General features: G+C 72.0%; 86 protein-coding genes and 3 pseudogenes. 41 read left to right on the forward strand and 48 right to left on the reverse strand.

Going from position 1 to position 105,127, the window contains the following annotated elements:
* Positions 1–173: 173 nt before the first annotated feature.
* The gene (locus tag ACZ49B_RS09475; protein WP_468302495.1) at positions 174–2,474 is read left to right on the forward strand and encodes an immune inhibitor A domain-containing protein; all 2,301 of its coding nucleotides are present in this window, start codon (positions 174–176) and stop codon (positions 2,472–2,474) included.
* An 81-nt stretch (positions 2,475–2,555) separates the two neighbouring features.
* Here the strand turns inward: ACZ49B_RS09475 and ACZ49B_RS09480 are convergent, their stop codons facing one another.
* From ACZ49B_RS09480 to ACZ49B_RS09505, 6 genes are all read right to left on the reverse strand, one after another.
* Positions 2,556–3,746, reverse strand: coding sequence for a GDSL-type esterase/lipase family protein (locus tag ACZ49B_RS09480; protein ID WP_468302498.1), 1,191 nt, complete (start codon positions 3,744–3,746; stop codon positions 2,556–2,558).
* A gap of 51 nt (positions 3,747–3,797) precedes the next feature.
* Complete coding sequence (locus ACZ49B_RS09485; protein WP_468302501.1) at positions 3,798–4,619, reverse strand: FTR1 family iron permease; 822 nt, start codon at positions 4,617–4,619, stop codon at positions 3,798–3,800.
* A gap of 282 nt (positions 4,620–4,901) precedes the next feature.
* Positions 4,902–5,498 (reverse strand): phosphatase PAP2 family protein, encoded by a 597-nt coding sequence (locus tag ACZ49B_RS09490; protein ID WP_468303359.1) that lies wholly within the window; start codon positions 5,496–5,498, stop codon positions 4,902–4,904.
* A gap of 306 nt (positions 5,499–5,804) precedes the next feature.
* A complete protein-coding gene (locus ACZ49B_RS09495; RefSeq protein ID WP_468302504.1) occupies positions 5,805–7,037 on the reverse strand; it encodes a vWA domain-containing protein in 1,233 nt (410 codons plus the stop codon).
* Positions 7,034–8,323 carry an AAA family ATPase gene (locus ACZ49B_RS09500; RefSeq protein WP_468302507.1) on the reverse strand — a complete coding sequence of 430 codons (1,290 nt, stop codon included), beginning with the start codon at positions 8,321–8,323 and terminating at the stop codon, positions 7,034–7,036. The genes ACZ49B_RS09495 and ACZ49B_RS09500 overlap by 4 nt, the downstream gene beginning before the upstream one ends.
* Before the next feature lie 85 nt (positions 8,324–8,408).
* The gene (locus tag ACZ49B_RS09505) at positions 8,409–9,866 is read right to left on the reverse strand and encodes a hypothetical protein (RefSeq protein WP_468302510.1); all 1,458 of its coding nucleotides are present in this window, start codon (positions 9,864–9,866) and stop codon (positions 8,409–8,411) included.
* 299 nt (positions 9,867–10,165) lie between these two features.
* On the opposite strand from ACZ49B_RS09505, the gene ACZ49B_RS09510 reads away from it, so the two are divergent.
* Both ACZ49B_RS09510 and ACZ49B_RS09515 read left to right on the forward strand, forming a co-directional pair.
* Positions 10,166–11,431: a sensor histidine kinase gene (locus ACZ49B_RS09510; RefSeq protein WP_468302513.1), complete on the forward strand. Its 1,266-nt coding sequence runs from the start codon at positions 10,166–10,168 to the stop codon at positions 11,429–11,431.
* A gap of 11 nt (positions 11,432–11,442) precedes the next feature.
* Positions 11,443–12,102 carry a response regulator gene (locus ACZ49B_RS09515; RefSeq protein ID WP_468303362.1) on the forward strand — a complete coding sequence of 220 codons (660 nt, stop codon included), beginning with the start codon at positions 11,443–11,445 and terminating at the stop codon, positions 12,100–12,102.
* Between the two features lie 266 nt (positions 12,103–12,368).
* On the opposite strand, the gene ACZ49B_RS09520 is transcribed toward ACZ49B_RS09515, so the two are convergent.
* Positions 12,369–12,809, reverse strand: coding sequence for a hypothetical protein (locus ACZ49B_RS09520; RefSeq protein WP_468303434.1), 441 nt, complete (start codon positions 12,807–12,809; stop codon positions 12,369–12,371).
* Between ACZ49B_RS09520 and ACZ49B_RS09525 the strand changes: the two are divergent.
* Both ACZ49B_RS09525 and ACZ49B_RS09530 read left to right on the forward strand, forming a co-directional pair.
* Positions 12,732–13,100 (forward strand): annotated as a pseudogene (locus ACZ49B_RS09525) (alpha/beta hydrolase); the annotation flags it as partial. The gene ACZ49B_RS09520 and the pseudogene ACZ49B_RS09525 sit on opposite strands and share 78 nt — an antisense overlap.
* A gap of 52 nt (positions 13,101–13,152) precedes the next feature.
* Positions 13,153–13,488: an alpha/beta hydrolase gene (locus ACZ49B_RS09530; protein WP_468302516.1), complete on the forward strand. Its 336-nt coding sequence runs from the start codon at positions 13,153–13,155 to the stop codon at positions 13,486–13,488.
* 78 nt (positions 13,489–13,566) lie between these two features.
* Here ACZ49B_RS09530 and ACZ49B_RS09535 read toward each other — a convergent pair.
* Together ACZ49B_RS09535 and ACZ49B_RS09540 are read right to left on the reverse strand one after the other, a co-directional pair.
* Positions 13,567–13,857, reverse strand: a pseudogene (locus ACZ49B_RS09535) (aminoglycoside phosphotransferase family protein); the annotation flags it as partial.
* A 220-nt stretch (positions 13,858–14,077) separates the two neighbouring features.
* Positions 14,078–14,755 (reverse strand): class I SAM-dependent methyltransferase, encoded by a 678-nt coding sequence (locus ACZ49B_RS09540; protein ID WP_468302519.1) that lies wholly within the window; start codon positions 14,753–14,755, stop codon positions 14,078–14,080.
* A 139-nt stretch (positions 14,756–14,894) separates the two neighbouring features.
* Between ACZ49B_RS09540 and ACZ49B_RS09545 the strand changes: the two genes are divergently transcribed.
* The 11 genes from ACZ49B_RS09545 to ACZ49B_RS09595 all read left to right on the forward strand — a co-directional run bounded on the left by ACZ49B_RS09545 (position 14,895) and on the right by ACZ49B_RS09595 (position 27,176).
* A complete protein-coding gene (locus ACZ49B_RS09545) occupies positions 14,895–15,677 on the forward strand; it encodes a hypothetical protein (RefSeq protein WP_468302523.1) in 783 nt (260 codons plus the stop codon).
* A gap of 261 nt (positions 15,678–15,938) precedes the next feature.
* A complete protein-coding gene (locus tag ACZ49B_RS09550) occupies positions 15,939–17,396 on the forward strand; it encodes an alpha/beta hydrolase family protein (RefSeq protein ID WP_468303365.1) in 1,458 nt (485 codons plus the stop codon).
* Positions 17,397–17,503: 107 nt separating this feature from the next.
* Entirely contained in the window at positions 17,504–18,103 is a 600-nt protein-coding gene (locus ACZ49B_RS09555) for an acyltransferase (RefSeq protein WP_468302526.1), read from the forward strand.
* Between the two features lie 428 nt (positions 18,104–18,531).
* The gene (locus ACZ49B_RS09560) at positions 18,532–19,719 is read left to right on the forward strand and encodes a hypothetical protein (protein WP_468302529.1); all 1,188 of its coding nucleotides are present in this window, start codon (positions 18,532–18,534) and stop codon (positions 19,717–19,719) included.
* On the forward strand, positions 19,716–20,510 hold the full coding sequence (locus tag ACZ49B_RS09565) for a WecB/TagA/CpsF family glycosyltransferase (protein ID WP_468302532.1): 795 nt from the start codon (positions 19,716–19,718) through the stop codon (positions 20,508–20,510). The genes ACZ49B_RS09560 and ACZ49B_RS09565 overlap by 4 nt, the downstream gene beginning before the upstream one ends.
* Positions 20,510–21,766: a nucleotide sugar dehydrogenase gene (locus ACZ49B_RS09570; protein WP_468302535.1), complete on the forward strand. Its 1,257-nt coding sequence runs from the start codon at positions 20,510–20,512 to the stop codon at positions 21,764–21,766. Before ACZ49B_RS09565 ends, ACZ49B_RS09570 begins: the two co-directional genes overlap by 1 nt.
* A gap of 4 nt (positions 21,767–21,770) precedes the next feature.
* A complete protein-coding gene (wecB, locus tag ACZ49B_RS09575) occupies positions 21,771–22,880 on the forward strand; it encodes a non-hydrolyzing UDP-N-acetylglucosamine 2-epimerase (protein WP_468302538.1) in 1,110 nt (369 codons plus the stop codon).
* 126 nt (positions 22,881–23,006) lie between these two features.
* The gene (locus ACZ49B_RS09580; protein ID WP_468302541.1) at positions 23,007–23,762 is read left to right on the forward strand and encodes a YveK family protein; all 756 of its coding nucleotides are present in this window, start codon (positions 23,007–23,009) and stop codon (positions 23,760–23,762) included.
* Complete coding sequence (locus ACZ49B_RS09585) at positions 23,759–25,225, forward strand: oligosaccharide flippase family protein (protein ID WP_468302544.1); 1,467 nt, start codon at positions 23,759–23,761, stop codon at positions 25,223–25,225. Before ACZ49B_RS09580 ends, ACZ49B_RS09585 begins: the two co-directional genes overlap by 4 nt.
* Before the next feature lie 5 nt (positions 25,226–25,230).
* Entirely contained in the window at positions 25,231–26,337 is a 1,107-nt protein-coding gene (locus ACZ49B_RS09590; RefSeq protein WP_468302547.1) for a hypothetical protein, read from the forward strand.
* A gap of 32 nt (positions 26,338–26,369) precedes the next feature.
* Complete coding sequence (locus ACZ49B_RS09595; RefSeq protein WP_468302550.1) at positions 26,370–27,176, forward strand: glycosyltransferase family 2 protein; 807 nt, start codon at positions 26,370–26,372, stop codon at positions 27,174–27,176.
* Positions 27,177–27,189: 13 nt separating this feature from the next.
* Here the strand turns inward: ACZ49B_RS09595 and ACZ49B_RS09600 are convergent, their stop codons facing one another.
* From ACZ49B_RS09600 to ACZ49B_RS09640, 9 genes are all read right to left on the reverse strand, one after another.
* Positions 27,190–28,161: a glycosyltransferase gene (locus ACZ49B_RS09600; protein WP_468302552.1), complete on the reverse strand. Its 972-nt coding sequence runs from the start codon at positions 28,159–28,161 to the stop codon at positions 27,190–27,192.
* Entirely contained in the window at positions 28,104–30,131 is a 2,028-nt protein-coding gene (locus tag ACZ49B_RS09605; protein ID WP_468302555.1) for an O-antigen ligase family protein, read from the reverse strand. The genes ACZ49B_RS09600 and ACZ49B_RS09605 overlap by 58 nt, the downstream gene beginning before the upstream one ends.
* Before the next feature lie 862 nt (positions 30,132–30,993).
* Positions 30,994–32,040, reverse strand: coding sequence for a glycosyltransferase family 2 protein (locus tag ACZ49B_RS09610; protein ID WP_468302558.1), 1,047 nt, complete (start codon positions 32,038–32,040; stop codon positions 30,994–30,996).
* Positions 32,037–35,336 (reverse strand): DUF4082 domain-containing protein, encoded by a 3,300-nt coding sequence (locus ACZ49B_RS09615; RefSeq protein ID WP_468302561.1) that lies wholly within the window; start codon positions 35,334–35,336, stop codon positions 32,037–32,039. The genes ACZ49B_RS09610 and ACZ49B_RS09615 overlap by 4 nt, the downstream gene beginning before the upstream one ends.
* Before the next feature lie 38 nt (positions 35,337–35,374).
* Positions 35,375–36,490, reverse strand: a complete 1,116-nt coding sequence (locus ACZ49B_RS09620) for a DegT/DnrJ/EryC1/StrS family aminotransferase (RefSeq protein WP_468302563.1) — start codon at positions 36,488–36,490, stop codon at positions 35,375–35,377.
* Complete coding sequence (locus ACZ49B_RS09625; protein ID WP_468302566.1) at positions 36,487–37,278, reverse strand: NeuD/PglB/VioB family sugar acetyltransferase; 792 nt, start codon at positions 37,276–37,278, stop codon at positions 36,487–36,489. Before ACZ49B_RS09625 ends, ACZ49B_RS09620 begins: the two co-directional genes overlap by 4 nt.
* Complete coding sequence (locus ACZ49B_RS09630) at positions 37,275–38,426, reverse strand: DegT/DnrJ/EryC1/StrS family aminotransferase (protein WP_468302569.1); 1,152 nt, start codon at positions 38,424–38,426, stop codon at positions 37,275–37,277. The genes ACZ49B_RS09625 and ACZ49B_RS09630 overlap by 4 nt, the downstream gene beginning before the upstream one ends.
* Entirely contained in the window at positions 38,423–39,430 is a 1,008-nt protein-coding gene (locus tag ACZ49B_RS09635; protein ID WP_468302572.1) for an NAD-dependent epimerase/dehydratase family protein, read from the reverse strand. Before ACZ49B_RS09635 ends, ACZ49B_RS09630 begins: the two co-directional genes overlap by 4 nt.
* A gap of 63 nt (positions 39,431–39,493) precedes the next feature.
* Positions 39,494–40,618, reverse strand: coding sequence for a Gfo/Idh/MocA family protein (locus tag ACZ49B_RS09640; RefSeq protein ID WP_468302575.1), 1,125 nt, complete (start codon positions 40,616–40,618; stop codon positions 39,494–39,496).
* Positions 40,619–41,028: 410 nt separating this feature from the next.
* Between ACZ49B_RS09640 and ACZ49B_RS09645 the strand changes: the two genes are divergently transcribed.
* From ACZ49B_RS09645 to ACZ49B_RS09660, 4 genes are all read left to right on the forward strand, one after another.
* A complete protein-coding gene (locus ACZ49B_RS09645) occupies positions 41,029–41,901 on the forward strand; it encodes a glycosyltransferase family 2 protein (protein WP_468302578.1) in 873 nt (290 codons plus the stop codon).
* Between the two features lie 114 nt (positions 41,902–42,015).
* On the forward strand, positions 42,016–43,377 hold the full coding sequence (locus tag ACZ49B_RS09650) for an MFS transporter (RefSeq protein ID WP_468302580.1): 1,362 nt from the start codon (positions 42,016–42,018) through the stop codon (positions 43,375–43,377).
* A complete protein-coding gene (locus ACZ49B_RS09655) occupies positions 43,374–44,387 on the forward strand; it encodes a TolB-like translocation protein (RefSeq protein ID WP_468302583.1) in 1,014 nt (337 codons plus the stop codon). Before ACZ49B_RS09650 ends, ACZ49B_RS09655 begins: the two co-directional genes overlap by 4 nt.
* A 271-nt stretch (positions 44,388–44,658) precedes the next feature.
* Complete coding sequence (locus tag ACZ49B_RS09660; protein ID WP_468302586.1) at positions 44,659–45,768, forward strand: ATP-binding protein; 1,110 nt, start codon at positions 44,659–44,661, stop codon at positions 45,766–45,768.
* A 13-nt stretch (positions 45,769–45,781) separates the two neighbouring features.
* Here the strand turns inward: ACZ49B_RS09660 and ACZ49B_RS09665 are convergent, their stop codons facing one another.
* Entirely contained in the window at positions 45,782–45,955 is a 174-nt protein-coding gene (locus tag ACZ49B_RS09665) for a hypothetical protein (protein ID WP_389410825.1), read from the reverse strand.
* 279 nt (positions 45,956–46,234) lie between these two features.
* Here ACZ49B_RS09665 and ACZ49B_RS09670 point away from each other — a divergent pair, with 279 nt between their 5' ends.
* Positions 46,235–46,426 carry a hypothetical protein gene (locus tag ACZ49B_RS09670; protein WP_468302589.1) on the forward strand — a complete coding sequence of 64 codons (192 nt, stop codon included), beginning with the start codon at positions 46,235–46,237 and terminating at the stop codon, positions 46,424–46,426.
* Positions 46,427–46,698: 272 nt separating this feature from the next.
* Positions 46,699–47,763 carry a lysostaphin resistance A-like protein gene (locus tag ACZ49B_RS09675; RefSeq protein WP_468302592.1) on the forward strand — a complete coding sequence of 355 codons (1,065 nt, stop codon included), beginning with the start codon at positions 46,699–46,701 and terminating at the stop codon, positions 47,761–47,763.
* A 137-nt stretch (positions 47,764–47,900) separates the two neighbouring features.
* Here ACZ49B_RS09675 and ACZ49B_RS09680 read toward each other — a convergent pair whose 3' ends face one another.
* On the reverse strand, positions 47,901–48,266 hold the full coding sequence (locus ACZ49B_RS09680; protein ID WP_468303368.1) for an SHOCT domain-containing protein: 366 nt from the start codon (positions 48,264–48,266) through the stop codon (positions 47,901–47,903).
* Between the two features lie 283 nt (positions 48,267–48,549).
* Here ACZ49B_RS09680 and ACZ49B_RS09685 point away from each other — a divergent pair, with 283 nt between their 5' ends.
* Positions 48,550–49,854, forward strand: coding sequence for a hypothetical protein (locus tag ACZ49B_RS09685; RefSeq protein WP_468302595.1), 1,305 nt, complete (start codon positions 48,550–48,552; stop codon positions 49,852–49,854).
* Here the strand turns inward: ACZ49B_RS09685 and ACZ49B_RS09690 are convergent, their stop codons facing one another.
* The 3 genes from ACZ49B_RS09690 to ACZ49B_RS09700 form a co-directional block, all read right to left on the reverse strand.
* Positions 49,855–51,489, reverse strand: a complete 1,635-nt coding sequence (locus ACZ49B_RS09690) for an MFS transporter (RefSeq protein WP_468302598.1) — start codon at positions 51,487–51,489, stop codon at positions 49,855–49,857.
* Between the two features lie 100 nt (positions 51,490–51,589).
* Positions 51,590–53,011: a DUF2252 domain-containing protein gene (locus ACZ49B_RS09695; RefSeq protein WP_468302600.1), complete on the reverse strand. Its 1,422-nt coding sequence runs from the start codon at positions 53,009–53,011 to the stop codon at positions 51,590–51,592.
* 105 nt (positions 53,012–53,116) lie between these two features.
* The gene (locus ACZ49B_RS09700; protein WP_468302603.1) at positions 53,117–54,088 is read right to left on the reverse strand and encodes a YhjD/YihY/BrkB family envelope integrity protein; all 972 of its coding nucleotides are present in this window, start codon (positions 54,086–54,088) and stop codon (positions 53,117–53,119) included.
* Positions 54,089–54,264: 176 nt separating this feature from the next.
* Between ACZ49B_RS09700 and ACZ49B_RS09705 the strand changes: the two genes are divergently transcribed.
* The 4 genes from ACZ49B_RS09705 to ACZ49B_RS09720 all read left to right on the forward strand — a co-directional run bounded on the left by ACZ49B_RS09705 (position 54,265) and on the right by ACZ49B_RS09720 (position 57,436).
* Complete coding sequence (locus ACZ49B_RS09705; RefSeq protein ID WP_468302606.1) at positions 54,265–54,996, forward strand: GAP family protein; 732 nt, start codon at positions 54,265–54,267, stop codon at positions 54,994–54,996.
* A 189-nt stretch (positions 54,997–55,185) separates the two neighbouring features.
* A complete protein-coding gene (locus ACZ49B_RS09710; RefSeq protein ID WP_468302609.1) occupies positions 55,186–55,659 on the forward strand; it encodes a DUF6325 family protein in 474 nt (157 codons plus the stop codon).
* Between the two features lie 45 nt (positions 55,660–55,704).
* The gene (locus ACZ49B_RS09715) at positions 55,705–56,004 is read left to right on the forward strand and encodes an SHOCT domain-containing protein (RefSeq protein WP_468302612.1); all 300 of its coding nucleotides are present in this window, start codon (positions 55,705–55,707) and stop codon (positions 56,002–56,004) included.
* Between the two features lie 58 nt (positions 56,005–56,062).
* Positions 56,063–57,436, forward strand: a complete 1,374-nt coding sequence (locus ACZ49B_RS09720; protein WP_468302615.1) for a chloride channel protein — start codon at positions 56,063–56,065, stop codon at positions 57,434–57,436.
* A gap of 73 nt (positions 57,437–57,509) precedes the next feature.
* Here ACZ49B_RS09720 and ACZ49B_RS09725 read toward each other — a convergent pair whose 3' ends face one another.
* On the reverse strand, positions 57,510–58,616 hold the full coding sequence (locus tag ACZ49B_RS09725) for a serine hydrolase domain-containing protein (protein ID WP_468302618.1): 1,107 nt from the start codon (positions 58,614–58,616) through the stop codon (positions 57,510–57,512).
* 325 nt (positions 58,617–58,941) lie between these two features.
* Between ACZ49B_RS09725 and budA the strand changes: the two genes are divergently transcribed.
* On the forward strand, positions 58,942–59,694 hold the full coding sequence (gene budA, locus ACZ49B_RS09730) for an acetolactate decarboxylase (protein WP_468302621.1): 753 nt from the start codon (positions 58,942–58,944) through the stop codon (positions 59,692–59,694).
* A gap of 397 nt (positions 59,695–60,091) precedes the next feature.
* Here budA and ACZ49B_RS09735 read toward each other — a convergent pair whose 3' ends face one another.
* Positions 60,092–60,916, reverse strand: coding sequence for a class I SAM-dependent methyltransferase (locus ACZ49B_RS09735; protein ID WP_468302624.1), 825 nt, complete (start codon positions 60,914–60,916; stop codon positions 60,092–60,094).
* 173 nt (positions 60,917–61,089) lie between these two features.
* On the opposite strand from ACZ49B_RS09735, the gene ACZ49B_RS09740 reads away from it, so the two are divergent.
* The 5 genes from ACZ49B_RS09740 (at position 61,090) to ACZ49B_RS09760 (ending at position 66,903) form a co-directional block, all read left to right on the forward strand.
* Positions 61,090–61,944: an alpha/beta fold hydrolase gene (locus ACZ49B_RS09740; RefSeq protein ID WP_468302627.1), complete on the forward strand. Its 855-nt coding sequence runs from the start codon at positions 61,090–61,092 to the stop codon at positions 61,942–61,944.
* Between the two features lie 401 nt (positions 61,945–62,345).
* Positions 62,346–62,435, forward strand: coding sequence for a K(+)-transporting ATPase subunit F (gene kdpF, locus ACZ49B_RS09745; protein WP_037836701.1), 90 nt, complete (start codon positions 62,346–62,348; stop codon positions 62,433–62,435).
* A gap of 8 nt (positions 62,436–62,443) precedes the next feature.
* Positions 62,444–64,108 (forward strand): potassium-transporting ATPase subunit KdpA, encoded by a 1,665-nt coding sequence (gene kdpA, locus ACZ49B_RS09750; RefSeq protein ID WP_468302630.1) that lies wholly within the window; start codon positions 62,444–62,446, stop codon positions 64,106–64,108.
* Positions 64,105–66,204, forward strand: a complete 2,100-nt coding sequence (gene kdpB, locus ACZ49B_RS09755; RefSeq protein WP_468302633.1) for a potassium-transporting ATPase subunit KdpB — start codon at positions 64,105–64,107, stop codon at positions 66,202–66,204. The genes kdpA and kdpB overlap by 4 nt, the downstream gene beginning before the upstream one ends.
* Positions 66,205–66,225: 21 nt before the next feature.
* The gene (locus ACZ49B_RS09760; RefSeq protein WP_468302636.1) at positions 66,226–66,903 is read left to right on the forward strand and encodes a potassium-transporting ATPase subunit C; all 678 of its coding nucleotides are present in this window, start codon (positions 66,226–66,228) and stop codon (positions 66,901–66,903) included.
* Between the two features lie 34 nt (positions 66,904–66,937).
* On the opposite strand, the gene ACZ49B_RS09765 is transcribed toward ACZ49B_RS09760, so the two are convergent.
* Positions 66,938–68,143: a PP2C family protein-serine/threonine phosphatase gene (locus ACZ49B_RS09765; RefSeq protein WP_468302639.1), complete on the reverse strand. Its 1,206-nt coding sequence runs from the start codon at positions 68,141–68,143 to the stop codon at positions 66,938–66,940.
* 172 nt (positions 68,144–68,315) lie between these two features.
* Between ACZ49B_RS09765 and ACZ49B_RS09770 the strand changes: the two genes are divergently transcribed.
* Positions 68,316–68,855, forward strand: coding sequence for a hypothetical protein (locus ACZ49B_RS09770; protein ID WP_468302641.1), 540 nt, complete (start codon positions 68,316–68,318; stop codon positions 68,853–68,855).
* 3 nt (positions 68,856–68,858) lie between these two features.
* On the opposite strand, the gene ACZ49B_RS09775 is transcribed toward ACZ49B_RS09770, so the two are convergent.
* From ACZ49B_RS09775 to ACZ49B_RS09800, 6 genes and pseudogenes are all read right to left on the reverse strand, one after another.
* The gene (locus tag ACZ49B_RS09775; RefSeq protein WP_468302643.1) at positions 68,859–71,672 is read right to left on the reverse strand and encodes a DUF5682 family protein; all 2,814 of its coding nucleotides are present in this window, start codon (positions 71,670–71,672) and stop codon (positions 68,859–68,861) included.
* Complete coding sequence (locus ACZ49B_RS09780) at positions 71,669–72,781, reverse strand: ATP-binding protein (RefSeq protein ID WP_468302646.1); 1,113 nt, start codon at positions 72,779–72,781, stop codon at positions 71,669–71,671. The genes ACZ49B_RS09775 and ACZ49B_RS09780 overlap by 4 nt, the downstream gene beginning before the upstream one ends.
* A gap of 48 nt (positions 72,782–72,829) precedes the next feature.
* Positions 72,830–74,188, reverse strand: a complete 1,359-nt coding sequence (locus ACZ49B_RS09785) for a vWA domain-containing protein (RefSeq protein WP_468302649.1) — start codon at positions 74,186–74,188, stop codon at positions 72,830–72,832.
* Entirely contained in the window at positions 74,185–75,618 is a 1,434-nt protein-coding gene (locus ACZ49B_RS09790) for a hypothetical protein (protein ID WP_468303370.1), read from the reverse strand. Before ACZ49B_RS09790 ends, ACZ49B_RS09785 begins: the two co-directional genes overlap by 4 nt.
* Before the next feature lie 3 nt (positions 75,619–75,621).
* Positions 75,622–76,131 (reverse strand): annotated as a pseudogene (locus ACZ49B_RS09795) (hypothetical protein); the annotation flags it as partial.
* Between the two features lie 86 nt (positions 76,132–76,217).
* Positions 76,218–76,496, reverse strand: a complete 279-nt coding sequence (locus tag ACZ49B_RS09800) for a hypothetical protein (RefSeq protein WP_468302652.1) — start codon at positions 76,494–76,496, stop codon at positions 76,218–76,220.
* 163 nt (positions 76,497–76,659) lie between these two features.
* Here ACZ49B_RS09800 and ACZ49B_RS09805 point away from each other — a divergent pair, with 163 nt between their 5' ends.
* The gene (locus ACZ49B_RS09805) at positions 76,660–76,995 is read left to right on the forward strand and encodes a hypothetical protein (protein WP_468302656.1); all 336 of its coding nucleotides are present in this window, start codon (positions 76,660–76,662) and stop codon (positions 76,993–76,995) included.
* 168 nt (positions 76,996–77,163) lie between these two features.
* Entirely contained in the window at positions 77,164–78,150 is a 987-nt protein-coding gene (locus ACZ49B_RS09810; protein ID WP_468302659.1) for an NAD-dependent epimerase/dehydratase family protein, read from the forward strand.
* A 24-nt stretch (positions 78,151–78,174) separates the two neighbouring features.
* Here ACZ49B_RS09810 and ACZ49B_RS09815 read toward each other — a convergent pair whose 3' ends face one another.
* The 7 genes from ACZ49B_RS09815 to ACZ49B_RS09845 all read right to left on the reverse strand — a co-directional run bounded on the left by ACZ49B_RS09815 (position 78,175) and on the right by ACZ49B_RS09845 (position 86,672).
* Complete coding sequence (locus ACZ49B_RS09815) at positions 78,175–78,555, reverse strand: ArsR/SmtB family transcription factor (protein ID WP_468303372.1); 381 nt, start codon at positions 78,553–78,555, stop codon at positions 78,175–78,177.
* Positions 78,556–78,707: 152 nt separating this feature from the next.
* Complete coding sequence (locus tag ACZ49B_RS09820; protein WP_468302661.1) at positions 78,708–79,082, reverse strand: hypothetical protein; 375 nt, start codon at positions 79,080–79,082, stop codon at positions 78,708–78,710.
* 202 nt (positions 79,083–79,284) lie between these two features.
* On the reverse strand, positions 79,285–81,801 hold the full coding sequence (locus tag ACZ49B_RS09825; protein WP_468302664.1) for an aldehyde dehydrogenase family protein: 2,517 nt from the start codon (positions 81,799–81,801) through the stop codon (positions 79,285–79,287).
* Positions 81,798–82,979, reverse strand: coding sequence for a LuxE/PaaK family acyltransferase (locus tag ACZ49B_RS09830; protein ID WP_468302667.1), 1,182 nt, complete (start codon positions 82,977–82,979; stop codon positions 81,798–81,800). Before ACZ49B_RS09830 ends, ACZ49B_RS09825 begins: the two co-directional genes overlap by 4 nt.
* Positions 82,976–84,112, reverse strand: a complete 1,137-nt coding sequence (locus tag ACZ49B_RS09835; RefSeq protein ID WP_468302670.1) for a GNAT family N-acetyltransferase — start codon at positions 84,110–84,112, stop codon at positions 82,976–82,978. The genes ACZ49B_RS09830 and ACZ49B_RS09835 overlap by 4 nt, the downstream gene beginning before the upstream one ends.
* Positions 84,109–85,401, reverse strand: a complete 1,293-nt coding sequence (locus ACZ49B_RS09840; protein WP_468302673.1) for an MFS transporter — start codon at positions 85,399–85,401, stop codon at positions 84,109–84,111. Before ACZ49B_RS09840 ends, ACZ49B_RS09835 begins: the two co-directional genes overlap by 4 nt.
* On the reverse strand, positions 85,398–86,672 hold the full coding sequence (locus ACZ49B_RS09845; RefSeq protein WP_468302675.1) for a phenylacetate--CoA ligase family protein: 1,275 nt from the start codon (positions 86,670–86,672) through the stop codon (positions 85,398–85,400). The genes ACZ49B_RS09840 and ACZ49B_RS09845 overlap by 4 nt, the downstream gene beginning before the upstream one ends.
* Positions 86,673–87,247: 575 nt before the next feature.
* Here ACZ49B_RS09845 and ACZ49B_RS09850 point away from each other — a divergent pair.
* Entirely contained in the window at positions 87,248–87,574 is a 327-nt protein-coding gene (locus ACZ49B_RS09850; RefSeq protein ID WP_468302678.1) for a hypothetical protein, read from the forward strand.
* A gap of 105 nt (positions 87,575–87,679) precedes the next feature.
* On the opposite strand, the gene ACZ49B_RS09855 is transcribed toward ACZ49B_RS09850, so the two are convergent.
* Positions 87,680–89,137, reverse strand: a complete 1,458-nt coding sequence (locus tag ACZ49B_RS09855; protein ID WP_468302681.1) for an MFS transporter — start codon at positions 89,135–89,137, stop codon at positions 87,680–87,682.
* A gap of 140 nt (positions 89,138–89,277) precedes the next feature.
* Here ACZ49B_RS09855 and ACZ49B_RS09860 point away from each other — a divergent pair, with 140 nt between their 5' ends.
* Entirely contained in the window at positions 89,278–90,099 is an 822-nt protein-coding gene (locus ACZ49B_RS09860; RefSeq protein WP_468303374.1) for a helix-turn-helix transcriptional regulator, read from the forward strand.
* An 87-nt stretch (positions 90,100–90,186) separates the two neighbouring features.
* Here ACZ49B_RS09860 and ACZ49B_RS09865 read toward each other — a convergent pair whose 3' ends face one another.
* Positions 90,187–90,573 carry a hypothetical protein gene (locus tag ACZ49B_RS09865; RefSeq protein ID WP_468302684.1) on the reverse strand — a complete coding sequence of 129 codons (387 nt, stop codon included), beginning with the start codon at positions 90,571–90,573 and terminating at the stop codon, positions 90,187–90,189.
* A 334-nt stretch (positions 90,574–90,907) separates the two neighbouring features.
* On the opposite strand from ACZ49B_RS09865, the gene ACZ49B_RS09870 reads away from it, so the two are divergent.
* From ACZ49B_RS09870 to ACZ49B_RS09880, 3 genes are all read left to right on the forward strand, one after another.
* A complete protein-coding gene (locus ACZ49B_RS09870) occupies positions 90,908–92,353 on the forward strand; it encodes a glyceraldehyde-3-phosphate dehydrogenase (RefSeq protein WP_468302687.1) in 1,446 nt (481 codons plus the stop codon).
* A 150-nt stretch (positions 92,354–92,503) separates the two neighbouring features.
* Positions 92,504–93,235: a DUF7873 family protein gene (locus ACZ49B_RS09875; protein WP_468302690.1), complete on the forward strand. Its 732-nt coding sequence runs from the start codon at positions 92,504–92,506 to the stop codon at positions 93,233–93,235.
* A 419-nt stretch (positions 93,236–93,654) separates the two neighbouring features.
* Entirely contained in the window at positions 93,655–94,182 is a 528-nt protein-coding gene (locus ACZ49B_RS09880; RefSeq protein WP_468302693.1) for a hypothetical protein, read from the forward strand.
* On the opposite strand, the gene ACZ49B_RS09885 is transcribed toward ACZ49B_RS09880, so the two are convergent.
* From ACZ49B_RS09885 to ACZ49B_RS09915, 7 genes are all read right to left on the reverse strand, one after another.
* Positions 94,173–96,233, reverse strand: a complete 2,061-nt coding sequence (locus ACZ49B_RS09885; RefSeq protein ID WP_468303376.1) for a SpoIIE family protein phosphatase — start codon at positions 96,231–96,233, stop codon at positions 94,173–94,175. The two genes, ACZ49B_RS09880 and ACZ49B_RS09885, sit on opposite strands and share 10 nt — an antisense overlap.
* A gap of 273 nt (positions 96,234–96,506) precedes the next feature.
* On the reverse strand, positions 96,507–97,208 hold the full coding sequence (locus tag ACZ49B_RS09890; protein WP_468303378.1) for an NPP1 family protein: 702 nt from the start codon (positions 97,206–97,208) through the stop codon (positions 96,507–96,509).
* A gap of 187 nt (positions 97,209–97,395) precedes the next feature.
* Positions 97,396–98,019: a sarcosine oxidase subunit gamma gene (locus ACZ49B_RS09895; RefSeq protein ID WP_468302695.1), complete on the reverse strand. Its 624-nt coding sequence runs from the start codon at positions 98,017–98,019 to the stop codon at positions 97,396–97,398.
* A complete protein-coding gene (locus ACZ49B_RS09900) occupies positions 98,012–100,891 on the reverse strand; it encodes a 2Fe-2S iron-sulfur cluster-binding protein (protein WP_468302698.1) in 2,880 nt (959 codons plus the stop codon). The genes ACZ49B_RS09895 and ACZ49B_RS09900 overlap by 8 nt, the downstream gene beginning before the upstream one ends.
* Positions 100,888–101,166, reverse strand: coding sequence for a sarcosine oxidase subunit delta (locus ACZ49B_RS09905; protein WP_468302701.1), 279 nt, complete (start codon positions 101,164–101,166; stop codon positions 100,888–100,890). Before ACZ49B_RS09905 ends, ACZ49B_RS09900 begins: the two co-directional genes overlap by 4 nt.
* Positions 101,167–101,178: 12 nt before the next feature.
* Positions 101,179–102,411, reverse strand: coding sequence for a sarcosine oxidase subunit beta family protein (locus ACZ49B_RS09910; RefSeq protein ID WP_468302704.1), 1,233 nt, complete (start codon positions 102,409–102,411; stop codon positions 101,179–101,181).
* Entirely contained in the window at positions 102,408–104,882 is a 2,475-nt protein-coding gene (locus ACZ49B_RS09915; RefSeq protein WP_468302707.1) for a GcvT family protein, read from the reverse strand. Before ACZ49B_RS09915 ends, ACZ49B_RS09910 begins: the two co-directional genes overlap by 4 nt.
* Between the last annotated feature and the right edge of the window lie 245 nt (positions 104,883–105,127).

A 105,127-nucleotide genomic window follows, 5' to 3' on the forward strand; every position in this document is an offset into this window, starting at 1 on the left:
CAGCGGGGAGGGCGGACTGGGTTTTTTTTTCCCGAAGGGTCCCGCGCGGTGGGCTCCCCCCCCCCCCCCCCCCCCCCCGGCGAACTTGTGACGGCTCCGACACCCTAGCCGTCACCTGTGACATGTGAAATATTACCTGCGCTTCGACCGAACTCCTCGAAAGGTCAGCCACGTTGCGCAGACTCCCCGCGGTGGTGGCGGCGATATCCCTCGCCCTCCTCGCCACCCCCGCTCTCGCCGCACCCGCCCCGCCGCCCTCCGCGGCGCGGCCGGCCCCCGAACTCTCCCCGGCACCACCACCCGCACCGCTGGAGCTCCAGCGCCAGAGCCTGCGCCGCCAGGCGCTCGAGGGCGTCGCCTCCGGCGCCACCGCGGCCGAGGCGGACGGCACGCTCCCCCGCCGGGCCGCGGTCGGCAAGCGGTACGTCGAACTCGCCCAGGAGCGCAAGGACAAGGTCTTCGTGATCCTCGCCGAGTTCGGCGACCAGGTGGACACGACCACCGAGTTCGAGGGCAAGCCGCGCTTCGGCGGCACACCCGGCCCCCGCCACAACACCATCGGCAAGCCGGCGAAGAGCGACAACCACACCCTGTGGCGCAAGGACTTCAGCCAGGCGTACTACCAGCAGCAGTTCTTCGGCACCGACCCCGGCGCGGTCACCCTCCGCAACTACTACCGGCTGCAGTCCTCCGGCCGCTACGACATGGACGGCCAGGTCAGCGACTGGGTACGGCTGCCGTGGAACGAGGCCCGGTACGGGACCGACAACTGCTCCGAGCCCGGCCAGTGCCGCACCAACTGGGACCTCGTACGCGACGCCACCAACGCCTGGTACCACACCGAGCGCGCCAAGGGCCGTACCCCGGAGCAGATCAAGGCCCAGCTGGCCGAGTACGACGTGTGGGACCGCTACGACGCCGACCACGACGGCAACTTCGACGAACCGGACGGCTATCTCGACCACCTCGTCATCGTCCACGGGGGCAAGGACCAGACCTGGGGCGGCGGTGACCAGGGCAAGGACGCCGTGTGGGCGCACCGCTGGTTCGCGTACTGGGACCAGGCCGGCAGCGCGGGACCCGCGGGCAACAAGGCGGGCGGCGCCCCCGTCGGCGACTCCGGCATCTGGGCCGGCGACTACCTGACCGGCGGCGAGAACAGCGGGGTCGGCCTGTTCGCCCACGAGTTCGGGCACGATCTCGGCCTGCCCGACCTGTACAGCTCCGACGGGGACAACAGCGTCAACTTCTGGTCGCTGATGTCGTCGGCCTCCTACCTCGGCAAGGGCCGGAACACCACCGGCGACTACCCCGGCGACCTCGACCCCTGGAGCAAGCTGCAGCTGGGCTGGCTGGAGTACACCGAGGCCGACGCGGGCCGCAAGACACGCGCCGTGCTCGGGGTCTCCGGTTACAACACCGAGGATCCACAGGCGTTGTTGGTACATCTGCCTCCGTCGGTGACCCGCACCGATCTGACCGACCCGTACGAGGGCGGCAGCCAGTGGTGGAGCGGCACCGGTGACTTCATGGACAACACCCTGACCCGGACGGTCGACCTCTCGGGCGGCACGGGGCAGCCGGCCCGGCTCGACGCCCGTGTCTGGTACGACGTCGAGCAGGACTTCGACTTCCTGACGGTGGAGGCCTCGACGGACGGCGGCACGACGTGGTCGCCCCTGCCGGGCACCGTCGGCGGCGCGGCGATCCCGGTGAAGGGGATCTCCGGCACCTCGGGCGGCTGGGCCGAACTCGCCGTACCGCTCGACGGGTTGGCCGGTCGCAACATCCAGCTGCGGCTGCGGGTGACCTCGGACGGCAACACGCACGGCAAGGGCGTCACGTTCGACGACATCCGCATCACGGCGGGTGAGCGGGAGCTGCTGCGCGACGGCGCCGAGCAGGGCGCGAACGGCTGGAACGCGCTGAAGTGGTCGCGCACGCAGGGCCGTACGGGCACCGCGGAGCACCCGCGCGCGTACCTGGTCGAGAACCGGCGCTACACCGGCTACGGGGCCTACCTCAAGAGCGGCCCGTACAACTTCGGCGCCGGGAACGACACGGTGGAGTTCTACCCGTACCAGCAGGGCGTGCTCATCTGGCTCTGGGACACGGCGTACAGCGACAACACCACGAAGGCGCACCCCGGCGCAGGGATGCTGCTCCCCGTCGACGCGCGACCGGAACCGCTGCGCAACGCCGACGGGACGCTGCTCAACGCACGGGCGCAGACCTTCGACGCGACGTTCTCGACGCGCCCGAGCGACGAGATCGTGCTGCACAAGGCGGGCGTACCGGTACTGATCCCGGCGCGGCCGGGCGTCCCGGTCTTCGACGACCACCGGGGCGGCTACTGGAACGCCGACCTGCCGCAGGTGGGCGTGAAGGTACCGGACACCGGGACCCGGATCGCCGTGGTGAAGGAGGCCTCCGGGGGCGCCCTGACCACGGTCCAGGTCACCCCGTCCCCCTGACGCACGGCCCGGAGCTGCCGGCCGCGGCCGCCTGAGAGGGGTGGCCGCGGCTGATGCCCGCTCCTGCTCCCGGGTGGCCGCTCAGTCGCTGCGGGCGGTGAAGGGGCCGCCGGTCCCGAAGGCCAGTTCGGCGAAGCGGTCGCCCATCCGGCGGTGGGTGGCCGCGTCCGGGTGGAGTTGGTCGGGGAGCGGGAGGTCGGCGAAGTCCGCCTCGCCGTAGAGCTCGCGGCCGTCGGCGTAGTACAGATGGGGGTCGTCGGCCGCCCGCTGTTCCACGATGCGGGCCAGCTCCTCACGGATGACGTTGAGCGTCAGCTTCCCGCCGGCGCGCTCCGCGGGGTCGCCCGCGGCCCGGAACTGCAGCCTCCCTGCGCTCAGGGTGCTGAAGTCCGGGACGGTGGGGCCGGGCGCGTCCTCGTGGATGGGGCACAGGATGGGCGAGACGACCAGCAGGGGCGTGGTGGGATGCCCCTCGCGGACGGTGTCGAGGAAGCCGTGCACCGCCGGGGTGAAGGCGCGCAGACGCATCAGGTCCATGTTGACCAGGTTGAGGCCGATCTTGACGCTGATGAGGTCCGCGGGGGTGTCCCGCATGGCCCGGGCGGTGAAGGGATCCAGCAGGGCGCTGCCTCCCAGACCCAGGTTGACCAGGTCCACGTCGCCGAGCGAGGCGGCCAGTGCCGGCCAGGTCGTGGAGGGGCTCGCGGCGTCCGAGCCGTGGCTGATCGAACTGCCGTGGTGCAGCCACACCCTGCGGATCCCCTGCGGTACCGGCTCGACGGGGGCGTCGGTGCGCAGGGCGACGAGCTCGGTGATCTCGTTGTACGGCAGCCAGATCTCGACGTCCTTCGGCCGGTCGGGCAGACCGGTGAACCGGACGGTGCCGACGGGCCCGGGGCGGGTCTCCGCGGACCCGGTGGTCATGTCGACCATGAGGACGTTGCCGCCGGTCACACCGGACTGCCCGGCCAAGCGGCCGTCGACGAGGAGGTCGTACATGCCGTCGGGGCGGGGCGGTGCGCCCACGTAGGCCGTCTTCGTGCGGAGCGCGTCCAGCTCGACGACGGTGGCCCGGGTGCGGAACACCAGCCGAACGCCGGAGGGCTGGGCCTCCGCCATGGCCAGCTGCCCGTCGGCGCACTGCGCGCGGGCCCGGGCGGGCAGCCGGTGCGGGAGCACACCGTGCTCGGTGCGCTCCAGGTCGAGGGCCCCGCGCAGGAGTTCGGCCCTGATGGGTGTGACGGATCCCGTGGATCCATGCGGGTGGTTCATGATCTCAGCCTGTCAACCGGACGCCGGATCCGCACATCAGTTTGTGCCGGTTCAGCCGGCCGTGGTGGAACGGGCCGGGCTGTCGCCCGGGGTGGTACGGCGCCGGGGTGCCAGGAAGAGGACCATCGTCGGGACGAGGTAGAGGCCCCAGACGACCCCCTGGAGGACGGTCGGGTCGGGCTGGAAGTTGAACACGCCCTTGAGCAGGGTCCCGTACCAGCTGTCGGCCGGGACGGTCGCGCTGATGTCGAAGGCGAGGGTGTGCAGGCCGGGGAGGAAGCCGGCCTCCTGGAGGTCGTGGAACCCGTACGCGAGGACGCCCGCCGCGACGACGATCAGCATGGCCCCGGTCCAGGCGAAGAACGTGGACAGGTTGATCTTCAGCGCACCGCGGTAGAACAGCCAGCCCAGCACCACGGAGGTCAGGAGTCCGAGCAGGACGCCGCGCTTGAGGCCCAGGGCCTCGCCCGTGTCGTCCGGCGGGGCCTCGGGCATGCCGCCGACGGCGCCCTCGCCGACGGGGAGTCCGGCGGTCATCCGCTCGGCGGCCCGCGTCCAGTCCTTGAGGAGCTGGACGAGCTCCGCGCGGTCCTTCGTCTCCACGTCGAACGCGGCGAAGTGCAGCCGGTCCTGGACGGCGGAGGCGATACCGGCCTGGTGCCTGCCGTGGAAGGGCACGGCGGAGGCGCCCGTGCCGGGGTCGGGGGCGGACTTGCCGTGGAAGACCGCAACGGCACCGCCGGCCACGGCGGCGCCGAGCGCCAGACCGGCGCCGCCCCAGCCGAGCAACGCCCGCCGCGAGGTCCCGCCCTCGGACGCGTCCGTACTCGCGCCGTTCCCGCTCTGGCCGGGCTCCGGGTCCGCTTCGGACATCACTGCTCACCTGCCGGCCGCTGGTCCGCTGCCCGAACCCTGGGGAGCCTGCCCTCGTGCGGGTCGTTCCGTGTGGCGAACGGGGTGACGGGCGTCCTGGCGAGCGCCGGGCGGGAAGGTGGGGACACAGGTGCTCCCGGGGGTGGCACGGCGGCGAGGCGGCAAGGCCGCTGCAGACCGCGGTAAGGCAAGGCTGCCCTTCTGTCTACGGAACTGCAGGCGATGGCGGACGGTACGTCCGTTTACCGCGGCGCCCGCGGCGGCGACAACGACAGCCTGACGTCACACGCGGTGCGCGGCGGCCACGGCCCTTGCGGCGGTCAGCCAGGTCAGGGCGTAGAGCCAGCCGCCGAGCACGTCCGTGGGCCAGTGCACGCCGAGGTAGACCCGGGTCAGACCGACGGCGATCGCCCAGCAGGCCGCCAGAGCCCAGCAGAACCGGGCGGTGGCCGGAGTCGCCGTACGCCATGCGGCCCAGGCCAGCAGCCCGGCCACGATCACCGAGGTGGTGGCGTGCCCCGAGGGAAAGGAAGACCAGGCGGCGAACGCGGCCCAGTCGGCCATGGGCGGACGCGGCCGCTCCACGCCGTACAGGACGGCGTGGCGCACGGCCTGGACCAGCACCAGGAAGCCGAGTGCGCCTGCGGCGGTCATCACCCGGCCGCGGGAACCCCGGCCCGCGATGAGCCCGGCGGCGACGGCGCACGCGTACGGGACGGGGCCGCTGCCGGTGGCCGTGATGCCGCGCGCAAGGGCCACCAGGACGGCGGGTCGGTGCTGCACCGACCACCGGTGCCAGCTCTCGTCGAGGGCGTACGGGGTGCCGTGTCGGGCCACGACCAGGGCGGTCAGCAGTGCGAACAGCGCGGCGCACAGCACTGCGGCCAAGGCCCAGAGGGTGGGTGACGGTGTCCGGCCGGTCTTCATCAGGGGGCGATCCGCGGCGGCGTGGCGCCCGGAGGAGAGGCTGCCATGGGGGGAACAACTCCCGTGCGGTGAAGGGGTGAGAGCCCGTCTGCGGAACTGTAGACGATCAAAATGCGCAGCCCGTTCCCTCGGCCGACGGGAACCCGGACCGGCCCAGGGTGAGGCAGCCCCCGACCGTACGCGAGGTCAGGGCTCCAGCGCCGCAAGCGCAACGAGCCCCGTGTCGCGCATCTCGTTCTCCCGATCAGGACCGGGGGCCTATCCGATGGCGACCACGCGGGCCCACTCGGGCGGCGAGTCCGGCACGTAGTCCGGGTCGTCCTCGTCCCACGACTGCTGTCGGGGAAAGAGGCCCACCACCGTCCGGCACGGCGGTCGCGTGCTCGGCCAAGGGGTCTGCCCGTCGGTCAGGACCACGATGACGTCCGGCCGGGCCCCCGCTCGGAGCGCCTTCGCGAAGCCCGAACGCAGATCGGTACCCCCACCCCCCACCAGCGCAATTCCCTCGGCACGGCACAGGGGATGGGCGATCCGGGCCGCCGCGTCGCACGCCACCACGGTGACCAGGTCCCGACGGCCGCCCACGGCACGGGTGATCGCGGCGACCTCCAGGAGCGCACTGCCCAGCTCGGCGTCGCTGACGGAGGCAGAGGTGTCGATGACCACGGACACCCGGGGCGGCCGGCGCCGCAAGCTCGGCAGAACAGTGCCGGGCAGCCCGGCCGATCGCCGCGACGGGCGCCCGTACGAGTAGTCCTCGCCCGCGCCGGTACCGGAGGCTGCCGAACGGACCGCCGCTCCCAGCAAGTCCCGCCACGGCTGCGGCGCGTGGAAGGCCTCCTCCGCCCAACGCTTCCACCCCTTGGATGCGTTCCCCGGACGGCCCCTGATGCCCTGCGCCACCCGGAACCGCACCGCGTCGCGTTCCTGCTCGCTGAGTCCGTGCGCGCCGTCCTCCCCGAGGTCCCATTCCCGTTCCAGCCCGTCGACGCCGCTGCCGCAGTCCAGCCAGGCCATGTGCTGCGTACGGGGCCCGAGCGTGAACTGGCGCAGGTAGTCCTCCATGAGCTGCCCCTCGGACAGCCCCAAGGACTGCGGATCGACCACGTCTTCGGGCCGGACCAGCCCGTCACCGAAGACGTCGTCGTTGATCTCGCAGTCCGCTGCGATGTTCATCCGCAGCCGTTCCCCGGGGCCGTGCAGCCCGCGCTCCCGCGCGACCCGGTCGCCGCGCCCGTGGTGGTCGCGGAGCAGGTGCGACACCTCGTGCACCCACACCCCGGCCAGTTCCTCCACCGGCATGCGGTCCACGAACGCCGGCGAGACGTAGCACCGCCAGTGCCGGTCGACGGCCATCGTCGGTACCCGCCGCGACTCCACGGTGTGCAGGGCGAACAGCGCGGTCGCCAAGTAGGGCCGGACCCGCGCGGCGTGCAGCCGGGCGGCGAAGAGCTTGTCGAGGTCCAGCGCCCCCGCTGCCTCCCCGGTCATCGTCGGCCCCTCGTGGCGGCGGCCCGGGCCGCCGCCTGATCCGCTCGCCGGGAGAGGGACACCGCTCCGGCCAGCCGCTCGATCGCGGCCGGCACGTCCCACTCCTCGCGGCGCAGCGAGGCGAGCGTGGACGCGGGGACGACCACCAGGTCTGGGGCTCCCGTCTCCAGCGCCCGGACCAGGACCGCCCATGCCGCGTCCCAGCGGGTCTTCTCCGGGCGCTTGCGGACCGCTTCCACCACGCCGTCGAGGACGGCTTGGCGCAGATCGCCCCGTTCGGGCAGGACCGCGCCCGCCGGATCGGCGAGCACCGCCTCGGGGTCCGGGAGGTCCATCCGGTCCAGGCTCGCCAGCAGCTCCAGTCCGGGACCGTCCCCCACGGTGCCCCTGACCAGCAGGGAGAGCACGTCGCGGGAAGAGCCGGCGGCGGTTGCGAAGGCGATCAGGCTCAGGGGCATGTCCCAGCTGCGAGGTGACGGCCAGGGGCCGCCCCGACGGGTTTCACCGCTGGGCAGCTGGTGTACGAGCCGGGGGCGGGCGGCGAGGAGCCCGCACACGGCTCGGCGGGCGAAGTCCACGGCCTGCGGCAGCATCGAAGGGTCGAGCCGCGGCAGTGCGGCCCGGGGCCACGTCCCGCCGAGGCCGCGTACGACGACGTCGTGGTCGTGGGTCCACTGGAGGTGGACGAAACGGTTGGCCAGCGGCGGGCTCAGCTCCCAGCCGTCGGCCGCCGAGGACCGCGGATTGGCCGCGGCCACGATCCGGACCCCGGGCGGCAGTTGGAGGGCCCCGATCCGCCGCTCGAGTACGAGGCGGAGCAGGGCGGCTTGTACGGCCGGCGGCGCGGTGGACAGCTCGTCCAGGAACAGCAGTCCCCGGCCGGCCCGCACGAGGCGTACGGCCCAGTCCGGCGGGGCCATGGGAACGCCTTGCTCGGCGGGGTCGTCCCCGATGACGGGCAGGCCCGAGAAGTCGGACGGCTCGTGGACGCTGGCGATGACGGTGGTCAGGGGAAGGTCCAGCGACGCGGCGAGCTGGGTGAGGGCCGCGGTCTTGCCGATCCCCGGCTCGCCCCACAGCAGTACGGGCAGGTCGGCGGCCACGGCGAGGGTCAGGGCCTCGAGTTGTGTGTCGGGGCGCGGTTCGGTGGTGGTGTCGCGGAGCAGGGCCAGCAACTTGCCGGCGACGTCGAGCTGGGAGGCGTCGGCGGCGGCGTCGGAGGGGTGGGAGGGGTGGGAGGGGTGGGAGGCGGTGCTGCGTACGGTGACTGGGGCGTATGCGGGCATGTCTGATCACCTTTCGTGGGTTCGTGGTGCGCTGGGGGAACGGCGGTGAGGGGGTACCGAGTGCGGTCCCCGCTTCCTGGCCGGGTCAGCGACCTGCCGTGTGGCGTGGATGCGAGCGGTGCCCGCGGGGGCGTCTTGGGCCCGGGCGGATGCGGCCGGGTCCGGGGCCGATCAGGCCGGCTCTGAACAGCCCGTACGTGATCCGCTGCCGCGCGGCCGCCTCCAGTTCGTCCCGGAGGGCGCCGTCGCGCAGCAGTGCGTCGGGGCCCAGCAGGTTCTCGACGACGGCCAGGGCACCGGCGGTGTCGCCGTGGTCCAGGCGTTCGCGTACCCCGGTGAGGCAGTCCGGACGACGGTGCGCCTCGTCGATCGCCTGCAGGCAGGGCAGCGGGGTTCCGGTCAGGGCGACCAGCAGTTCCTCCCGGCGGATCTCGCCCGGGTCGTGGTCGAGCGGGGCCAGTACGCCGTCGACCAGGCCGATCCGGTGCCGAGCTCCCCGGCACTCGACGAGGTGCGGTCGGCCGGCCCGGTCCGGGATCCGGGGCGGGCCGGTCGGCGCGTGATCCGGTACGAGTGCCGACGCGACCAGCGGGTGCAGCCGATCGGCGTCGATGGAACCGGTGCGGAGCAGTTCCAGGTCGGGCAGCAGCCAGGTCGCCGCGTCGGGCAGGACCGGGGGCGGACAGGCGCCGGGGGGCGTGGACGCCGCCGAGATCCGTAGTACGGGCGGCCCGTCGGCGTCGCTGTCGTACCGGTCGCCGCTACCGCCTCTGTTCGCGACGAGGTCCAGGTCCATCCTCTGCCGGGACCCGAGCCGTACGGTGACGGTAGGGGTGGAACGCCCGTCGGCCCGGAGCAGGATCGCCGCCTCGGCCGCCCACCGGTCCACGGCACAGCGCCGCCCCTGGGGCAGGAGCCCGAGCACGTCCGGGTCCGTTGCGGGGGTGACGTGGGCGGGCAGCGGCTCGGCCCCGGACCGGGTCCGGAGCTCATCGGTCCTGCGCGCGTCCCACAGGTGGCGGTGGAGGTCGAGGCGGAAACGGGGGTGGGGATGGGGGTGGGGATGGGGGTGGGGATGCCGACGCGCGCCGGCATCGTCGGGGGATCCGTCCCAGAGCGCGAGGCTGATCCGCTGACCGGCATCCGCCCACGCCGGCATCGTCCGTGCGACGAGGTGAACCGGTCGTGCGCCTACGTTCCCAGGGGTGTCGTACCGGGCCAGGGAGAGGGTCAGGCCCGGGCGGAGCAGTCCGTCGGGAGCGATCCTGGGCATGTGCCAGCGCAGCAGGTCGGGAACCAGGTGGCGGAGATCGGCCCGGATCCGGGCCGCGAGTTCACGGCCGTGGGTACGCGCCGCGGAACGCAGGTTGAGATCGACGTCGATGCCTGCGGCGGCGCACGCCCCGGCCCAGTCCCCGGCGAGGCGGCGGGCGGTCGCGGTTTCGATCATGGACGGCGGCACGGCGAACTCGCGCACGCGCAGCCAGAGGGAAAGGTGCCAGAGGGAAAGAGGGGATTCCTCGTTCGCGGTGTGAGTGGCCATCAGCACTCACCTTGCGCGGACGGGACCCCCATTCTGTGAGCGGTGTGAGTCATCATCGCGTTGACCATACGGGCCCACCAGCTGGTCTGCCAGGTGTTTTTGTACGTGCCGTAGCCATCGGCGAACAGCAGGAGCGCACCCGCGTAGCTCTGGAGAGCTACGCGCCGATGCGGCTCCGTGGCGGGACGCCGGCAGGGGCCGGGCTCCGTAACCTCGGGTGCGGATGAACAGCTGGAAGGAACTCCTGTGAACTGCGCACACCTCGAGGAACCACTGCGGCACGGCGAAGGAAGCACACCGTGACCAGGCGTGATCTGGTGTCCGAGCCCGATGTCGGGGCGGCGGCAGGACGGTTCACGCTGCGTGGCCTGCGGGCGGACCTGTGGACCGCCCGTGCCCAGCCCATGCCGCCCTTGACCTGGCCGCAGTGGCTGCGGTGGCTGCCGCAGGTCCTGGTCGTCCTCGGGGCCGGGGCCCTTTCGGCCACCGGAGCGGACCTCACCGCCAGGGTCCTGGCCTGCGCGCATGCGGCGATGCTGGTGGTGGGGCTGCGCCGCCCGGTGCCGGCGTGGTGGTTGTCGCTGGCGTTCACCGCGGGCATAGCCATCGGCCATCCCCCCACCCACGACAATCAGTTTTGGACGTGGACCGTGCACGCCGGGGCGCTCTTCCTGCTCTCCCTGCGCATACCGGTGTCCTCGGCGGTCGTGGCCGCTCTGCTGAGTGCCGTGCCGGCGGTGTGCCTGAAGGCAGCCGGCTACGCCGTCGGTTCCCGGGCGTTCCTCACCGGTGTCTGTGCGCTGTTCGCGTGGGCCGTAATCGTCGGCTCGTTCGCGCGTGGCCGCCGCGAGGACCGGGCGCGGCTGGTGGAGCAGATCGCCGTCACGGCGCACGAACGGGCGCTGCGTACCGTGCTGGAGGAGCGTGCCCGCATCGCACGGGAGCTACACGACGTGGTCGCCCACCACATGTCGGTCATCTCGATCCAGGCGGACGCGGCCCCCTATCGGGTTCAGGATCCTCCGCAGGAACTGGTCAAGGAGCTGGCGTCGATACGTGCCAACGCGCAAGAGGGTCTGGCCGAATTGCGCCACATGCTCGGTCTGTTGCGGTCCGACGCCACCGGCGAGAGTCCGGAGGGGACCACCCCACAGCCCTCGCTGGCGCAGTTGGACGCGCTGCTGGCCAATGTGCGCAGCGCCGGAGTTCCGGTGACCGCACGGATTCAAGGCGCCCGTCGGCCGCTGCCGCCGGGCGTGGAGCTGTCGGCGTACCGCATCGTGCAGGAGGCGCTGAGCAACACGCTGCGCCATGCGCCCGGCGCCGAGGCCACGGTCGGGCTGTCTTTCACGCGCGCCGGGCTGAGCGTGCGGGTGGTCAACTCGCCTGCGACACACACGGCTGCGCCGTCCGGCGGCGCCGGACACGGGCTGACCGGCATGCGGGAGCGCACTGCGATACTCGGCGGGGCCTTCTCCGCCGGCCCCACCCCCGACGGCGGTTACGCCGTGGTGGCGAGCCTGCCCGCCCCTTCCCGTACTCGCGACAAGGAAGCCTCTCTGTGACGATCCGCGTGATGATCGCCGACGACCAGGCCATGGTCCGCGAAGCGTTCTCCATCCTGCTCGGGGCCCAGAGCGACATCGAGGTCGTTGCGACGGCCCAGGACGGCTCGGACGCCGTGGCCAAGGCCGACGCCCTGCTGCCCGACGTCATCGTGATGGACATCCGCATGCCCGGCCTCGACGGCATCGAGGCGACCCGCCGGATCACCTCCCGCCCGGGATCGGACACGAAGGTCCTGGTCCTGACCACGTTCAACCTCGACGAGTACGTGTACGCGGCGTTGCGCGCCGGTGCCGGCGGCTTCCTCCTCAAGGACGCCTCCGGGCTGGAACTCGCCGAGGCCGTCAGGGTGGTGGCCCGAGGCGAGGCGTTGTTGTCTCCCGACCTCACTAAGCGGCTCATCGCGGAGTTCGCCCGCACGAGCGGGACACCGAAGGCTCCGACCGGGGTACGGATCGGCATGCTGACGGACCGCGAGAACGAGGTGCTCACGCAGATCGCCCAGGGTCTGTCCAACGGGGAGATCGCCGGCAGACTCGGCGTCGCCGAGGAGACCGTCAAGACCCACGTGGGCCGCATCCTGCACAAGCTGCAGCTGCGCGACCGCACTCAGGCCGCCGTCCTCGCCTGGGAGAACGGTCTGGTCACTCCCGGCACCAGCAGCCTGTGACGTACCCGTACTCGGCGGCATCCCCCTCAAGAGCTACACGGGACGTTGGCTCCGCCGGGGGACGCGCGGTACGGCCGCCGGAAGCGACATTGGTGAGGCAGCAGAAGGGGGCCGCCATCGCCTCCTGACCCACACGTCTCGCACCTCGCAGGAGCGCCGCCATGTCCCTACGCAGCAGTCCGGCACCGACCACGGGGACCGACCCCGCCAACCCCGTACCCGGCCCGCTCAAGAGGGCCGGACGCGTGGTCGTCGCCCTGATCGCCTCACTCCTGGCCTTCCTGGTTGCGGCGATCGTGCTCGGGGCGTACCTGCCGGCGATCCCGAAGGCCGGTGTGATCGGCCCGGTGCTCGGCGGCCAGTACCCCTTCCACATGGCGGTCATCGCCCTGCTCGGTGTCGGCCTTGGTGTGCTGGCCTGGCGTAGCGGTCTCGTGCGCTGGGGCCGCACGGTGACCGTGATCACCGCGCTGTCGGGCGTCGGCGCGCTGGTCATAGGCGGGGTCCAGTTCGCCGCCGCCCGGGAGGCCGGCACGGAGGTTTCGTTCGGCCAGGTCTTCAGCGGGCTCGGCTACCCCGACACCACTCCGGATACGACGGCCACGTACGCCGGCCCGGACGGCACACCTCTGAAGGCAGACCTCTACCTCCCGAGACAGGCCACCGGAGACCCGGCCGGGAAGGCACCGGCCATCGTGCTCGCGCACGCCGGCGGGTTCCGCACCTTCGACAAGAGCGACTTGCGGGGCACCGGCCGCTGGCTCGCCGACCGCGGGGTCGCCGTCGTCGCCGTCGACTACCGCCTGGCCGCACCCGGCCATCCGACCTGGAACGAGGCACCCCAGGACCTGGTCAGTGGGCTCGGCTGGGTCCAACAGAACGCCGAGCAGTACGGCATCGACGCGTCCCGGATCTCCCTCGGCGGCATGTCCGCCGGCGGTACCCTCGCGATGAACGCCGCCTACCGGCTCCAGGCAGGCACCATCACGCCCAGCGCCGGCGACATGCCCAGGCCCCCGGCGTCCGTCGTCGGCTTCTACCCCGGCACCGATGTCCACCCGGATGTGGCAGGACGACATGGCCGGGTCCCGCGAGGCAGCCGAACTGTTCACCGGCGGCACGCCGCAGCAATACCCCGAGCGCTACCGCGAGGTGTCCCCCACCACCGGCATAAATTCCGCCCTGCCCCACACCCTGCTGGTGGTCGGCGACCGCGACCGCAGCGCCCGCCCGCAGACCGTCACCGACTTCGCGGACGCGCTGCGCGCCCAGGGGGTGGACGCCCAGGTGAAGCAACTCCCCTTCGCCGAGCACGCCTTCGATGACGCCTACGGCAGCCTGACCTCCCAGACCAGCCGCCAGATCCTGCTCGACTTCCTCATCTGAAGCCGCCGTGGCGGCGCCCCGGAACGCGGCCTGGACGGCGTGGAACTGGGCCCAGCGCCGGACGCGCTCGCGGTCGAGTTCCGCCGCCTCGGCGGAGACGTCCAGGACGCGATGGACGGCCATGAGCAGGTCATCCGCTGCAAGGAGCGACAGGGCATGCGACTTGAGCAGCGTCCGCCGTCGTGGGCGGGGTCTCCCACGTACCCCTTGGGGGTCGACGACCAGCCACGGCTCGCGGTCGGCGCGCAGGATGTTCCGGGCATGGAGGTCACCGTGGATGAGGGTGTCCGGCTGGGTCCGGCCCAGCTCGCGAACGGTCGCCACGGCTGCGTCCACCACGTGTTCCGACAGGGTGTGCGCCAGCTCCACGGCATCTGGCGCAGCTGCTCCTCCCAGGCGTCGGCCTGGTCTCGCAGCCGAGGCAGGCCGGATGGTGCGGGGATGGCCAGGCGGCGATTGAGCCGCTCGGCGACCGTCACCACCTCGTCGCCCTCGTCGATTTCTGCCAGCGTGGCCGACTGAACACGCTCCAGCAGCATCGCGAACCGCTCGTCGTCGCGCTCATGCGGGAACGCCCAACGGCCGGCGCTCAGCGGGACCGGAGTGCCACGAAAACGCAGGTGCCCCAGAAGGCGTTCACCGGATCGGTGGGCCGGATGACCCGATCCGTGAGGAAGCCGTGCTCGGCGAGGAGACGCACCCAGCCGGATACGGAGTACATGTGCCGGACGGTCCACATCGACCGGGCGGGACCGGTGCGTACGAGCATCCGGCGGCGGCCCTCGGGCATCCCTGGCGACCGGGTGAGGCATGAGAAGACGAGCCGCCCGCCGAGGCGGACGCGCTGGGCGAGGACCGGCAGCAGGTCGTGCGGATCGGCGAACCACATGGCTCCGAAGACGGAGTACGCGATGTCGAGGTCCGGCAGGTGCGCGGCCGCGGTGACGGCGTCGCCGAGCCACCACTCGACCTGGTCCACCTCGGCGAACGTGAACGCGGCGTCACCGAGTCGGACCGGCGACACGTCGATGCCGATGCCTCGGGCGATCCCGCACTCGGCCAGGCCCGCGAGGTGCCGGCCCTGCCCGCAGCCGAGTTCGGCGACCGTGGCGCCTCGTACGTCACCGAGGAGTTCGGGCCCCGGTCCCGCGGCCGGACGGAACAGCCAGTCCAAGGGCCGGGGCGTCGGATTGCGGCTGCCGACGATGACGTCCCATGTCCGGGCGTTCAACGCCGCGTCGCGACCGCTGCGGGTGGTCCGTTCCACGGTGGGTACCTCCTCGGTTGCGTCGGTGCGTCAGTAGTGGACGAAGTCCGCTCGGTGGGGATGATGCCCAGGCTCATCGCCGGTACCACGGTGGTCGGATCGTGATCCACCGGGTTCGGTCACGCGTACGATGCTTGGCATGATCATGCTGTCCGTCGACACCACCTCGCAGAGTTATGCCATCGGCCAGGTTGTGGGGGTGTCGACGGCTGCAGCCGTTGCCATCGCGGCCGTCTGGCGCCTCACCACTGCTTGGCGCAACCCCAGCCCCAACAGCGCCGCCGAAGCCGCGGCCCTGGGTGGGGTGCGGGCCAAGCGCCGGGCCCTCGTCATCGCCGTCATGGTGCTGATCGCCGCAGGGGCGGCGGTGAAGGCCACGATCTCCTACCACCCGGAGCCTCCGGCCGCACAGACACGTGCCGGCACCGGCAGCAACGATGCAGGGACGGCGGCCGCGGGCGGGCCCCGCACGGCCACCGTGCCCGAGGACTTCGCGGGCTTCCGGCTGATGACGGGGAACGCCGCCGATCGCGCCGAGGCCGAGGTGCTGGCCGGCCGTGCGAAACCCTCCGGGAAGTTCGGGTACTACGACAAGGACGGGGACGAGAACCTGCACGCCCTCTTCATGGTCAACAGCACCGACTGGGACCCGGGGTATCGCAAGTACAAGGCAAGCACCTCGGTCAAGCAGGAGTTCCGCAACTTCTTCGCGGGGGCGAAAGCGCGCGACGTGACCAGCTTCGACGCCGGACCGGCAGGCGGCGGCCTGAGCTGCGGGCATGTCGACGGACCCGACGGCGAACAGGCCATCTGCGCCTGGAGCGACGCGACCACCTTCGGGGGCCTACGACTGGTGGACCAGGCGGGTCTCAAAGAGGCTGCAGACATGACCACCGCGCTCCGGGCCGCTGCCGTGCGCTGACCCGCGTACGCCACGGGTGAGGGGTCGCGCGACGGCCCTCCCGTGGGGAGTGCGGGAGGGCCGTGTGCCCGGGATGGTCCGGAGCCACACCATATGCACGGATACGCGCAACGCGACAGGCATATGACAAGAGGAATTCCCGATGTGCCCCGCCCGGCGGCGATCCGGAGGGCAGTCGATGCGACTCAGGTCGCAGGGTCGACCCGACCCGAGGGTGACGCCACGATGCCCGGACGCCTCGACGATGGCGACGTGAACGCGATGAGTGCACATGTGCAGATGTCCCCCTGGGAGGTTCTCCTGGTGCTGGGAGCAGCCGCGCTGGTCCTGGCGCGGTGGCTTCCGCCCCGGCTCCGGGGGCCGGTCACCGTCGCCGCGCCTGCGGTCGTCGCAGTGGCCGGGGCGGCGCTCGGCGTGCTCGGGCTGCGCTGGCAGATGGTGCCGGTGCTGGCCGGCGCAGCGGTCGCGCTCCCCTTCGCGCTGTCGCCGCTGCTGCGACGGCGTACCGGGCGGGAGGCGCGCAGGGCTCCGTGGTGGCTCGCGCTGCCCGGGTCGGTGGTGTGCCTCGCGCTGATCGCCGTGGGCCCGGCAGCGGCCTGGGCCTTGCCCGCGCCGGTGTTCCCCGAGCCGTCCGGCCCGTTCGCGGTCGGCACCACCGTGCTGGAGCTCACCGACCCCGAGCGCCCCGAGACCGCCACCGCCGCACCCGAGGACCGGCGTACGGTCGTCGCCCAGTTCTGGTACCCCGCCCGGAAGGACACCGCGGGCACCCGCCACGCCCAGTACCTCGGACGCACCGCAGACGAGGCTCGCGTGGTCTCCGACGGCCTCGCCGACTACGCCGGTCTGCCCGGAATCCTGCTGGACGGCCTCCCGCGCGCCCACACGCACGCGGCGTTCGACGTACCCGTGGCCGGCGACGGAGAACCGTTCCCCGTCGTGTTGTTCTCCCCCGGGCTGGGAGGGGTGCGTACGCAGAACACGGCCTGGGCGGAGGAGCTGGCCGGCCACGGCTACGTCGTCGTCGGCCTCGACCACCCCTACGACTCCGCCGCCGTCGTGCTCGCCGACGGCCGCACGATCCGTACGAAGGTCGCGGCGACGGGCGACGCCGCCGAGGACGAGAAGCGGGCGGCCGGCTGGACGGCGGTCCGCGCCGCGGACCTCAGCTTCGTACGCACCCAGCTGGGCCGCATCCACGGCGGCGAGATCGCCGGCCCGCTCGCCGGACACCTCGACACCGGCCGCGTCGTCGCAGCCGGCCACTCCCTCGGCGGCGCCGCGGCCCTGCAGGCGGCCCGCCAGGACGCCCGATTCGCCGCGGTCATCGACCTGGACGGCGCTCCCCACGACCCGACGCCGCAGCCCTTCCCCCAGCCGGTGCTGGCACTCACCCAGGCCATCGGCCCGGACACCGACCCGGAGTACATCCCACACCTCACCCGCGTCCTCGACCTCGGCACCGCAACGAGCTACCGCCTCACCGTCCCCGGAGCCGCACACCTCACCTTCACGGACGCGCCCCTCTACCTGCCGCCCCTCCCCTCACTCGTCGGCTCCCTGGACCGCACAGCGGGCCCACACATCACCGCCGCCGCGAGCCTCGCCTTCCTCGACAGCACCCTGCGTCACTCCTCGGGCGACCCGGCCACAGCGCTGTCCGCGTACGGCACCCTCGTCGTCCACCACCCCGCCCGGGACCCCAAGTCCGCTGTCTGAACAGTCGGTTGATCTCCCGGTGGACCGACCGCGCGGCGCATATGCTCCCCCCTTACGTCAGTACCTCCAGCTACGTCAGTACCTCCAGCCGCAAAGGGGACCGCCGCGTGAGTGTCCGCATTCAACCCTCCTCCCAGGTCGACGAGACGGCCGAACTCGGGGACGGGACCACGATCTGGGATCTGGCGCAGGTACGGGAGGACGCCCGGCTCGGGCGCGACTGCATCGTGGGGCGGGGGGCGTACGTCGGACCCGGCGTACGGATCGGCGACAACGTGAAGCTGCAGAACTACGCACTCGTCTACGAGCCCGCCGAACTCGCCGACGGGGTGTTCATCGGCCCGGCCGCCGTGCTCACCAACGATTTCTATCCGCGGGCCGTGGACCCCGACGGCCGGCAGAAGCGGGGCGGCGACTGGGAGGCCGCAGGTGTCGTGGTGGCCGAGGGGGCATCGCTGGGGGCCCGTTCGGTGTGTGTGGCCGGAGTGCGCATCGGGCGGTGGGCGCTGGTCGCGGCCGGCGCGGTCGTGTCCCGGGACGTACCGGACTTCGCACTGGTCGCAGGGGTACCGGCACGCCGCATCGGCTGGGTGGGCCGGGCCGGGGTCCGCCTGGTGGAGCGCGAGGGCGAACCGGGTGTGTGGGAGTGCCCGCGCACCGGTGCGCTGCACGAGGAGAAGGGCGAAACCCTGCTCGAGCGGACCTGACGGTACGTCGGCAATTTAGGTCAGCGGCATTTCCTCAAAACCGCAATCAACGAACACCCTTGGGCATACCTTGTCCCTGTACACGGGATCTGAGCAGGCAACAGGCTTTGTTCAGTGGGGGGTTGTACACGACGAGGGCATCGCGGACCAGGTGACGGACGGCGCATCATCGCGCCCGCCCGGCGCTGCCGTTCGCGCGTGCTCCGGTCCGGGGCATCGCTGGGGGGATCCAGTGGGCGGCCCCGGACGGTTCGTGCCTTCGGGGAGATCACACCGCCGGCACGTGCGCCGTCATGCGCAGTCCCCTCCGCGGAACGACGACCGCCAGGTCTGTCCGAGGAGCGATCAGAGGGGGTAGGTGTGTTGGAGCCGTACAGCTCGGACATACGAGGTGCGCGCAGCACACGGGGAACCGGGGTGGGGACCCGGTGACCGCAGCAGGAGCAGCACGAGCAGCACGATTAGAAGCACTGGCCCACGAGCACCCGTCGCTGCACGCCCTCGCCGAGCGGCTGCTCGCGCTGGCCGAGGCGGGACTGCCCGACATGTACCTGCCGGGCTCCGACACCTTCGTGTTCACCCGGGTGGGGACGGTCACCTCCGACGGCGTCCGCCGCGTGGAGGGGCGCGGAACGAGCACCCGGTACGCGGCCATCACCGCGCTGGGGGCGCGGTTCCTGCCCGAAGAGCGGCAGCGCGCCCTGTTCGGCGGACACAGCGCCGAGGAGTACACGGGGCTGCTGGTGGAGCGGCTGCCCGTGGTGACGAACCTCGGGGACGCGGCGCTCATCGCCTGGGCGGCCGCCGAGACCGGGCACCCGAAGCTGGCGGACGCCCTCGCGCGGGTGGCCGCGCTCGACGTCCCCGGACGGCCGCAGTACACCGTCGAGGCGGCCTGGGTGCTCTCCGCCCTCGCCGCGGCCCGTACCTCGGCGGACGTGGAGCACCGCCTGGCGGCCGCCCGCGACCGCCTGCTGGCGGCCCGGGCGCCGGGCAGTCCGCTGTTCCCGCACGCCACCGGGCCGGGGCTGGTCCCCGGGTACCGCTCCCACGTGGCCTGCTTCGCCGACCAGACCTATCCGCTCCAGGCTCTGGCCCGGCTGCACGCGAGCGGCCCGGACCCGCAGGCCCTCGCGGCCGCCGACGCCTGCGCCGCCCGGATCTGCGCCCTCCAGGGGGACGGCGGCCAGTGGTGGTGGCACTACGACGCCCGCACCGGCGGCGTGGTGGAGGGCTACCCCGTCTACAGCGTGCACCAGCACGCCATGGCACCGACCGCCCTGTTCGACCTCGCCGACGCCGGGGGCACCGACTTCGGCGCCGCCGTCCGCCGGGGGCTGCGCTGGATGACGGACGTGCCCGAGATCAGCGGGCCCGACGGCACCCCGCGCGAGCCCATGATCCTCGAGAAGTACGGGGTCACCTGGCGCAAGGTCCACCGCGGCGACCCCGCGAAGGCCGTCCGCGCCGCCCGCGGAGTCACCACCAAGGTGGCCCCGCAGGCGCGGCTCGCTCCGCTCGACAGGATCTTCCGCCCCGTCGTGATCGACCGCGAGTGCAGGCCGTACGAGTTCGGCTGGCTGCTCCACGCCTGGCTCGGGGGGTTGCAGAGATGACTGCTCACCGACCCTCCCGCCCGACCCTCTTCGGGGTCACGCTCGACGCGCTGACCATGGACGAGACCGTACGACGCTGCCTCGAGGCGGTACGGCGCGGCGAACAGATCGAGATCGGCATGGTCAACGCCGCCAAGCTGGTCAACATGCGGCGCGACCCCCGCCTCGCGGCGGCGGTCTCCGGCTGCGACCTCGTCCTGGCCGACGGCCAAGCCGTGGTGTGGGCCGGCCGCGTCCTCGGCGTCCGACTTCCCGAACGGGTCGCGGGGATCGACCTGTTCATGCGGCTGCTGGCCGCCGCCGAGACCGCGGACGTGCCCGTCTACCTGCTCGGTGCCCGGCAGGACGTACTGGACCTGATGCTCGGCCGCATCGCCGAGCGCTTCCCGGCGCTGCGCGTCACCGGGAGCCGCAACGGCTACTTCGACGACGCCGACCAGGCGGCGGTGGCCGACGCCGTCGCGGCGAGCGGCGCCCAGCTGCTGTTCCTCGGCATGACCTCGCCGAAGAAGGAGATCTTCACCGCCGGGTACGGCAAGCGCACCGGCGCCCACGTGGTGCACGGCGTCGGCGGCTCCTTCGACATCCTGGCCGGCATCACCAAGCGGGCCCCCGTGGTCTGGCAGCGCATGGGCCTCGAATGGTTCTACCGGGCCCTGCAGGAGCCGCGCCGCCTCGGCAAGCGCTACCTCACCACCAACACCGCCTTCCTCCTCATGACGGTCCGGGAACTCGTCCGCCGTACACCGTCTGCCATACCGTCTGCCGGTTCCGCGAACAGGAGTCACTGATGCGCGTCGTCGTCGTGGGACAGGGATACGTGGGCCTCCCGCTGGCCATCAGGGCCGCCGAGGTCGGACACCACGTGGTCGGGTACGACGTGGACGCCCGGCGGGTCAAGAGCCTCGCCGCCGGCGAGTCGTACGTGGAGGACGTCTCCTCCGAGCGGCTGACCCGGGCGCTGGAGCGCGGCTCCTACCAGCCCAGTGAACTCGCGCGCGACTGCGGCGGCTTCGACATCGCGGTCGTCACGGTCCCGACCCCGTTACAGGACGGTGCCCCCGACCTGCGCTACATCGAGGAGTCGGCGCACACCCTGGCCCGCTTCCTGCGGCCCGGTGCGACCGTCGTCCTGGAGTCCACCACCTACCCGGGCACCACCGAGGAGCTGTTCGGCCCGATCCTGGAGGACGGTTCCGGCCTCACCGCCGGTGCCGACTTCCACCTCGGCTACAGCCCGGAGCGGATCGACCCCGGCAACACCGTCTGGGGCTTCCAGCAGACGCCCAAGGTCGTCTCCGGCGTGGACGCCGCCTCGCTCAAGGCGGTGGAGGCCTTCTACGGAGGCCTCGTCGACAAGACGGTGCCGGTGCGCTCGCCCAAGGAGGCCGAGCTGGCGAAGCTGCTGGAGAACACTTTCCGGCACGTGAACATCGCCCTGGTCAACGAGATAGCCATGTTCGCCCGCCACCTCGACATCGACGTGTGGCAGGCCATCGAAGCCGCGTCCAGCAAGCCGTTCGGCTTCATGAAGTTCACGCCGGGGCCAGGGGTCGGCGGACACTGCCTGCCGATCGACCCGTCGTACCTGTCCTGGCGGGTCCAGCGCGAACTCGGCCAGAACTTCCGCTTCGTCGAGCTGGCCAACGACATCAACGGCCACATGCCCGAGTATGTGGCGCGCCGCGTCATCGACGCGCTCAACGCCAAGCGCCGCTCGGTCAACGGCTCCCGGATCCTGCTGCTGGGGCTGGCGTACAAGAAGAACACCGGCGACGCCCGGGAGTCGCCGGCGGTACGCATCTCCCAGCTGCTGCTCGACATGGGCGCCAAGGTGCGCGCGGCCGACCCCCACGTGGTGGAGGGCCTCAAGGTCGACGCCCGGCTCGTGCGGGTCGAGCCGACCCGCAAGGAGCTGGCCTCCGCCGACGTGGTCGTCCTGCTCACCGACCACGACTCCTTCGACTACGCGATGATCACCGAGCACGCCTCCTTCGTACTCGACTGCCGCAACCGGGTCTCCGGTCCCGCCGTGGAGGTGCTCTGACAGCATGCCCAGAATCATCTGCGTGGCCGGAGCACGGCCCAACTACATGAAGATCAAACCGGTGATGGACGCGCTGGAGCGCCGAGGCGCCGAGGTGGTCCTCGTCCACACCGGACAGCACTACGACGAGTCCATGAACGACGTGTTCTTCCGCGACCTCGGCATCCGTTCCCCCGACCGGTACCTGGGCGCCGGGTCCGGCACCCACGCCCAGCAGACCGGCCGGGTGATGGCGGCCTTCGAGCCGCTGGTCGACGAACTGGCCCCGGACGTCGTGGTGGTGGTCGGCGACATCAACTCCACGCTGGCCTGCGCCCTGGTCACCGCGAAGGCCGGTCCGCTGCTGGCCCATGTCGAGGCCGGACTGCGCAGCCGGGACTGGGGCATGCCGGAGGAGGTCAACCGCGTCGCCACCGACCGCGTCAGCGACTACCTGCTGGCTCCCTCCCCCGATGCGGCCGCGAACCTGCGGTCGGAGGGATACCGGGAGGACCAGATCCACGTCGTCGGCAACGTCATGATCGACACCCTGCTCGCCAACCTGGACCGGGCCCGGGCTTCGGACGTCCTGGACCGGTACGGGCTCACCCGGGGCGGGTACGGCCTGGTCACCCTGCACCGGCCGGCCAACGTGGACGACCCCGGCGCGCTGCGCGGCCTGCTGAAGGCGCTGGGCGAGATCGCCGACCGCTGTCCGCTGCTGCTGCCCGTGCACCCGCGGGCGGCGGAGCGGCTGGCCGAGATCGGGGTCCCCGGCGGGATCCGGATGGTCCCGGCCGCCGGATACCTCGACTTCATCGCCCTGCAGGACGCCGCCCGGGTGGTGCTCACCGACTCCGGGGGCGTCCAGGAGGAGACGACCGCCCTCGGCGTGCCCTGCGTGACGTTGCGGGAGAACACCGAGCGGCCGATCACCGTCGAGGAGGGCACCAACGTACTGGCGGGCACCGACCCGGGGCGCATCACGGCCACGGTGAACCGGGTGCTCGACGATCCGCCCGCGGCGCGGTGCCCCGCGCTCTGGGACGGCCGCGCGAGCGAGCGCATCGCCGAGGTCCTGCTGGACGGCGGTACCGCGGGGACCCGGCTGCGGCCCACCGACCTGGCGCCGTAGCGCGGGCAGGCACCGGTCGGCGAGGAAGCGCAACGAAGCACCACCGCAGGATGCAACAACCGTAATCACACAGATGAAAGAGCGGCGGCGCGTGGAGGACACGATGCCGCCGCGAGGGGGAAGACCATGGATCTCGCGGAGATCTGGCGGGTCATGTGCAGGCGCTGGTACGTACTGCTGCCCGGACTGCTGCTCACGGCTGCACTCATCGCCGGCGTGTACGTGCTGGTCCCGGTGGAGTACCGGTCACAGAGCACGGTGACCCTCCTGAACTCGAAGAAGGCCACGGTGGCCTTCGACGGAAACCCCTTCCTGAGCACACAGGCCTCGCTCACCGGCATGGCCGACGGCCTGGCCCGCAATCTCAACTCCGACGACTCCCGGGCCGACCTCAAGTCCCAAGGCGTCACCGGGGAGTACGAGGCGAAGATCGCCGACAACGCCCAGGGGCCCTTCATGTGGCTGAGCGTCACCGGAACCGATCCGGCCGCCGTCCTGAAGTCGGACCAGGTGTTCACCGCCTACGCCGAGAAGCGGCTGCAGGAGTTCCAGGCCCAGCAGTCGGTGACGGCGGAGGCCATGATCCGCATGGCGACGATCGTCCCGCCGCAGAAGCCGGAGGCGCAGACCAAGACCCGGCTCCAGTACCTGATCATGGCGGGGGCGCTGGGCTTCGTACTCAGCCTGGTGGCCACCTTCTTCGTGGAGGCCCGGCGCCGCAGGTCGGGCAAGCCGGGCCGGCACCGGCCCGCGCCGGCCGAGAACGCCCCCGCCGGGAACGCCCCCGCCGGGACCGCCGAGCCGGTGGGAGTGCCCGACGCCGCGGACTCCGGGGCGAGTGCCTCCCGTACCGCCCGGGCCTCCGCCGGATCGTCGCCGTGACGGGGACCGACACCGGTGTCCAGGCCGCGCCCGAGGCACCGTCGCTGGGGCGCAGGGTCGGCTCCGCCGCCCGGTGGAGCCTGGTCAACACCGTGGTCATGCGCCTCGGCAACTTCGTCACCGGCATCGTCCTCGCCCGCTTCTTCCTCGGCCCCGAGGCTTGGGGCGTGTACGGGATCGCCCAGACGGTGCTGCTGGTCCTGCTCTCGGCGAACGAGCTCGGCGTCTCCCTCGCCATCGTGCGCTGGGAGGGCGACCCGCGCCGCTTCGCCCCCACCGTGCTCACTCTGAGCGTCTCCTCCAGCCTCCTCCTGTACGCCGTGCTGTTCACGGCGGCCCCGGCGGTGGCCCGGGTGCTCGGCGCGCCCGAGGCCTCCGGGATCCTGCGGGTGATGTGCGTGTGCGTGGTCCTCGACGGGCTGTCGCAGGTGCCGGCCGGGTTCCTGACCCGGGAGTTCGCCCAGGGCAAGCGGATGGCCATCGACGCCCTCAACTTCGTCCTCAGCACCGGGGTGACGCTTCTGCTGGCCGTCGAGGGGTGGGGTGCGATGAGCTTCGCGTGGGGCTCCGTCGCGGGCAACGCGGCCGCCCTCGTCGGCTGCTGCCTCGCCGCGCCGGGCACCCTGAAGTTCGGCTGGGACCGGGAGCAGGCGCGGGCGCTCCTCCGCTTCGGGCTGCCGCTCGCCGGGGCCAGCATGCTCGCCCTCGGCGTCGTCAACGTCGACACCATGGTGGTGGGTTCCGCCCTCGACCAGCTGGCCCTCGGCTTCTACGTGCTCGCGTTCAACATCTCCGGCTGGCCCGTGCGGATCATCTCCGAGGCGGCCCGCCGGGTCTCCTTCGCCGGGTTCTCCCGGCTGGCGGACTCGCCGGGGGCACTGGCCGGCGGATTCGGCCGCGCCCTGGGCGTGGTGATGACCGGCACCGTCCCGCTCTGCGTCCTGCTGGCCGCGCTGGCAGCACCGATCGTCGGGCTCGTCTACGGCGAGCGCTGGCTGCCCGCGGCCGCCGCGCTGCCCTGGCTGATGGTGCTCGGCATGGTCCGGATCGGCTGTGAGCTGGCCTACGACTGCCTGGTCGCCATCGGCCGGCGCCGCTCGCTCATCGGCGTCCAGGGACTCTGGCTCGTCGTCCTGGTCCCGGCCCTGGTGATCGGCGCCGGCGCCGGCGGGATCGTGGGTGTGGCCCAGGGACACGTCCTGGTCGCGGGCGCCGTCGTGGTGCCGGTGTTCCTCATCGCGCTGCACCGCGGCGGCGTGACCCTGGGAACCGTGGCCCGGGCCTGCGCCTGGCCCTTCCTCGGCGGCGTCGTGATGGCCGCCGTGGTCCTCGGCCTGGAACGGCTCCTCGGTGACGGCGTCCTCGCGCTCCTCGCGACCGCGGCCGCGGGCACCGTCTGCTACGCCCTGTGCATCCTGCCGAGCCTCGGCTTCCTGCGCGGCGCCCCGCAGGCAGCGGGGTAGCCGCCGTGGCACGCGACCGGAGGCGTCTCGGGGCATCGCTGCTCGCCCTGCTCGTACTGGCTGTCGTACTGGCCCTGTACGAGGCCGACCGGACCGGGGTGAGCGAGCCCTCGGCCGGGCCCTGCCCGGACAGCGCCCTCCAGTGCCCCGGCGCCACTCCCCCGCCCGAGTCCACGCCGTCGGCCCCGCCCTCCGCAGACCCGTCGGCATCGGGCAGTCCGAGCCCTTCCGCCAGTACGGCGCCGCCGTCGGCCACGCCCTCGCCGGGTACGAGCCCGGGGCCCGGCGGCCCCTGCTCCTCGCCGGGCGCCTGCGGATTCCCCGATGCCCGCACCACCGGCCCGCGGATCGCGCTGGAGCGGCACGACACGGGGAACATGTCCGTCAAGACCGACGGCATGGTCATCAAGGGCTGGGACATCCGCGGTTCGCTCGACGTCTACGCCAACGACGTCACGATCATCGACAGCCGGATCACCTCGACGAACTGGTGGGGGATCAACCTCCGCCCCGGTTACAGCGGCCTGCGCGTCCTGCACACCACCATCACCGCCGTACCGGGCAAGGGCCCGGACAACGGCGGCGTCGACTACGCGGTCTCCAACATGGGCGGCAGTTCGATCGAGGTCGGCTGGTGCGACGTCTCCGTGTTCGGAAACGCCCTCTCGATGGGCCAGGGCGAGCTGCACGACAACTACGTGCACGACATCGTCGCCTTCCGCAACCAGGGCGGCGAGTGGCAGCACACCGACGCCGTCATCAGCGGCGGCGGCAACAAGGGCCGCCTCACCATCCGCCACAACACCCTGCTGAACCCCGTCCCCGTGGAGCAGGGCGCCAGCGCGGCCATCGGGCTCTTCGCGGACACGGGCAGCGTCTCCTCCGTGGTCGTGGACGGCAACTGGCTGGCCGGCGGGGCGTACGCCCTCTACGGCGGCGGGCCCGGCGCCACCGGCATCCAGGTCACGGACAACGTGTTCTCCGCCCAGTACCACCCCAACAGCGGCGCGTACGGGCTGGTCGCCGCCTGGAACGCGGGCGGCGCCGGGAACGTGTGGCGCGGCAACCGCACGGCCGACGGCCGGCCCGTGGTCCCCGAGCCCACCTCCTGAACACCGTGCTCCCTGACGATCGAGAGGACATCATGCACCGCATCGCCCGAGCCCCCTGGGAGCTGCTCAAGCGGGCCTTCGGCTGGCTGGTGCTCTTCGAGGCCAGGAACAAGGTCCTGCTCGCCCCCTCCGCCGTGCGGCTGCGCCGTTTCGAGGACGCCGAGACCATCCGGCTCGCCGCCGTGCTGGGGAGCCCGCCCGCCGCGTTGGTGGCCACCGTGATCGCCACCCACCGGCGCCCGGAGGCGCTGTGCGCGGCGGTCCGCTCGGCCCTCGGGCAGACCGTGGCCGACCAGGTGGTCATCGTCGTGGACGACGGCGCGGGGCTCCCCGAACTGCCGCCGGATCCCCGGCTGTTCGCGGTGTCGTTGGCCCGCAACACGGCCACCGCCGGAGTCGTGCGCAACGTGGGGATACGGCTGACCCGCTCGCGGTACGTGGCCTTCCTGGACGACGACAACCTGTGGGAGCCCGACCACTTGGAACAGGCCCTCGCGGTGCTCGATCCGTCCGGCGGCCCCGACGCCGTGTACACCGCCCTGCGCCGGGTGCTGCCCGACGGCTCCGAACGGGACGTGCTGTCCGTGCCGTTCGACCGGCGGCGCGCCGCCCGCGAGGCCTTCCTCGACACCAACGCCTTCGTGGCGCGCCGCACCCGGTCCCTGTACTTCAGCCGGCTGCGGCGCACGCCCGAGGTGCTGCCGCGCGAGGACTGGGAACTCGTACGCCGCTACGCGCGCCGTCACGAGGTCCGCCACGTGCCACGGACCACCGTCCGCTACCTGGTCAACCCCGAGAGCTTCTACACCGCCTGGGACGGGCCGACCCCCACCGGGTGAGTCGGCTTCGCCTTCAGGGCCCGGGGGTGGCGCGCAAGGCGGACGGGCTGGCCAGCGCCCGCGCCGCCGCCCGGTTGGCCGGTCGGCCGAGCGCCGCCCGCGAGGTCTCCCGCAGCAGTACGGCCCCTCGGAATGCGGCGGTGGCCGCCGTCCCGTGCCGACGGCCGTAGAGCCGTACGCGGTTGAGGGTCAGCAGCGTCCACAGGCGGGGCGAGACCTGTGAGTCCCCGCCGAGGTGGACGGCCGAGGCTGCGGGCTCGAGCCGGGTGGCGAAGCCTCGGTCCCCGGCCCGCAGGCAGTACTCGGTCTCCTCCGAGTACAGGAAGAACGACTCGTCCCAGGCCCCGCACGCGTCCAGACACGGGCGGGAGAGGGCCATCAGCGCGCCGGTCGCCCAGTCGGCGACGGTCGCCCGCCCGTACGCAGCCGGGTCGGTGACCAGCTCGCTCCACCGCGGGAAGCGCCCGGCCCGCCGGTTGCCGATCACCGCCTCGCCCAGGGCGCGCGTCACGCGGGACTCCCGGCGCAGCGAGTGCTGGAGCGTGCCGTCCTCCTCGTACAGCAGCGGGACGCTGATCCCGACCCGGCGTCCGCCGGACAGCGGGGCGTCGAGCGCGTCGACGAGGAGCCGCGCGCAGCCCTGCCGCATCCGGATGTCCGGGTTGCACACCAGGGCGGCGCCGAAGCCGCCCTCCCGTGCGGCGGCGGCCTCCAGGGCGGCGTTCACCCCGGCCGCGTACCCGGCGTTGCGGCCGGTCTGGACGACCGTCGCGTCCGGGGCCAGCGACCGGACCAGCTCGACGGTGCCGTCGGCCGAGTCGTTGTCGGCGACGACCAGGCGCCAGTCGAGCCCGGCCATGCCCTCCGGCAGGGAGGCCAGGAACTCGGGCAGCACCCGGGCGCTGTTCCAGGTGACGACGAGGACGGCTACGGGACCGGCTGCGTGAGTTCGGGCCGGCGGGGCCGGGTGGCGGCGGGAGGGCATGGGGACTCCACGGTTCGGGGCTTCGGCGCGCTGCGCCGGATGAAGCCGAGGTAACTGCCTCCGGCGGCGATCGTCAGGAAGAACATCCCGGCGAACATCGGGAAGCTGAGGGCGTCGAAGGTGGCGCTGCTGACCAGGGCGACGAGGGCGGAGGCGAAGAACGCCTGGCCGAGCTCCCGGTCGGACGCGTCGGCGGCGAGGCGGCGGATGGCACCACCCTGGTGGATGCCGGTGAAGAACAGCGCCAGGAGGGCGAGGAGGCCCAGCAGGCCCATCTCCGCCAGGGTCAGCATGTACTGGTTGTCGGTGAAGAAGTAGAGGTCCGGCGTGAAGGTCCCCAGGCCCCGCCCGAACAGCGGGCGTTCCTCCAAGTAGGGGACGATCGCGCTGTACTTGACGGTACGGGCCTGGGTGCTGCTGTCGGAGTTCGACAGGAAGGACCCGAAGAGCGTGGTGATCGTGCCGATCAGCCCCGGCACGAGGACCTTGAAGCAGGCCACCGAGCCCAGCAGGAGGCCGATCGCGGTCCAGCGCCGCTGCGGCTTCCAGCGCGGCACCATCACCAGCACGACGATGAGCGCACCGATGATGGAGGTCCGCGACACGGTCAGCGGCAGGGCGCCGCCCATCAGGGCCACCGGACCCCAGCGCCGCCAGCGGCTGAGGTGGCTGCGGATCGGGTCGAAGGCCTGCTGTACGGCGAAGGGCAGCAGCAGGGCGAGCATGCCGCCGAACTCCAGCGGCTGCGCGGTCGTGGAGCGCGGCCTGGTGAACGCCCCGCGGTCCAGGGTGGTGATCTGCGCGACGCTCGAGTGGAGGCCCGGGATGCTGATGTGTTCGGCGATGTTCGTCGCGGTGAAGAAGTCGTAGTAGCCGACGGCGGCGACCACCGATCCCATCACCACGGCCCGCCGCAGCAGGACGTCGAGGCGGGCCCGGTCCTGGATGCCGGCGGAGACCAGTACCACGATCGACACCCAGACCAGCAGCCCGATCAGGCCGCGGTCCGCGCCCAGCACCTCCTTGTGCGAGCTGCCGCGGGCGGCGTTCGCGAGGTACGAGGCCAGCACCGAGACGGCCAGCAGCCACATCACGACCCGGGGCAGCCGGGTGCCCTCGGCCGGGCGGATCCGGCCGGTCAGCCAGGTCGCGAGGTACCAGAACAGGCCCAGCAGGGCGAACACGTTGGCCGGGGTGCCCACACCGCCCATGCCCGGGAGGGTCAGGTTCGACGGGATGAAGAAGGCCAGCCCCAGGTAGCCGCTGAGCAGCGCGGCTGCGTCCGGCTGCCGGCCCCGCAGCCTCCTGCGGACGCGCGCCCGGGGTGCCCCGGCCGCCGCGGAGGCGGCCTCGCGCCTGCGGCGGCGGGCCACCAGCAGGGTCTCCGTCACGAAGGAGAGCGTGAAACCGGCGGTGACGGACGCGATGACGACGCCCAGCACCTGCTGGTAGCGGCTCTTGAGCTGGGGCTTGGGGGTCTGCGGCAGCACCACCGGGGCCGTCTGCACGAAGTACGCGGGCTGCACCTTGGCCGCAGCCTGGAGCGCGTTGAGCTGCTCGCCGGCGAAGGTGGTGAGCGTACTGGTCTCCTCGAGCACCTTCGCCCGGTCGGTGCCCGTGACGGTGAGGGTGAGCATCGGGCCCGAGGTGTTCGCCGCGAAGCCGACCGTGTAGGGGTCGGTCACGCCGAGGCCGTGCAGGTCGCGCGCCGCGTCGGCCCCGGACAGGGTCCTGATCAGCACGTCCGCGGTCACGACGAGGGAACCGCCGGCGTTCGAAATGGGGTTGCCGAAGGCGGGGGCCAGTTCGGCCACCGCCGTGGAGTCGAGCAGCGCCACCGAGCTCTGCGACTGGTACGCCACGGGCACCGACCGGTACAGGTGCAGCCCCGCGAGGAGTCCGATCAGCGTGAGGGGCACCATCACGTACCAGCGGCGCCGTAGCACCGCGGCTATTTCACCGATGCTCACGAACACTCCCTTGCGCCTGCCGGAACCGATGGCGGGCCGACCCGCGTCCTGGAAAGATCGCACGCGACGGAAGGAATCCTGTGTCGCCTGGTGAGTTGTTCCGCACGCTTCGCCGCCGCTGGTACGTCCTGGTCCTGGTGGCGGTGCTCGCGGGCGCCGGGGCCCTGCAGGTTCTCCACCCCACCCGGACCTATGTGAGCTCGGCGATCGTCGTGCTCAAGCCGCCGGTGACCGGCAGCCAGCCGAACCAGCTCGCCAATCTCCAGCCGCCGCTCGCCGCCGTGTCGTACGCGGCGGTCCAGCAGCTCGAATCCCCCGCAGGAGCAGCCGAGTTGCGTGCCGCGGGGGTGGCGGGCACCTACCGGCTGATCCCCCGCAACAGCGGCACCAGCGTCACGCCCCGCTATCTGATCCCCTCGCTCCAGGTGCAGGCGGAGCACGCGGAACCCGCCGCCGCCAACCTGGCCGTGCTCAAGGTCGTCGAGGCCTATACGAAGCGCATCACGGCCATGCAGGCCGAGCAGCAGATCCCGGAGCCGGCACGGATGAGCGTGACGCTCCTCGTACCGCCGACGGCGGTCGCCCAGACCGGGACCAAGAGCCGCGGACTGGCCGGGACGGTGCTGCTGGCCGGGGTCTGCGGCGTGGCAGCCGCCCTGTGGACGGATCAGGTCGTGACGCGCCGGAACCGGCGCCGGCGCGAACGCACCGACACCGGTCCGGAGAACGAGGCCGGGGCCGAGAGCCGGGTGCCCGCGACCGCGGCCGCGGCGGCCCGCGGAGGAAGCGGCCCCCCGGACCGGTGGTGCCCCGGGCACGGGGCGGGGGTGGTGCACTTGGTGCTGTCGGTACTGCTGGTTCATCAAATCCCTCGGCGTTTCCAGGACTGCCACCAGAGCCACTCGCGCCCCCGGTCGGCGACGGCCGAGAGCACCAGCGGCTGGAGGTACGGCATCACCCGGGCCCCGATCCGCCGCCGCCGGCGCAGCGCCCGGTACTCGCCGAGCGAGGTGTATTCCGGCAGGCACTCGGCGGCGAAGGCCTCCAGTTCCTCGACGGGAACCACGCCGGTGCGCCCCCGGTCGTACGCGCGGTAGGCGCGACGCAGCGCATACCGGGCGAGCCGGGTCCGCGCCAGGGCCGACAGCCGACCGGCTTCCGGGAGCAGGCCGGAGCACTTCTCCAGGACCGAGTCGAAGGCGACGAGGCGCTGGCGCAGGTCGTCGAGCTGCCCGCCGAAGTCCGTGGTGGACATGTTGTTGCCGTGGACACGGTAGAAGGCCTGGTCGGCCCCGCGGACGTAGCCCACGTCGGCGTGCGCCGCGAGCCGCATCCACATCTCGATGTCGCCGGCGTGCGGGAGGTCCGGGTCGTAGCCCCCGACCTTGCGCTGGAGGCTGGTGCGGACGACCACCTCGGGCGAGGTGATGCATCCGGTGCCCTCCCGGAAGCGCCGCTCCAGCCACCACCGTCCCGGGTAGACCACCGAACCGGTGCTCCGGGTGCGGGCCGCGGGCAGCGGTCCGCCGTGCCGGAACCTGAGCGGCCTGCCGTAGGCGAAGCCGGCTTCGGGGTGGGCGTCGAGCAGCGCCGCGGCGCGTACCAGGGCCCCGGGGACCAGCCGGTCGTCGGCCGAGAGCAGGGCGACGTAGTCCCCGTCGGCCCACTCCAGCAGGCCCTCGTTGTAGGTGGCGATGTGGCCCTGGTTGCGTTCGTGGACCCGGACCTCGATGCGGGGGTCGGCAGCCGCGAGGGCGCGCGCGACCTCGGCGGAGTCGTCGGGCGAGGCGTCGTCGATGATCAGGACCCGTACGTCGACGCCCGGCTGCTCGTCCAGGACGCTCTTGACGCAGTCGGCCAGGAAGTGGCCGTACTTGTAGCAGGGGATCACCACGCTGACGGTGCTCACTGGCCGGACACCTCCGTCGAGCCGTCCGACGCGAGGCCGGCCGGCGCAGTGGTGGTGAACACCGGGCCGACCCAGTAGTTCACGGAGCCGAACGTGTTGGTGGGGAACGCGGTGGAAGCACCGTACTTGTAGAGGCCGTTGGCGCCGCCGCTGCCGTCGGCCGGGGCGACCAGCGGGTAGGAGCGGTGCGCGGCCGTGAAGTAGCCGCCGTCCACGGAGTACTTGCCGTTCGGCGCGTGGTAGGAGGCCACGTAGCTGGTGCCCGCGGTGACGGGCACCGGGGTGGCGAAGTGGAGCTGCTGCCAGCCGGACAGGGTCTCGCTGCCGAAGGTGCCGGTCGCGAGGAGCGTGCCGTCGGCCGACCACAGGCTGCCGGTGTGGCTGCCGGTGTTCCCGGGGCCCTTGTAGAAGGTGATGCCGGTGACGTAGCCGCTCACGGCGGACTGGAAGCGGGTGCCCAGTTCGACGGAGTTGGTGTCGTCGCCGACGTTGGCGGTGCTCGGCTCGGCCGTGGGTCCCCACAGGGTGCAGGGGCAGTTCACGGTGGGCGGGCTCGCACTGGTGGTGAACGTCCAGGTGACGGGCGCCGTCATGGCGTTGCCCCACAGGTCGGCGGCCTGCACCGACGCCGTGTACGTGGCGTTCAGCACCAGCTCCGTGGACGGGGTGAAGGTGGCGCTGTTGGAGGCGCTGAGGACCTTGCTGCCCGGAACGGCGGCGCCGCCCGGGTCCTTCAGGGTGAAGACGAGGGTGTCGGCGTCGATGCCCTCGCTGAAGGTGGCCTTCACCGCTGCCGTGATCGCGGTGCCGGTCGCCGCGGACTGCGGGGTGATCGAGGTGACGGTGGGCGGTGTCGTGCTCGCGGTGGAGGTGTCCAGGACGGCGTCGACCCAGTAGTTGCTCCCGGACGAGGCCGTGGAGGGGAACCCGCCCGTACCGCTGTAGCGGTACACCCCGTTGCCTCCGTCGGTACCGCTGCGCAGCGCGGTCAGCGGGGCCAGGCCCGCGTCGGCGTTGGCGAAGGTGTTGTCGAAGGAGTATCCGCCGTTGGGGGCGAAGTAGGAGGCGACGTACGTGGTGTTGGCCTTGACCGGGACCGGGGAGGAGAAGTTCAGCTGCTGCCAGCCGGAGGCGGTCTCGTTGGTGAAGGTGCCGGTGGCCAGGCGCTGGCCCGTGCTGCTCCACAGGCTGCCCGTGTGGGTGCCGGTGTTGGCCGGGGACTTGTAGAAGCGGACGCCGGTGATCGAGCCGGGCGCCGAGGAGCGGATCTTCACGCCGAGTTCGACGGCGCTGCCGTCGCCGGCGTTGACGGTGCCCGGTACGGCTGCTGCCGGCCAGACGGTGCAGGGGCACTGCTGGGGGCCCACGGTCAGCGGCACGGTGGTGGTGGCGCCGATGTTGACGCTGTCGTCCACCGCGCGGACCTTGATCTGCACGGGTCCGGGGGTGGTCGGGGTCCACTTGTAGCTCCAGGACCCGATGCCGGTGGTCGCCTTCCAGGTGGTTCCGCCGTCGGTGGAGACCTCCACGCGGGCCACGACACCGCCGCCGCTGTCGGTCGCGGTGCCCGTGACCGTCACCGGCCGCAGCGCGGGCACCGTGGCGTTGGGCGCCGGGCTGGACACCGTGATGGCCGGGCCCGTGGTGTCCGTGGAGGCGGTCGCCGCGACGAGGTTGCTCTGCAGGGACTCGGGCTGGACTCCCATGTCGGCGAAGACGTTCACCGTCGCCTGCTGCATCCGCTTGTCCTCGGTGACCACCGCGTCGTCGGGATTGCCCGTCGGCATGTTGGTCAGGCCCCAGGACCACTGCACGGTGCCGGCGCCGAAGACCAGGGCGTGCGAGGTCTGGTCCCGGAAGGCGACCAGGCTGTGCGTCGCGGTGCCGTTCCCGTACGTGTTGCCGTAGTCGAGCCGGAGTTTGCCGTCGTTGACGTCCACCGTGGTGGACGACAGCTGGATCTGGCCGGGCGGCCGCGCCGCGTCCTCCACGTCGCTGTCCCACTCGTAGCCGAGCGTGCCGGGCGGGAACGTGGCGGTCTGGGAGGGGGTCAGGCTCGCGACGGTGGTGTTCCGCCACAGCCGCATCTTCGCGAACGCGCCGGGCACGGTGAGTGCGTCGCTGCGGTAGCCGTTCACGCTGAACAGCGAGCCGGTCAGCTGGTTCTGCGGCTGGTAGGGCCGACCGTTGGTGGAGCTGGCCGGGTCCATGAAGGTGCCGGTCCAGATCCCGCTCGGGTCGGGGATGCCGTTGGGCTGGGGGAAGGAGAGCTTGGTCTCCTTGTAGCAGACCAGCGTCCGGTTGGCCGTGGCCGCGCCGTCGATGCTGGGCGCGAGCCGGGTCTTCCAGAAGACCTCGTTGCCGCTGAAGTACGTCTGGTGGAGCCCGGCGCGGCGGGCGTTGAGCGCGTTGGTGAACTGGTCCTGGGTCCAGTACTCGTCGTGGCCCGAGGACATGAAGACCTTGTGGTTCCGGAGCTGCGTCGCTCCCCGGGTCGACATGTCGATGCCGGACATGTAGCTCACGTCGTACCCGTTGCGCTCGAGCCACGCGATCATCTGGTACTCGGACCCGTAGATCCCGTTCTCCCCGCCGATGTCCATCGGCCGGTTGTAGCTGACCTCGTACGCCCGGCCGTCCGGCGCGGGGCCCCCGCCGTCGTACAGGTCCTGGCCGCCGTAGTTGTTGTACGCCTGCCAGGTCTGGTCACTGGTCTGCACGACGATGTCGGAGTGACTGGAGTCGTTCCGTACGACGAACGGATAGGGCATCACCCCGTTGCCGTCCGCCTGGTCGAGGTTGGCGACGTACAGGCCGGAGACGGCGTCGGCCGGCACGGTCCACGTCGCGGTGACGGGCCAGTTGCCGCAGTCGACCAGTCCGGTGGCGGCCTTGGTGGTGCAGCTGCGCGGGTTGCCGCCCGGCAGGAAGTTCGCCGGGTAGGTCTGGGCCGCCTGCGCCGCGGTGGACATCAGGCGGGCCCCGTCACCCCCGTAGTGGCCCAGCCGGTAGACCGACACCCGGTACGGGGTCGGCGACTGCACCTTGAACTGCACTGTTTCGCCCGCCTGGATGCTCATCTGGGCACTGAAGCCCTTGATGTCGCCGTAGGCGCTGGGCGCGAACCAGTCGGACATCGGTGTGCCCGGCTTGGAGTTCTCGCACACGATCGCGTTCGTGCCGGGACCGCAGGGGTCCGCCGCACCCGCCACCGAGGACGGAGGTAAGACCGTGGCCATCAGGGCCGCGACCACGGTGAAGAGGCCGTACCGGAGCAACCTTGTCCGTCTGTTCATCTGTACCTCATTTTTTTACGTCGGCGCGGCGCAGGGCGTCAGCGCAGCGCGTCGGTGAGCGCGTCCACGACCCGCTGCTGCTGGGCGGCGGTGATCTGCGGGAAGAGCGGGAGGGAGAGCATCCGGTCCGCGGCCTGCTCGGCGTGGGGGAAGTCCCCGCGGCCGTGTCCGAGGTGTCCGAAGGCCGGGGTGAGGTGGACCGGGGCCGGGTAGTGCACGCCGGCCCCGATGCCCTCCGCGTTGAGCTTGCCGACGACCGCGTCGCGCTCCGCACCGCTGACCCGGACGACGTACAGGTGCCACACGTGGACGTTGCCGTCCGCGGTGACCGGCAGGGTCAGGCGTCCGGCGGCCGCCAGATCGCCCAGCAGCTCGTCGTACCGGGCGGCGGCGGCGCGGCGGGCTGCGTTCCCGTCGGCGAGGCGGGCCAGCTTGGCCCGCAGGACCACGGCCTGCAGGCCGTCCAGGCGGCTGTTGAACCCGGCGACGTCGTGCCGGTACTTGGCGATGCCGCCGTGGTTGGCGAGGGCCCGTACGAGGTCGGCCGTCTCCTCGTCGTCGGTGACCACCGCGCCGGCGTCGCCGTACGCGCCCAGGTTCTTGCCCGGGTAGAAGCTGGTCGCGGCGATCCCGCCGCCGCCCGGGGAGCGGCCCTCCCGGGTGGCGCCCTGGCTCTGCGCGGCGTCTTCGACGACCTTGGCGTACGAGGGCAGCTGCGCGGCCAGCTCCGCAGCGGGGGCGCACTGCCCGTACAGGTGGACCGGGACAACGGCGCGCGTGGCCTTGCCGACCGCGTCCAGCGCGGCCTGCGGGTCCATCAGCAGGGTGTCGGGGAGGCAGTCCACCAGGACCGGCCGGGCGCCGATGCGCGCGACGGCGCCGGCGGTGGCGATGAACGTGTTGGCGGGCAGCACCACCTCGTCGCCGACACCCACCCCGCTCGCACGCAGGGCCAGTTCGAGGGCGTCGGTGCCGTTGGCCACGCCGACGCAGTGGCCGACGCCGGCGAACGCGGCGTACTCGCGCTCGAAGGCGCGGACCTCCTCGCCGCCGATGAAGGCGGTGTCGGCCAGCACCTGGTCGAATCCTGCACGTATTTCCTGCGCGACCTCGGCGTGCGCCGCCTTCAGGTCCACGAGCGGTATCTGGTTCATCCGGCTGTGCTCCCCCTCAGTGTCTCGGGCCTCGTGTGTGTCCCGGGCCCCCGGCCTGCCTGTTCGCCGTCGGCCCGCAGCTCGTCGAGCGCCGGGCCCCCCGCCGCGCGCAGCCGGCGGGCCGGGCTGCCGGCCCACACCTCGCCGGGCGGCACGTCGGCCAGGACCGTGCTTCCCATCCCGGTCAGCGACCAGGCGCCGATCGTGGTGTTCTCCCGTACGAGGGCGCCCGCGCCCACGTACGCCCCCCGCCCCAGCCGTACCCCGCCGCCGAGGCGGACCCCCGAGGCGAGCGTGGCGAAGTCCCCGACCGCGTCGTCGTGGGTGAGGACCGCGTGCGGCATCACGGCCACGTGGGCGCCCACCCGTACGGACGCGGTCAGCACGCAGTGCGCGAGCAGCACCGAACCCGCGCCGAGCACCGAGGACGCGGAGACGGCGGCCGTGGGGTGGAGCACGGTCGCGTACCGGCTCTCGGGCAGGTCCAGGCGCCGCACCAGGCGGGCCCGTACCGCGTAGTCGCCGGGACTGCCGACGCACACCACGACCCGGGCGTGCGGCCGCTGGTGCACCAGGTCGCTGCCGCCCACTACGGGCATGCCGTCGACGTCACGGCCGTGCAGGGCCGGATCGTCGTCCAGGTGCCCGGCGAGCCGCCAGCGCGGGGCGCGGCCGCGCTCCCGGTCGGCGGCGCCCGCGTCCCGTACGGCCTGGGCGGTCTCGCGGGCGAATCCGCCCGCGCCGACGATCAGCAGGTCTTCGGTGACCTGGGCGGTGGGGGCGGTCATCCGCCGGCCTGTTCGCGCAGCACCGCGACCACGCGGTCCTGCTGGTCCTCCGTCATGGTGTGGAACAGCGGCAGGATCAGCGAGTCGCGGCTGATCCGCTCGGTCACCGGCAGCGGCGCCGCCCCGTGGCCGGCGTACGCCGGTTCCAGGTGCGAGGCCATGATCCCGCGCCGGGCCGAGATCCCGGCCTGGGCGAGCACCGCGAGCAGCTCGTCCCGGCCCACCGGGAAGTCCTCGGCCAGCAGCACCCAGTACGACTGGAAGTTGCCCTCGCCGTGAGCGGGGTCCCGGACCGGGCGCAGGCCGGGAATGCCGGAGAGCAGCTGACCGTACCGGCCGGCCAGTTCGCGGCGGCGGGCCACGATCGCGTCCAGCTTGCCGAGCTGCACCAGGCCGACCGCGGCCTGGATGTCGGTCATCCGGTAGTTGTAGCCGACCTCCAGATAGCTCTCGGCAATCGGTTTGCTGCTGGCGTGCCGCTGCGCCGCGGACACGTTCATGCCGTGTTCGCGCAGCCGGCGCAGCCGCTCCGCCCACTGGGCGTCGTCCGTGGTCACCATGCCGCCCTCGCCGGTGGTGATCACCTTGCGGGGGTGGAAGGACCACGCGGCGAGGAGTGCACCGTGGCCGACCGACTTGCCGCCCACGGTCGCGCCGATCCCGCAGGCGGCGTCCTCCACCAGCGGGACGCCCCAGTCGGCGCAGGCCGCGCGCAGGGCGTGCACGTCAGCCGGCACCCCGCCCTGGTGGACGGCGAGCACCGCCCGGGTCCGCGGGGTGCGTACGGCGTCCACGGTGTCGGGGGTCAGGTTCCCGGTGGCTTCCTCGACGTCCGCGAACACCGGGTGGGCGCCCACGTAGCGCACCGCGTTGGCGGTGGCGATGAAGGACAGCGAGGGCACGACCACCTCGTCGCCCGGCCCGAGCTCCAGCGCGATCAGCGCCAGGTGCAGGGCGGTGGTGCACGAGCTCACGGCGATCCCGTGCTCGGCGCCCACCCGCTCGGCGAAGGCGCGCTCGAACTCGGCGACGCGGGGGCCCTGGGCGACCCAGCCCGAGAGCACCGCGCCGGCGGCGGCCTGCGCCTCCTCCTCGCCGAGCCACGGGATCATGACGGGGATGCGGGCGGGGGTCGTTTCGGCGCTCATCGGCCGGCCTCCCCGGCTGCTGCCTGCGCGGCCGCGTCCGCGGCGCGCTCGGCCCGCCACCACTCGACCAGGTCCCGCAGTCCGCGGCGCATGTCGATCTCGGCGGTGAATCCGAGGCGCCCCGATGCCTGCGAGGTGTCCGCGAGGCGCCGGGTGACCCCGTTCACGGCGCGGGCCGGTCCGTGCTCCGGCACCATCCCCTCCGCGCCCATGGCCTCCAGCAGTCCGAGGGCCAGGTCGCGCAGGCTGGTCTCGGATCCGCTCGCGACGTTGAACACCTCGTCGGTCAGGTCCGATTCGGCGGCCAGCAGGTTGGCCCGCGCGATGTCCCTGACGTCGGCGAAGTCCATGGTCTGGGTGCCGTCGCCGAGGATCAGCGGCGGCTCCCCCGCGGTGATCCGCTCCATCCAGCGGATCAGGACCTCGGTGTACAGCCCGTGGATGTCCATCCGGGGCCCGTACACGTTGAAGTAGCGCAGCGCGACGTAGTCCAGCCCGTACATGGCGTGGAAGCTGCGCAGCACGCCCTCGTTGAAGGCCTTCGCGGCCCCGTAGAAGGTGTCGTTGTTGTACGGGTGGTGGCGCTCGGTGGTGGGGAAGGTCTCCGCCAGCCCGTAGACCGAGGCCGAGGAGGAGGCGATCACCTTGCCCACCCCGGCTGCGACCGCGGCCTCCAGCACGTTGAACGTGCCGTCGACCAGCACCTCGTTCGCCAGCCGCGGCTCCTCCGCGCACTGGGTGATCCGGATGGCGGCCAGGTGGAACACCAGGTCGGCGCCCTCGGTCGCCTTGCGCACGGCGGTCGTGTCGCGGATGTCGCCGTCGACGACCTCCACCACACCGCTCTGCAGGGCGCGGGCCAGGTTGGCGGTGCGCCCCCGCACGAAGTTGTCGAGCACCACGATCTCGCGCGCCCCGTGGTCCACCAGCAGGTCGACCACGTGCGAGCCGATCGTGCCCGCCCCGCCGGTGACCAGAATCCTCTTGCCTCGTACGCTGCTCAACGCCCTGCCCCTACTGAGTCGGTCATGGTGTTTCGTGCTTTCGAGTAGCGGTTCCGCGGGCGGTCAGCGCCCGGTGCGCAGTCCGACGACCGCGCCGCGGAACTCAAGGCTCCGGGAGGCCGCCTCGAGGATGTCGAGCACCTGCAGGCCCGCCCAGCCGTCGGTCAGTGCCGGACGCCGCGTCCTGATCGCGGCACCGAACTCTTCGACCATGCTGCGCAGGGCCTCCTTCTCGCCGATCGCGGGCGCCACCATGTCTCCGGTCCGGTAGGAGACGAGCATGTCCCGGCGCTCTTCCGCGCCGATCTCCTGCGGATGGGTCATGTCGACGCCGCGGTCGAAGACCGCGACGCGCTGCGTGGGGTTGAGGTCGTCCCACACCAGGGTGCGCTTGGAGCCGCCGACCATCGTCGTGCGGACCTTCACCGGAGAGAGCCAGTTGACGTGCACGTGGGCGATGGCGCCGGTGTTGAGCGTGAGCGTCAGATAGGCCACGCAGGACTGGCCCGCGCCGATCGGATCGGCCCCGTGCGCGGCGACGGCGACGGGCCGGATGTTCTCCGGGAGGATGAAGTCGAGGACCGAGAGGTCGTGGGGGGCCAGGTCCCACAGGACGTCGATGTCCTTCTGGACGAGCCCCAGGTTGATCCTGACCGAGTCGACGAACTGGATCTCGCCGAGTTCACCGGAGCGGACCATGTCCCGGATGCGGGCCACCGCCGGGGTGTAGCAGTAGGTGTGGTCGCACATGAGGGTGAGGCCGCGTTCCTCGGCCTCGGTCACCAGCCTCAGGCCGTCCTCGTACGTGGCGGCGAGGGGCTTCTCCACGAGGACGTGCTTGCCTGCCCGCAGGGCGGCCAGTGCGACGTCGAGGTGGGTGCCGGCCGGGGTGGCCACGGCGACGGCCTCGACGGCCGGGTCCGCCAGGACCGCCTCGTAGTCCGAGGTGGCCTGGACCGTGGAGTAATTGCCGAGCACCTGCCGGGCCCGGTCGACGTTCAGATCACAGAGCCAGCGGAGCCGGAACCCCGGACTGGACTGGAAGTTGCGGACGAGGTTGGGGCCCCAGTAGCCCGCTCCGACGACGGCGACGCCTAACGGCTTGGCCGGCCATGCGGCTGCGGCTGCGGCCTCGCGCCCCACACCCTTGGCGGCGTCCCTCTCGGAGTCCTTCTCGGTTTCCTTCACAGCGTTCCTTTTCCTTCCGCGCACGCCCGTGGGCGTATCGACAACCCGTGGCCGGGACGCGTGCGAAGGAAGGGGGTGCCGCCGACGGCCGGCGCCGGGACGCGTGTGCGACCCGTGCGTGACCTGCCCAACGGTGATGGCCCCCCACGACCGATGCCCTACGTGTTGCGACGTACTTTCCGCCCCCCGGCCGCCCGGCACCCCTCGCCGGTCCGGCCACGGGCAGGCGGCCTGTTCCCCCAAGCCGCCGCACCCGCATGTTCCCCAACTACCCTGCACCCACTGGATTTCAGCGTCGCCGAAGCACGCCGGATCCGGTCGGCTGCGCTCAATCTAGACCACCGGAACTACCCCCGGGGGGAGTTGGAGGAAACGGTCGGTTCGGCTGTTCGAGCGTGCATACTTCCGGGGTGACCAGCATCGTGATCCCGGCCCACAACGAGGGCCGGGTCATCGGCCGGCTCCTCGACGCGCTCCTGGCCGACGCTCCGGCAGCGGGGCCCGACATCGTCGTGGTGTGCAACGGCTGTACGGACGACACCGCCGCGGTGGCGGGCGCGCGAGGGCCCCGCGTTCGGGTGGTGGAGATACCGACTCCTTCCAAGTACAAGGCACTTCGGGTCGGTGACGAGCACGCACGGGGCTTCCCCCGTCTGTACGTGGACGCCGACGTCGAGTTCGCAGCGGCCGACGTACGGGCGCTGGCCGGCGCGTTGACCAGCAGTCCGGACCTCCTCGCCGCGGCCCCCGGCCGCGACATCCCGCTCTCCGCGTGCGCCTGGCCGGTCCGGGCGTACTACCGGGTCTGGCAGCGGCTGCCCGCCGTCCGCGAGGGGCTGTTCGGGCGGGGGGTCATCGCGGTGTCCGAGCCGGGGCACGCGCGGATCGCCGCCCTGCCCCCGCTGATGGCCGACGACCTGGCGGCCTCCCTCGCCTTCGCGCCGGAGGAGCGGCGCGTGGTCGAGGCGGCCCGGGTGGTGGTGCATCCGCCGTGCACCTGGGGGGACTTGATCAGGCGGCGCGTCCGGGCGGCGACCTCGTCCGCCGAACTGGAACGCTTCCAGGCGGCGGAGGCGGCCGGAAGCCCGGAGGGGGCGCACGCGCCGTCCGCGCGCACCGGCACCGGCGACCTGCGCGCCCTGCTCCGGGAGCGGCCGAGCCTGCTCCCCGGGGTCGTGGTGTTCGTCGTGGCGGCCCTCGCGGCCCGCCGGGGGGCCCGCAAGGCCATCCGGTCCGGGGACTTCTCCACCTGGCTGCGCGACGAGAGCAGTCGGCAGGGCTGAGGCGCCCCGCCGAGCCGAATCAGGCCGTACGCCGCCCAGTTGGCCCGTACAACCACTAGGGTTTCACTCACACGTACGAGTGACTCAGACCGTCGGCACCGGGAGCTCGAGAGCATGTACCTCGCGGACCGCTCCGCACCCGCCGGCGCGAAGACCGCACCGGAGACCGCACCCGAGAACGCACCGGACGGCGGGTCCGGCCGGGCCCCCGCGGTCGCCTCGGCCGTCCTCGCGCTGGGCACGGTCAGCCTGATCACCGACGTCTCCTCCGAGATGGTCACCGCGGTGCTGCCCCTGTACCTGGTCGCCGGACTGGGGCTGAGCCCGCTCGGCTTCGGCGCGCTCGACGGCGTCTACAACGGGGTGGGCGCGCTGGTGCAGTTGACCGGCGGCCACCTCGCGGACCGGGTGCGCAACCACAAGCTGATCGCCGGCATCGGCTACGGCCTGTCCGCCCTGTGCAAGCCGCTGCTGCTGCTCGCCCACAGCCTCGGCCCGGTGGGCGTGGTCCTCGCCCTGGAACGCACCGGCAAGGGTCTGCGCACCGCTCCACGCGACGCACTGATCTCCCTTTCCACTCCTGCCGCGTCACAGGGCCGCGCGTTCGGCGTCCACCGCGCCATGGACACCACCGGGGCCCTGCTCGGCCCGCTCGCCGCCTTCTTCATCCTGAACATGGCGGTGGGCGGGTACGACGCCGTCTTCGGCGTCAGCGCGTGCGTCGCCGTGCTCGGCGTCGTGGTGCTCATGCTGTTCGTCCCGTCGGGCGTGGGCCTCGACCCGACCGGGCCGGCCGGCCCGGTCTCCGGCACCTCCGTAAAGCCGGACTCCCCGAAGCCGGCCGAGGCGGTGAATCTGCGCGAGGCGGCGGCCCTGCTGCGGCTGCCCCGGCTGCGCGCCCTCGCGCTCTGCGCCGCCCTGCTGGGCCTGACCACCGTCAGCGACGCGTTCCTCTACCTGCTGCTCCAGGACCGCACCGGCATCCGGGAGCAGTGGTTCCCGCTGCTCCCGCTGGGCACCGCCGCGGTGTTCCTGCTGCTGGCCGTGCCGGCCGGCGCCCTCGCCGACCGGATCGGCCGCCGTACGGTGTTCCTGGCCGGGCACGCCCTCCTGCTGGCCGGGTACGGGCTCCTGCTGTGGGCCCCGCACTGGCCCGCCCTCCCGTACCTGGTCCTCGTCCTGCACGGCCTGTTCTACGCCGCGACCGACGGGGTCCTGCCCGCCGCCGTCGGCGCGACCGTCCCCGCGAAGCTGCGGGCCACCGGCCTCGCCGTCGTCGGTACCAGCCAGGCGCTGGCCCGCTTCGGCTGCTCGCTCGCCTTCGGCGCCGCCTGGACCCTTTGGGGCGCCGGCCCGGCGCTCGCCGCCGCCGCGGCCGGTCTGTGCTGCTGCGCGGCCGTCGCCGGCTTCGTACTCCGCCCGGCGGCCGCGGACACCGCTCCCGAACGGGCCCGACACCCCCGAGGAACCCGATGACCCGCTCACGCCGGCTGCTCGTACTCGCCGTGGCCGTGCTGCTCCTCGGGGGCGTCGGTACCGCGCTGGTGCTGCGTGCCGCCGCCCGGGCCGAGCAGACGCACGAGGGGGACCCTGCGGTCGCCCAGGGCCCGGTCACGCTCGGGCGGCAGGACCGGCTGGCCTTCCTCAACGGCGCGCAGGGCCCGCACCGCGGGGCCCTCGTCTCGGTCCCGGGGCAGTCACCCGAGGCCGAGCGCACCGCGTCGGGCCTCACCTGCCGGCGCTTCCACGCGGCCGCCGGCACCGGCGTGTGCCTGAACTCCGCTCCGGGCGCGCTCGCCCAGGACAACCGGGCCCTGATCGTCGACTCCGACCTGCGTACGCTGCGCAGCTTCCCGCTCGCGGGCACCCCCTCCCGGGCCCGGGTCTCGCCGAGCGGGCACTTCGCCGCCTGGACGGTGTTCGTCTCCGGCGAGTCGTACGGCGCCGCGTTCTTCTCCACGCGCACCGCGATCGTGGACACCCGCACCGGGGCGATCGAACCGGACCTGGAGAAGTTCTCCATCCAGCTGGACGGGCGGCCGTACACCTCGGGCGACGTGAACTTCTGGGGCGTCACCTTCTCCAAGGACGACGACACCTTCTACGCCACCCTCGGCACCGCCGGCCAGACGTACCTGGTGAAGGGCTCGGTCTCGCGGCGCAGCGTCACCACCCTCGCCCAGAACGTCGAGTGCCCTTCCCTGTCCCCGGACGAGACCCGGGTCGCGTACAAGAAGCGCGTCGCGCGCGGCGCCTCGCTGTGGCGCGAGCACGTACTGGACCTGGGGACGCTGCGCGAGACGCCGCTCGCGGAGAAGCGGAGCGTGGACGACCAGGCCGTCTGGCTCGACGACCGCACGCTGGCCTACGCCCTGCCCGCCGAGGGCCGGGCGGACACCACCGATCTCTGGACGGTCCCGGCGGACGGCACGGGCACCCCGCGCGTCCTGGCCCCGGCGGCCTCCTCCCCGACGCGCCTCGGCTGAGTACTCAGCGCCACGCCGTGAGCGGCGTGCGGCGTCGGAGATCGCCGGAGAAACACCTCTGGGCGCAGCCGAATTCGCCCTCGTGAGAGCCTTCCGCAGGACCGTGGCGGCACTCGGGGCCCGCCCGCAACCGTCCGGGTCCACCCCCTGCAGGGTCGCCGCGCACACGCCACCCCGCGCCCTCCGCACATCCACTCTGACCTGGGCTTTCCCCCCTTCTTCCCTAGAATGGAGCACGTCCCCGCGCAAGATCGCCCAGAGAGGATCCTTCATGAGCGAGACGTCGTACGACGCCAGTCACATCGAGGTATGGGAAGGCGTGGCAGCCGTACGCAAGCGGCCGGGCATGTACATCGGTTCGATCGGTGAGCGCGGTCTGCACCGCATGGTGTACGAGGTCGTCGGTCACGCGGTGGCGGAGGCTCAGTCCGGCCACTGCGACACCATCGAGGTCACGATCACGGCCGACGGCGGCCTGCGCGTGGCCGACAACGGCCGGGGCATCCCGGTGGAGGTGGAGGAGTCCGGCGGAAAGCCGGGCATCGAAGCCGTACTCACCGAGCTCCGCGCCTGCACCCTTCACGACATGGGCATCTGCGTCGTCAATGCGCTGTCGAGCCGCCTCGAGGTCGAGGTCCGGCGCGACGGCTTGCGCTGGACTCAGGAGTACGAGAGGGGCGTCCCGCTCGCTCCGCCGGCCGGGCACGGGCAAACGACCGGGACCGGCACGACGATCACCTTCTGGCCCGACGCCGACACCTTCGAGCACACGGAGTTCTCGTTCGCCACGCTGTCGGACCGCTTCCGGGAGCTGGCCGCCCTGAACAAGGGCCTGGCCCTGACCCTCACCGACCGGCGAAACACGACCCGCTCGGTCCGCCACTCCTACGAGCACGGCGCCCAAGACCTCGTGACCCACCTCAACTCCCGCAAGGGCGAAGCGATCCACCCCACCGTCATCGCCTTCGAGGCGGAGAACGAGGACGGCACGATCTCCGTCGAGATCGCCCTGCAGTGGGACACGTCCGACGGCGAGAGCGTCCACTCCTTCGCGAACGGCATCCGCACGCACGAGGGCGGAACGCACGAGGCGGGCTTCTGGGCCGCCCTGTCAAAGGCGTTCGACGCGTACGCACGGCAGGAGCAACTGCTGCCCGAGGCCGACGACGACCTCACCCGCGACGCCATCGGCAGGGGCCTGACGGCAGTCGTCTCGGTCACGCTCGACGACCCCTGCTTCGAAGGCGCAACCCGAACCAGGCTCGGCAGCACCCCGACGAGGGCCTACGTCCAGGAGGTCGTCCACGAACACCTCACGGCCTGGCTGAACCACCACCCGAACGAGGCCGCGGCCGTCATCCGCAACTCGGCCGCCACGTAGGGCCGGCGGACGGTCAGATGCGCTTGTCGGCCAGGATGCGGTCCGCCGCGTAGTGCGGGCAGGACGCGGTGTGCCAGGTGACCGTCAGCATTCCGGCCTCAGCCGACAGGGTCCGGGCCGTCCCGTCCTTCGGGCCGGCCTGGCAGTACGAGCACACCAGGGCTCGCGGCTTGGGAAACTCCAGCATGATCGTGCCCTTCCCGCTCAGGCGCACTGGCGCACCGGTTACGCCAACTCCTATCAAACCTGGGCGGAACACGGTCCCATACCTGCCGGTAGGACCTGAATTCCCGCAACCCCGGCGGGGAAGCGCGTAAGCCGTGACGTAGCGAACAGCCGAATCCGTGCGGCGGACAGCAGTACCAGCTCCCTCCGCAGCGACTCGAAGGTCCGCAACCCGGAGCCCGTCGCCGCCCAGTACACGTCCGGCTCGCCGACGGAGCCGGCGGTCCTCGCCCTCTCGGGCATGTACGGCCAGTTGAAGGACCCGGTCGGCAGCCGCAGGAAGATGATGGACGGGGCCGCGAAAGCCGACGGCATGACCGTGGCGGTCTCCCCGAAAGAGATCACGCCGGCCGGCTCCGACGTCACCCTGACGTGTCAGGTGCTGACGTCGGTCCGGGGCGGCGCCACGTCCACCCTCCCGATGTGCGCCTGAGCGGACGAGAACACGAGTGCCTCGGTCGCCGTCGTCGCCGAGATCGCCGAGCAGAACCCCGCCTCCGTCGACCTCGGCCGGCTGGCCGGGACGACGCTCAAGGTCCGCGCCGAGGCCAGGCGGCCGGTCAACTGACCGGGGTCCGGCCGCCGTCGACCGACGCCCTGCGCGACGTACGCCACGTACGCGTGATCGAATGGGCGCGCAGACAGTCGAACGGGAAGAGGCGGGCCGTACCTGTGTCAGAGACTCCCCATCCGGACGGCAGGCTCATGCCCGCCGATCCGAACGCCCAGGTGTGGGACGGCGGCGGCCCTTCCGGTGGCGCGGCCCCCTGGGGCCCGCCGCAGGGCCGGCCCGCTCCCCCTGCCGGGTACCTCCCACCCCCCGCCCTCGTGGCCGCGCCGGCCGGTTCGATGTATCACGAGCAGGCGAGGAACGGGCGGCAGGGCGCACTCGGGCGTCTCGGCGAGGTTCTCCTCGTCACGGTCCTCCTGGCGGTGGGCCTCATAGCCGTCACCGCGGCCGGCATGGCGATCGGCCACGGACTGGGACTGAAGCTCGCCCCCGACGGCAGTGACCGGCTGCTGTCCGACCCGCTGGCGGACGAGGCCATGGGGCTGCTCTGCCTGGCGGTCGGCATTCCCGTCGTCCTGCTGGCGGTCCGTGCGTGTGGCCGCCGGCCCGCCGGAACGGTGGTCTCCGTCCTGGGGCGGCTGCGCTGGCATTGGCTCGCCCGCTGCGCTGCGGTGGCATTCCCCCTGATGGCCCTCCAGATGGGCGTTCTCGTGCTCTGGGGCTGGGTGGAGGACGGCCCGGAGAGCCTCGCGGGCGAATTCCCCGGATGGCTGCCGCTGCTGCTCGGCTCGGCCGTGTTCCTGGGGCTGGTTCCGTTCCAGGCCGCGGCCGAGGAGTTCGTCTTCCGGGGCTGGCTCGCCCAGTTCTTCGGCGGGTTCCTCCGTTCGCCGTGGCCGGGGATCGTCGTGGCCTCGTTGCTCTTCGCCCTCGCCCACGGGTTCGGTGCGTGGTCGGGGTTCGCGCTGCTCTTCTACTCCGCGGTGTGGTGGGGCTGGCTCGTCATCCGTACGGGAGGGCTGGAGGCGGTGATCGCGATCCACACGGCGAACAACGTACTGTCCTACGGCATTGCGCTCGCGCTGGGGCAACTGGCCGATTCCGGAACCGCAGCAGATGCACCGTGGCAGGCGCTCGTCCTCGAGCTGGTGTGCGCTCCCGCCTACTGCCTGCTGATCGCGAAACTCGGCGCCCGGCACGGCGTCGCCGACCGCAGCCCGCACCCCCGGCTCACGCTGCCGCTCCCCCCGCCGATGAGGTAGGTGCCGAGGTCGTCCTCGGCGCCTACGGCCCTCGCTGCCCTCGACGACCCCGCGGACATCCGGGGCGTCCCCACCGCTCTGTACGAACTCGGCCAGGCCCACGCGGTCGGCGCGCTCGGCACCGGGCCCCGAGCGCGTCAGGTGAGCAGCTTCGTCTTGGCCTGCTGGAACTCCTCTTCGGTGAGCGCGCCCTTGGCCTTCAGCTCGGCGAGCTTGGCCAGCTCGTCCGCGCCGCCCGATCCGCCGGCCGGACCGGTGCCCGCCGTCTGGCGGATGTAGTCCTGGAAGGCGGCCTCGTTGTCCTTGGCCTGCTTGACGTCCCGCTGGGTCATGCCCTTGCCGCGGGCGATGACGTACACCAGTACGCCGAGGAAGGGCAGCACGATGACGAAGATCAGCCAGCCCGCCTTGGCCCAGCCGCTCATCTCGTGGTCGCGGAAGATGTCCGTGATGATCTTGAACAGCAGGAACAGCCACATGATCCACAGGAAGAACCAGAGCATGGACCAGAAGATGCTCAGCGCCGGGTAGTCGTCGTCCACGGATGCCTCCTTCGGGCGGGCCCGATGCCCGCGATCAGCAGTATTGGCTCGCCCCCTGCGTTCCGCATGTCGAGCGGCCCCGTACGGCTTCCCCCGCGCCGCAACGGACGGCGCAACCGCCGTGCTCGCCGGGCCGCACCGCAGGCCGCGGACCGTATCGACAGGTCTCACCCGGTCGGGTCACCTCCACTCGCCGGATGGAGCGGGCCGGGGTTGCCTGAGTACGACCCCTAGGAGGGCTGTCATGCCGGACGACGAAAGCCAGGGCGAGCTCGCCGCACTGCGGGCCCGGGTTGCCACACTGGAGAGCGAGGCCGCGAAGCGCCGGCCGCCTCGGCACCGGATGCGCGCGTTCCTGTCAGCGCTGCTGATCGTCATCGGCTGCGTCCTTGCCCCCCTGGGCATCGTCGCCGCCTGGACGGCGGACATCGTGGGCGACACCGACCGCTACGTCGCCACCGTGGCCCCGCTCGCCTCCAACCCCGACGTCCAGGCGGCCGCCGCGAACCGGGTCACCGGCGCGGTCATGGAACACCTCGACCTGCCTGCCCTGCTCGAGGGCGTGGCGCCGGACGACCGGCCGCTCTTGCAGAAGGGGCTCGGGAAGCTGGGCGACGGCCTCGAGGGCGCGATCCGGAGCTTCGTGCACGACAAGGCGCAGGACGTCGTCGCGTCGGATGCCTTCGCCACCATCTGGACCGGCGCGAACCGCACGATCCACACCGCCCTCGTACGCGCGCTGACCGGCAGCGACGAGGGAGCCGTGGAGATCAAGAACGACTCGGTGACCGTGGATCTCGCCCCGGTCATCGAACAGGTGAAGACGCGGCTCGTGGACTCCGGTCTCACCGTCGCCGGCAAGATCCCCGAGATCCACACCGACTTCACCGTTCTCCGGTCGGACGACATCGGCCGGGTCAAGACCGGCTTCCGGCTGCTCGAGATCGTCGGCCTGTGGCTGCCGATCATCGCCGTCATCCTCGCGGTCGTGGGCGTCCTGCTGGCAGCCCACCGGCGCCGTTCCCTGGTCGCGGCAGCCCTCGGCTTCGCCGCCGCGGCGCTCGTCCTGGGCATCGCCTTGACCGTCTTCCGTACGGTCTATCTCAACGCGCTGCCCGACACCGTCTCCCAGCCGGCCGCCGGCGCCGTCTACGACGCGTTGATCCGCCTCCTGCGGACCGCCGTCCGCACGGTCGTGGTCCTCGGCGTACTGCTCGCGCTCGCCGCCTGGCTCTCGGGGCCGGGACGCCGTGCCACGGTGGTCCGCCAGGTGTGGCACTCCGGTATCGCTGCCACCCGGGCCACGGCCGACCACGCGGGCCTGCGTACGGGCCCGGTCGGCCCGTTCGTCGGTCGCCACCGCGCCTGGATCACCTGGATCCTGGTGGCGGCCGCCGTCCTCGCCTTCATCCTGTGGCCGCACCCGACCGGCTGGGTCGTCCTGGGGCTCGCCCTCGCACTCCTCTTCGCCCTTGCCGTGACGGACTTCGTCGCCGAGGACTCCGCAACCACGGCGACGGCCGGCGGAAAACCGCCGGGTTCCGTGTAGTCACCGGGCTGAGGGCCGCGCCGACCCGGGCTGGGTCGCGGGGATGCGCTGGGTGAAGAAGAGCGCCGTCAGGGCGGCCAGGGCGAGGATCCCCAGGGCGGCCCTCAGCCCGTCGATCCGCGCGGTGGCGTTCGCGTCGAGTGCGGCCTGGGTCACTTCCGATTCCGCACCGGCATCCTCGAGGGCGGCGGTGAGCTGGGCGTCCGACAGGAAGGGACCGCCCCCCGAGAGCCGGACGTTCGCCTGGCTCTTGACCTCGGCCGGGACGGCCGGGTTCTGCTCGATGGTCGCGAGGAACGACGAGGTCAGTACGGTGATGAGGATCGACCCGGCGACGGCGGTACCGATCGACGCGCCGAGGTTCGTGACGGTGTTCTGGATTCCGCCGACCTCGGCACTCTGCTCGTCCGGGACGGCCGAGACGGTGACCGCCCCGAGCTGGGAGGCGAGGGCCCCCATCCCCAGTCCGATCAGCAGCAGCGGGACGGTGACGACGCCAGCACCGGAATCCGCGTCAAGGGTGGCCAGCAGGACGACGGCGCCGGCGAACATGGACAGGATCCCGAGTTTCACCACGCGCCGCGGTGAGGCGTCCGGCCGGAACCTGGGGATCCCGACCGCGGCGGCCAGCAGCGAGATGGAAAGCGGAAGGATCAGTACGCCGGTTTTGACGGCGGACAAGCCCAGGGCGACGGACAGGTAGAGCGGGACGACGAAGAACACGCCCATCTGTACGAGGTACTGGAAGAAGAACATCGTCAGGCCGCCGGTGAGCTGCCGGTTGCCCAGGAGCTCCGGATCCACGAGAGGTTCGGTACCGCGTGCGACCAGACGTGCCTCCCAGCGGAAGAACAGCCAGAGGAGGAAGAGGCCGGCCATCATCAGCCAGACGATCGGTGAGAGGTGGAACCAGGACGGTGCGCCGGCCTTGGGCCGGAACCAGCCCCACTCGCTCGTACGCAGCACGGCGAAGACGAACAGCCCGATGCCCAGCGCCGACACGATCGCGCCCACCACGTCGATGTGCGGCCTGTGGTCGGGGGGCGCGTCGGCGACCCGGCGGCCGAGCAGCAGGATGGCCAGCACGACCACGACCTCCCCGGCGAACACCCAGCGCCAGGAGAAGAACGTCGTCGCCACGCCGCCGATGAGCGGCCCCAGCGCGATCGCAATCGCCCCTGCGGCGGCGACCAGCCCGTACGCGGCCGGCCGGCGCTCCATGGTGAAGTTCGAGGCGACGAGCGCCACGATCGCCGGCATGATCAGCGCCGCTCCCACGCCCTCGAGGAACGACCAGCCCAGCAGCAGGACGGTGAGGTTCGGGGCGAGTGACGTGATGAGGGATCCGCAGCCGTAGATGACGCAGCCGATCATGAACGCCCGCCTGTGGCCGACGAGGGCGCCGACCTTGCCACCGCTGATCATCAGCATCGCCATGACCAGCGTGTAGGCGGTGATCGCGCCCTGCAGGCCGCTGACCGTGGTGCCGATGTCCTCCGCCACCGTCGCGATCGAGACGTTCATGACCGAACTGTCCAGGGCCATCAGGAACTGGCCGGCCGCCAGCGTCAGCAGGACGACCCGTGCGCCCTTCGCCGCCCCTGCCGCGGATGTCGGGTGTGCCTTGGCTGTCATGTAACGGAGCCTCCCACGGCTCCGGACGGCCACATGTCGCCTCGCCGGGCAGGTCAGCCGACTGGCACAGAGGCGGGGCGCCCGCAGCGCCCGCCGGTGTTCACGCCGATTCCGCCGGCACCCGGCCCGAGGCCACCGCGTCCATCAGGGCCTGGTGGTCGCGCTCGTTCAGATCTGCATAGCTTTCCGCGAACCGCACCAGCGCCTGGTCGAACACGTCGCCGCTGCCCAGATAGGCGGCGATGCCGATCCGGTCGCCGGACCGGGCGTGTGCCCGGGCCAGGGTGGCACCGCACACGTCGCCGAGCGCCTGCATGCCCCGGGGCGCCATGAGCTCCGGTTCGATGCTCCCCTTCCAGTCCCGCAACTGCCGTACGTAGAAGTCCCGCTGGCGGCCGTCGATGCCCGTCGCCCGGTACCAGCCCAGGAAGATGTCGCTGGCTGCCTGCATCAGGCGCTGCCCGGCCACCACCCGTTCGCCCTGCATGGAATGCTCGCCGGCGCCGACGTACGGGGCGAGGACCGACTCGCCGGCCTCCTTGGCCTGGAGGATCAACGGGTCGTCGCCGTCCCTGCCCAGGAGCAGAATGATCCAGCACCGGGTGCCCACACTGCCGACGCCCACCACCTTGCGGGCCATGTCGACGACGGTGAACTGCCGCAGCAGGTACCGCCGGTCCGAAGGAAGGGTCTGGCCGTACTGTTCGACCATTTCCCGGATCTGCTCCTCCAGCGGGCCGCGCTCGTTGTCCGCAAGCAGCTCCGTGAGCGGTGTGACCAGGGGCGGTACCGATCTGAACCGGCGCTCGCCGGACACCACCTCGGTGAGTTTCCCGGCAGCCTGCAGGCTGTCCCGCCCGCGTGCTTTGGCCAGCTCGTCGGCCAGCCGCTTGCGGCCGCGGGAGCGCAGTTCGGCCGCCCCCAGGGTCTGGAGCTGCTCCGCGTCGACCCTCGCGTACCAGACGTCGAGGTGGCGCATGGCGGCGTAGCGGCGCATCTGCTCGCGGTAGGAGCGGCCCGCGGACCGGACGATCGCGGCGCGCTCGCGATCGCTGAAGCCGTTCTCCCGCCCGGCGATGGCCAGGCTGACGGCCAGCCGCTTGACGTCCCACTCCCACGGTCCGGGCAGCGTCTCGTCGAAATCGTTGACGTCGAACAGCAGATTGCGCTCCGGGGTGCCGAGGAGGCCGTAGTTCAACATGTGGGCATCGCCGCACACTTGGACCCGAAGGCCCGAGTCCGGGGTGTGTGCCAGGTCGGCTGCCATGACGGCGGCGGCGCCCCGGTAGAAGCGGAACGGGGACTGCGACATCCGCCCGTAGCGGATCGGCACCAGCTCCGGCACCCGGCCGGCCGACTGCCCTTCGAGCACGTCCACCGGGTCCTTCCGGTCCGCGGACGGTTCGAATTCCCCGTGCCCGGAGCGGGGCGCCCGGCGCCGGGCGGCGCGACCTCGCTCGGCCCGCTCCGCGGCGGACAGCCCGCGGGTGCCGTTCTCCGCCCCTGCGGCATGCATTGCCATCGCTGCACCTCCAGGCCACGCGCGCCCCTGCTGCCCAGCATGGCACTCCCGGCCCGGCGGCGCCGTACGGTGCGGTTCGGCTCCGGGGCACGGCCCCCGGCCCGCTCAGCCCTGGGCGTCCCTCAGCCGCTTGGGGAGCGGGCTGCCCAGCCGCCCGGCCAGGAACGGCTCCTGCGCCAGGACGGCGCCCGCAGTGACACCGACGGCGATGGCCACGCAGACCACGATCAGCCACGACAGCAGGACGAAGACCGAACCGGCCGACCCGTAGTCGCTCAGCGCCCGATTGAGGGCGCGCGGCATGTAGAAGCGTGCGACGAGCGAGAGGGCGGTGGCGCCCAGGGCGGTGAGCACCGCTCCCGGCAACAGGGCGAGCCAACCCACCAGTCCGCCCAGCAGGAGGTGCTGCGACCACCACCACGCCAGGGCCAGGAAGACGAACGTGAGGGGGACGCCCAGCCACAGTCCGACGCCGAACCCGTCGCGGATCGGTCCCTGCACGACCAGCACGCAGAGCCAGACACCGATCCAGGCGACCCAGCGCCAGATCGCGATGTGGACCCCCGTCCGCGGAATCTCCCACGCCCGCTTGCACAGGCGTTGCATGGCGCGGCTGACGGCGGTCGCGGACAGCAGCACCATCAGGGCGCCCACCAGGCCCACCGCATTCTGGAATTCGCTGTCGGTGCCGCCGAAGATGTCGTTCAGCTGCTCGCTCGCCTCGCCGGTGAGCCCGAAGACCGCGCGCACTGATTCGGCCATTTGCTGCTGTAGGCCTTCGGGCGCGAAAGACGCCACGACGAAGACCAGCGGCACGGCGGTGAGGAAGCACTGCGCGGCGAGCCGCGTCGCGGAGTCGAAGATGTTCACCGCCACCATGCGCTCCGCCACATGGGTGATCACCGGGAAGCGGGTCTCCGCCTCTCGCTGGAGGCGCCGCGCCCTCACTGCCGCCTTGCGCGTCCGGGTCCGCCACCACGAGGGGTGGATGGCGTTGTGCGACCGCTTGCCGGAGGCCATCAGCGCACCGGGGAGTGGGACGGTGGAGAGGGAGACGGACAACGGCCCGGCAGCCACGACAGCACCTGCGGAGCAGTCGTCGCCATGGGTCTCTCCTTCGTGTGCGTCCAGGTTGGAGGATGCCGCCGGGAGCGGCATCTCGAACCGGTGCCGGCACCGCACCCGGAAAAGATGTCGAAGGCGGGTCCGCTGCGTAGGGTCGACGTGGTACGTCGTCACGCGCTGGGGGCGCCATGGTTCTCGACCTGATGCTGATCGCGCTGGCCATCACGCTCTATCCGCTGCCCATGATGGCGTTCGCACTCGTGGTGTCGTCCGCCAGGGGCGTCTGGAAGGGCCTCGCCTTCATTCTCGCCTGGCTCGCCTGCTTCGTCGCGGTGATCGCCGTCGTTCTCGCGCTGACCGACGGCCAGCCCCCGCCGCCGCGCTCCCCGCCCAGCGTGGCGGGACTCGCGGTCAAGTTGGCCATCGGGATCGGGCTGGTGTTCTACGGACTGCACCGCCGCCGCCTCATGCAGGCGAGCGCCGCGGCGCCGGCGGGTGCTGCGGACGGTGCTGCGTCCGGTGCCCCGGAGAGTGCTGCGGCATCCCCCGGCCCGGAGGCTCACGAAGAACGGGCAGACCAGGTGGCCGAAGGCCTCGACCGCAGTTCGGTCTGGGCCGCGGCCGGCCTGGCCGTGCTCGTCCAGCCGTGGGGCATGGTGGCGGCGGGTGCGACGACGGTACTTGAGGCGAACACCTCTCACGCGGCCACCTACGCGGCCCTGTTCGGCTTCTGCCTGCTCGCGACCGCGAGCCTGCTGGCCGCCGAGCTGTACATCGTGTTCTCCCCCGAGGTGGCGCAGGCCCGACTCCTGCGCATGCGCGGATGGCTGAAGGCCCACTCGCAGCAGGCGATCGTCGTCCTGTGCCTGGCACTCGGCCTGTGGCTGACCGCCAAGAGCATCTACCAGCTGACCAGCTGACCAGTCGGGCCGCCGGCCGCCCGGCTCGTGCGACAGAGACGCTTCCGGATGTGCGAAGGTCCGTGCCCGGTGCTGCAATGAGCAGAGGGACATCCGCTCCGGTACCGCCCGTACCCGGCCACCCGCCGTCCGTCGCCCACCGGCGGCCGGCCCGACGTCCCTCCCTCCCCCAGCCCGACAGGAGCAGCCATGAGCAGCGAGGTCGAGGAATCAAACGGGCTCGGCGACATCGACGACATGGGTCCCGTGGACTACGTCGTGATCGAGTTCCAGGGCAACCGGATGACGGGCAAGGGACTCCCCATGCTCGTCGATCTCGTCGATCGCGGCATCATCCGTATTTTCGACCTGGTCTTCGTCCGCAAGGACCTGGACGGCTCGGTGACGGCGGTGGAGCTGAAGGACTTCGGAGACGAGGTCGACCTGTCGGTCTTCGAAGGAGCCTCGTCCGGCCTGCTGGACCAGAGCGACATCGACGACGCCGGCATCGCGTTGGAACCCGGGAACTCGGCGGGGATCATCGTGTACGAGAACAGGTGGGCGGCGCCGTTCGCCCGTGAACTGCGGCGCGGAGGCGCCCAGCTCGTGGCAGCCGGCCGGATTCCCGTGCAGGCGCTGCTCGCGTCGCTGGAGGCCATGGAGGTACCGCCTGGCGACGAGTGAGGACGGCCGCAGCCCTGCTTCACCGCACCCCTGGAGATGAGCACCATGCCCGGACTTCTTCGCGGAGTCGCCCGTACGGCCGTCATCGCCGGCACCGCCACCGCCGTGTCCAACCGGGTGTCCCGGCGGCAGGCCGGCCGGTGGGCCCAGCAGGAAGCCGTGGAAGAGCCGGTGGCTGCAGCGCCGCCCCCGGCTGCGGCCCCTGTTGCGGCTCCTGCTGCGGCTCCTGCTGCCGACGACATGAGCACCAAGATCGACCAGCTCAAGCAGCTCAGCACCCTCAAGGAGCAGGGAGTGCTGACCGAGGAGGAATTCGCCGAACAGAAGCGTCGGCTCCTCGGCTGACAGAGCACCCTGTACCGGACGCACCGGTGAGGGACGGGGGACGGGAAGGAACGGCTCCATGACGCAGCCGACGCAGCCGAGTCCGGGTCCGCAGCCACCGCCGTCGCGGCCCGCTGAGGCCCAGAAGCTCGGCGAGCTGCTCCGGGCTCCCGGATACCTCAAGACGCTGGTGTTCTGCGGGCTCATCGGCATCCCGGTCTCGCTGGCCGCGTTCTGGTTCCTCGCCGGGCTCCAGAAGCTGGAGAGCCTGGTGTGGACGGACCTCCCGCACGCCCTCGGCCACGACACTCCGCCGTGGTGGTGGCCCCTGCCGCTCCTGCTCATCTCGGGTGTGTGCGTCGGGCAGATCGTCACCCGTTTCCCCGGGGCGGGCGGGCACATCCCCGCGTCCGGCTTGCATCCGGGCGGTCCCGGAGCCGCAGCCCTGCCCGGTGTGGTCCTCGCGGCCGTCTTCAGCCTGCCGCTCGGCGCCACGCTCGGCCCCGAGGCCCCGCTCATCGCGCTGGGCGGCGGACTCGCGATCGCGCTGCGCCACCTCACCGGAACGCCGGAGACACCGATGAGCACCGCGCTGCTGGGCGCGGCGGGATCCGCTGCGGCGATCGCCACCATCTTCGGCAATCCGCTGATCGGCGCGGTGCTGCTCATGGAGGTCGTGGGCGTGGGCGGGCCCCAGCTGTTCGCCGTCATGCTGCCCGCGCTGCTGTCGAGCGGCATCGGCTCGCTCGTGTTCACCGGTTTCGGCCGCTGGACCGGTCTGCAGACCGGCGATCTGAAGCTGAAGTCGGGCACGCAGTTCCCCCGTCTGGACGTCGGTGACGTGGTCTGGTCGATCCTCATCGCCGTGGTCATCGCCTTCGGCGTGCACCTGGTCCAGTACGGCGGCCGGCTGACCGCCGTCCACGTCGCCAGACGGCCCCTGACCGTCACGGCGCTCTGCGCGCTCGCCGCCGGCGTCTGCGCCGCCGCCTACTCCCTGGGCACCGGGCGCTCCCCGGCGGACGTGGCCTCCTCGGGCCAGGCCACGCTGGGCCAGCTGGCCGGAGATCCGCACGCCTGGGGCGTGGGCGCCCTGATCGCCGTTCTCCTGTGCAAGGGCGCCGCCTTCTCCCTGTGTCTGGGCAGCCTGCGCGGCGGCCCCATCTTCCCGTCCCTGTTCCTCGGCGCCGCGGCAGGCGTCCTCTGCTCGCCGCTGCCCGGCCTGGGCATCGGCGCCGGGCTGGCGGCCGGCATGGCGGCCGCCACGGTGAGCGCGCTGCGGCTGCCGGTCAGCAGCGTGGTGCTGGTGGTCCTGGTCATGGGCAGCACCGAGATGATCCCGGTGGCGATCCTCGCCACCGTCGTGGCTTTCGTGACGGCCGAACTCCTGCCCCCGGGCCCGCCGATCCCGCCGGTGGGCCGTACACCCCAGCCCGCCGCTCCCGCACGCTAGGGGGCGCCGCGGGCCAGGCAGGACTTCGCGGACACCCACGAGGGGGTGGCTGCCCGCTCCGCTCGAAGCGCTGTCAGTCGGCGAGCGCGGCGTTGACGAGTGCCTTGACGTACGGGAGATCACTGCCGGTCCCCGTCGGGTTCAGGGAGTACACCACGCGGTGTCGGAGGTCCTGCGAGGCGAAGAACCCGTTGTCCCAGCCGGGGCGGGAGCCGGTCTTGCCCCAGGCGTACTCCCCGTTCGCAAGCTTGTACCGCATGAGTCCGCCGACGCTGTAGCAGGCCTCCTGGCCGAAGCAGTTCTTGTTGTCGGCGGCGCCCTGCACCTTCGGCAGCTCGAAGACCAGCTTCTGCTGGGCGGGCGGGAGCAGGCGCCCCCGGAACAGCGCGGTGAAGAAGCGGTCCAGGTCGGCGGCGGTGGAGATCATGCCTCCCTCGGCCCACGGGTACGGGCTCTGCTCGGTCACGTCCTGCCCGCCGACGTACACCTTCGCGTGGGGCGAGGGGATCGTGGGGTCGTCGGCGGCGGGCAGGCTGGTGTGACGCAGGTGCAGCGGCCGGATGATCCTGCGTTCCAGCTCGGTGGTGAAGGAGCGGCCGGTGACCTTCTCGACGAGCAGGCCGAGGACGAACGAGTTGAGCCCGTTGTACTGCTGCTCGGAGCCGGGTGCGGGCGGCGCGGCGGTGGCTGCGGCGAACGAGTCGCGCAGGAGGTCTTCGGGCGTCACGGACTTGAGCTGCCATCCGGGTCCGTCGGCCGGGCCGGGGGTCCGGGCGGGCTTGGGCAGGCCGCTCGTGTGGTCGAGGAGCTGGCGCACGGTGACGCGGTCGTACGCCTCGGGCAGCACCTCGGGGAGGTACCGCCGTGCCCGTGCGTCGAGGTCGATCCGGCGTTCGGCGACGAGTTGGAGCACCACCGCGTTGGTGAACGTCTTGGTGACACTGCCGATCCGGACGTACGCGTCAGCGGTGACCGGGCCGGCCGCGGCCCCCGCGCCGTCCCGTCTGATCAGCGCGCCCGCAACGACGTCGTCGGGCAGGTGGTCGAGGATGTCCTGGACGGTGGGGCCGGCAGACGCCGGTGCGTTGGAACCCGGCATGGCGGCCACTGCGGGCAGAGCCGCGCCGGCGGTGAGGGCGGTGGCCAGGGCGAGGGTGGTGACGGCGAGGCGGATGCGCATCGAAGTTCCTCTCGGAGGGGCGAGCTGACGGGCCTTGGTGACACCATCAACTCTGGTACGCACAGCGGCCGTCGGCCATCGGTGATCACCCTGATCACAACCCTGCACCGCCCCTGACACAGGCCCTGGTTGGGGGGCGCGAGGGGGCGCCGGACGGCGGGCGCCGGCCGGCTGCACCGCCGGACACAACGCGCGACCGTGTGCGCGCCGTTGTGACGCCGTGGTCGTCTCCATAACGTGCTGCTGCACGCAGGTCTGGCCGGGGGGGCGAAGCGTCGTGAAGTCGCTGCCGGGCCCTCGCACGCACGGCGACTCAGGGGGGCACATGCCGGGACCGGACTCCACTCCGCGGAAGGCGCCGGGGCGGATCTTCCAGGCCTCGACCATGACGGCCATGCTGGAAGGCGTCTACGAAGGCACGACGACCATCGCCGAGCTCCGCCGCCACGGCGACTTCGGCATCGGAACCTTCGACCGGCTCGACGGCGAGATGATCGTCCTGGACGGCCGGTGCTATCGATTACGCGCCGACGGGACCGCCGGTGAAGCCGACCCGGCCACGCGAACACCCCTCGCGGCAGTGACCTACTTCCACGGCGAGTACGACTGGCAGATGACGGAGCCGGTCGACGCGACAGAGCTCCGCACGGTGATCGACGACTGGCTGCCGAGCCCCCACATGTTCTACGCGGTGCGCGTCGACGGGCACTTCGACCACGTGGTCACCCGCATGCTCCCCGAGCAGCACCGCCCCTACCCCCGGCTGATCGACGCGGTGGCGGAACAGATCATCTCCACCCACACCGATCTGGACGGGACCATCGTCGGTTTCCGCAGCCCCACCCACCTGCTCGGGGTGGCTGCCGCCGGATACCACCTGCACTTCCTCTCCGGCTGCCGCACCCGCGGCGGACACGCCTACGACTTCGTACTCCGCTCCGGACGGGTGCGCGTCGACGTGGGCTACGAACTGGTCCTGCACATGCCGCGCACGGAGGACTTCCACCAGGCGCAGCTCGGCCGGGGCGATGTCGCGGCTGAAATCGAGGCGGTGCTCCAAGGCGGCCGCAGGCCATGAGCGGTGTCCTGAAGGCCCGCTGTCGGCACCTGCGGAAGCGAAGTCAGCAGCCGGGACCGATCGGCGGTGACGATGCCAGGGCGAGCGCGGCGATCCGCAGTTCGGCCGCCCACGTCCGCTGGTCGAGCCCCGACGTGTACTCGATGCAGCACACGCGTTGCGGGCGGCTCTGCGGTTTCGGCCTCGGTCTCCGACCAGCCGTCCGCCACCAGTTCGGCCGGAGCGATTTCTCCGTCGACGAGTCTCGCCGCCAGCCGGCGCAGCGCATGGCGCCGTGCCAGGCCCGGATCGGGCAGCTCGATCCCGGACTCGGCGAGGGCCTGCTCGAACGCGTCGCGGACCCGCTCCGCACTCACCCCGCGCGTTCGCACGGGGAAGCCTTCAGTGTGCATGAGCCTCAGCCGACCCGGGCCAGGAAGAGGTCGCTGAAGTGCTCCATTTCGATGCCGCCACCGTGGGCGTCCAGGACCCGGGCCGTCTCGGTGAGGACCTGCTCGCGCCGGTCAGGGGGCAGGACGCGATAGCGCGAGAGCGAGGCCAGGTATCCCAGGTATCGCCCGGTGTCGTAGTGCTGAACCTGCCGATAACGGACGGCACGCAGGTCCGTGAAGCGCCCGTCGCGCCGGCATTCCTCCTCGGGCCAGCCGGGCAACCCGGCCCAGTTCCCGGGCACGTCGCCGTACGAGGACGCCGGCTCACCATGCGGCGCATGGTCGATCCCGTGGCGGCCGTCGACCTCGGCCAGGGCGGCGTGCAACCGGGCATCGCGGACCCCCTGCGGGTTCCAGAACAACGCCACGACCCCGCCCGGCGCGAGAGCTTCCCGCGCCAGATCCCAACGCCGTTCCGGGTCCACCCAGTGCCAAGACGTGGCAGCGAGCAGGAGTCCGAAGCGGCGGCCACCGGGCTGCCACTGCTCGAAGCCACCGCTGTGCACCCGGACCCCGGGGTAGCACGAGGTGTTGCGGCGCAACACCTCGGCCATGCGCGGATCGGGCTCGATGCACACCAACGGCGTACCCAGCGCCGCGAACGGCACCGTGGCCTTGCCGGTTCCCGCGCCCACCTCCACCGCCTCACGCTCCCCCAGAGCCGCGTACGCGAGCACCTCCCCCACCAGAGCGTCCGCGTATCCCGGGCGGGCGGCATCGTAGAGTTCGGCCACCTCCCCGAACACCTGACTGCGCGCCATGTCGACCTGCCCCCACGCGGTCATACGCATCACCCGCCTCCTCGATCGGCAAACGGCCACCCTATCGACGCGAGACCGACAGCGCCGGGCCCACCGGAGGCGCCCTCCACCTCGGACCACGAACGCCAGGTCGCGTCTCCCGACCGGCCGGGCTGCTACAACTACCCCCGAAGCCGGCGTACCGCAGGAGAGGAGAGGCAACGATGGCCGAGCGCGTCGTGGAGGCGGACGGCATCACGCTGTGCACCGAGTCCTTCGGCGACCCGTCGGATCCGCCCGTCCTGCTCGTCATGGGCCTGGGGGCCTCGATGCTGTGGTGGGAGGAGGGGTTGTGCCGGATGCTCGCCGACGGCGGACGCTTCGTGATCCGTTACGACCACCGCGACACCGGCCGATCGGTCACCTACGAGCCGGGCCGTCCCGGGTACACCGGCGCGGACCTGGTCGGTGACGCCGCCCGGGTGCTCGAGGCGCATGCGATCCCGGCCGCGCACGTCGTGGGTGTCTCGGCCGGAGGGGCTCTCGCGCAGCTGCTCGCGCTCCATTACGCCGATCGAGTCCTCTCGCTCGTACTGATCAGCACGTCCTGCGCCGTGCCCGGCGACCGCGATCTTCCGCCGCCCACCGAGGAGTTCATGCGGTTCGTCTCCGACGTGCAGGTCGACTGGTCGGATGCCGGCTCGGTGATCGAGTACCAGGTCGGCTACGCGCGCGTCCTCGCCGGGGGTCGGCGCCCGTTCGACGAGAGCGCCGCCCGCCGCCTCGTCCGTCGCGACGTCGAGCGCGCGCACGACTTCGCCGCGGCCCGCAACCACGACTCGCTTCCGGACGGTGAGTTCTCACCGGCGCCCCTGTCCTCGATCACCGTGCCCACGCTGGTGATCCACGGGACCGCCGATCCGATGTTCCCGCTCCGGCACGGCGAGGCACTCGCGGAACAGCTCCCCGAGGGCAGGCTGCTGGCGCTGGAGGACGCCGGCCACGGGGTCGAGCGGGCCGACTGGGCGACCATCGTCCCCGCAATCCTCGAACACACCGCCACAGACCGTGCTCGGTAGGTGGGCGTGAAGGTCCCGGGTCCACTGCCCTCGCAGCAGGCCCCCACGGTTGCCGTCGCCCCCGCCGCACAGGCCGGCTCCGCCCTGGACACGGCCGGTCTCGCGCACCGCGGCTGAGCGGCCGCGGCGCACCGCCGCCGGGCCCCCGCCGTGCCGCGCCCTCATGGCGCCGAGTCGTTTCTGCGTCAGGGTGGCGTCAAGAGTCGCGGCCCGCCCGTATGGAGCCCGTCAAGAGGTCTTAACCACCGTCTGAGCTCGCGGTTTGCTCCTACTCGGCCGTCTGGCCGAAACCCATTTCATCACTTCATCCAGGAGCTCACGATGGCCGATCTGGCCTTCGTCGTCATCACGGTCGCGGTCTTCGCGCTGGTGGCTCTCATCGCCCGAGGGGTGGCCAAGCTGTGACCGCCGAGAACATCGTCGGCCTGCTCGTGGCCGTCTCCCTGCTGGGCTACCTCGTCCTCGCCCTCGTGTATCCGGAGAGGTTCTGAGCACTGACATGAGCCCCGTAACCGCCGGTGTGCTGCAGCTGCTCGCGCTCGTCGCCGCGCTCGCCCTCGCATACCGTCCGCTCGGCGACCACATGGCCCGCGTCTACTCCTCCGAGAAGCACTACCGCCCGGAGAAGTGGATCTACAAGGCCATCGGCGCCAACCCCTCGGCCGAGATGCGCTGGCCCGCGTACCTGCGCGGCGTCCTGGCCTTCTCCGCAGTGAGCGTCCTCTTCCTCTACCTGCTCCAGCGCGTGCAGGGCGTGCTGCCCGGTTCGCTCGGCTTCGTGTCGATCGACCCCGACCAGGCCTTCAACACCGCCGCGTCCTTCGTGGCGAACACCAACTGGCAGTCGTACTACGGCGAGCAGGCCATGGGCCACGTCGTCCAGACCGGCGGCCTCGCGGTGCAGAACTTCGTCTCGGCTGCGGTCGGCATGGCCGTCGCCGTGGCCCTCGTACGGGGCTTCGCCCGCTCGCGCACCGGCGAACTCGGCAACTTCTGGACCGACTTGGTGCGCGGTACCGTCCGGATCCTGTTGCCGATCTCCGTGATCGGCGCGCTGATCCTGGTCGCCTGCGGTGTCATCCAGAACTTCGCCGGGATCCACTGGGTCGGCCAGTTCACGGGTGGCACGCAGCAGTGGAACGGCGGGGCGGTGGCCTCGCAGGAGGTCATCAAGGAGCTGGGCACCAACGGCGGCGGCTACTTCAACGCCAACTCGGCCCACCCCTTCGAGAACCCCACCCCGTTCTCGAACCTCTTCGAGATCTTCCTCATCCTGCTCATCCCGTTCGCCCTCACCCGGACCTTCGGCCGCATGGTCGGCAACCTGCGCCAGGGTTACGCGATCCTCGCCACGATGGCGACCATCTGGCTCGGGTTCACCGCGCTGATGATGTGGACCGAGTTCGCCCACCACGGCCCGGCGTTCGACATCGCCGGCGGGGCGATGGAGGGCAAGGAGACCCGCTTCGGCATCGGCGGCTCGTCGATCTTCGCCGTGGCGACCACGCTGACCTCGACCGGTGCGGTCAACTCCTTCCACTCCTCCTACACCGGCTTCGGCGGCGGCATCGCGATGCTGGGCATGCAGCTCGGCGAGATCGCGCCCGGCGGCGTCGGCTCCGGCCTCTACGGCATGCTGATCATGGCGATCATCGCGGTGTTCATCGCGGGCCTGATGGTCGGCCGGACCCCCGAGTACCTGGGCAAGAAGATCGGCACCCGCCAGATCAAGCTGGCCGCGTGCTACATCCTCGTCACCCCGGCGCTGGTGCTCTGCTTCACCGCCGCCGCAATGGCGCTGCCGACGCCCGGCAACTCGATGGCCAACCCGGGTGCCCACGGCTTCTCCGAGATCCTGTACGCCTACACCTCGGGCGCCAACAACAACGGCTCGGCCTTCGCCGGCCTGAACGCCGACACACAGTGGTTCAACAGCACCATCGGCATCGCGATGCTGCTCGGCCGCTTCCTGCCGATCGTGTTCGTCCTCGCGCTGGCCGGCTCGCTCGCCGAGCAGCAGCCCGTGCCGGCGACCGCCGGCACCCTCCGTACCGACAAGCCGCTCTACGCGGGCCTGCTCGTCGGGACGATCGTCATCATCACCGGTCTGACCTACTTCCCCGCCCTCGCGCTGGGTCCGCTCGCTGAAGGGCTCGCCTCATGAGCACCATCACCCCCACCCGTGCTCCGCACGAAGACCTGCCCACCGGACACAAGGCCCCGGCGGGGCGCGTCGGCGGCGGCCTGTTCGACCCGAAGGCCCTGCTCAAGTCCTTCCCCGACGCGGTGAAGAAGCTCGACCCGCGGGTCATGGTCACGTCGCCGGTCATGTTCGTGGTCCTCGTCGGGTCGGTGGTCACCACCGTCCTGGCGGTCAAGGACCCGACGGACTGGTTCGGCTGGGCGATCACGGCCTGGCTGTGGCTGACCACCATCTTCGCCAACCTCGCGGAGGCCGTCGCCGAGGGTCGCGGCAAGGCCCAGGCCGACACCCTGCGCAAGGCGAAGACGGACACCGTCGCCCGCCGCCTGGTCGGCAAGGACGAGGAGCGGGTACCCGGCACGGACCTGCGCATCGGCGACCTCGTGGTCTGCGAGGCCGGCGACATCGTCCCGGGCGACGGTGACGTCGTCGAAGGTGTCGCCTCGGTCGACGAGTCCGCCATCACCGGCGAATCCGCACCCGTCATCCGGGAATCCGGCGGCGACCGCTCGGCCGTCACCGGCGGTACGAAGGTCCTCTCGGACCGGATCGTCGTCAAGATCACGACCAAGCCCGGCGAGACCTTCATCGACCGGATGATCGCCCTGGTCGAAGGCGCGGCCAGGCAGAAGACGCCCAACGAGATCGCGCTCAACATCCTGCTCGCGTCGCTCACCATCGTCTTCCTGCTGGCCGTGGTCACGCTCCAGCCGTTCGCGATCTACGCGGACGCCGAGCAGTCGATGATCGTGCTCACTGCTCTGCTGGTCTGCCTGATCCCGACGACCATCGGTGCGCTGCTGTCCGCCATCGGCATCGCGGGCATGGACCGGCTCGTCCAGCGCAACGTCCTCGCGATGTCGGGGCGTGCGGTCGAGGCAGCCGGTGACGTTTCCACGCTGCTGCTCGACAAGACCGGCACCATCACGCTCGGCAACCGCCAGGCCGCCGAGTTCGTGCCGGTCAAGGGCACGACGGAGGCCGAACTGGCCGACGCCGCACAACTGTCGTCGCTGGCCGACGAGACCCCCGAGGGCCGCTCCATCGTGGTCCTCGCCCAGGAGGAGTACGGTCTGCGCGAGCGCCACCAGGGCGATCTCGCCCAGGCCGAGTGGATCGCCTTCACGGCCCAGACCCGCATGTCCGGCGTGGACGTGGACGGCCGCAAGACGCGCAAGGGCGCTGCCGGTTCGGTCGTCGCCTGGGTCAACGAGCAGGGCGGCAAGGTCGCCGACGACGCGGACCTCCTCGCCAACCGGATCTCGGAGGCCGGCGGCACGCCGCTGCTCGTCGCCGTCGAGGACGAGGAGGGCGCCCGGATCCTGGGCGTCATCCACCTCAAGGACGTCGTCAAGGAGGGCATGCGGGAGCGGTTCGACGAACTGCGCCGCATGGGCATCAAGACCGTCATGATCACGGGTGACAACCCGCTGACCGCCAAGGCCATCGCCGAAGAGGCCGGCGTCGACGACTTCCTCGCCGAGGCCACCCCCGAGGACAAGATGGCCCTCATCAAGCGGGAGCAGGCCGGCGGCAAGCTCGTCGCGATGACGGGTGACGGTACGAACGACGCCCCGGCCCTCGCCCAGGCGGACGTCGGCGTGGCGATGAACACGGGCACCTCGGCCGCCAAGGAGGCCGGGAACATGGTGGACCTGGACTCCAACCCCACCAAGCTCATCGAGATCGTCGAGATCGGCAAGCAGCTCCTCATCACCCGGGGCGCGCTGACCACGTTCTCCATCGCCAATGACGTCGCGAAGTACTTCGCGATCATCCCGGCCATGTTCGCCGTGGTCTACCCGGGCCTCGACGAGCTCAACGTCATGGGCCTGCACTCGCCGAACTCGGCGATCCTCTCCGCGGTCGTCTTCAACGCATTGATCATCATCGCGCTCGTGCCGCTCGCCCTGAAGGGCGTGCAGTACAAGCCGACCAGCGCCGACAAGATGCTCCGCCGCAACATCGGGATCTACGGACTGGGCGGCCTCGTCGCCCCGTTCATCGGCATCAAGATCATCGACATGCTCATCACCCTCGTCCCGGGCCTGCGCTGAACTAGGAGCGTGCTGACCGCCATGAACAACTCCGTAGGCAACACCGTCCGCCTGCTCGGCGCCGGACTGCGTGCTCTCCTCGTCCTGACCGTCGTCTGCGGCCTGATCTACCCGCTCGCCGTCACCGGCGTCGCCCAGGTCGCGTTCGGCGACAAGGCAAACGGTTCCCAGATCAAGGACAAGAGTGGGCGGGTCGTCGGCTCGTCCCTCATCGGCCAGACGTACAACCTGCCGAAGCACCACCCCGATGACCCGCAGGAGGCGGCCGAGCCGGACCTGAAGTGGTTCCAGCCGCGCCCCTCCAACGGCCTCGGCTCCAACAGCGTCAACCGGCAGTACTCCCTGATCGTGTCCGGCGCCACCAACAAGTCGGGCGACAACCCGGACCTGGTCAAGCTGGTCATCGAGGCCAAGGACGCGGTGATCGCGGACAACTCCACGGCGACGTACGAGGTCAGGCCCTCCGACGTGCCGGCCGACGCCGTCACCTCCTCCGGCTCCGGCCTCGACCCGAACATCTCCCCGGAGTACGCGAAGATCCAGGTCCACCGGGTCGCGGAGCAGAACGACCTCGACGTCAAGCAGGTCGAGAAACTCGTCGCCAAGTACACCGGCGGCCGCACCCTCGGCTTCATGGGCGAGCCCCGGGTCAACGTCCTGGAGCTGAACACCGCGCTCAAGGCCCTGACCAAGAGCTGACCGCGGCACCCGTCTGCGGCGGAAGGCCCCGCGCCTACGGCTTGCGGCGGCGGATGCGGGCGGCGAGTACGGCGACGTCGTCCTCGGCGTGGCGGGCGTCCAGGGCCACCACCACGGCGTCCACCAGTTCCTCCACCTCCGCGCCCACCGGCAGGCGCAGTCCGGCCAGCCGGGCCAGCGAGACGTCGATGTCCTCGCCGCGCCGTTCCACCAGCCCGTCGGTGAACATCAGCAGGGTCTCCTCGGGGGTGATCGCCCGGGTGACGCCCTCGTAGCCGCCCACGCCGGTGCCCAGCGGCGGACCCACCGGTACGTCGACCAGGGCGGCCGAGCTGTCCGCTCCGAAGACCGCGGGCGGCAGGTGGCCGGCGCTGGCGAAGTCCGCGACGCCGCGCGTGGGGTCCATCCGTACCAGCAGGCAGGTGGCCGGCCGGCGGGCGGGATCCTCGGCGACCAGGGCGTCCAGCTGACGCAGCACGCGGTGCGGGGCGAGGTCCGTGGAGGCCACGTCGCGCAGCGTGGAGCGGTACGCGTTCATGTCCACCGCGGCGTCGAGCCCGTGGCCCATCACGTCCCCGACCACCAGCAGGGTGCGGCCGAAGTGGAGCCGGACCGTCTCGAACCAGTCCCCGCCCACCAGGGTCCTGGAACCGACGGGCAGATAGCGGCTGGCCATCTCCAGGTTGGGGTGCGGCCGGCCCGGCTCCGACACCAGCGCAAGCTGCAGGTGCATCGCGGTGTCCTCGATGGCGGCCAGCTCCCGGGCATGCCCGAGGTGCACCGCCGCCAGGCGGGCCGCGAAGTGGATCGTCGCCACCTCGTGGTCGCTGAAGCCGCCCCGGGTGCGTACGGCGAGCACCGCGCCGTGGACCCGCTCGCGGGCCAGCAGGGGAACCGACACGAGGTGCGCGGGGGCGTCGCCTGAGAGCGCCACCCTCTCGGAGAGGGGGTGGCCGCCGTCCATGGCCCGTGCGGAGGGCGAGCCGTCGGCCGGGGCCGTCAGCAGTCCGGCGGCTCCGGCCACGGCCACCCGGTTCTGCCCGCCGTCCTCGGCCCGCAGCTCCACCGCGACCGCGTCGCACAGGTGACGGAACAGGAAGCCGGCCAGTTCCTCGCACGTCGTGGTCTCGTCGAGACGCGTTCCGATCTGCTCGGCGGCGGCTTCCATCGTCCGGAGCCGCGCGAGCAGCGCCTCGTACTCCCCCGGGGGCCCGGCGGACCTCCCGTCATGCTCCGACAAGACACCTCCCCGGCCCGGCAGCCGAAGAGGCCATTCCACCAGCCCGAACCGTCACCCGCACGTGCGCCGCGCGCCCGCCGGGCGCGCCGAGGACGGCAGACCGGCCTCCGGGTACACGGTGAGCCCTCGTCGCCGAGTAGAGTCAGCCGACTCAACGATCACGGGGGAAGTCATGGCCATGCCCATATCCAAGATGCGAGGTGCCGCGGTCGTCGCCGTGGCCCTGGCGGCGCTCAGCGTGTCCTGCGGGACGAGCCCGAAGGAGAGCGCCTCGCCCGGCGGCTCGTCCGCCCCGAGCAGTGCACCGGCGGCGACCCCGAGTGCGTCGAGCTCCGCGGCTCCCGCTGCCTCGGCACCGACCGCGCCCTCGGCGTCCCGTGCTCCGTCGGCCCAGAGCTCCGAGCCGGTGAGCCTGGTCCGGGACGCCTTCGCGGGACTCCAGGCCACCCTGGGCGAATCGTGCACCCCGGGGAACTGCGCGTACTTCCTCGGGCGGGTCTACGACGAACTGCACCGCATGGATGCGGCGATGAAGGCCGACCCGAAGGGCCCCGGGCACTTCCCCGAGCCGATCGCCCTGATCAAGAAGCTCGACGCGGAGCTCGCCGGGGACCGCTCCTTCGAGAACCTGAAGGAGCACCAGACCCTGCTGATCGGCACCCGGGACAAGATCAACGTCTGGATGCAGGGCCACCCCGACGACTACCGCTGACGCCTACAGCCGGTCCAGGAGCGTCTCCAGGGCCAGGGCCGCCGTCGGGTGACGGGTGGTCAGGACTGCACCCGTGGGAGGGGTGGCCCCCGGGGTCCAGGGGGCGTCGCATCCCAGCAGGGCCGCCAGGGCGTTGCACGGTTCGGGGTGGGTGGTGAGCAGTGCGGCGGCCCCGGCGCGGGCCGGCAGGACGGGCGCCGCGTGCGGGAGCTCTTGCCACGGCGGGGTCCAGGCGTCCAGTGCCGCGAGGCGGCCGGGGAAGACCCGGCCGGCCTCGCGGATCAGCAGCGGGGCCAGTTCGCCGCCGCCGGAGCGCAGGGTGGTGATCAGGGTCGGCAGCCACGGCAGCAGCACCGGATCCGGCAGCCGCGCGAACGCGTTCGACACCGCCTCCACCACGAAGTCGGCCAGCTGCGGCACCGGCTCCAGCGCCTGCAGGAATCCGCTCAGGTAGCGGGGGTAGGCCGGCACCACCAGCGGGTTGCCCAGCAGGTCGTCGCACCGCGCCCGCAGCTCCGTACGGGAGAGCTGCCCGAGGTGCACCTGAGCCGCCCACAGCAGCGCCATCTTCGACGGCTCCTGCGGATGCGACTGTGCGAAGGCCAGCTCCAGCTGCGTACGGTCGCAGCCCAGCGACAGCGCCAGGCTCTCCATGCTGAACAGGAAGCCCAGCATCGCCGCGACCTGGCGGACCGTCGCGTCCTCGTCGGTGAACGCCGTCGGCAGCAGGGTGCAGTAGTGCGCATAACCGGTCTTGACGAAGGACTCGATCCACGCCGGCAGCACCGGTTCGCCGGTCCGGTAGTAGCCCAGCAGGCGCCGTACCCGCCGCAGCACCTCCGGTGCACCGTCGACGCTGCGCTCGGTCGCCAGGACCTCCAGGGCGCGCGTGCCCAGTTCGTCGGCGAGGCGGCGGCTGCCCAGGTACAGCGTCGCGTCCTCGACGGCCTGGAGGACCGTCGCCGTGGTGGCCTGCGGCCCGTACGCGGTGCGCCGCAGGCGCTGCTCCAGGACCTGCTCGATGCTGACGCCGTCGTAGCCGAGCTCGATGAGCGCCCGCTGGTGCGTACCCAGGGCGAGGTCCCACGACTCCTGGATCGACCGTTCGCCGAGCCGCCGCTCGCCCATGATCGGCCGCGCCGCGCCGTGCGGCATCAGGTGCCGCAGCATCCACAGGACGTCGGAGCACTTCTCCAGTTCGGGACGGGAGGCCATGTCCAGCAAGGCCCGCTGCACACCGCGCTGCTGGAGCGCCAGGCCCAGCGGTGCGAGCCGGTCGTGCACGTCGCGCGCGAGGGGCGGCAGCGCCTCGTAGCCGACCTGGCCGATCCGGTCGCCGCCCATCATGATCTCGACGAGGCGGCGTACGTCGCGCCGGCCCGGCACCCTGTCCTTCTCGATGCAGGTGATCGCCGCGTCCTGGAAGTCGTACGGGGTGGGCTTGGCCCGGTCTCGCATGCCGGCCAGCAGGATCGACGTCTCGAAGACGGCGATGGCGTCGGCGGTCGAGGCGAGGTAGCCGTTGCGGCGCGCGGCGCGCACGATCTCCACCGACCAGCCGAGCAGTTCGGCCTCGTCCAGCCGGTCGAGGACGGGCGGACGCTGCAGGAACCCTGAGAGCAGGTCCGCCGGGATGTCGGCCGGTGGGTCCGGCGCCGCCGGGACGGCTGTCGGAGCCGCCGTCTTCGGCGGCTTGGCCGCCTTCTTCGCACCCGCCTGCCCCGCGAGCCGGAACGGCTGTATCCGCGTCCGCTTGAGGTTCTTCGCCCACTGGGTGGCGGCGATCGACACGGAGCCGCCCGCGAGGCCGAACTGCGCCTCGATCGCCGCATGGCTGGACGGGATGAGTCCGTACTGCCACGTGCTGGCGCTCGGCGGGCTGATCTCGAACGTGTCCGAGCCGTCGACACCGAACTCGGCGACGCGGCTGGCCGCGTGGAAAGCACCGCACACGTACAGGCAGTCCGCGGGATCGGTGCCGGTCGCGGCGAGGTGCTCGCGCATCCTGGTCCACATGTGGCGCTCGCGGTCCTCGTCCACGCGGACCCGGGCCGGATCCCCCGGCGCGAGGCGTCGGAACAGGCTGCCGATCAGCACCATGACCTGCCGGTACGTGTCGTGGTCGCTGTCGCCGAGGGGCAGTTCGACGTACTGGTGCCACCACTCCGACCAGTGCCGCACGCGGCCGTGGTGCAGCAGGTGCTCCTCCAGCTCGGCGAAGCGCGGGCGCAGGTCGCCGATCTCCACGCCGACGGCGTCGCCGTGCAGCGCGGCCTCCTCGTCGGCCGCCGGCGCATCCGGGTCGGCCGGCTCGCCGACCGGCTGCGCCCCGTCCGCCTGCCACTGGAACACGTGGTCCGAGGAGCGGTCGACGAGGACCAGCTCGACGCCCGGCGTGTCCAGCGCGTAGGCGATCGCCTGGTACTCGGCCGACGCCTCGGTGATCGGCGCGACGACCGACAAGGGCGCCCATTCGACGGGGAAACCGTCGACCTCGCTCGCGAACGCCTGCACCGCCACCGGGAGACGGCAGTTGCGCAGCTCGGTCAGGAGCGGCGCCATGTCCTCGCACAGCTCCAGGTAGACGACCTTGGGCTGCTTCTCCCGCAGCCGCCGCGCCATCGCGACGGCCGACGCCGGCGAGTGGTGGCAGACCGGGAAGACCTCCAGCGGTTCGCGTACCGCGCGGTCGACGTCGTCGACGATGCCGAGGAGGATCCCCTCCAGCGCGTCGGGGCCGTCGGCGAAGGCCGTGGCGGCCTCCTGCAGCTGGCTGCGCAGCGCGTCGAACGTCGTCCCCTCCTGTGGGCTGCTCATGACAGGGTGGCGATCGCGTTGCGGCCGCCCTCCAGGAACTCCGGCCAGGAGCCGCCCTCTTCCTTGCTGCGCGGCTCGACGACGCCGTGCAGGTACTTGTTGAGGATGGCCAGGTCCTCCGGTTCGCGCCGCGCCAGCGATCCGACGAGGGAGGAGGCCAGCGTCTGGGCGGTCAGGGTGCGCTCACCGAAGAAGTTGCCGTGCAGGATCGCGTCCTCGAGGACGCCGATCTGCTCGGCGGTCGACAGCGCCGACTCGAGTTTCTCGTCGTCGCTGCCTGCGGCGGCCGCCGAGGCGCGCAGATCGGTGAAGCTCTGCAGCAGCACGTCGAGCAGGGTCGGGGGCACGTCCAGCTCGATCTGGTGGCGGCGCAGCAGTTCCTCGGTGCGGAAGCGGACGATCTCCTCCTCGCTCTTCTTGTTCGTCACCACGGGGATGCGCACGAAGTTGAAGCGGCGCTTCAGTGCGGAGGACAGGTCGTTGACACCGCGGTCGCGGCTGTTGGCCGTGGCGATGACGGAGAAGCCGGGCTTGGCGAAGACGATGTTCTCGCTGTCCAGTTCGGGGACCGAGATGTACTTCTCCGACAGGATCGAGATCAGCGCGTCCTGGACGTCGCTGGTCGAGCGGGTGAGCTCCTCGAAGCGCCCGATCGCACCTGACTCCATCGCCGTCATGATCGGCGAAGGGATCATCGACTCACGCGACTGGCCCTTGGCGATCACCATGGACACGTTCCAGGAGTACTTGATGTGGTCCTCGGTGGTGCCTGCCGTACCCTGCACCACCAGCGTCGAGTTGCGGCAGATCGCGGCGGACAGCAGCTCGGCCAGCCAGCTCTTGCCGGTGCCGGGGTCGCCGATCAGCAGCAGGCCGCGGTCGGAGGCCAGGGTGACGATGGAACGCTCGACGAAGCTGCGGTCGCCGTACCACTTCTGCGAGATCTCCCGGTCGAGGCCGTCGGAGCGCTCGGATCCCAGGATGAACAGGCGGACCATCTTCGGGGAGAGGCGCCAGGAGAAGGGCTTCGGTCCGTCGTCGACGGACTCGAGCCAGGCCAGCTCCTCGGCGTACTTGATCTCGGCAGGTGCACGCAACAGGTCGGACATGTCAGGGCCTTTCTCAGTGCATTGACGGGTATGAGGGCAACAGGGGTATCAGGCGAGGAACGTCTTGAGTTCGTGGACGAGCTTGCGGATGTGGCCGGAGAGCACCGGCGTGCCGAGGTCCTTGAAGCGCTCCCGGAACCACGGGTTGACGCTGCCGCGGCCGGAGCTGGTCACCGAGCCGACGGGGATGAACTTGGCACCCGATCGGTGAAGGGCGGCCATGCTCTCGAACAGCGGCTCGGTGCGCCATTCGTAGAAGTCCGAGATCCACACGACGACCGTGTTGCGGGGCTCGGCGATCTTCGGCTGGGCCAGCGCCATCGCGACGGTGCCGTCGGTGCCGCCGCCGAGGTTGGTGCGCAGCAGGGTCTCGAAGGGGTCGTGCACCCACGGGGTGAGGTCGAGCGCCTGGGTGTCGTACGCGATGAGGTGGACGTCCACCTTCGGAAGTCCTGCGAAGATCGAGGCCAGGATGGTGCAGTTGACCATCGAGTCCACCATCGAGCCGGACTGGTCGACGACCACGATCAGCCGCTGCGGCGTCGTCTTGCGCGCGGTGTGCCGGTAGTAGAGGCGGTCGACGTACAGCCGCTCCTCCTCCGGGCTCCAGTTGGTGAGGTTCTTCCAGATCGTCCGGTCGAGGTCCAGGTTGCGGAACACCCGCTTGGGCGGCACCGACCGGTCCAGGGCGCCGACCGTGGACTTCTCGACCTGGGTGCGCAGCACCTCGGCCACCTCGTCGACGAAGCGGCGGATCAGGGCCTTGGCGTTGGCCAGGGCCACGCCGGACAGGTTGTTCTTGTCGCGCAGCAGCTGCTCGATGAGGGACATGCTCGGGGTCAGCTGCGCGGCGAGCTCGGGATCGGCGAGCACCTCGCGCAAGTGCATCCGCTTGACCAGGTCGGCCTCGATGGCGCCGAGTTCCGGGCCGATCCCGCCGGCGCGGGCGCCGCGCAGCTCGCCGGGCTTGCAGCCGAGCGAGCGCTCCAGCCAGGCCGCGTCGGACTGCCAGCGCGACAGCTGCCCGGCGGTGACCGTGCCGGACCCCGAGGAGAAGACGTTGAGCAACACCTTGGAGACGAGCGCTGCGCGCCGTACCTCGGCGGCGCGGTCACGTCCGTCGTCACCTTCGCCGTCCGAAGCGGAGTCCGGGTGGGGCTCCGGCGGCGCCATCAGGCCCTCGAACTCGGTGGCCAGCTCCGGGTGCCGCTGCACGACCGAGTCGACGGACACCTGCGGGTCGAGGAGGGCGGTCGGCAGGCCGATGTCCTCGACCACGGCCAGGCTCGCCGACTCCAGCGTCGCCTGCTCCTCCTGGTCGAACAGGCGGGCGAGGAGTCGCCAGTACAGGACCTGTCGACGGTTGTCTTCGGGGGTGGGGAGCACCTCGGGTTCCTGTCCGGTCACTTCCGCAACAGCCTTCCCGCTCGCTCGCGCAGCACCGCCGCGGCGTCGGTGGCGGCCTTCTCGGCCTTCACGCCGGCCTTGTCGGCCGTGCCGCCCGCCCATGCTCCGGCGTGCACCGCGACCGCCTTCTTCCGTACGGTGGTTTCGACGGCGAGCGGCTGGACGGTGAAGGTCCCCGCGTCCCAGCGGAGCAGGCCGATGCACGCGCTCGACGCCGCAACGGCTTCCGGGGTGAGGGGTCCGGCGGTCGGGATCCGGTCGGCGGCGACGGCGAGGTCGCCGCCGGCGGTGGTCAACGTCAATGCGCCGTCGTCGTCCGACCGGGTGGCGTAGCCCTCCAGGAAGACGGGTATGGCGATGCGCACCGGGTGCCGGTCCAGCGGTGCCGTCGCCGCAGCGGTCGCAGCGGGCAGGGCCACGCGGGCGGTGGCGAAGGCGTCTGCGGGCTCGCCCGAGCGCGCGTACGCCTCGCACCAGATCAGGTCGCCCTCGGCGGTGATCGGCATGTCGGTGAGCTCCATCGAGCGGCCTTCGCCGGCGGCCGCCAGCAGCGACATGTGCGGGCGGAGCAGCTGCCAGAGGCCCGCTCCGACGACCGAGTCGGGCTTCGGCACCGATGCACCGGCCCGCACCAGGCGGGGTGCGGAGCCGTCCGCGGGCTCGAACACCGCGTGGACCTGGACCTGTACGGCGGTCGCGTGCTCGTGCAGGTCGAGGCCGAGGGGCAGCAGCCGGCCGGTGGCCGTGCCGGTGGCGGATTCGCCGGCCGCGCCGGGCAGCGTCAGCAGCAGGGCGCGCGACCACAGGTCGGCCCAGCGGCGCGCGGGGATGCGGTCCAGGTCCAGGGACACACCCGGGCAGGAGGCGGCGAGTTCGGCGGCGAACCCGTCGAGGAGCGTCGCCAGGCGGCGCAGCTCCGGGTCGGGGAGCATCGCGGAGACGACGGGCGCCGACGCGGAGACCAGGTCGTGGTCGATGCCCTGCCAGCCGGCGCGGGCGAGATCCGAGAGCCAGGTGCGGGCGGCGGCGAGCAGGTTCGGCGTCTGTTGGCCGCCGGACGCCGAGAGGGCCTCCTCCTCGCTGTGGGGCCGACCGGTCATCTCGTCGATGCGGGTCGTCAGTGCGTCGTGGACGGAGCCGAGCAGTGCGGTGCGGGCGGCTGCGAGGGCCACGAAGTGGTCTTCGCCGGCGGCTCCGGCCGATGCCTTCTCGGCCGCTTCGGCGACCCGGGCGGCCAGCGGCGTCCCCGCGACGGCCCGGGCGAGCGCGGTCAGCCCGGCGGCCTCGGCGGGACGGGGACGGAGCAGACCGGCGACGAGGGCCCCGTCGAAGGCGTCGACGGCCGCGAGGGCCTCGTCGAGCCCGGCGATGGTGTCGGCGAGCAGGCCGGTACGCTCCCCCGCGCTCGGACCGAGCCCGCGCGGGGACACCCCTGCCGCCGCCCTGGTCGGCGGGAACCACTGCATCTCCGGCAACGGCGCGGTGGTCGGGGCGAGTTCCAGATAGGCCAGGTGGCGCAGGAACCGGCTGAAGACGGGCGCGGCGGCCTTGTTGTCCCCCTGCGGGGGACGGGTGCTGCTCATGTCGGCGGTGATGCCCACCGCCGTCGGCTCACCGTCCGCGGCCTCGACCCGCAGGTAGCGGGCCACGCGCGGGGCGCCGTACTGGAGCACGGCTTCGGCGATCAGGGCCTTGATGTGGTTGCAGAACGAGCCCCGGGCGCCACCGCAGGGCCGGTTGTTGTTGGTGCTGCAGGCGAACGCGTAGGTACCGGCCGCGACCGACGAGACGTAGACGCGCTCCATGTCCGAACCGCTGGACACCACGCCCTGCAAGCGACCGTCTGCCAGCTCGACGAACGGGACCTTGGCGAGCTTGCGCGGCCGCGCGGGTGGTACCACCCGGGCCGTGCTCGACCTCTCCCAGTCTGACAACGCACCCATCTCCTATGCAGCAAGGGGAGTTCCACGCCGATCGGCGGGACCTGCTGAACATAGGCGGGAGCACTGACAACGCCCCGGTCACGGACTCAGGCGTCGGCCACCTGGGCCACCCAGCCGTACGGGAGTTCCGCGCCGTCGACCGTCACCGCTTCGACGGTCCGGGTCCTCGGGTCGATGTCGGCCTGTACGCCCTCGCCCGCGTACCGCGGATAGCCGGAGGCCCCGAATTCACCGGTGGCCTCGACCAGCGCGGTGCGCAGCACGCCACGGCGCGGGGATCCCCCGGGCTCAGCGAGCCCCGGGCGCAGGACGACGGTGTACCGGGCGGGGGCGGAGGCGGGGCCGGGCGCGGCGGAGGAGTTCATGCAGCCCAGGCTAGCCACCGACCGGGCGCCCGGCCGGTATCCCGGGGCGCCGGAGTTGCGCGGCCCGGCGGGAGCGCCGAGGGTGATGCCGTGTGGGTGTTGCCGATACGGGCCGGCGCCGAACACCGGTCTCGGGGCAGCGCCCCGTCCAAGAGGAGCGAACATGGCTGAACCGGCCGGCGGGCCTTCGTGCGAGTACAAGACCGAGCACTTCAAGGCGACGGAATACCGGACGAGCGGCGGCAGGCGCGCCGTCAGGGTGAAGGGTGTGGCCGCCTGCCCCTCTTCCGGCTTCCACCTCGCGCTGGAGCTCGCCCCTCCGCCGATCGTGCCGACGCCCGAGGTGCTCCACCTCAATCTGGTGGAGCAGGACCCCACGGGCACGGTCCTCCCGGTCGTCACCGACACCGAGGTCGAGGGCGAGTTCCCCATCGGGGACGAGGTCGAGTGGGTGCTGATCCGGAACCTCGGCATCAACATCCCGGTCACCAGCGGCTAGGGGGTGTCTTGCCGATCAGCCCGGCCTGATCGGCACAAAACCCCCAGGGACCTCACCCGTACGGGCTAGCGGCTCGCGCCGTTACAAATGCGGCTCCGACACCGGCGTCCGGTCTGCCGTCAGCGAATCCGTCTGGATGTCCGGGGTTCCCGATGCTTGGGTGTCGGCATGGAGATCTTGGTTCTGGGTGGTACTGCATGGGTGGGCCGGGAGCTGTCGCGGCAGGCGATCGGGCGCGGCCATCGCGTGACGTGCCTTGCGCGCGGCGAAAGCGGCGAAGTCGCCGACGGTGCACGGCTGGTGGCCGCGGACCGGCGCGACCCTGCGGCGTACGAGCCCCTGCTCGACCGCGTGTGGGACGCGGTCCTCGAGGTGTCGTGGCAGCCGGGCTTCGTCCGTGGGGCGCTCGATGCACTGGGCTCCCGGGCCCTGCACTGGACCTACGTCTCCTCGGTCAGCGCCTACGCCTCGCACGCCACGCCAGGGGCGGACGAATCCGCGCCGCTCCTGCCTCCGACCGACCGGAGCGAGGTCGACCGCGGGCTGTACGGCCAGGCCAAGGCGGCCTGCGAGCAGGCGTCGGCGGCCGCCCTCGGCGAGCGCCTCCTCATCGCGCGCGCCGGTCTGATCGGCGGTCCGGGGGACCACACCGGACGCTCCGGATACTGGGTGACCCGCGCCGCGCGCGATCCGCACGGGCCGATGCTGATTCCCGACGAACCGGCCGCACCGACGCAGACGATCGACGTACGGGACCTCGCGGCCTGGCTGCTCGACGCCGCGGAGAAGGGGAGCACCGGGACGTACAACGCCGTCGGTCCGGTCGTTCCGTTCCGGGAGTGGATCGAGCTGTCCCGTACGACGGGCGGGCACACCGGTCCGGTGGTCACCGCCGAATCGGCGTGGCTGCTGGCGAACGGTGTGGCCGAGTACATGGGGGCCGAGTCGCTGCCGATGTGGCTGGTCGAAGCGGGCTGGGAAGGCGCGTCGGCCCGGGACGGGTCCGCGGCGCACGCCGCGGGACTGCGGCACCGGCCCCGGGCGGAGCTGCTGGCCGACACGCTGGCCTGGGAACGTGAGCAGGGTCTGGACCGGGAACGGCGCGCCGGCCTCGGCGCCGCCCGCGAGCGCGAGCTGCTCGACGCTCTCGGCTGACGCGCTCGCGGCGGCCGGCGGCGGTCAGCCGCCGGGCCGCTCAGCGGCCGGAGCCCGGCCCGCCGTACCGGCCCCGGGCTCCACCTGCCGCAGTTCGGCGAGGAGTTCGCTCTGGCCTGCCAGGAGTTCGGTGAGGATACGGCGGGCGGCGCGCAGGAGTTCGGCGACGTCACCGCCGGCGAGGGCGTAGTTGACGGTCGCACCCTCGCGCGTGGACACGACGATTCCGGAGCGGCGCAGGACGGCCAGTTGCTGGGACAGGTTGGACGGCTCGATGTCGATCTCGGCGAGGAGTTCGCGTACGGGCCTCGGACCGCTCTGCAGGAGCTCCAGGACGCGGATCCGGACGGGGTGTCCGAGCATGCGGAAGAACTCGGCTTTCGCCTGGTACAGGGGTACCTGCATGCTCACGAACGCTCCCGCCGTTGCTCGACCGCCACCACCGCCCATCATTCCGCCCGTTGGGCCCACGCACGCCTCTGCTTGACCGATTTCGGATGTGCCGGATTGAAGAGTTCTTCAATTCGTGGGCATGCGTGGGCCCGAGAAGGGAGCGGTTACAGCTCCAGAGCGGACTCGATGCGCTTGAGCTGGTGCCGGGCCATCGCCAGATTGGAGTTGGCCTTGTCCAGCACCACGTACAGGAACAGACCGTGGCTCTCCCGCCCCTTGAGCAGCCGGATCAGGTGGTACTGACTCCCCAGGGTGATCAGGAGGTCCTCGATGTCATCGTGCATGCCCAGCATTTCCATGGTGCGGACCTTGGCCCGGATCACGTCCGTGTTGCCCGCGGCGGCGACCGCCAGGTCGAGCTCCTTGCCGCCGCCGAGAGTTCCCAGTGCCATTCCGCTGGTGTAATCCACCAGCGCGACTCCCAGGGTGCCCTCGATCGAGGTCATCGTCTCCTTCAACGAGACTTCCACATTCGCCATCGGCGCCCGCTCCCTCTTCTCTCCGTCCACGCCCCGCGCCCGCTTCCGCCGCGCGCCGGACCTCTTGTGAGGCCGACGCTACTGAGCGTGCGCGGCAGCGTGAGGAGAACGGGAGATTTGACCAAAAGCACCCCCTCCCGCGTCTAAGATCCGCACCGCACGCACCGCACGCACCGCACGCACCGCCCGGCCCGGCCCCGGGCTACCGCCTGCGGTCCACCACTGCGAGGAGCTTCCCGCTCGTCGCCGTACGGGCCAGGGCGGCGCCGTCCACCACCTCCACCGTGAAGTCGAGCAGCTTCTCCGCCACGGCCGACCGCACCTCGGGGTACCCGGCCAGGAAGGCCTCGCGCGCCCGGTCCGGGTCCGGGGCGTGAGCGCTCTCCATCCGCAGGGTGAGGCCCTCGCGGACGGCCCCGGCGGTCAGCACCGCCTGGAGCTCACCGCCGTACCCCAGGTACTCCCCCGCGATGGCCACGAAACGGCGGTAGTTGAGGAAGTACGTCGCCACCCGCATCACCTCGCCCAGCCGGCCGAGCAGTTCGAAGCGCGGGGCGTGGCTTCCGCAGGGGCAGCGTCCGGGCAGGGCGCGCCCGAGGTCGCCGATGACGTACCGGTCGAGCTGCTGGCCCCGCCGGGAGCGGGTGGTGAACACGAGCCGGCCGGTCTCCCCCGGCGCCACGGGACGGTCCTCGTCGACGTCGACGATCTCCAGCGTGTGCAGGTCGGCGTGGAGGTGGTGGACGCTGCCGCTGCTCTGCGTGCACTGGTAGCCGAGCGGGCCGAGGTCGGTGCTGCCGTAGGTGACGGAGTGGATGACCTCGATGCCGTACTTCTCGGTCAGCGTCCTGCGCTGTTCGTCCGTGAAGTGCTCGCCGCCGTAGTAGATCTTGCGCAGGCCTCCGTACAAGCGCAGCAGGTCGGCCTCCTCGTGCAGGAGCTGCCAGAGGTACGAGGGCATGCCGAAGAGCGTGTCCACCTCGTACGCGGCGATCATCTCCGCGGTGGCGCGGTGGTCGGATCCCGCTGCCATCGGCATCTGGACGCCGCCCAGGCGCTCGAGGATGGAGAAGAAGCTGATGAACCCGCCGTACATGCCGCCGCAGTAGAAGAGGTTCGCCGTACGGTCGCGGGCCGGGTCGTAGCCGGCGGCGAGCAGCCCGCGGGCGGCGGCGTGCATCTGCGTGTCGTAGTCCTCGTACGTGAACAGCGACAGGGCGGGCGTACCCGTGCTGCCCCCGCTGCGGAAGTACAGCTCGGCGTCGCTCCGGTCGACCCCGCGGTTGAGGTCCTGGACGGCGGCCTTGTCCAGCAGCGGCCCGGTGGCCGGCGGGAAGACGGCCGGGCGGGCCAGGTCGTCGAGGCAGGCGGTGGCGGCGAAGCGCTCGTCGGCCTGGACGGCGACGCGCCGGCTGTAGCGCTGGAGGGCGTAGACCCCGTCGTGCGGTTCACCGGCGTAGCCCGCGGTCATGGCGCCGACGGGGGTGACCCGGGTGGCTCCGGCGGCCAGGACCAGGGCCGAGAGTTCGGCGATGTCGGTGCGGCTGCCCGCGATGCCCGCCGTCTGGAGGTAGCGGCGCATGGGGCGCAGCGTCGCGATGAGGCTCTTGCGGGGCAGCGGCTTCACCCAGACGCTGCGGTGCAGCGGTGAGGCGGTGAGGGCCGGTCGGGTGTCGGCCATGACGCGCCACGTGCCGTCGGGGGCGGCGAGGACGCGGGTGAGGCCCAGGTGTTCCTCGAGGCGGGCGAGGTGCTCGGTGGTGGTCAGCTCGGCGTACTCGGCCGGGTCGAGGTCCGCCGCGGCGGGCGCCGGCTGGGCGTCGAGGGCTGCGGCGAGGCGCTCGGCGAACGCGTGCAGCACCTCGGTGTTCCCGGTATCGGTGTCGAGGTAGACGACCTGGGGGCTGGAGCAGGCCTGCTGCTCGAAGACGCAGACGTCCTGGGCCAGGGCCGTCAGCGCCGCCTCGTCCGCCCAGGCGTCCTGCGTGAGGTAGGCGAAGGAGATCTTGTGCCCCCACTCCACCAGGCGGCAGCCGGCCGGGACGTGGGCGGCGACGCCTTCGACGGCCGACTCGCCGCCCCAGACCGCGACGGCGTCGGCGGGGGCGCACATCAGGCGCAGCCATTCCTGGCGGGAGGAGGGGAAGCGCAGCACGATGATGCGTTCGGCGAGGGCGCCGGTGGGGTCCTGCGCGGCGAGTTCGGCGAGGAGGTGCTGGGCGAGGAAGGTGTCGGAGCTGCTGGTCTTGAGGACGTTGACGTTCCCGGCGAGCAGCCCCTCGATCAGGCTGAGCGGGGCCACGGTGGCGGCGTTGCCGGGGGCTATGTGGGCGACCAGGCCGACGGGCGCCCAGGCCTCGTACACCGTCTCCTTGGCGTCGGGGCGGTTCAGCCGCTGCGGGGCGGCGCTGCCCAGCTCGCGCCGGAGCTTGCGGGTGAGGGAGCTGCGGCCGAGGAAGTCGGCGAGTTCGGCCAGGAGTTCTTCGCGGTCCGTGTCGCCGTCCCCGGGCAGGTGCGGGGCCAGCCGCTCCCGTACGCGGTGGCCGGGGTCGCGCAGGGCGCGGGAGAGGGCGTCGCAGGCGGCGAGGACGGTCTCGGTGTCCAGCGGTGCGCCGAGTGCGGCCTCGACGGCGGTGGGCAGGGTGGCCAGGCGGCGGGCGGCCTCGTCGTCCCCGATGAAGGTGCCCTGCCAGTAGTGGTGGTTGATGGTGTCGGTCATGACATTCCCTTCATCAGTTCGGCGGCGGCCACGGCACAGCTGCGGTTGCGGCTGACGCCGGCCCGGCCGTGGATCGTGAACCACGGGGTGGTCAGCTCGCAGCCGCACTCCTCGCCCGGGTGGAGCGAGGCGAGGTCGCCCATGACGACGCTCTGTGCCGGTACGGAGGTGATGTACGGGGACACCAGGTGCAGGTAGCCGCGCTCGCCGTACGGGAGGGGCTCGAGGGTGCGGGTGGAGCGGATGAAGACGCGGGACCAGACGGGTGCGTGGAGGTTGTGGTGCGCGCACTCGATGTACGGGATGCAGTGCTCGACCGACCCGAAGGTGTCGCGGATCCGCTCGGACGGGACGCCCAGCTGCTCGGTGACGCGGGCGTACAGCTCGTGCTTGCCGATCTGCCGGTCGGTGTGGCCCTTCCAGCCGCCGCCGAGGATGATCAGGGAGCCTTCCGGGAGCTTCAGCGGCTCCAGGCCCATGGCGCGCATCCGCTCCAGCGTGAACCAGAGGAAGGCGGGGAAGCCGAGGATGCGGACGGGCACGTCGTCCTCGGCGAAGCGGCGCAGGGCGGCGACGCAGCCGAAGGGGTCGAACTCGTGGCCGTTGCCGGTGTTGCGCAGTGCGTACTCGACCTGCCGGGCCGGGGCGAAGTCGCACAGGTAGTTGTCGGTGAACGAGGTGCCCAGGTTGAGGTCGCGGGCGGGCTCGTAGCTGTACAGCAGGTAGTTGACCGGCTGGTCGGGGGTGATCCAGCCGTTGTGGTCGAAGATGCGGGCGACCATGCGCTGGGCGGAGCGGATGGTCCACTCGTCGAAGAACATCTGCGACTTCTGTCCGGTGGTCCCGGAGGAGGTCAGGTGGAGGTGGACCTCCTCCTCGGGTATGGACAGGACCTCGTGGCGCTTGAAGAAGTTCGCGTGCACCAAGGGTGCCTCGTACGGGGTGTCCGGGCGCTCCCCGTCGTACAGGCTGCGGAAGAACGGGGACCGCTCGCGGTGCCAGGTGTTGATCTGCGCCATGGCGGCGGCGAACATCTCTTCCTCGGCGCGGCCGGACGTGTAGGGCTCGGTCAGGTCGCAGAGCTGCTGCACCCGGCCGAGGGCCGCGGCGTCGGGGACGTCGACGGGGGCGAGATGGGGTTTCGAGGGGGTCGTGGAAGGGGTCGTGGAAGGGGTCATGAAGCAACCTCACGTACGGGCAGATGGGTCGACGCCCACGCCGACACATAGGAATCGAGGAAGGGCTGGAGCGGCGGGTCGACGACCACGCCGCGGAAATCGATGTGCTCGGTGGTCCGGGACATCACCACGTAGTCGTGGAAGCCGTCCCCGTCCCGGCGCATGGCCGGGTACAGCGCCCCGGCGATGAAGCCCTGGGCGGCGAAGGCCGAGAGCGCGGCGTGGTGTTCCAGGGGGACGAGCGCCTCCACGTAGCCGGCGCCGGCGCGGGTGAGGGTCCGGGTGACCGGCTCCAGCCAGCCGGCGGCGGCCGCCGGGTCCGGGTGGGCGGTGACCAGGGCGCAGTAGCCGCCGGTGCGGTTGAGGTAGGCGTACACCTCGAAGCCGCCGTCGTCGGGGGTGAGGAGGATGTTGGGGGTGTGCAGGGGGTAGAACCAGCGGCCGGTGTCGGGGATGTGCTGGTGAAAGCGGCGGCGGACGAAGGCCGGCGCCTCGATCATCTCCAGCGGCCGTGCGGCCGGCCCGGCGGGTGCGGGGAGCGGCGGCGTGGGGCGGGCGTCCGCGTAGCTGATGCCGAGGCTCGCCCCGGCGGTGCGCAGGAGCGGCACCAAGGAGGCGGGCACCTCGGCGACGGGTACCCGGCGGTCCAGCACCCCGGGCGAGTGACGCGCGTAGAGTGCGAGGCTCTCGCGGCTGCTGAGTTCCACGGCGTTGGGCAGGATGCCCAGGGGGCGGAAGCCGTTGCGGGCCACGACGCGCTGGGGTCCGGCGCTGACCGTACGGACGGTGGCGTACACCGAGTCGAGCGTCCCGGCATCGAGCGTGCCGGCGCACACGGCCTCGGTCAGCTGCCCGGCGAGCCCGGTTCCGCGCTGATCGGGGTGGACGGCGAGCCCTTCGAGGCGGCCCACGCGGCTGCCGGGTTCGCTGTGGACCGCGGCGGATCCGGCGAGGGCGCCGGTACGGGGGCAGCGGGCGACGAGCCAGAGGGTGTGCGGGTCCCTGATGAGCCGGGACATCTCGGCGGGGTCGGTGCCGAGGGCCGTGGGGTAGTGCGGGCCGTAGACGGCGTAGTAGAGCTGGCGGAGATCGGCGATGTCGGCCGGGGTGGCCTGCTCGATCACGGCGGTCATCGCGCGCCTCCTGCGGGGGTCGGCTCCGGCGCGGGGGCCGGGTCGGGTGCGCCCGCCGGGCGGGAGTGGCCGGGCAGCAGGGCCAGGGCAAGGGCGGCGGGCACGAGTCCGGCGGCCTGGATCAGGCACAGCGTCTGGGCGGAGAGGTGGTCGCCGAGGAACCCGAAGAGCAGCGAGGCGACCGGGAAGGTCGCGCCGAGGACTGCCTGCATGACGGCGAAGAACGCGGGCTTGTCGGCTGCCGGGACCAGCCGCTGGAACAGGGCCACGAAGCGGACCCCGATCACCCCGACGCACCAGCCGGTCACCAGCAGGGCGCCTGCGATGACGGGCCGCGCGGCGACCAGGCCGGGCACGGCGAGGGCGGCGGCCATCGCGGCGAGGCACACGGTGCCGACCACGGCGGGCCGGCCGGGGACCCGTGCACCGGTGAAGGAGCCGATGAGCGTGCCCACGCCGAGCGAGGCCTCCAGGAGGGCGACGGTGCCGCCGTCGCCGTGCAGCACGGAGGCGGTGTACAGGGGCATGACGACGAAGACGGCCGTGGTGAAGAGGTTGGCCGCGGTGAAGCAGAGCAGGATGCCGCGGACGTACGGCATGGTGCCCAGCAGCTGGCGCAGTGTCCGCCGGGGCTCCGCCTCCTCAGGATGCGCGGCGGTGTCGGCACCGGTGGTACGAAACCGTACGGTCGCGATGAGCAGGGCGGCCGTGGCGTAGGCGGCGGCGCAGCCCACGGCGAGGCCGGCCACCCCGGCCGCGTCCACGACGACGGCGCCGAGCAGGGCTCCGCCGAGGCTCGCCAGCGACTGGGTGGACAGCTCGAAGCCGGTCGCGGCCTCGATGTCCTCGTCGTCCACGAGCTCGGGCACGGAGGTGGTCAGGCACGGGTCGAAGAAGGCCTGGCAGGTCGCCAGGGCCAGGGCCGCCGCGTAGGCCGCGGCGACCGGCAGGTCGCTCGCGCAGGCCCAGACGGCCAGCGCGGCAGCGGCCGCTCCGGCGCCGCCGGCCGCGGTGCGCAGCAGTGAGCGGTGGGCGAAGCGGCCGATGGCGCGGGCGACGAGCGGGGCGAGGACCACGGCGGGCAGCGTGCTGACGGTCATGAACAGCCCGGCGGCGAATCCGCCGTCGCCGGAGGTGGCGTAGCCGATCAGCCACCAGGAGATGCCCACCTGGAACATGCGGATGCCGGCCTGGGTGAGCACCTGGCCCAGCCATACGGTCCCGAAGGCACGGTTGCGCAGGACGAGGGGGAGCCGTCGGCCGGCGGCCTCGGGTGCGGGGGCGGTCATGCGGTCGGCCTCTCGTCGATGACGCGGACGAGCTTGCCGGAGCGGGAGTTGACCACCAGGTCGCGGTGGCGGGCCCACTCGACGCGGAGCGGGTGGACGAATCCCGCGGCGACGCTGTCGGGGTAGAGCGGCCGGGCGGTGTTCAGCCCGGTGACGACCTCCTTGGCGAAGACCTCCAGGCCGGCGGGATCCTGTCCCGGGGCGGTGGCCAGGCGCAGGACGAGGCCGTCGCGGCCGTCCCAGCGGCGGACGACGAGCTGCATGCCCGTGACCCTGCCGTCGGTGTCGGCCTCGGCGACGGCGTCCGTGGCGTCCTGCCAGTACAGCGAGACGGGGCCGACGCGTACGCCTTCCTCGGCGCGGCCGAGGATGCGGAAGGCGCCGCCTTCGGTGTCGGTCCACTCCGCGCGGTCGCCCGCGGGGTAGCGGATGACGGGCATGAGGCGGCGGAAGAGCTGCGTGACGACGACCCGCCCGGGCCGGCCCGGCTCGCGGATCGGTTCGCCGGTCGTCTCGTCGAGGATCTCGACGACGGTGTGCGGGGCGAACGGGCGGTGCGTGCGCGGGTCGTCGTCCGTGCCGGGTACCGGGCGGCCGAGGAGGCCGCCGTCGACGCTGGCGTAGCCGAGCGAACGGGGTGTGGCGTTGGGGAAGGCCGCCGCGAGGAGGCGGCGCTGGTCGGCGAAGAGGGCCTCGCCGCCGAAGAACAGGAACTCGACGCCGGGCAGTTGGCGGCCGGCGGAGGTCAGGTGCTCGGCGAGGCGGCAGAGCGTGGTCGGCGTGCCGGCGACGACGTGGGCGGCGAAGTCCTCGAGCGTGGTGACCGTCGATTCCAGCGGGGCACCGCCGCCTATGGGCAGCCGGACGTTGGCGACGGGGGCGTGCGCGAGGGAGTCCAGGATGAACAGGAAGCTGGCGTAGAGCTCACCGGCGTAGAAGAGGTCGGCGACCCTGTGCCCGGGCCGCAGGCCCGCGTCGACCATCCCGGCGCCGAAGGTGGTGACGAACTCCTGCCATTCCTCGCGGGTGTAGCAGGAGAAACGCGGTGTGCCCGTGGTGCCGCCCGTCTTGAACACGACGGCTTCCCCCAGGGGGGCGGTCAGGACGCGGTTGTCGTGCAGGGTGTTGGCGGCCCAGAACCTGTCCTGGTCCACGACGGGAACGTCGGTGATCCGGCTCACGTGCGGTGGCAGGTCCGCGTAGAGGTCGGCGTAGAAAGGAGAAGAGTCACGGGCGAAACGCACGAGGTCTGAAAACTGCTGGACGGGCATGCTGCCTTTACCTCGAAAGATGAAAGTTGAAATAGGCGGGAGACAGGTGGCGCGTCGGGGCGGCGTGGTGGAACTCACACCGATCTCACCCGTTGATCAGTCAACAATGCGTACGTTGCGCAGAGTTGACGAGCGCGCCGCAACCTGATGTCCGTTCACATGATGAGACAAGAGGAACGCACCGCCAAATCGATCGAGGCCCGCCTCGGCCAAGAACGGCAGACTTCTGGCCTGCGGGGCCGAAACCGCGCCGACGCCGGGAAACGGGGATCCCACCGCGGCGCCGCCGACCTGCGGGAGACACCTCCCGGGCCCGGCCGTCACATTGTCCGGAAACCCGGGGTTCCTTTCGAGGAAAAGCATCGGCATTGCCGAAGTCGCCGTCCCGCCATAACGAATGACTGGCCAATCGGCCCGAACTCCCGGACATGACACGGGAATTGACGCATATACCGGAGGAAGTCGCGGCGCGTCGGCCGGTTGTCCGGGTCCCGGGCCGCCAAGCCGGACGCGGACTCCGGCCCCGGCCGGCGGCCATCCGTGTCCCCGCCGCCCAGCGAATCGTTTGCGCAAGCATGACGACGACGCGCTCCACGCTCGCCACCACGGCGCGACACCGGGCGGCTCCGGATGACGGCGGCCGCCCCCTGTACGTCCCCGCTCCCCGGCAACCGGCCCACGCGGCCGCGGCCGCCCCGCTGTTCGAGCAACTCGCCCGGGAGTGGGCGGCGCGGGGGGCCACCGTGCCGGGGCGGCCGGATCCGGCCTGGCGACGGCTGATCTCCTGGGAGCACTTCGAACGCGAGACCGCGGCCACGGTCCGCGACCTGCACCTGCGCGGCCCGGAGCCCACACCGGAGCCCGTCTCCCCGGGAAACCCACCCCGGTGGACGCGCGCCTGAGGGCGAACGGGTCCGCGGCGGAAACCGGACGGGGACCGGTGGGCGGAGGTCGCTCTCCGCTTCCGGTCCCCGGTCCCGGCTGCAGCCGGGCGCCCTCGATCCCTGTCACGCCTTCTTCGTACGGCCGCCCAGGCCGAGGCCCACCAGGACCGCCGCCGCGAGCACGATCGCCGCGTCGATCGCCAGGACCGTGCGCACCCCGTCGAAGAGCGAGGCCTGCGTGGTGGCCAGGACACCGAGCAGCGGGATCCCGATGGTGAGGCCGACCTGCTGCGTCGTGGTGACCAGGCCGGTCGCCAGGCCCTGTTCCTCGTCGGGCACGCCGCTCGTCACGGTCAGCCCGTACGAGATGATCGCGCCGAGGTGGAACATGCTGGCCACCGAGACGGCGACGGTCGCCACCAGCGCGCCCGAATCGGCGCCCACCGCGAGCAGGGCCGCGGTCAGGAGCCCCTGGCCCAGCAGCGAGCCGACCAGCGTGCGCCGGGCGCCGAAGCGGCCGATGACCTTCGGTGCGTAGGAGCCGGCGAGGGCCGATGCGACGCCCTGGACGCCGAAGACCAGACCGGTCTGGAAGGACGACAGCTCGAGCGTCTCCTGGAGGTACAGGGTCAGGACGAAGACGACCGTCGACATCATCGCGAAGGTCACCAGGCCGCCGACGTTCCCCCAGGCGATCGTGCGCCGCTTCAGCATCGGCAGCGAGACCAGCGGGGCCGCGGTCTTCGACTCCACCACGGCGAAGGCGACGAGCAGGGCCAGACCGGCGAGCAGCGTGCCCCGGACGTCCATGCCGCCGAAGCCGCGCTGGGCCGCCGTGGACAGGGAGTAGATCAGCGCGAGCAGACCGCCGGTGACGGTGACGGCACCCGGTACGTCCAGGCGCGGCCGGTCGGGGGTCCGCGACTCGGGCAGCAGACCGGGGGCGAGGACGAGCACGATCACCGCGGTGACCGCGAGCAGCGCCATCGTGGAGCGCCAGCCGAGGGTGTCGGTCATGACGCCGCCGAGGACCATGCCGATGGTGAATCCGAGGGACAGCAGGGTGCCGGAGATGCCGATCGCCTTGTCGCGCAGCGGGCCCTCGGGGAACGTGGTGGTCAGCAGGGACATGCCGGTCGGCACGATGACCGCCGCGCCGAGGCCCTGCAGGGCGCGCCCGGCCAGGAACGACGCCGGGTCCCAGGCCAGGGTGGCCAGCAGCGAGGCCGTGCCGAAGAGCGTGAGGCCGATCAGGAACAGCTTCTTGCGGCCGTACAGGTCGGCGATCCGGCCGAAGAGGAGGAGGAAGCCTCCGGAGGGCAGCGCGAAGGCGGTGACCGCCCATTGGAGGGCCGACCGGCTCAGGCCCAGGTCCTTGCCGAGGGCCGGCAGGGCCACGTTCAGTACGGAGAAGTCGAGTGCCACCATGAACTGGGCGGCGCAGAGCACGAAGAGGACCAGCTTGGCCCGGCCCGTGAGCCGGTCGTTCCCGGGGGCGGGGGCAGCTGCCCCGGAGCCGGTGGCGGTGGTCGTGGTCGTCGCTGTCGTTGTTGCCGTCGTCGTATGAGTATCGATCGCCATGGCCACCACCCTCGCGGCCCGGGAACGCCCGTGGAGAGTGGGAACTTATCCTGTTGGTGACACCACCAGGCAGCTGACAGGGGGAGTTAGTGGCTACACCGATCGACAAGCACCGCCGTTCCGAACTGCGCGAGTTCCTGATGAGCAGACGGGCGAGGATCACCCCCACGCAGGCGGGCCTGCCGGACGGCGGGGCCCGCCGCCGCACGCCGGGCCTGCGCCGGGAGGAGGTCGCCGTGCTCGCCGGGGTCGGGGTGTCCTGGTACCAGTGGCTGGAGCAGGGTCGGGACATCACGGTGTCGCCGCAGGTCCTCGACTCGGTCGGCCGGGTCCTGAAGCTGACCAGCGCCGAGCGCCGGCACCTGTACGTACTGGCGGGGCTCAATCCTCCGGCCCTCGAGGTGGCACCGGCCGACCGGGACATGTGCCAGGGGCTGAAGCGGCTGATCGACGCGTGGATGCCGTTCCCCGCGCACATCATGGACGCGTACTGGAACACGGTGCTCTACAACGACGCGGCCGCGCTGGTGCTCGGCATGCGCCCGGAGATCGTGCAGAACTGCCTGATCGCGTTCTTCACCGACCCCATCTACAAGGCCCGTTCGAGGCACTGGGAGGAGATCGCCTGCATCGTGGTCGCCCAGTACCGCGCGGCGTGCTCGGAGCGGCCCGGGGACGAGGGGTTCCAGGCGGTCGTCGAGGAGGCGCGGGAGGTCAGCCCGGAGTTCGCCGAGCTGTGGGACCAGCGGGACGTCCGGCCCGGCGGTCAGATACAGAAGGAGATCGAGCACCCGGTCGTGGGGACGCTGTTCGTCGAGTCGACCCAGTTGCGCGTACCGGCCCGGCCCGATCTGTCGATCGTGCTGCACACCCCGCTGCCGGCCACCGACACGGCGCAGAAGCTGGAGTGGCTGACCTCGGCGGAGGGCCGCCGGGGGTCCATGTACCCGATCGCCGGCTGAGCCGGCCGGGCCGCCGCTCGGGCGGCGGCTCCGAGCGCGGGTACCCGGACCGGCCACACCGCCGGCCCGGGTGCCCGCGACGGGCGGCTAGCGCCCGGCGGACTCCATGCGGGCGATCTCTTCCTCCACCCCGCGGATCTCTTCCTGCCGGTCCATGAGGATCAGCTGCTCCCGGTAGTGGATGAGTGCGGTGACGAGGAGGTCGGCCCGTCCGGGTTCCATGGCGTACATGCGCCGCGCGGCGGCGACGGACTCGGCGCGCAGGGCCAGCGCGATGTCCGGCCGGTGCGCGAACTCGTAACGGCTGTACTTCCACAGTGCGGCGGACAGCAGGGGCAGATAGGCCAGGGGGCTCACCTGGGCCAGGACGCGGTAGGCCGCGACCCGCTCACGGACCGACGGCTTCGCCGATCCCAGAAGGGCCACCCGGGCTCGGAGGACTGCGTGGTGATTGATGTTCGCCGAGTGATTCATGACGGTGATTCTCAAAGCCGCACAGGTGCCCAAACAAGGGCAATCGACTGTGCCCTTGGTCCTACGAAAACACCGTCTGACCTGTCATGATGGGTACGTCTTCACCCCTGCGCCCCCCGGACGGCCCTCGGCCTCCGCGACGGCGGGCCGCCCCCTCACCGCCACCCCTCGCCCCTCCCCCGCGCCCTTCGCCGGCGCGTGGGCCGGCTCAGAGGATCACCCGAGGGGCATATGAGACATAACCCCACAGAGCACCACTCGAACGGTACCCCTTGAGTGATCAAAGTGGCGTGGGGTTAGCATGTGAGCGCCGCCTAGCTCGAAAGATAAACCTGTGACTGTCAATGACGACTCGTTCACCAACTGGAAAAACCGCGAGGAGATCGCGGAGTCGATGATCCCGATCATCGGGAAGCTGCACCGTGAGCAGGACGTGACGATCCTGCTGCACAGCCGCTCCTTGGTGAACAAGTCGGTGGTCAGCATCCTGAAGACCCACCGATTCGCCCGGCAGATCGACGGCGAGGAGCTCTCGGTCACCGAGACGCTGCCGTTCCTGCAGGTGCTCACCACGCTCGATCTCGGCCCGTCCCAGATCGACATGGGCATGCTCGCCGCGGACTACAAGAGCGACGACCGCGGTCTGTCGGTGGAGCAGTTCACCGCCGAGGCCGTCGCCGGTGCCACCGGTGCGAACAAGATCGAGCGCGGCGACGGCCGCGACGTCGTCCTGTACGGCTTCGGCCGCATCGGCCGCCTCGTCGCCCGCCTGCTCATCGAGAAGGCCGGCTCCGGCAACGGCCTGCGCCTGCGCGCCATCGTCGTCCGCCAGGGCGGCGACCAGGACATCGTCAAGCGCGCCTCCCTGCTGCGCCGCGACTCGATCCACGGCCAGTTCCAGGGCACCATCACCGTGGACGAGGCGACGAACACGATCGTCGCCAACGGCAACGCGATCAAGGTGATCTACGCGAACGACCCGTCCGAGGTCGACTACACCGCGTACGGCATCAAGGACGCCATCCTCATCGACAACACGGGCAAGTGGCGTGACCGCGAGGGTCTGTCCAAGCACCTGCGCCCGGGCATCGACAAGGTCGTCCTGACCGCCCCCGGCAAGGGCGACGTCCCGAACATCGTCCACGGTGTCAACCACGACACGATCAAGCCGGACGAGCAGATCCTGTCCTGCGCCTCCTGCACCACCAACGCGATCGTCCCGCCGCTCAAGGCCATGGACGACGAGTACGGCGTGCTGCGCGGCCACGTGGAGACCGTCCACTCGTTCACGAACGACCAGAACCTGCTGGACAATTACCACAAGGCCGACCGCCGCGGCCGTTCCGCGCCGCTCAACATGGTCATCACCGAGACGGGTGCCGCGTCCGCCGTCGCCAAGGCGCTGCCCGACCTCAAGGCCCCGATCACGGGCAGCTCGATCCGCGTCCCCGTCCCGGACGTCTCGATCGCCATCCTGAGCCTGCGCCTGGGCCGCGAGACCACCCGCGAAGAGGTCCTCGACCACCTCCGCGACGTCTCCCTGCACTCGCCGCTCAAGCGTCAGATCGACTTCACCACCGCCCCCGACGCGGTCTCGATGGACTTCGTCGGCTCGCGCCACGCGTCGATCATCGACGCCGGCGCCACCAAGGTCGACGGCGACAACGCGATCCTGTACCTCTGGTACGACAACGAGTTCGGCTACTCGTGCCAGGTCATCCGCGTCGTCCAGCACGTCTCGGGCGTCGAGTACCCCACGTACCCGGCCCCGGCGGTCTGATCTCGTAGGACGCACGTCGCAGTCCCGACGTACCCACGGCCCGTTTCACCGCCCACCACGGGCGGCGGAACGGGCCGCGCGCGTTCAGGGGGAGCCGGGCGCGCGAAAACCCGGGTGTGCGGTGGACTGTTGTGCTGTTAGCTTCCTCGTGTGCCGAAGTTGAATCAGATCATCGCAGTGGAGAAGGGCGTCAAGTCCAAGTCTCTCCAGGAGCTGACCCAAGCCCATCAGGACGTCCAGAAGCCGGCGTTGCTCGCCGGCATCTCGCGGACGTACCAGCCCAAGGACGAGGAGGGCGAGCAACTGCCGCCCGAGTCCACGCGGGTGCAGGTCAAGGCGGAGGACGTGCTGCGCGCGACGGCGGGAACGCTGACGCGGCTGTTCGACGTGACGGCGACGAAGGACTGGGCGAACCGCTCGGCGGCCGCGGACGTCGTCGTCGACGGAACGGTCCTGCTGCCCCAAGTACCCGTCCCGTACCTGCTGTTCCTCGAGAAGCAGCTCACCGACCTGCACACGTTCGTACGCAAGCTCCCCGTCCTGGACGCGTCGGAGGCGTGGAACCTCGACCCCTCGACGGACGCGTGGAAGACCGACCCGGTCCGCACGATCCGCACCAAGAAGGTGCCGCGCAACCACGTGAAGGCCGAGGCGACGGAGAAGCACCCGGCCCAGGTCGAGGTGTACTACGAGGACGTCCCGGTCGGTTATTGGACGACGGTGAAGTTCTCCGGTGCACTGCCGGCCCGCCGGGTCAACGAGCTCCTCGACCGGGTCGAAAAGCTCCAGCAGGCCGTCAAGTTCGCCCGCGAGGAGGCCAACGGCACCGAGGTCACCGACCAGCGCGTCGGGGATGCGGTGTTCGGCTACCTGTTCCGGTAGCCTCGAGATCGCCCCCTGTGCGAGCGGGGGGGTGCGCGCAAAGCGCAAAGCTGAAACTGATGTTGAAGCTGACCGAGGGGTGTCAGTTGGGGGTTCGAAACCCTCCCCCGGCACACGTGCCGGGGTGGCCCAAGCTGGTAGAGGCGGCCCCGTGAAACTCAGATTCTCGCTCCAGTCTCAGCATTCGCCGCCGAACGCCGGATCGACCGAGCGCGGACGATCATCGACGGATGGGGGTTCAAGTCCCCTCTGCGCCTCTCTCGTGGCGCGGTAGTTCAAAGGCAGAACACGTCGATCTCAGAATGATCCGCGACTCTTAAACGCCGCCGGTGTGCGCAATTGGGTGGCAAGCTGGAGCCCGGGAGCTGGATATGCTCCCGGGCTCCGTCACGTTCCGCGCCCCGCGTTACGTTGTGGCCATGGGCATCTACATGGTGAGCGTCACCGCGGAGGACTGGAGCGGTGCGTACGAGGGCGGCCGGGCGGAGATCGCGTCCGGGCTGAACCGGGAACTGGGCCGGCGCGGACTGCCGCCGTACGAACCCGGGCCGGGCCCGGCGCCCCGCTTCGAGGAGAAGCTGGTCCCCCCGATGGACGGCTTCGTCGAGCTGTGCCGGGAACACGGGGTGGACGACCTGCTCGCCTGGTCCGTGCTGGTTCCGGTCTCCCTCGACTCGCAGATCACGGTGGCGACGCGGGAGGAACCCGAGGACCCCGTCGCCATCGTCGGCGCTCCCCAGGTGCTGCTGATGGCGGAGCTCCTGGCGACGTCCCTCCCGCTCCCGCCCGAGGTCCTCGCCCCCTCCGGCCCCCTCGCCCTGACCTCGTGGTTCTTCGAAGCCTCCGCGCGCGAAGTCCCGGGCGCGGACAGGACGTTCCACACCGCCCTCCACCTCCACGCGGCCCGCCACTGTCTGACCTACGGCTGCCCGATGGTCTACGGCTGAGCCCGCGAGGGCGTCTGGGAGCGCAAGAGGAGGAGGGCGGTGTCGTCGGTGCGGGGGGCGCCGCTCCGGGCGTGGTCGATGAGGTCGTCGGCCAGATCGTCCAGGGGCTGGTCTTCGGGGGTTGCGGTGATGCGCGCGGCGACCGCGGCGATGGCTTCCTCGAGGTCTTCGCCGGGGACCTCGACCAGGCCGTCGGTGTAGAGGGTGAGGAGGGTGGCCGGGGTGAAGGGGATCTCGACGGCCGTGTACGAGGCGTCGGGGTCGATGCCGAGGAGCAGGCCGGGCGGCAGGTGGAGCATCTGCGTCGGGCCGTCGGCGTGGCGCAGCAGGGGTGGCGGGTGGCCGGCGGTGGCCAGGTGGGCGGTCCGGGCCGCCAGGTCGATGTGGGCGTACAGGCAGCTCGTGAACAGCCCCGGTTCGAGGTCGGTCAGGAGCCGGTTGGTGCGGGCCAGGACCTCTGCGGGCGGTGCGCCGGCGGTGGCGTGGACGGCCGCGCGGACCTGGCCCATGAGGGCGGCGGCGTTCACGTTGTGGCCCTGGACGTCGCCGATGGCGGCCGCGACCGTGGTGTCGTCGATGCGGATGAGGTCGTAGAAGTCACCGCCGATGTCGAGGCCGTGCGCGGCGGGCAGGTAGCGGGCGGCCACTTCGAGGTGCGGGATGCGGGGCAGGGCGTGGGGCAGCAGGCCGGTCTGCAGGCTGTGGGCGAGCTGGTGGGTGGAGTCGTAGATGCGGGCGCGGTCCAGGGCCTGGGCGATGAGTCCGGCGATGGAGGTCAGGACGGCCCGTTCGCCGGGGGCGAAGGTGCGGGGCCGGGCGTAGGCGAGGACGAGGGTGCCGATGGGGCGCTTGGACGCGATCAGCGGCAGGAAGGCCCAGGCGGCCATGCCGTCCGCGACCACGATGGCCGGGAAGGCGGCCAGGAGCTCGCTCTCGTTGCCGAAGAACAGCGCGTTGCCCGTACGCAGGCCGTGGGTGGTGGCGGTGTCGAGGCTGAGGGGCATGCCGTCGTAGCGGGCCATGAGCTCGGCCGGGTAGCCGCGGTGCCCGACCATGCGCAGGCGCTGTTCCTCCGCCACCAGGAGGGCCATGGCCTGGGCTCCGAGCGCGGGGACGAGCTGGTCGGCGGCCTGGTCGACCACGTCCTGGGCGTGGGCGGCCTCGGTGAGGGTGGCGGCCAGGTGCATGAGCTGGTAGAGGGCGGTGGCCCGGCTGGGCGACGGCTCCGCGGAGGCCGCCGTCGGGGCGGCGGGCGGCGGGGCGGGCTGGTCGGCGACCGGCCTGATGCGGACGCTGATCCCGGTGTCGTCCGGGTAGAGGTCGAACCGCAGGTACCGGCCGATCGGGGGCGCGGCGGTGAAGCTGCGGGGCATCCGGCTGATCACGGTGGCCCGGTAGTGGTCCTCGATGGTGGGGTTGTCCATCCAGGGAAGGGCCTCCCAGGGCAGGGCTCCGCGCAGCTGGGAGACGGGGGCGCCGAGCAGCTCGGCGGCCTCGGGGGTGATGAAGGTGATCGTGCCGTTCAGGTCGAGTGCGCAGTTGCCGCCGGGCAGCCTGCGGACGAAGGCCAGGGCGGCGGCCGCCTCGACCGGCCCGGGTGTGGGTGGGGGAAGCGGCCGCAGTATGACCGGGTGCGCCGGGGGCCGGATCGGGCGGCCGTCGTCGGCGGCCTGTCCGAGGATGTGCGCGAGACGGTGGCAGTACGACTCCACGGACCGGCGTTCCGCCTCGGTCAGGCGGGGCCCGTGGGAGCCGGGCCACAGGAGTACGAGACCGGCCTCCGACGCCCCCTCCGGGTCGGAGGCCCGGGCAGGGAGCGGGGCGGCGACGAGGACGAAGTCGTACGGGAGGACCAGGCCGAGGCGCGGGTAGCGGCGGGCCGTCTCCTCCTGGCCGCCGAGCCAGACGAGCCGGCCGTCACGGACGGCGTCGGCCACGGGGATGGGATCGTCCAGCCCGACGCGGGACCAGGGCAGCGCGAACTCGCGGGACACCCCGGCGGCCATCGCCAGGTGCAGGACGCGCCGGGCGGGGTCGGGCAGGTAGAGCATGACGATGGACGCCCCCGCATCACGGCAGGCATCGAGCAGCGCCTCCCCCAGCACCCGCTGGTCGGCCCCCTCGGGCCCCGAGGCCCGCTCTGCCGCCTCGCCGCCCTCGGCACCCTGGTCACGCCCTGGAAGGTTTCGCACCCGACCATGTTCCCTCCCCGGCGTCTCGCACGTCGGCACCCGCCCGCCCCGGGCGAGCCCGCGGCCGCGCCCGCTCGGGACGGCGCTGCGCCCGAGGGTCTCGCCGCCGGGCTCTCCCGCCCCCGCCGGGCGTTACGCGTGGGGGTCGAACGGGATGGGGGGCTTGGCGGCGTTCAGGGCGTCGTTGAAGCGGCCGTCGGAGATCTTGATCGTGGCGGAGCCGAAGTCGGCGGTCATCAGCTTGTCGCGGAGCCCGGCCGGGTAGCCGTTCCAGCCGACGAGGCGCGGGTAGAACCAGTTGCCGGTGTGGTTCTCCGCGGGCTCGTCGTTGCCGTTGGCGAGACGGTAGAAGTGGGTCGAGGCGCCGTCCTTGTGGTAGACGACCTTGGCGTGCGTCCCGTCGAAGCGGACCTGTGAGCGGGGGTACCACTTCCAGCCGCTGTGCTGCGAAGTCGACACGTACTGGACCTCGTTGTCCTTGATCCAGACCACGACGTGCTCGAAGTCGTGGCGGTGCCCGATGGCCGCGGGGCCGAGGGTGGCCTGGTCCTTCTCGAAGTAGCCGGCGTACATGACGGCGCACCAGCCGTTGTTGCACTTCTCGCGGGAGTACGTGTTGGAGTTCTGCAGTTGCGCGTAGTCCCGGCAGTGGCCGTTCACCGCTCCGCCGGGCTTGAGACCGGGGTTGAGCGCGCCGCTGCCGCTGATGGCGGCGGTGGCGTAACAGCCGTCCCCGTCGTAGTCGAAGGCGGGCGAGAAGGTCTGCTCGAGGCCGTTCGCGTTCTGCGGCAGAGGCGGCATCACGTCGGCGACGGCGACGGCCGGAAGGGTCATCACGAGGGCCGCGGCGCCGAGGCCTGCGGTGGCCGCAGCCCGGCGGGCTCTGGCCCACCGGGCACGGCGGAAGGTTTCTGCATGCTCGTTCCTCGACGCCGACAGCAAGCTGCGCACATCATCTCCTCGGCCTGTACGGCTGGTTCCGGGCACCATCGCGTTCCCTGGTCGCACGACCGGTGCCACGCTAGGGGGTGTCGGGGGAATTCCAGATGTACTCCGATGCCGCGTCGAGGAGCCATTCGGCGAGGTAGCCGGCGAACGAGGAGCGCACCAGGACCCGGAATCCGGGCCGGTGTTCGTCGCCCGGGACCAGCACCACCTGGGCCCGGGCCAGCGTGGTCTGGGCGCAGCGTCCGGCGCCGAAGGCGCGGGGGTGCAGGTCGAGGGCGCAGCCGTGCGCGAGGAGTTCGGCGGCCCGGTCCCCGCCGACGAGCAGGGTGGTGCGCTGTGCCGAGACGTCGACGACCGCCGCGTGCCGTTCGCCCACGGCTTCCCGCAGCCGGGCCTCGAGGTGCGTCCGGGTTCCGGCCGGACCGATGACGAGCCATTCGTCCGGGCCCAGCCACAGCGCTGCGAACTCCCCGCCGTGCGCGATGGTGTTGGGCTCCAGCGGCAGCGGGAAGCCGAGCGCGAGTCCGACGGCGTCCGCGGCCGGGCCCTTGGGGTCGAGCCGTACGTCGACCTGGGCGAGGAAGGGCAGTTCCGCCAGCCGCAGGGCTCCGCCCGAGGCGCGGGTGGCGGCGGCGAAGCGTTCGGCGTACGGCGCCAGCGGGCTCGGCCCGGCGCGGCGGGCGGCGGTGTCAGCCATCGCGGCGTGCCCCCTCGGGGTCGTAGAGGACGGGACCGGTGACGGTGACCGGGACGAGGCCGCCGCCCACGGGTGCGTACAGCCGGTCGCCGATGCGGTCCCGACCGCCCTTGACCAGGGCGAGCGCGAAGCTCCGGCCGAGCGCCGCGCTGCGGTAGCTGGAGGTGACGTGTCCGAGCATCGGCACCGGCGGTTCGGGCAGTCGTGCGGCGGCGACCAGTTGGGTTCCTTCGGGCAGCAGGATGCCGGGGTCGTCCGGCAGCAGTCCGACGAGGTGCTTGCGGTCGGGCCGGGCGGTGTCGGGCCGGGTGTACGAGCGCTTGCCGATGAAGTCGGGCTTCTTGCGGGACACGACCCAGCTCATGCCGAGGTCCTGCGGGGTCACGGTGCCGTCGGTGTCCTGGCCGACGATCGGGTAGCCCTTCTCGGCGCGCAGGACGTGCATCGTCTCGGTGCCGTACGGGGTGATGCCGAGGGGCCGGCCCGCCTCGTACAGCGCCTCCCACAGCCCTGGGGCTTCCCACGGCAACACGTTGATCTCGTACGCCAGTTCGCCGGAGAAGCTGATCCTGCACACACGGGCCGGGATCCCGGCGACGGCCGTGTCCCGCCAGGTCATGAACGGGAAGTCGGCCGCGTCCACCGCGAGTCGGGGGGCGAGCCCGCGCAGGACGTCCCGGGAGCGGGGCCCGACGAGGGCCACGGTGGCCCACTGTTCGGTGACCGAGGTGCAGTGCACGCGCAGTCCGGGCCACTCCGTCTGGAGCCATTCCTCCATCCAGTCCAGTACGGCCGCGGCGTTGCCGGTCGTGGTGGTGAGGAGGTAGCGGTCGTCGGCGAGGCGGATGGCGGTGCCGTCGTCGAAGACCATCCCGTCCGGGCGGCACATGACGCCGTAGCGGATCATGCCGGTCTTCAGGGTGCTCATCATGTTGGTGTAGAGCCGGTCCAGGAAAACTCCGGCGTCCGGCCCCTGTACGTCGATCTTGCCGAGGGTGGAGGCGTCCATGAGGGCGACGCCCTCGCGGGCGGCGCGGCATTCGCGCAGCACCGCCGCCGTCTTGTCCTCGCCGGCCTGCGGGTAGTACCAGGGCCGTTTCCACTGGCCGACTTTCTCGAACTCGGCGCCGTGCGCAACGTGCCGGTCGTGCAGGGCGGTCACACGTACGGGGTCGTGCAGCAGGCCGCGGTCGCGCCCGGCGAGCGCGGCGAAGGAGACCGGGGCGTACGGGGCGCGGAAGGTGGTCGTGCCCAGCTCGCCGACGTCGACGCCCAGCAGGTGCGCGACGACTCCGCTCGCGAGCACGCCCGAGGTCTTGCCCTGGTCGTTCGCGGTGCCCGCCGTGGTGTAGCGCTTGAGGTGTTCCGCCGAGCGGAGGCCGGCGCCCGTCGCGCGGGCGAGGTCGTCGACGGTGACGTCGCGCTGGAGGTCGACGAAGCTGCGCGCGGTGTCGGCGCCGGGGACCGCCCACAGGTGCCGGGCGGGAGTCCGGGGCCGTGCGGCGACGGACGGCAGCGGGAGCGCGCCGTGGGCGGTGAAGCCCTCGGCTTCGAGGGCCCGGGTCCCCGCGGCCCGGCCCTCGGCCAGGCAGCGGGAGAGGTCGAACTCGCCGCGGGCCGCGCCGGCGGCCTCCACGGCCTGGCGGCAGCCGTCCGGTAGGAACGTCCCGAGCGCGGAGTCGTACCGCAGGCGCCCGCCGGCCTGGCTGAAGAGGTGGACGACCGGGTTCCAGCCGCCGGACACGAGCAGGAGGTCGGCGGGGATCTCGCGGGTGGCGGCGCCCTCCCCGGGACCGGACACCGCGGAGCCCTCCCCGGGACCGGACGCTTCGGAGCCCTCCCCGGGACCGGACACCGTCACCGAGGAGACCCGGGGTGCGCCCGTGGTGCCCGTCACCACGTGCCCGGCGAGCACCTCGATGCCGGCCTCGACGGCCCGGCCCGCCCACTCCCCCGGCCGGGGCCGCGCGTCGACGACCGCGGCGATCGCGACACCCGCCGCGGCCAGATCGAGCGCCGCCGCGTACGCGCTGTCGTTCGTGGTGAACACGACCGCGCGGCGGCCCGGTACGACACCGAACCGGTGCAGGTACGTACGGGCGGCCCCGGCGAGCATCACGCCGGGGCGGTCGTTGTCGGCGAAGGCGAGCGGGCGTTCGTGCGCGCCGGTCGCGAGCACGACCCGGCGCGCCCGGATCCGCCACACCCGCTCGCGGGAGACGTGCGCGGGGGCCTGCGCGCCGAGGTGGTGGGTGCGGCGCTCCACGGCGAGCACGTGGTTGTCGTCGTAGTACCCGAAGACGGTGGTCCGGAGCAGTACGCGGACCTCGGGCGCCGCGTCGAGCTCCGCGCCGGCCGCGGCGGCCCACTCGGGCAGCTCGCCCGTGCCGAGCAGGCTGCCGCCCGCCTCGGGCCGGTCGTCGGCGAGGATCACGCGCGCCCCGCTGCGGGCGGCCGCCGTCGCCGCAGCCAGGCCCGCCGGGCCCGCGCCGACGACGAGCAGGTCGCAGTGGGCGTGGATCGCGTCGTAGCGGGCGGGGTCGGGTGCCGTGGCGAGCCGGCCCTGCCCGGGCAGGCTGCTCGCGACGAGTCCGTCGTACAGCTCGACGGTGGTGGCGGGCAGCATCGGCTCGGGGAAGGGTTCCTCGATCTGTACGACGGCGTTCGGCTCCTCGACCCCGGCGGTGAAGATCCCGCGCGGGCGGCCGAGTTTGACGCTGCTGGCGGCCTGGTGGACGCCGTGGGCGAGCAGCGCCGAGGCAAGGGTGTCACCGCGGTAGCCCTGGTAGTCCACTCCGTCGAAGCGGAAGCGGAGCGGCTGGTCGCGCCGGATGCGGCCGCGGTCGGGCAGCCGGAAAGGGTGTGCGGTCATGAGCTCACCGGCCCCGGCTCGCCGGTCCGGTAGACGGAGCGGATCTCGTTGGTCGCCGTGTCCCGGACGACGTTGAACCAGCGGCGGCAGCCGTCCGCGTGGCTCCACCGCTCGGCGAAGGGGCCCTTGGGGTTGTCGCGGAAGAAGAGGTAGCGGGCCCAGGCCTCGTCGCTGAGGGACGCGGGGTCCGCCGGGTAGGGCACGTGTGCCTGGCCGCCGTAGTGGAACTCGGCCTCGTCGCGGGGCCCGCACCAGGGACAGGGGATGAGCAGCATCGTCTCGGCTCCTCAGTGGGCCACCGCGGCCGCGCCGTGCTCGTCGACGAGCGCGCCGGTGGTGAAGCGTTCCAGCGTGAAGGGGGCGTTGAGCGTGTGGGGGGCGTCGTGGGCGATGGTGTGCGCGAAGGCCCAGCCGACCCCGGGTGTGGCCTTGAAACCTCCGGTGCCCCAGCCGCAGTTGAGGTAGAGGTGCTCCACCGGGGTGAGGCCGGTGATCGGGGACGCGTCGGGGCTGACGTCGACGATGCCGCCCCAGGTGCGCAGGACGTGCGCGCGGGCGAAGACGGGGAAGAGTTCGAGGGCGGCCGCCATCTGGCGTTCGATGATGTGGAACGCGCCGCGCTGCGTGTACGCGTTGTACGCGTCGATGCCGGCGCCCATGACCAGCTCGCCCTTGTGGGCCTGGCTGACGTACACGTGCACCGCGTTGGACATCACCACGGTGGGGTGGACGGGCTCCAGCAGCTCGGAGACCAGCGCTTGCAGCGGGTGGCTCTGCAGGGGCACCTCGAAACCGGCCATCGCGGCCAGTACGGAGGAGTGCCCGGCCGCGCAGAGGGCGACGCGGCCGGCGGCGATCGGGCCGAGCGAGGTCTGCACCCCGGTGACCCGGCCGTCCTGTACGTCGATGCCGGTGACCTCGCAGTTCTGGACGAGGTCGATGCCGGCGGCATCGGCCGCGCGGGCGAGGCCCCAGGCGACGTGGTCGTGCTTGGCGATGCCCGCGCGCGGCTGGTAGGTGGCGCCCATGACCGGATACCGCACGTCCGGGGAGGTGTCGACGATCGGGCAGACCTCCTTGACCCGCGCGGGGTCGAGCCATTCGGCGTCCACGCCGTTCAGCCGGTTGGCCTCGACGCGGCGCACGCCGTCCCGTACGTCCTGGAGGGTGTGGGCCAGGTTCAGCACGCCGCGCTGGGAGAACAGGAGGGGGTAGTCGAGGTCCTCCTCCAGCCCTTCCCACAGTTTGAGGGCGTGTTCGTAGATCCCGGCACTCTCGTCCCACAGGTAGTTGGAGCGGATGATGGTGGTGTTGCGGGCCATGTTGCCGCCGGCGAGCCAGCCGCGTTCGAGGACGGCGACGTCGGTGATGCCGTGGTTCTTCGCCAGGTAGTGGGCGGTGGCCAGGCCGTGTCCGCCGCCGCCCACGACGACCACGTCGTAACTGCGCTTGGGCTCGGGCGTGCGCCACAGCCACGCCGGGTGCTCGGGCAGGGCGGCGCCCGGGGTCCGGGGGCTCATCGGGCCTCTCCCGACAGGCCGCGCAGGCGCCGCATCCCCGGGTCGAACAGCGGCTCCTCGGCGACGACGGCCGCGATGCGCAGGTCGAAGTAGCCGATGTCCAGGGCGCGGCCCGGTGTGGCGAGCTCCGCGGGCAGCCACGCGTAGGCGATGCCCTTGCCGATGGTGTGGCCGTACGCGGCGCTGGTGACGTAGCCGACCGGCCGGTCCCCGTCGTACACGGGCTCTTTGCCCATGACGACGGCGCTCGGGTCGTCGATGGTCAGGCAGGTGAGGCGGCGCCGGACGTCGGCGGCGCGCCGCTCCAGTGCGGCCCGGCCGAGGAAATCGCCCTTGCCCGTCTTGACGGCGAAGCCGAGGCCGGCCTCGTACGGGTCGTGTTCGCGGCCCATGTCGGTGCCGAAGGCCCGGTAGCCCTTCTCCAGGCGCAGGCTGTTGAAGGCGCCGCGGCCGGCCGCGATGCCGCCGTACGGCTGCGCGGCCTCCCAGAGCGTGTCCCAGAGCTTCAGCCCCATGTCGGCGCTCGTGTAAAGCTCCCAGCCGAGCTCCCCGACGTAGCTGAGGCGCAGGGCGGTGACGGGGACGGCCCCGATGTGGGCGCTGCGGGCCCGGAAGTAGCGCAGGCCTTCGTTGGAGAAGTCGGCGTCGGTGAGCGGCTGGAGCACCTCGCGCGCCTTCGGCCCCCACAGGCCGATGCAGCAGGTGCCCGCGGTGATGTCCCGTACGGCGACCGAGCCGTCCTCGGGGAGGTGGCGGGTGAACCAGTCCAGGTCGAGGTTGCCGTTGGCCCCGATCTGGAAGCGGTGCCGGGCGAGGCGGGCCACCGTGATGTCGCTGCGGATGCCGCCGCTCTCGTCGAGCATCAGCGTGTACGTCACCGAGCCGACGGACTTGTCGACGTCGGAGGTGGTCAGGTGCTGGAGGAAGGCTGCGGCTCCGCGGCCGGAGACCTCCAGCCGTTTGAGGGCCGACATGTCGTACAGGGCGACGCTCTCCCGGGTGGCCAGGGCCTCGGCGCCGACGATCGGCGACCACATCCGGGCGGCCCAGTCGCCCGGTACCGGGATGTCCCACCGGTCCAGGAGGGGCTCGTTGGCGGCGTACCACTGGGGCCGTTCCCAGCCGGAGGCCTCCAGGAAGAAGGCGCCGAGTGCACGTGCCCGGACGTGGAACGGGCTGGTGCGCAGCGGGCGGGGCGCACCGGCGGGCTCGAGCGGGTGGAGGATGTCGTAGACCTCTTCGAAGTTCCGGCAGGCGCGGGCGCGTACGTACGCGGGGGCGAGCTGGTGCGGCTCGAAGCGGTTGACGTCGCACGCGTGCAGGTCGAAGGAGGAGCAGTGGCCGTCCACGAGCCATTCGGCCATGGCGCGGCCGACGCCCGCGGAGTGCGTGACCCAGACGGCCTCGGCGACCCAGAAGCCCTTGACGTCGGGTGACGGGCCGAGCAGGGGCATTCCGTCGGTGGTGAAGGAGAAGAGTCCGTTGATGCCCTCCTCGACCTTCGCGTCGCGGGTGGCGGGCAGCAGGGACCGGGTCTCGGTCCAGGCGTCGGCGAAGTCGTCGGCCGTGAACCGCAGTACGGAGGGCATGTCGGGTGAGGAGTCGACCGGCGCGATGTCGTCGGCGGAGACCGGCATCGGGCGGTGTCCGTAGAAGCCGATGCCCAGCCGGTCGTAGCGGTCCCGGTAGTAGAGGTCGGCGTCCTGGTGGCGCAGGATGGGGCGGACCGCCTCCTCGGTCTGTCCGGCGAGTGCGGGGACGGGGCCGGTCCATGCCAGCTGGTGGGCGAGGGGGGTCAGCGGCAGGCTCATCCCGACCATGCGGGCGACCCTGGGGCCCCAGATGCCGGCGCAGCACACGACGATGTCGGCGGGGATCTCACCGCGGTCCGTGACGACGGCGGTGACGCGGTCGCCTCCCGTGGTGTCGTCGGCTTCGGTACGGATGTCCAGGACCTCGTGGCGCTCCAGGAGGCGTACGCCCCGGGCGCGGGCGGCCCGGAGCTGCGCCTCCACGGCGAGCACCGCCTTGGCCAGGCCGTCGGTGGGGACCAGCAGTCCGCCGAGCACGCGGTCGCGGTCGAGCAGGGGGTGCAGCGCCACGCATGCGTCCGGGTCCACGAGGCGGCCCTCGACGCCCCAGGAGGTGAGCCAGCCGTGCCGGCGCCGCAGATCGGTGAGGCGCTCCGCGGTGGTGGCCACTTCGAGCCCGCCGACCTGGAGGAAGCAGGGCTGCCCGTCGACGTCGAGCGTGCTGAGCTTCTCGACGGTGTAGCGGGCCAGTTCGGTCATGGTCTTCGACGGGTTCGCCTGGAACACGAGGCCGGGGGCGTGGGACGAGGAGCCGCCGGTGGCGGGGAGCGGACCCTGGTCGACCACGGTGAGCTCGGTCCAGCCGAGCGAGGACAGTTCGTCCGCCAGCGCTGCACCCACGACACCCGCTCCGATGATGACCACGCGCGGTCCCGCCATCTCCGCCCCTCCGATTCGAACGAAATCGAGTTGCCGTCAGCGCAACGTGGTGCAGGTTGCGCAACACACAGTGCCGGTCGCCCAGGGCGGTGTCAAGAGCGTCGAATGCGACGCAACTCCCCTGCACAGAGGGCCGAAACAGCCGTGGGGGGGGGGGGGGGGGGGGGGGGGGGGGGGGGGGGGGGGGGGGGGGGGGGGGGGGGGGGGGGGGGGGGGGTTTTTCTCTCGACGAGGGTCGCATCTCC

The organism is Streptomyces sp. NPDC031132 (assembly GCF_055570595.1).

Excerpts from the sequence above, each read along its gene's own strand:
- ACZ49B_RS09495 (WP_468302504.1), bottom strand. The coding sequence starts at position 7,037 with ATGACCGGGGAGGCAGCGGGGGCGCTGGACCTCGACAAGCTCTTCGCC.
- kdpA (WP_468302630.1), top strand. The coding sequence starts at position 62,444 with ATGAGCCCCGTAACCGCCGGTGTGCTGCAGCTGCTCGCGCTCGTCGCC.
- ACZ49B_RS09860 (WP_468303374.1), top strand. The coding sequence starts at position 89,278 with ATGAGCAGACGGGCGAGGATCACCCCCACGCAGGCGGGCCTGCCGGAC.
- ACZ49B_RS09820 (WP_468302661.1), bottom strand. The coding sequence starts at position 79,082 with ATGGCGAATGTGGAAGTCTCGTTGAAGGAGACGATGACCTCGATCGAG.
- ACZ49B_RS09480 (WP_468302498.1), bottom strand. The coding sequence starts at position 3,746 with ATGAACCACCCGCATGGATCCACGGGATCCGTCACACCCATCAGGGCC.
- ACZ49B_RS09760 (WP_468302636.1), top strand. The coding sequence starts at position 66,226 with ATGAACAACTCCGTAGGCAACACCGTCCGCCTGCTCGGCGCCGGACTG.
- ACZ49B_RS09835 (WP_468302670.1), bottom strand. The coding sequence starts at position 84,112 with ATGACCGCCGTGATCGAGCAGGCCACCCCGGCCGACATCGCCGATCTC.
- ACZ49B_RS09620 (WP_468302563.1), bottom strand. The coding sequence starts at position 36,490 with ATGAACCAGATACCGCTCGTGGACCTGAAGGCGGCGCACGCCGAGGTC.
- ACZ49B_RS09500 (WP_468302507.1), bottom strand. The coding sequence starts at position 8,323 with ATGCCCGCATACGCCCCAGTCACCGTACGCAGCACCGCCTCCCACCCC.
- ACZ49B_RS09725 (WP_468302618.1), bottom strand. The coding sequence starts at position 58,616 with ATGCGCATCCGCCTCGCCGTCACCACCCTCGCCCTGGCCACCGCCCTC.
- ACZ49B_RS09845 (WP_468302675.1), bottom strand. The coding sequence starts at position 86,672 with ATGCCCGTCCAGCAGTTTTCAGACCTCGTGCGTTTCGCCCGTGACTCT.
- ACZ49B_RS09705 (WP_468302606.1), top strand. The coding sequence starts at position 54,265 with ATGGTTCTCGACCTGATGCTGATCGCGCTGGCCATCACGCTCTATCCG.
- ACZ49B_RS09595 (WP_468302550.1), top strand. The coding sequence starts at position 26,370 with ATGCACCGCATCGCCCGAGCCCCCTGGGAGCTGCTCAAGCGGGCCTTC.
- ACZ49B_RS09855 (WP_468302681.1), bottom strand. The coding sequence starts at position 89,137 with ATGGCGATCGATACTCATACGACGACGGCAACAACGACAGCGACGACC.
- ACZ49B_RS09720 (WP_468302615.1), top strand. The coding sequence starts at position 56,063 with ATGACGCAGCCGACGCAGCCGAGTCCGGGTCCGCAGCCACCGCCGTCG.
- ACZ49B_RS09485 (WP_468302501.1), bottom strand. The coding sequence starts at position 4,619 with ATGTCCGAAGCGGACCCGGAGCCCGGCCAGAGCGGGAACGGCGCGAGT.
- ACZ49B_RS09910 (WP_468302704.1), bottom strand. The coding sequence starts at position 102,411 with ATGAGCCCCCGGACCCCGGGCGCCGCCCTGCCCGAGCACCCGGCGTGG.
- ACZ49B_RS09850 (WP_468302678.1), top strand. The coding sequence starts at position 87,248 with ATGACGACGACGCGCTCCACGCTCGCCACCACGGCGCGACACCGGGCG.
- ACZ49B_RS09505 (WP_468302510.1), bottom strand. The coding sequence starts at position 9,866 with ATGGCCACTCACACCGCGAACGAGGAATCCCCTCTTTCCCTCTGGCAC.
- ACZ49B_RS09685 (WP_468302595.1), top strand. The coding sequence starts at position 48,550 with ATGCCGGACGACGAAAGCCAGGGCGAGCTCGCCGCACTGCGGGCCCGG.
- ACZ49B_RS09915 (WP_468302707.1), bottom strand. The coding sequence starts at position 104,882 with ATGGCGGGACCGCGCGTGGTCATCATCGGAGCGGGTGTCGTGGGTGCA.
- ACZ49B_RS09800 (WP_468302652.1), bottom strand. The coding sequence starts at position 76,496 with ATGAACTCCTCCGCCGCGCCCGGCCCCGCCTCCGCCCCCGCCCGGTAC.
- ACZ49B_RS09545 (WP_468302523.1), top strand. The coding sequence starts at position 14,895 with ATGATCATGCTGTCCGTCGACACCACCTCGCAGAGTTATGCCATCGGC.
- ACZ49B_RS09890 (WP_468303378.1), bottom strand. The coding sequence starts at position 97,208 with ATGACCCTTCCGGCCGTCGCCGTCGCCGACGTGATGCCGCCTCTGCCG.
- ACZ49B_RS09570 (WP_468302535.1), top strand. The coding sequence starts at position 20,510 with ATGCGCGTCGTCGTCGTGGGACAGGGATACGTGGGCCTCCCGCTGGCC.
- ACZ49B_RS09530 (WP_468302516.1), top strand. The coding sequence starts at position 13,153 with ATGTCCACCCGGATGTGGCAGGACGACATGGCCGGGTCCCGCGAGGCA.
- ACZ49B_RS09805 (WP_468302656.1), top strand. The coding sequence starts at position 76,660 with ATGGCTGAACCGGCCGGCGGGCCTTCGTGCGAGTACAAGACCGAGCAC.
- ACZ49B_RS09600 (WP_468302552.1), bottom strand. The coding sequence starts at position 28,161 with ATGCCCTCCCGCCGCCACCCGGCCCCGCCGGCCCGAACTCACGCAGCC.
- ACZ49B_RS09775 (WP_468302643.1), bottom strand. The coding sequence starts at position 71,672 with ATGAGCAGCCCACAGGAGGGGACGACGTTCGACGCGCTGCGCAGCCAG.
- ACZ49B_RS09665 (WP_389410825.1), bottom strand. The coding sequence starts at position 45,955 with ATGCTGGAGTTTCCCAAGCCGCGAGCCCTGGTGTGCTCGTACTGCCAG.
- ACZ49B_RS09770 (WP_468302641.1), top strand. The coding sequence starts at position 68,316 with ATGGCCATGCCCATATCCAAGATGCGAGGTGCCGCGGTCGTCGCCGTG.
- ACZ49B_RS09880 (WP_468302693.1), top strand. The coding sequence starts at position 93,655 with ATGGGCATCTACATGGTGAGCGTCACCGCGGAGGACTGGAGCGGTGCG.
- ACZ49B_RS09825 (WP_468302664.1), bottom strand. The coding sequence starts at position 81,801 with ATGACCGACACCATCAACCACCACTACTGGCAGGGCACCTTCATCGGG.
- ACZ49B_RS09615 (WP_468302561.1), bottom strand. The coding sequence starts at position 35,336 with ATGAACAGACGGACAAGGTTGCTCCGGTACGGCCTCTTCACCGTGGTC.
- budA (WP_468302621.1), top strand. The coding sequence starts at position 58,942 with ATGCCGGGACCGGACTCCACTCCGCGGAAGGCGCCGGGGCGGATCTTC.
- ACZ49B_RS09900 (WP_468302698.1), bottom strand. The coding sequence starts at position 100,891 with ATGACCGCACACCCTTTCCGGCTGCCCGACCGCGGCCGCATCCGGCGC.
- ACZ49B_RS09650 (WP_468302580.1), top strand. The coding sequence starts at position 42,016 with ATGTACCTCGCGGACCGCTCCGCACCCGCCGGCGCGAAGACCGCACCG.
- ACZ49B_RS09580 (WP_468302541.1), top strand. The coding sequence starts at position 23,007 with ATGGATCTCGCGGAGATCTGGCGGGTCATGTGCAGGCGCTGGTACGTA.
- ACZ49B_RS09675 (WP_468302592.1), top strand. The coding sequence starts at position 46,699 with ATGCCCGCCGATCCGAACGCCCAGGTGTGGGACGGCGGCGGCCCTTCC.
- ACZ49B_RS09680 (WP_468303368.1), bottom strand. The coding sequence starts at position 48,266 with ATGCTCTGGTTCTTCCTGTGGATCATGTGGCTGTTCCTGCTGTTCAAG.
- ACZ49B_RS09550 (WP_468303365.1), top strand. The coding sequence starts at position 15,939 with ATGAGTGCACATGTGCAGATGTCCCCCTGGGAGGTTCTCCTGGTGCTG.
- ACZ49B_RS09740 (WP_468302627.1), top strand. The coding sequence starts at position 61,090 with ATGGCCGAGCGCGTCGTGGAGGCGGACGGCATCACGCTGTGCACCGAG.
- ACZ49B_RS09810 (WP_468302659.1), top strand. The coding sequence starts at position 77,164 with ATGGAGATCTTGGTTCTGGGTGGTACTGCATGGGTGGGCCGGGAGCTG.
- ACZ49B_RS09865 (WP_468302684.1), bottom strand. The coding sequence starts at position 90,573 with ATGAATCACTCGGCGAACATCAATCACCACGCAGTCCTCCGAGCCCGG.
- kdpB (WP_468302633.1), top strand. The coding sequence starts at position 64,105 with ATGAGCACCATCACCCCCACCCGTGCTCCGCACGAAGACCTGCCCACC.
- ACZ49B_RS09715 (WP_468302612.1), top strand. The coding sequence starts at position 55,705 with ATGCCCGGACTTCTTCGCGGAGTCGCCCGTACGGCCGTCATCGCCGGC.
- ACZ49B_RS09780 (WP_468302646.1), bottom strand. The coding sequence starts at position 72,781 with ATGTCCGACCTGTTGCGTGCACCTGCCGAGATCAAGTACGCCGAGGAG.
- ACZ49B_RS09830 (WP_468302667.1), bottom strand. The coding sequence starts at position 82,979 with ATGACCCCTTCCACGACCCCTTCCACGACCCCCTCGAAACCCCATCTC.
- ACZ49B_RS09655 (WP_468302583.1), top strand. The coding sequence starts at position 43,374 with ATGACCCGCTCACGCCGGCTGCTCGTACTCGCCGTGGCCGTGCTGCTC.
- ACZ49B_RS09885 (WP_468303376.1), bottom strand. The coding sequence starts at position 96,233 with ATGCTCTACCTGCCCGACCCCGCCCGGCGCGTCCTGCACCTGGCGATG.
- ACZ49B_RS09840 (WP_468302673.1), bottom strand. The coding sequence starts at position 85,401 with ATGACCGCCCCCGCACCCGAGGCCGCCGGCCGACGGCTCCCCCTCGTC.
- ACZ49B_RS09905 (WP_468302701.1), bottom strand. The coding sequence starts at position 101,166 with ATGCTGCTCATCCCCTGTCCCTGGTGCGGGCCCCGCGACGAGGCCGAG.
- ACZ49B_RS09710 (WP_468302609.1), top strand. The coding sequence starts at position 55,186 with ATGAGCAGCGAGGTCGAGGAATCAAACGGGCTCGGCGACATCGACGAC.
- ACZ49B_RS09630 (WP_468302569.1), bottom strand. The coding sequence starts at position 38,426 with ATGAGCGCCGAAACGACCCCCGCCCGCATCCCCGTCATGATCCCGTGG.
- ACZ49B_RS09695 (WP_468302600.1), bottom strand. The coding sequence starts at position 53,011 with ATGGCAATGCATGCCGCAGGGGCGGAGAACGGCACCCGCGGGCTGTCC.
- ACZ49B_RS09565 (WP_468302532.1), top strand. The coding sequence starts at position 19,716 with ATGACTGCTCACCGACCCTCCCGCCCGACCCTCTTCGGGGTCACGCTC.
- ACZ49B_RS09735 (WP_468302624.1), bottom strand. The coding sequence starts at position 60,916 with ATGCGTATGACCGCGTGGGGGCAGGTCGACATGGCGCGCAGTCAGGTG.
- ACZ49B_RS09895 (WP_468302695.1), bottom strand. The coding sequence starts at position 98,019 with ATGGCTGACACCGCCGCCCGCCGCGCCGGGCCGAGCCCGCTGGCGCCG.
- wecB (WP_468302538.1), top strand. The coding sequence starts at position 21,771 with ATGCCCAGAATCATCTGCGTGGCCGGAGCACGGCCCAACTACATGAAG.
- ACZ49B_RS09625 (WP_468302566.1), bottom strand. The coding sequence starts at position 37,278 with ATGACCGCCCCCACCGCCCAGGTCACCGAAGACCTGCTGATCGTCGGC.
- ACZ49B_RS09515 (WP_468303362.1), top strand. The coding sequence starts at position 11,443 with ATGATCGCCGACGACCAGGCCATGGTCCGCGAAGCGTTCTCCATCCTG.
- ACZ49B_RS09815 (WP_468303372.1), bottom strand. The coding sequence starts at position 78,555 with ATGCAGGTACCCCTGTACCAGGCGAAAGCCGAGTTCTTCCGCATGCTC.
- ACZ49B_RS09690 (WP_468302598.1), bottom strand. The coding sequence starts at position 51,489 with ATGACAGCCAAGGCACACCCGACATCCGCGGCAGGGGCGGCGAAGGGC.
- ACZ49B_RS09660 (WP_468302586.1), top strand. The coding sequence starts at position 44,659 with ATGAGCGAGACGTCGTACGACGCCAGTCACATCGAGGTATGGGAAGGC.
- ACZ49B_RS09670 (WP_468302589.1), top strand. The coding sequence starts at position 46,235 with ATGTACGGCCAGTTGAAGGACCCGGTCGGCAGCCGCAGGAAGATGATG.